Consider the following 115343-nt stretch of genomic DNA (forward strand, 5'->3'; position numbering starts at 1 on the left):
CGCAAATGCCACCCGCGATTGAGCGGCCCCACGGCCGTGAGCAACACCCGCGAAAAGCCCATGCCCAGCGCCTCCGCATCGCCCTGCAGGTCGCCAATAGCCAGGAAGGAATCGACGGGCAGGCTTGGTTCAGCAGGCACCAGCACGGCATCGGCGAAGCTGCCGCTCACGGCCGCTTCGGCGTAGCGCGCCAAAAAGGCATCGCCCTGCTCCGGACCAAACCACGGGTCGGCATGGAATCGGTCGTAGGGATTGCGGGCCGTAGCCGAAATCCGGCCGATGTGCGCTGCCTCATCCGGCCGGGCCAGGCGCACTAGCGAGGGCGGCGGCAAGGTGGCCGCGTTCGTTGGACAGTGCAGGTTCAGCCGGGTTTCCACCAGCCGCCAGCCGCCCCCGGTCAGCGCCTGCAAAAGGGCGATGTCCTCGGCCGGCACCACGCTGAAGGCGTAGAAGGGCCCGCGGGCGGCCAATTGCTCGCGCAGGGCAGTGGCGCTGGCCACTAAATCGGCCGGCGGCGCGTTTTCCGCAAACAGCCCCGTGAAGAGGCGGTAGGTGGGCGTGCCAAAATATTCGGAGTCCCAAGCCAATTGCTGCACCAGCCATTGTCCGGTTCCGGTCGTCATGGGCAGCACTTCCGCGTGGGGTTCGGCAGCAAAGCGCCGTGCGGCGCCTGTGCCAAACCGTTGCTGCTGCGGCTCCCGCGGCAGTTCGCGCAGGAAATGGTAGGGCGAGTGCAGCGCCAGCATTTCCGCCCGCTCAGCGAGCAGGGTTTCGTCAATGCCGGTTGGCGCAGAATTTATTGCTGGGCCTTCCATACCGTTTGAAACTGCTCATACTGGCGGATATAGTCGGCCTCATCGTAAGCGGCCGAAGCCATCACCAATTGCACCGCCGAGTGTGAGTACTGCATCGTGTGCCAGGCATGGGGCGGTACATACAGGCCGACGTTGGGGTCTTCGAGCCGGAAAGTTTGGATAGTGCCATCGGCCATCTCGGTAGTCACCGTGATGCGCCCGGACACGGCCACCAGCACTTGTTGCGTTTGGTGGTGGGCGTGGCGGCCCCGCACAATGCTTTCAGGGGTGTAGTAAGTCCAGAAAATGCGCTGTACATCAAAAGGAATTAGCTTTTGCTGTTCCGTAACCGAGATATAACCGATTTCGGGCGCCCCTAACTTCGGAAATTCAATCAGGTAAGGAGAGGGAAATTTGCTCATAAACCGATACTATTTAACGTGCTCCTTGAAGTACTCCAGTGTGCGGCGCAAGCCTTCGGCACGGTCTACTTTGGGCTCCCAGCCCAGAATTTCCTTGGCTTTGGTAATATCAGGCCGACGCTTCATGGGGTCGTTTTCGGGCAGCGCCTGGTAGGTTGGTTTGAACTCGACACCAGTGAGGCGGGCAATTTCTTCGCCAAACTCCTTAATGGTTATTTCCGACGGGTTGCCGATGTTCACAGGCAAGTGGTAATCACTAAGCAGCAAGCGGTAAATGCCTTCCACGAGGTCATCCACGTAGCAGAACGAGCGGGTCTGCGAGCCGTCGCCGAATACCGTGAGGTTCTCGCCGCGCAGGGCCTGCGAGAGGAACGCTGGCAGCACGCGGCCGTCGTCGAGGCGCATGCGCGGGCCGTAGGTGTTGAAGATGCGGATGATGCGCGTTTCGAGGCCGTGGTGGTTATGGTAGGCCATGGTTATGGCCTCCTGGAAACGCTTGGCTTCGTCGTAGCAACCGCGCGGGCCCACGGGGTTCACGTTGCCAAAGTACTCTTCTACCTGCGGGTGAATCTCCGGGTCGCCGTACACTTCCGAGGTGCTGGCAATCAGCATGCGGGCGCCCTTCACGCGAGCCAGTCCCAGCAGGTTGTGCGTGCCGAGCGAGCCCACTTTCAGGGTTTGAATCGGAATTTTGAGGTAGTCAATCGGCGAGGCTGGCGAGGCGAAATGCAGGATGTAGTCCAGCTTGCCGGGCACAAACACGAACTTGCTCACGTCGGCTTGGTGGAACTCAAAATCAGGCCGGCCAAACAGGTGCTCAATGTTCTGGAGCGAACCCGTAATCAGGTTGTCCATGGCCACTACGTGATAGCCTTCCTTTAGGAACCGGTCGCAGAGGTGCGAGCCCAGAAACCCGGCGCCGCCGGTGATGAGGACACGTTTTTTATCTTCAGCCATAAGTATTCGTCATCCTAAGCGCAGCGAAGGACCTTATCACGTCCGCGCCGTTCGTTTTAATAGTGTTCCTGAAAGGTGCAGCCGTGATAAGGTCCTTCGCTGCGCTCGGGATGACAGTTGTTGTAATGTTTAAGCTTACACCGGTTCCGGGTGGTCGGTTTTCACCCCAATGCAGTGATAGGCAAAGCCCAACTCTTTTAATTCGCTGGCTTCGTAGATGTTGCGACCATCGAAAATCACTTTCTGCTTCATCAGGCGGGCTACCACTTCGAAATTGGGCGAGCGGAAGTCGGGCCATTCCGTCACAACCAGCAGCGCGTCGGCGTCAATGAGAGCGGCAAATTCGTCTTTGGCGTAGGTAATGCGGTCGCCTAGCATGTGCTCGGCTTCTTTCATGGCCACGGGGTCGTAGGCCGTCACGGTGCAGCCAGCAGCTAGCAACTTCTCGATGATGACCAGCGAGGGCGCCTCGCGCATATCGTCGGTTTTGGGCTTGAAAGATAGGCCCCACACGGCGATTCTCAGGCCACGCAGGTCGCCGCCGAAGTGCTTGCTCACTTTATTGAACAACACCGATTTCTGGCTGTCGTTTACGCTTTCCACGGCTTTGAGCACCTGCATCTGGTAACCGTTTTCGGCGGCGGTTTTGATAAGGGCCTTTACGTCTTTGGGGAAGCAAGAGCCGCCGTAGCCGATGCCGGGGTAAATGAACTTGGTGCCAATGCGGGCGTCGGAGCCAATACCCTGGCGCACCTTGTTCACGTCGGCGCCCATGATTTCGCACAGGTTGGCCACGTCATTCATGAAGCTGATTTTGGTGGCCAGCATAGAGTTGGCGGCGTATTTCGTCATCTCCGCCGACGGAATGTCCATGAAGATGATGGGGTGGCCGTTGAGCAGGAAGGGCTTGTAGAGGCGGCGCATCACGTCCTCGGCGCGCTCTGACGACACGCCAACTACAATGCGGTCGGGCTTGAGGAAGTCGTCGATGGCAGCACCTTCTTTGAGGAACTCGGGGTTGGACGCCACGTCGAACTCAATGTCAACGCCGCGCTTGGCAAGGGCCTGCTCGATTTCGGCGCGCACTTTGGCAGCCGTGCCCACGGGCACCGTGCTCTTGGTCACGATGACGCCGTAGCTGTTCATGTTTTCGCCAATACCGCGGGCCACGGCCAGCACATATTTCAGGTCGGCCGAGCCGTCTTCGCCAGGGGGCGTGCCCACAGCAATGAAGGCCACGTCGCAATCCTTGATGGCTTCGCCGAGGTTGGTGGAGAAGTGCAGGCGGCCTTTCTCCACGTTGCGCGTTACCATTTCTTCAAGGCCCGGCTCATAAATCGGCAAGATGCCCTGGTGCAGGTTGTCGATTTTTTTCTGGTCGATGTCGATGCATGTCACGTCAATGCCAACCTCGGCAAAGCACGTGCCCGTCACCAAGCCCACGTAACCAGTGCCTACAATTGCGATTTTCATATTTTTTGGAAATGTTAACCTCTGGTCTTAGCCGGTTTGGTGCAAGATGAATTACTGGCAAATTTAGGTAATCATCGGTGACCGACCGGTAGCGCGCCGGCAAACAATCTATACAACGCCTAGACGCGCCCGCCCGGCTGCTCAATTCCAGCGCGCTCAGGAGCGACACGCCCCTACCGACCAACTATCACAAAATCAATTACATATTGTCGAACCATTTCCCGTTCCGCTTTGCTATGCCCCTCGAATTGGTAAGGCGTATACTTCATAAAATAGGGTGTGGCGGCAACTACCCGCCCGGTATGCAACGCCACAGGCCGGTAACAGGTCAGGGGGTAGAGGTAGGCAAAGTTTACCAATCGGTAGCGGGGTGTGGGCCGGGTGGGCTGGTTGCGAATGGCCGGGCCGAACAGTCGGTAGGTCAGCACATTCTGCTCACAAGCATTGGTTTGAATGGCAGCGATTTGGCGAACGTCTAGAATTCCGTGCCGGTAAACAAAATCGCAGGGATAATCGACTTGGCGGTAGGCACGCACGAAATCGGCAAAGCTGACAGCGGCCACGCCGAGACCAACGCCCACCATGCATCGGGCCAGCAGCGGCCGGGCGGCCGTGGCTTGCAGCGCCACCAGCGCCCCCAACACCACAAATGGGGCAAAAAAGTGGAGAATGCGCCCGTAAAAAACCAACTGGTGCCCTAGCGCAACCAAGCAGGCATAGCCCAGCCATGTCGCAAATGCCCCCACTACTAACGTCCGCACCTCGATGGAAGCCGCCGAAGTGCGGTCAGCCGAGGAAAAAAAAGCCGGCAGGACCCGCCCGCACATTAGCAGCCCGGCGCCAAACAGCAGCAGCAGACCCGCGCCCAACCACTTTTCGACCTCCCAATAGTATTGGCCAATGAAGCTAAAGCCCTCCGCAAAGCTGCCTTGCAAAATAGTGCCGGCAATGTAGCGGCTGCTGGCAAAATAGGAAGTGCCTGCGGCCCGGGCGGTGAGCTCCAGAAAAGCCAGCACGCCCAGCAAGCCCAGCAACTGCCCAAATACGGCCCCCAAATGGCGGGGTTGCGCCGGTCTAGCTTGCTGACCAAATGGCCGCGTTGCGCCCACCATTAACAGCAGCGCCGGCCCCATGAAATAGCCCGGGTACACAGCGTAGCTAATGCTGGCCAACACCCCTACCAACACGTAGCGGCGTAGCCGACCGTTTTGGGGAGTTACTAGCAGCAGCCACAGCGCCCACAGGAAGAAGAACAGGGCATGGTCATAGGGCAGCAGGTGACGCAGGTACACATTGGTATTGACCAGGCTGGAATACAAAGCCACGCCAAGCAAGGCCAGCCCCACACCGAGAAACCGCCGATAAATCTTGTACAGCAGCAGGGCATTTAGGCTAATGACCAGTACGTTGAATGCCTGCGGTACTTGGAGCGACGGCGGCGCGTTGGGATTCAGCCCAAAACCGAGCAGTAACGCGGCCTGCCCCAGCCCGGGGATGACGCGCCAGAGGCCGTCGCCGGGTCGGGCGCCCATCGAATGAATGGCTTGCAGGAACGCCAGGCCGTGCCCGGCGCACAGCTCGCGCAGGCCCAGCATGGCCGTGATGTAGCGGCGCTCGTCGATAAAAGCCATAGTCCCCTTGCCCACCAGGCTCAGCCGGATGAGGGTGACGGCTAGGCCCACCAGCAGGGCCCAGCGCTGCGGGCGGCCCAGCCGTTGCCAGCGGTGGCGCAGGCGCGCTAGCACCGGCTTAAGCCATGTACTGCTTCCACCAGGTCTGGAACACGATGAGGCCCCAGATGCGGGCGTGCACGTCGCCAGGATTGCGCGAGAACAGTTGGGCTTTCAGGCCCCGAATGGCGTCCACGTCGAAGATGCCCTGGGCTTCGATGAAGTCGTCGCGCAGCAGGTCGTTTTCGATAAGGCCGCGCAGTTCGCCGCGCATCCACTTCAGCAGGGGCACTTCGAAACCGTGTTTGGGCCGGTCGTAGAGTTCGGCAGGCAGCTCGGAGCGGAAGGCATCCTGCACGATTTTCTTCTTCATGGTGGCGTCAACCTTGCTGCTCACGGGCAGCGAGAAGGCGAAGTTCACCACCTTGTAGTCGAGGAATGGGGTGCGGACTTCCAGCGAGTTGGCCATGCTCATCAGGTCCACTTTCGTGAGCATGTCGTAAGGCAGCACCAGTTTCATGTCCGTCAGCAGCACCTCGTTGAGGTCGCCATCGGCGTGCAGGTTTTCCAGAATGTCTTTGCGGCGCTTGGCGGCGGCTTTCTTGCCCACCTTGCGTCGGCTCTCGGCGCTGAGCAGGTTGCGCGCGTCAGTAGCCGAGGCGAAGCTGGCCCAGTCCCAATACCGGTCTTTTACGCCGGCGGTCATGCCGCGGGCGAAGCGCTGGAGCTGGCGCACGCGGTTGCCGAAGAAGCCGTTGCGCGACTTGGGCAGGGCATCCCATACAAATCCCAGGGCCGTTACGGCTTCGGCGGCCACGCCGCCCTGGCGCACCTTGAACTCACCCATGTGCTTGTTGTAGCCGCCAAACATTTCGTCGGCGCCGTCTCCGCTCAGGGCCACGGTTACCTTCTGGCGGGTGCGCTGGCTGAGGATGTACACGGCAAGGGCCGAGGAGTCGGCAAACGGCTCATCGAGGTACGACAGCATGTCGTGGATGTGCTCGTAGAGGTCGTCATTCGTCAGCGAGAAAACCGTGTGGTTGGTCTTGTGGCGGTCGGCCACAAGGTTGGCGTACTTGGTTTCGTCGAAGAACGGCTCGTCTTTGTAGCCGATGCTGAACGTGTTGAGGTGTGGGGTGTGGCGGGCGGCCAGCGCGGTGATGACGCTGGAGTCGATACCACCGCTAAGGAAGGCGCCAAGGGGTACGTCGGCCACGAGGCGGCGCTGTACGGCGCCGTCCATCAGCTCGACCAGCTTTTTCTGCTGCTGCTCGTAGCTGAGCTTGTTTTTAGCGACCTTTTTGGGGTCGTAAGGAATCTTGTACCAAGCTTTGCCCACCACTTTCCCGTCCTTGATATACAGGTAGTGGCCGGGCAGCAGCTTCTTCACGCCCTTGAAAATGCTGGCCGGACCGGGAATGTAGTTGAGCTGCAAGTACTGGCTCAAGGCCACGTAATCGAGCTTGCGGGGCACGCCCAGCGCCATCATCGACTTCATTTCCGAGGCGAAAAACAGCTTATCCTCGTCGCGGTAAATGAGCAGGGGCTTCACACCAAAACGGTCGCGGGCGATGAGCAGAGAGTTTTCCTCCTTGTCGTAGATGGCGAAGCCGAAGAAGCCGTTGAGCTTCTTGATGAAGCTGCGGCCTTCGGTAATGTATAGTTGGAGAATGACCTCCGTGTCGGTCTGCGAGTGAAACTTACAGCCGCGCTTGAGCAGCTTTTCGCGCAGCTCGCGGTAGTTGAAGATTTCGCCGTTGAATACGATGGTGTAGCGGCCAGATTCGTCGGTCATCGGCTGGTTGCCATCGGCCGAGAGGTCGAGGATGGCCAGGCGTCGAAAGCCTAGTCCGCACTGGTCGTAGATGAAATGGCCCTCCGAATCGGGGCCGCGGCGGATGATGGCGTCAGTCGACGCCTGCAGGTTGGCCAGCGACTGGCGACCCGTTTCGGTAAAGGCAAATAGTCCGGTGATTCCACACATAGTCGCGCGCAAAAGTACGACCCCGCAACCTAAAGCGCAGCCCCGGGGTATTGTCTGAACCACGGATTCGTCGGATTTATCGGATTCCGCGGATTTCGTAGGTGGCCATTCGGTTTCAGGCAAAAGCCGAAACGCCAGTTGCTTAAGCGCCCAACGCTTCTTCTTGCCATCATTCCCACATTTTCAGCCCACCCATTTTATGGACCTTAACGCACAATTTCAGGCCGCGGCCGATAAAGTAAACAACCTGCCCGGAGACCAGGCCGCCAAGCACATGACCGAGCTCTACGGCCTCTACAAGCAAGCCACCGAGGGCGACGTGAACATGCAACCCGGCGAAGTAGACCCCAACGCCGCCGACAAGGCCAGCGGCCCCGCCGGCCTCTCGCAGGCCCAGTGGGACTCGTGGAATCAGTTCAAGGGCGTGTCGGAAGAGGAAGCCAAGCGCCGCTACGTGGCCCGCGCCGCCGAGATAACCGGCCAGGGCACCGCTACCGAGGCCAGCGAAGTTCCCACCGATGGGCTGACCGGCGCTCCCACCGGCGCGCCTGGCCGCGACATCGAAAACACGACCACGGCCCAGCAGCCCGACCTGGGCCCGGGCCAGCGCACGGCCGGCGGGCTGCGCGGCGACATCACGGCTGGCGCGCCCTATGGCGGCGAAGACAAGCTGAAAGGGGCGCAAGAGTAGTTCATCTGTTGATGAACTAAGACGTCTGTCATCCTGAGCGCAGCGAAGGACCTTCTCACGAGCGAACAGTCTGCAGTAAGTTAATTTACTGCTCCTGTCGTGAGAAGGTCCTTCGCTGCGCTCAGGATGACAGACGTTTTTTTGCTTCTTCCCCTATCAAACTTCCGATGAATCGTCGTCTTTTCCTGCAGCAGGGCACCCGTGCTGCCCTCACGGCCACGCTGCTGCCCGCAGCCGTGGCTTGCCAAACCGCTACCGACAAAAAAATGACGCAGGAGGCCGCTGAAGTGGCAGGACCTCCGACGGCTGGCGCCCCGGGCGATGAAGCCTTTGCCCTGCACGAAGCTACTGTGGCCGACTTGCAAGACCGCATGGCTAAAGGGAGCGAAACTGCCCGCAGCCTGAGCGAAAAATACCTGGCCCGCATCAAGGCCCTGAATGAGGCCGGGCCGATGCTGCGCGCCGTCATAGAAACAAACCCCGACGCTCTGACCATTGCCGATGGCTTAGACAAAGAGCGCAAAGCCGGCAAGCTGCGTGGGCCGCTACACGGCATTCCGGTGCTAATAAAGGACAACATCGATAGCGGCGACCAGATGATGACGACGGCTGGCGCGTCGGCCCTCGTTGGGCACAAGGCCAGGCAAGACGCTTTCATTATTCAGAAGCTGCGGGCAGCGGGAGCCGTGCTGCTGGGCAAAACCAACCTGAGCGAATGGGCTAATTTTCGGTCCTCGCACTCGGTGAGCGGCTGGAGCAGCCGGGGCCGCCAGAGCCGCAACCCCTACGCTCTTGACCGCAGCACCAGCGGCAGCAGCTCTGGCTCGGGCGCGGCGGTGGCGGCCAATTTGTGCGCCGTGGCCATTGGCACGGAAACCGATGGCTCGGTGGTGTCGCCCTCGTCGTGCAACGGGCTAGTGGGTCTCAAGCCCACAGTTGGCCTGCTTAGCCGCAGCGGCATCATTCCGATTTCGAGTACACAGGACACGGCTGGCCCGATGACGCGCACCGTGCGCGACGCGGCCCTGCTGCTGGCCGCCTTGCAGGGGACCGACCCCGCCGACCCGGCCAAATTGCCCATTCCGGCCAATACGCCGACTGATTACACGTCGTTTTTGAAAGCAGATGCGCTGAAAGGCCAGCGCCTGGGCGTGGAGAAAGCGCACCTCAACGGCCCGCCCAAAGTGGCCGCGCTGTTGCGCGAAGCGGTGGCGGCGCTCAAGGCACAGGGGGCCAAAGTGGTCGAAATCGAGCTAAACAAGTTGGTGAATCCGCTGGGCGAGGCCGAGTTTGAAGTGCTGCTCTATGAGTTCAAAGATGGCGTAAACAAGTACTTGGCCGGCGCTGGGGCCACCGTGAAAAACCTGGCCGACGTCATTGCTTATAACAAAGCGCACGCAGCCGAAGCCATGCCCATTTTCGAGCAGGAAACCCTTATTCGGGCTGAGGCTACCGATGGGCTGGGCAATGCCAAATACAAGGCAGCCGTGCAAAAAACCGTGGCCGGCGCCCGCCAGGCGATTGACTCGCTAATGAAAACGCATCAGCTGACAGCTATTATCGGTGTGACAACGGGGCCGGCGTGGTGCATTGACTGGGCCAACGGCGACTATTCGACGGGAGTGGACTTCTCCTCCCCTGCCGCCATGGCTGGCTATCCGCACCTTACCGTGCCCATGGGGCAGGTGCTGGGGCTGCCGGTGGGCCTTTCGTTTGTGGGCTCGGCCTACCAGGAAGGCCGGTTGCTGGGGCTGGGCTACGCATATGAGCAGGCCACGCACAAGCGGGCTGCGCCAAAGTTTTTGCCAACGGTGCAAGCGTAGTGTCGCCTGTCATTGCGAGGCCGCAGGCCGTGGCAATCCGTCCTGTCAGTTGCAGACTCATAATTTTTACCAGAAAGCCCCGGTACCGCAATGGTACCGGGGCTTATTATTTGAGCCTTATTACTTTTTCAAACTGGTCGCTGATAACAGGACGAATTGCCGTGTTGCGCTCGCAATGACAGTTAGAAAATCTTACCCGGATTCAGAATCCCATGCGGGTCGAACACCTGCTTAATGCCACGCATGAGGTTGATATTGGCTTCTTTCAAGGCAATGCCGATGTAGCCTTTCTGCACCAAGCCGATGCCGTGTTCACCGGAAATGGTGCCGCCCAGTTTCACGCAGAGCTCGAAAATCTCACTGATGGGTTGGCGAAGGCCCACATTCCACATTTCGTCGGAGAGCTCGCCGCGGATGATGTTGACGTGCAGATTGCCGTCGCCCGCGTGGCCGTAGCACACGCTCTTGAACCCATAGCGGGCCCCAATTTCCTTCACGCCTTTCAGCAGCGTGGGTAGTTCGGCGCGGGGCACCACGGTATCTTCTTCCTTATACACGGAATTGTAGCGTACCGAATTGCCGATGTTGCGACGAATCTTCCACAAGTCATCCTTCTGGGCGGCGGTGTCGGCCAGCAGAATTTCGCCCACGTCGTAGTGCTCCAGCACGCCGTACACCTGCTCGGCTTCCTTGTATAGCTCGTCCAAGTCCTGGCCATCCAACTCGATGAGCAAGTGGGCCCGGATGTCCTCGGGTAGCGTGAGCGGGATTTTCAGGTAATCGGAAGACCAGGCGATGGCCTCGCGCTCCATAAACTCCATGCCCGAGGGGATGATGCCGGCCCGGAACACGGCCGACACCGCGTCGGCCGCCTCTTCCTCCTTGCGGAAGGGCACCAGCATCAGAATGTTCTGCTTCGGGAAAGGCAGCAGCCGGAACACCACTTTGGTGATGATGCCCAGCGTACCTTCCGAGCCCACCATGAGCTGCGTCAGGTTGTAGCCCGTGGAGTTTTTGAGGGTATTGGCCGCCGTCCAGATGATGTCGCCGGTGGGCAGCACCACTTGCAGGTTCAGCACGTAGTCTTTGGTGGTGCCGTATTTTACGGCTTTGGGGCCGCCGCTGCTGTGGGCCAGGTTGCCGCCCAGCGAGCAACTGCCCTTGCTGGCCGGGTCGGGCGGGTAGAACAGGCCCACTTCCTTCACCGCATTCTGAAACACCTCGTTGATGACGCCGGGCTCCACGGTGGCCTGCAGGTTGCGCTCGTCAATTTCGAGAATTTTATTGAGCCGCTCGGTGCTCAGCACCACGCCGTGGTGGATGGGCAGGGCGCCGCCGCTCAGGCCGGTGCCGGCGCCGCGGGGCGTTACGGGCAGGCGGTTTTCGTGGCAGAGGCGCATAATCTGGCCAATTTCCTCGGCCGAGCCGGGGCGCAGCACCACATCGGGCGCAAAGTGGAAGTCTTCGGTGTGGTCGCGGCCGTAGTCGGCGTAGGCATCGGCGGTGGCGGCGGCTTCGGCGCGCTGGGCCGTGAGCACGTGGGCAGGCCCCACGATGGCTTCGAAGGCGACCAATAATTCGGGGGTAAGGGCGTTGAAGGACATGAGCGGTTAAACGGAACAGGCCGCACAAACTATCTTTGCGGCCAATGAGGAGGGCGACAACGAAGATACTACCGGTGCTGCTGCTGACTTTGCTAGGCTTGGCCAGCTGCCACCGCAAACTCAACTACCGCGACGGCCAATACCGCTCGGCCCGCGAAATGGTGCGGCTCAAAAAGGGCGGCCGCGCCGCCCCCACCCGCCCCGGCAACAAAGCAAAAGCGGTGGGCGTCAGCCCCAGCGGCGCCAAAACCAAAGTGGTGGTGAAGCGCCCGGCCCGCGTGGGCAGCGCCACCGGCACGCTAGCTTCGGTCATCGAAGCAGCCCGCTCCTACCAGGGCACACCCTACCTCTACGGCGGCACCACGCGCCTGGGCCTCGACTGCTCGGGGCTGCTGCAGCTCGCATTTGGCGAGGCCGGGGTGAGCATCCCACGCTCGTCGAACGAGCAGGCCGTGTGGGGCGACCCGGTGAAGACCACCGACCTGCAGCCCGGCGATTTAATTTTTTTTGGAGCCGCGCCCGGCAGCCGCACCATCACCCACGTGGGCATGGTGACGGTGGCCGATGAAGAAGGCATCGATTTTATACACGCTTCCACTTCCTTAGGCGTAGTGGAGAACAGCCTGGAGTCGGATTATTACCTCAGCCGGTTTATTCGGGCGGTACGGCCGCGTTTGTAATATTCCGCCGCTACCTTTGTGGTCGTAATGGTCCGGTGTGTCCCATCGGAATAATGGTAAAACTCCCGTAATATTGGCTCTTTCGGCTCGGTTGTACCTTTGCCTTCGAATTGTGCCCTCACATTCATTTCACTTGTCCCACTGTTTCACCAACCCTTTTTTGTATGAATAATTTACGATTACGCCACTTTTTCCTGCTGGCGCTGATGCTCCTCGGCGCGCACGCCGGCTGGAGCCAGGGCGCCACCACGGCAGCCATGAGCGGCCTGATTACGGACCAGACGGGCGCGGGCCTGCCCGGCGCCACGGTGATTGCCGTGCACACGCCTACTAACACCCAGTACGTGGCCCCGACCAACGCAGACGGCCGCTTCAACATTCAGGGCATGCGCGTAGGCGGTCCCTACACGGTGAAAATTACTTTCGTGGGCTACCAGGACGTGAACCGCGGCGACATTTTCCTGTCGCTAGGCCAGAACCTGCGCCTCGACGTTCCCCTGAGCGCCTCGACCACGGAACTGACCGAGGTGACGGTGAGTGGCCGCCGCGACCCGGTTATCAATGCCGGCCGCACGGGGGCTGAAACCAACGTGAGCCGCGAACAGATTAACCAGCTGCCCACCCTCACCCGCTCGCTCAACGACTTTACCCGCCTCACCCCGCAGGCGGCCGGTGGTGGCAGCTCGTCGTTTGGCGGTGCCAACAACCGCTACAACAACATCACCATCGACGGCGCCGTGAACAACGACGTATTCGGCCTGGCGGCTTCGGGCACCCCCGGCGGCCAGTCGAACACCAACCCCATCGCCCTCGACGCCATTGACCAGATTCAGGTGGTGCTGGCGCCCTACGACGTGACTCTGGGCAACTTCACGGGTGCCGGCGTGAACGCCATCACCCGTTCGGGCACCAACGATTTGTCGGCTTCGATTTACGGTTTCGGCCGTAACCAGAACACCATCGGCAAAAGCGTGACCGAGCCCCGCACCAAAGCGGCCGACTTCTACAACTACCAGACCGGCTTCCGCGTGGGCGGCGCCGTGGTGAAGAACAAGCTGTTCTTCTTCCTGAACGGCGAAATTGCGCGCAACAGCACGCCGCTGGGCTTCCTACCGGGCAGCGCCGACTCGCGGGTGAAGGTGGAGGACCTGCAGCGCATTGCGGCAGCAGCCAACACCCCGCTCTACAACAACTACGACGTAGGGGCTTACGGCGACATCATTGCCCGCACCGAAAGCAACAAGATTTTCGCGCGTCTGGACTACAACATCTCCGAAAACAACACGCTTACGCTGCGTCACAACTACGTGAAAGCGTTTGACGACAACATCAGCCGGGCCGCCAACAACATCCGCTTCGGCAACAACGCCTACCGGTTCGACAACCTCACCAACAGCACGGTGGCCGAACTGAACTCCCGTTTTGCGGGCGGCTTCTCGAACAAGCTCATTCTGACCTACACGGCCATCCGCGATTCGCGCGGCGTGCCCGGCGCCCAAGGCCCCGCTTTCCGCATTGTGGACAACGGCAACACCTATAACCTGGGCCAGGAAACCAGCTCGGTAGCCAACTACCTGAACCAAGACATCGTGGAATTGACCGACAACCTGACCAAGGCGTTCGGCAAGCACACCGTCACCATCGGTACCCACAACGAAGGCTTCAAATTCCAAAACCTTTTCCTCAACAACGGGGCTGGCTTGTACACCTTCACGTCCATCGACAACTTCGTGAACGGCCGCGCTTCCAGCATCACGTCCAGCTACCCCACTTCCAACGGTGGTTTGGCGGAGTTCAAGGCAGCCCAGCTGGGTTTCTACGCCCAGGATGAATACACGCCCATCGAGAACCTGCGCCTGACCTACGGCCTGCGTCTGGATGTGCCCTTGTTCCTGGACAAGCCGGGCGACAACACCGCCTTCAACACCTTTGTGGATGCCAGCCGCCCCGGCTTTAGCAGCGACTACAAAACCACGAACACGCCCAACGGCCAACTGCTGTGGTCGCCCCGCCTGGGCTTCAACTGGGACGTGAACAACGATGCCAAAGTGCAGCTGCGCGGTGGTACGGGCATCTTCTCGGGCCGTGTGCCTTTCGTGTGGATTTCGAATAGCTACACCAACAGCGGCCTGCTGCAAGGCGGTGTGAGCCAAACCGCTCCCACGACGCCGACCGTTACCTACCTGCCTTCTATTCCGCTCACGCCGGCTGCCATTCAGCAGGTATATACCTCGGCTCCCTACGCGCCGGTGTCCACTTCGCAGATTAACCTGACCGGCAAAGACTTCAAGCTGCCCCAGGTGTGGCGCTCGAACCTGGCCGTGGACTTCCGCCTGCCCGGCGACATCGTGGCAACGCTGGAAGGCGTTTACTCGAAGACGCTCAACGACATCTACTACAAAGACATCAACCTGACGGCTCCCGTTGGCCGTTTGGCCGGTCCGGACCAGCGCCCGGTTTACGCGCCTACCACGGCCGCCCGCCGCGTTGACGCCCGCTACACCAACGTGTACCTGCTCGACAACACCAACAAAGGCTACCGCTACAACGCCACGTTCCAGCTGCAGAAGCGCTTCCTCAACGGCCTCAACACCACGGCTGCTTACACCTACGGGGTGTCGAAGGAAGTCAACAGCGGCGCAAGCAGCACGGCCTCGTCTAACTTCGGCTTCAACCAGGTGCAGTACGACCCGAACAACCCCGAACTGGGCTACTCGCGCAACGACCAGCGTCACCGCGTAATCGGCAGCGCCGGCTACACCTTCCGCTACGCCAACGATGCACTGGCCACGACCCTGACGCTGTTCTACGAAGGCCGCTCGGGCCAGCCCCTAACCTACATCTACGGCCAGGGCCGTGACCTGAACAACGACGGCAACAACAGCAACGACCTGCTCTACATCCCCACCAACGTACGCGACCCCAACCAAATCAAGCTGGTGCCCAGTTCCGGCGACACGCGTACCGTGGCCCAGATTCAGGACCAACTGGATGCCTTCATTGAGAACGACCCCTACCTGCGCACGCACCGCGGCCAAGTAGCCGAGCGTTTTGCCGCCCGCCTGCCCTGGACGCACCAGATTGACGTGCGCGTGGCCCAAGACTTCAACTTCATGGCCGGTGGCAAAAAGAACAGCGTTCAAATCACTTTCGACATCCAGAACGTGGGCAACCTGCTCAACAACGAGTGGGGCCGTCAGTACTTCGTGAGCAACAACGCCGTGGAATTGCTGCGCCAGGAAACGACCGGTGCCAACGTGCAGCCGACCTTCTCGTTCCCCGCTACGTTTGCCACGACCAACCGCTCCTACGACTACGCGGCTTTCCTCTCGCGTTGGCAGGGCCAATTGGGCGTGCGCTACAGCTTCAACTAAGCCTGCTGGCTTCGCATAGCTCCCGAAATAGGGCAGGAAGTAATTCCTGCCCTATTTTTTTGTGACTGATTGTTTGGGCCTTGCGCAATTTCAACAAAAAAAGTGCGCCCAGGGCTTGCCAAACCGGCTGCGAGCCGTACTTTTGTCGAACCAAAGCGCAATAGGCACGGCGGTAACAACAAAAATCAGGGGGATTAGCTCAGCTGGCTAGAGCGCTTGCATGGCATGCAAGAGGTCATCGGTTCGACTCCGATATTCTCCACTGATACACCCACAGACAGGCAGTTGCGACTTTGGTTGCGGCTGCCTGTTTTGTTTTCAGGCGGTTGTGCTTTCCGTAGAAAAAGCAAAACCGGAAGTAAAATTGGGAGGCAGGGCGGAATTGAGAATATTAGCAGCCAGCACGCCCATTCATTGCCAGCTTGCCGCAAAAGCCGGCCAAAGCAGGCGAAGCTTGCAAGCTTCTGCACGAGGCCTGGCTAGGGCGTGAGGGCAGCGCGGCGCACCGGCTGATTATAGAATAGGTTGGTAGGAATTTATCGGTTTATATTGAGCAGAAAATCAACCAACTGCTCAATGCTAAAACGATTACGTATTCTGGTACTGCTTCTGCTGGCGGGCCTGGCTTTGTCGGAACGGGCGCAGGCCGCGCCGGGCGATACTACCCGCGTCACCATTTTCAGCCAGCGCAAGCTCACGCACTACGGCTTTTACGATACTACGGCGGTGATGCCCGCGGCTGGTCGGCGCTACCGCAAGGTGTTGATGCACTACATTCTGGGCCGCTACCCCTGCCCGCCCGGCACGCAGTACTGCGGCTCCTGGGACTACACCACGCGCGTGATTTTGCAGCCGCCGGCCCACGACACCCTGGAAATGGCCCGCATCATGACGCCCTATGCCACCGACTGGCTGGTCCGCAATAAAACCCACGATTACGTGGTGGACGTGACCGACTATGCGCCCCTGCTGGTGGGCAATCCCGGCTTCCGCTTCGACTACCAGGGCTACTCCTGGGGCTTTACGGTGACGGTGCGGCTCGACTTCATTGAGGGCACGCCGCCGCAGGACCCCGTGGACGTGCGCAACGTATATGATGGCACCTTCGCCTTCGGCCGCACCTCCGACCCCATCGAAGCCCACCTGCCGGCTCGCTCGCTGGTGGCCCCCTCGGCCGGCACCATTGCCCTCAAAAGCCTGATTTCGGGCCACGGCTCCGACCCCGCGGGCTGCGCCGAATTCTGCCGCAAGTTTTACCAGCTGCTGATAAATAACCAGTGGACCAGCACCACCTCGCTGTGGCGCGACGACTGCGGCAAGAACGAGGTGTACCCGCAAACCGGTACCTGGGTGTACGACCGCGGCAACTGGTGCCCCGGCGCGGTGGTGCGCCGCATTGTGCAGCCGCTCAACGGCCTGACCACGCCCGGCCAGCCCTTCACCCTCGACATCGACATGCAAACCTACACGGCCAACAACCAGACGTCGGCTTCGGCCCAGTACATCTGGAGCAGCCAGCTGGTGACGTCGGGCGCCATTAATTTCCGGACCGATGCCTCGCTGGATGAAATCATTGCGCCGAACTCCAACGAGAACTATGTGCGCGAAAACCCGATTTGCGGCGGCCCGCAGGTGCGGCTGCGCAACCTGGGCAGCAACCGCCTTACGGCCGTGGCTATTGCCTACCGCGTGCAGGGCCGCGGCCCTACCCAAACCTACAACTGGACCGGCGACCTGGCCTACGGACGCGACACGCTAGTGGCGCTGCCGCCCCTGAGCACGCTGATGAACAACACCGCCGGCGGCCGCTTCCAGGCCTGGACGGCCTCGCCCAACGGCACCCGCGACCAGAACGCCTACAACGACACGCTGACCACGCGCTTCGCGCCGTCGATTCAGCTGCCCGGCTCCATCACGGTGAACATGACCACCAACAACGCCCGCAACGGCCTCTGGAATGAAACCAGCTGGCAAATTGTGGACGTGGCCGGCAACGTGGTGGCCCAGCGCGTGAATGCTGCCAGCAGCACCACCTTCAACGACAACGTGCGCTTGGTGCCGGGCTGCTATTCGCTGCGCCTCACCGACCTGGGCTGCGACGGTTTCTCGTGGTGGGCCTCGCCGGCCACCGTGGGCAGCATGCGCATCCTGAACTCGGCCGGCAGCGTGCTGAACACCATCAACGGCGACTTTGGCTGCGAGTACACGCTCAACTTCCAGGTGGCCGGCCCGTTGGCGAGCGCCGCAAATCAGAAACTGCTGAACGCGCTGGACGTGTACCCCAACCCCAGCCACGACGGCCGTTTCACCTTCGACCTCAACCTGCCTAGCACGCAGGACGTGCAGCTGCGCGTGGTGGATGCCCTGGGCCGCCGCGTGTGGGCCCGTGCCCTGCCCCAGGTGAAAGCCACCGTGCAGCAGCTCGCCCTCGACGGCGTGGCCCCCGGCGTGTACGCCCTCGAGGTACGCCTGGCCGATGGCACCACGTTGAACCGCCGGCTGGTGATTGATTAGGAAGTGGGAATTGGGAAGTGCGCTTCCCGATTCCTACTCCTTACTTACCGCTCTCCATTTCCTCTTACCCAATTCTCTCTTTCCATACCCTTCACACCTTAAATGCAAAAGCCCCCGCAGCGTGCTGCGGGGGCTTTTTGTTGGTCGTAAGTAAGTAACTATTGTTTGCTTACCTTGATAGTGCTCGTGCGGCTTTCATCCTGGTAGCGCACCAGGTAGATGCCGGCGGCCAGGCTGCTCAGGTCGAAACGGGCGTTTTGGCTAGTCAGGGACTGGGTTTGGAGCACGCGGCCGGTCAGGTCGGTCAGGCTGACCTCGGCACGGGCGCCGGTGCGGGCTACCGTCACGGTGAGGGCGTTGGTGGCGGGGTTCGGGAAGGCGCTGAGCGCCACCTCCTGTTGGCCGGTGCGGCTGGCAGAAACATTGATGATGCTTACCAGGTAGTCTTCGGCTTCGCCATAATCGGACTGCGAAGCACCGCAAGCTTGGCCGGCCAGCGGCACCAGGTCATCGCCGCCGCGGATGCGCATTTTGGTTTGGCCCATCAGGGCCGACGCGGGCACCGTTACCGGAATAGTGGCGGTGCCATTGGCGCCGGCGTTGGTGCCCGAGGTGAAGTACTCGCTGGCTTCGAAGCTGCCGTTGTGGTTGAAATCGACCCACAGGGCGCTGTACTGGAAATTGTCGGCCCCGAAGGTCAGCACCACGTTGGCGGGTAAGTTCGGGATGGTCAGCGTGCCGGGCTGCTGGGCGCTGTAGTCGTGGTAGTACGGGGCCACGTTGCCCAGCGTGCTCGTGTTGTTGGCAAACGAGTTGATGGTGACGGTTTTGATAATGTCGTTGTTGCCACCGCTCACGTAGGTAGGCGTGCAGTAGCATTGCAGGAACGGCGCAAGCGTCACGCTCACCGGGGCCGATACGGCCGTAGCGCTGCTGCCTGAGCAGGTTACTTGCAGGCGGTAGTCGGTGGCGGCCGTGAGGCTGGCTACGGTATAAGGCACGGTGGTCGCGCCGCTAATATTGGTGTAGTTGTTGAACCCGGCCGGGCTGCTCTGCCACTGGTAGCTGAGGCCGGTAGCGCCGCTGGAGTAGCCGCTGGCGCGCAAAGTGAAAGCCGTGGCCGGGCACACCGACGTGCTAGAGGCCGTGGCCGTGCCGCCGGTGGGCGTGCCGGCGCAGGCCGTGGGTGCCACAATGGTGACGAGGTAGTCTTCCACCTCGCCGAAGTAGTTGTTGAAGCAGGCCTGATTGCCCACCACGCTGCCGTTGTTGGAGCGCACGCGCAGGCGGGTGGGGCCGGTGAGGGCCGTGGCGGGGATGGTCACGTTGGCGGTCAGGCTCAGGTTGAGGGCCGTAAAGCCGGTGGCCGGGCCGGTGCCAATGAGGGTGTATTCGGAGGCGTCGAAGGTGCCGCTGTGGTCGTAGTCTATCCACAGGCCAGCGGCGCTGCTGGCGGCATTCACCCGCAAATCGAGCGTGACGGGATAGGTGGCGCCCTGGCTCAGGTTGGTGGTGAGGGCCGCGTTGGCGGTGTAGCTGGCGTAGCCGCCGGTGGTGCAGGTGGTGTTGGTATTGCCCAGTGCGGCCAGGGTCACGCCCCGAATCCACTCGTTGGTGCAGTTGCCGCCGCTGGGCGTGCAGTAGCAGTTCAGGAAGGTATTCTGCGTTACGCTTACGAGCGGCGAGGTCGACGAAAGGCCGCTGCCCGAGCAGGTAACCACCACGCGGTAGTCGGTGGCGGCCGTCTGGCTGGCCACGGTGTAGGGCACAGCGGTAGCGCCGCTGATGTTGGTGAAGGTATTAGCCCCGGCGGGGCTGCTCTGCCATTGGTAGCTCACGCCCGAGCCGGACGAGGCGCCGGTGAGGCTGAGCGTGAAGCTATTGTTGGTGCAGGCGCTGGGGGTGCTGGCGGCGGGCACGCCGGCCGACGGCGTGCCGCTGCACACCGAGTTGATGGTGATGCCCATGACGTTGAGCACGCCGGTGGCAGATGTTTTGGCGAAGCCCACGCTTTGCACCAGCTTGCCGAAGTTGGCCGGCGCCAGGGTGAGCAGCAGTTGGTAGAGGCGGGGGTTGGTAGCGTTGTTCTCGCGGTTTTCGACGCCGCGCTGCACCCGGCCCAGGCCCAGAATGGCGTAATTACCACCGCCATACCAGTCCGAAACAGTTTGGTTGTTGAACACCTGGGTGGTGCCATCGGTGAACGTGACCGTGATGTTGACGGTGCTGGCCCCGCTGCCCGAGGTGGCCAGCACGTACACCTCGCCCGCCGCCTGCGGCGTCACGAACGTGACCGTGCCCGAGCCGGTGCCGGTACCCGTGGGGGTGGCCGGCATGCGCAGCGAGTTGTTGGCGTTGTAGGGCGCCAATTGGTAAGTCAGGCCCGTAGTGGCAGCACTGTTAATGAGGCCGTTGTTGGGCAGATACGACGTGCCGGTGGGGTTGTAGTCCTGGGCCATAAACACGTAGTTGCTGTCATCGACGCCCACCGTGGTCGAGTTGGTGGATACGCCCGTGCCGTTGGCCACCACGTCGTGGTTGTAGCCCGTGAGCGCCACCGGCACGTAGGCCGCCTGCGCCCGCGGGGCCGCGCCCAGCCCCAGGGCGCACAGCGCCAGCTTGGCATAGTGTGTAAATTTTTGGTTCATTGGGTGTTGGTAAGAGGGTTGGTGTTAGAAGAAGAGGTCAAGGCCAAAGGTCAGGCAGCCGCGCCGGCTAGGCAAGTGCCACGCGCAGAAAAGCTTGGGACCGGCCGGGTTGCCAGATAACTTCGCCAAACCAGCACCTGAACGAGTTGCCCCACCGCTCCTGCTGCGCGGCAACTCACGGCCACAAAAAAGGCCGCCCCAAACGGAGCGGCCTTCAACGGCTTGCTACGGCAGCATTGGCGGTGTCCTTACACAAACAAGCCCTCCACCGACAAATACCGCTCGCCGGTATCGTAGCAGAAGGTGAGCACGCGGCTGCCCTGCGGCATGTCGGGCAGCTTTTTGGCAATGGCCGCCAACGACGCGCCCGACGACACGCCCACAAACAGCCCTTCCTCGCGGGCGGCACGGCGCGTCATCTCGTACGCTTCCTGCTGGCCCACCTGAATGGCCCCGTCCAGCACGTTCACGTGCAGGTTATCGGGAATAAAGCCCGCGCCGATGCCCTGAATGGGGTGTGGCCCCGGCGCCCCGCCGCTGATGACGGGCGAAGCCTCGGGCTCCACGGCAAAGGTCTTCATGCCGGGGAAGTGCGGCTTGAGCACCTCCGTCACAGCCGTGATGTGGCCGCCGGTGCCCACGCCGGTAATGTGGAAGTCGAAGCCCTCGGGGGCGTCGCGCAGGATTTCGCGGGCCGTGGTTTCGGCGTGAATTTTTGGGTTGGCGGGGTTGGAGAACTGCATGGGCAGCCAGGCACCGGGCGTGCTGTTCACAATCTCCTGGGCTTTCTCAATGGCACCCTTCATGCCCTTTTCGCGGGGCGTAAGCTCCAGCGTAGCGCCGTAGGCGGCCATGAGGCGGCGGCGCTCGATGCTCATGCTCTCGGGCATCACCAGCGTCAGCTTGTAGCCCTTCACGGCGGCCACCAGGGCCAGGCCCACGCCGGTGTTGCCGGAGGTGGGCTCCACAATCAGGCTGTCCGGGCCCAGCAGGCCGTCGCGTTCGGCCTGCTCAATCATGCTCAGGGCAATGCGGTCTTTGATGGAGCCGCCGGGGTTGGCCCGCTCCAGCTTCACCCACACCTCCACGTCGGGGCGGGTAGCAACAAATAAACGGTTGAGGCGCACCAGTGGCGTGTTGCCAATGGTGTCGAGAATGGTATTGGCTTTCATGCGGTGAAATAGTGTGTTGGTGAAATGGCGAGTTAAGAGAAGGTCATGCAGAGCGCAGCGAAGCATCTCGCTTGGGGTCACTAATTACTTATTGCACGCGAGATGCTTCGCTGCGCTCTGCATGACGTTCCTTTGGTTACTAGTTATTTAAATGGAAAACACCAGCTCCGCGGCGGGGTCCACGGAGCGGGAGATGTTGATGTGGGCGCGGTGATACACGCGCGAGTGCGAGGGCACGCTCTCGGTGAGCCACACGTTGCCGCCGATGACGCTGTGCGCGCCCACTACCGTGCTGCCGCCCAAGATGGTAGCGCCGGCATAAATGACCACGTGGTCTTCGATGGTGGGGTGGCGCTTCTGGCCCTGCAGGCCCTTGGTCACGCTCATGGCACCCAGGGTCACGCCCTGGTATATCTGCACGTTGGCCCCGATAACGGCCGTTTCGCCAATGACCAGGCCTGTGCCGTGGTCGATGCAGAAAGCCGCCCCGATTTGCGCACCAGGGTGAATGTCGATACCTGTGCGCTGGTGGGCGTGCTCGCTGAGCAGGCGAGGCAGGCGGGGCAGGCCGCGCTCATACAAGGCGTGGGCAATGCGATACAGGGCCGTGGCGTAGAAACCGGGGTAGGAACCGATGATTTCGGCTAGGCCCTGGGCAGCGGGGTCGCTGGCCAGAATGGCGGTGGCGTCACGCAGCAGAGCCGCGCGCAAGGCCGGCAGCTGGGCCGTGAACTCGTCGGCCAACGCGGCGGCGGGGGCCGGCAGCTGCGGCACCTTGGTGAGCAGCGCGGCCAGCTCGGAGCGGAAGTGGTAAAGCTCGGCGGCCACCACGTCGGTATTCGGCAGCGGCCGTTCGGCCCGATAGGGGAACAACAGCGCCAGCAGGCCGTCGGCCAGGTCGCAGAAAGCGGCGCCGGGCAGGGCGTCGGGCACGGAGGCGTGGGCCTGGGCCAGCTCGGCAGCGAAAGATTCGGGAAGCACGGAAACAGAAAAGAGGTGACGAACAGAGAAATGCAACCAGCCCGGCCGGTGAAGGTTTTCGGCGGCAGCAGCAACGGCGGAGCTGGTTGGGCCGTTAGGAACAAGGCCGGTAGCCCCGCGGCTACCGGCCAAAAGATACTCCTCCCCTTTCTTAATCCAAACATCTCATGGCCGATACCACCATCATCAAAGTCGATTCGCAGCACTCGCCCAAGGGCGCCGACGGCGAAAAATACCTGGCCTCGGGCAAGCACGTGTCCATGCGCATGTGGGAAAACGAGCAGCCCGGCGAAGCCAAAGCCCCCGCCACCCGCCCCTACGAAACCGTGGGCTACGTGCTCAGCGGCCGCGCCGAATTTCACCTGGCCGGCCAGATGGTGCTGCTAGAGCCCGGCAACTCCTGGGTGGTACCCAAGGATGCCGAACACACCTATAAGATTCTGGAAACCTTCACGGCCGTGGAGGCAACGTCGCCCCCGGCGCAGGTGCACGGACGCGAGGAGAAGTAAGGAGCTGGCCGTTTAGGTAGCATATAACGCCTGTCATCCTGAGCGCAGCGAAGGACCATATCACGCTAGAACATTCTGACGTGAGAAGGTCCTTCGCTGCGCTCAGGATGACAGGCGTTTTAATTTCTGACTCAGCCCTTTCCCATTGCAGTCACGCGCTGCTTCAATGGCCCCAGCACCCAGTCGTACACCATTGTCACCAAGGACGCTTCCTGGAAGGGCTTGGTGATGTAGTCGTTCATGCCCACGGCCAGGCATTTTTCGCGTTCGCCCTGAATGGCGTTGGCCGTGAGGGCGATGATGGGCACGGCCAGCCCCAGCTCTTCGCGCAGGAGGATGGTGGCCTCGTAGCCGTTCATGACGGGCATTTGCACGTCCATCAAAATCAGGTCGAAAGCCTGGGTGCGGGCCAGCTCCACGGCGGTGCCACCGTTGCTGGCTTCCACCACCTCCAGCTCGGCGTTGCTCAGGAAAATGGAAGCCAGCATGCGGTTGAACACGTTGTCTTCGACCAGCAGCACCCGCTTGCCGCGCAGGGCGTGTTGCAGGCCGCTCACATCGAGGCCCTCTTTCTGGGGCACGTCATGCTCGGTGCCCACGGGCAGGTGCAGGCGGAAGCGGCTGGTGGTGCCGTGGTGCTTCTGGCTTTCGATGCGCAGCTCGCCGCCCATCAGCTCCACCAGCTTTTTGCTGATGCCCAGCCCCAAACCTGTGCCCCCAAATTGGCGCGTGACCGACGAGTCTTCCTGGCTGAACTCGTCGAACACCCGCGTCAGGTAATCGGCATCGATGCCAATGCCGGTGTCTTCCACCGTGAACTCTACAATGGCCTCGCCCCCGGGGGTATAGCCCTGGAGCGCGCAAGAGGTGTGCACCCGGCCCCGCTCGGTAAACTTCACGGAGTTTCCGGCCAGGTTCAGCAGCACCTGGGTAATGCGGTAGGGGTCGCCGAGCAGCACGTTGGGCATGGCGGGGTCGCAGTGCGTGCCAAAATCCAGCCCTTTTTCCGCCGCTTTGTAGCGCAGGGTTTGTTCCACCTGCGCGCACACCCCGCACACGCTGAAGCCGATTTTCTCGACGGCCAGCCGCCCGGCTTCGATTTTCGACAAATCCAGAATGTCATTGATAATGACCAGCAGGTTTTCGGCCGAGGCCGTGATGGCGTGCAGGTAGCTGGCTTGGGAGTCGTTGAGCTCGGTTTTGGCCAGCAGCTGGCTCATGCCCAGAATGGCGTTCATGGGCGTGCGGATTTCGTGGCTCATGTTGGTGAGGAAATCCTGCTTGGCGCGGGTGCTGATTTCGGCCAGGGCTTTGGCTTCGCGCAGGCTGGTTTCGAGGTGCTTCTGGGGCGTCACGTCGAGGTAGATGCCGATGGACCCCACCAGCTGCTGGTCGTCGTCGTAGAGCGGGGCACCGCTCACCAGCAGCCACTTCACCTCGCCGCCCTTGGTCGTCACGGCTATTTCGTAGGAATCGGCCACGCCCTGCCGGCGCGCTTCCAGCTTGCCTTCCACCAGTTCCAGGTCGTCGCCCGAGAGCAGCAGCGGCGAGAGCTTGTGGCCCTTCAGCTCGTCGGTGCAGAAGCCCGTCATGTCGCAAAAGCTCTGGTTGGCGTAGAGCAGGAAGTCGTCCAAATCGGCCTCCACCAACCCCAGCGACATATTTTCGATGATGCCGCGGTACTTTTCCTCGCGGCGCTTGAGGTCTTCCTCGGCGCGGGCGCGGGCCGTGATGTCCTCGTACTTCCACAGGTGGCCGATGTAGCGGTGCTGGTCGAAAATTGGGGCGAAGTCGCGGCGCAGGATGCGGCCGTCGCGCAGGGTCAGCACGTCGCCCACCACCGGGCGGCGCCGGCGCAGCAAGGCCGCGATGCGCGCCGCATACTGGCTGGGGTGCCGCACCAGGTTGCGCGCGCCCTCGGCCAACGCGGCGCCCTCCTGTCCCACCAGCTCAGCCGGGAGCGTGGCCACGCCCAGCAAGCGGCCAAAGGCTTGGTTGGCCAGCACAATGCGCCGGTCTTCGTCTTCGAGTACCACGCCTTCGTGGAAGTTGGCCAGCACGGCCGACAGGCGGTGGGTGGACGCATCCAGCGCCGCCTGGGCCTTTTTCAGCTCCGAAATATCCGTGTGCGTACCCGTGAGAATCTGGGGTTCGCCGCCGGGGCCGCGCTGCGTCACAATGGCCCGGCTCAGCACCCACTTGTAGCTGCCGTCCTTGCAGCGCATCCGAAGCTCGACGGCCATCAGGCGCGTTTCGCCACGCAGGCAAGCCCAGACTTTGCGCTCGGTCGGCTCCAGGTCGTCGGGGTGGACGTGGGTCAGCCAGCTCTCGTAGCGGTTGGGAAACTCCGCCTCGGTGTAGCCTCCCAGCATGGCCCGGTAGTCGGGCGAGTAAATCACCGTATCGGTGCGCAGGTCCCGCTCCCAGGCGCCGTCGCCGAAGCCTTCCACGGCCAGCTGCCAGCGCAGGTCGCTCTCGCGCAGGGCCGTCTGGGCTTGCTTCAGGGGCGTGATATCCAGCAGAATGCCGCTGTAAACGACGCCCTTTTCGTCGCTCCTGGTCACGGTGGAATTGGCTTGCAGGTAGCGCAGGGGCTGGCCCGGCACCACCACCCGCCCCTCAAAAGCCCAGGGCTGCCGGGCCCCCACGGCCTCGGTCATCGACTGCATGAACCGGGCCCGGTCGTCGGGATGAATGAACTCGGGCATGCGCTCGATTTCCTCGCGCCGGAGCCCAAATATCTCCAGCAGCTTGGGGCTGACGTAGATGAACTGAAAGCTGCCGTCCTGGTTTTTGCGCCACTCGTAGAGCGCTCCCGGCGCGTTTTCGGCCAGCGCCCGGAAGCGGTTCTCGCTGTCGGCCAAGTTCGACTGAGCTTCTTTCCAGTCCGAAATGTCTTCCAGCAGCCCCGCCATCACCACCTCGCCTCGCTCGTTGTGGAGGGGCTGCACCTTTACCCGAATCCAGCAGGCCTCTGCCTTGGGCCCGGGGTTGTGCACTTCGTAGTTAAACGGCAGCCGCGCCGCCAGGCTTTCTTCAATGTACCTGAGGGTTTTCCCGTCGTTCAGGTCCGGGCGCAGAAACGAGGCCGGCCGGCGCCCCAGCACCTCGTGCGCCTCCAGGCCACACAGGGTGGTAAAACCTTTGCTCACCCACACCGTGCGGCCGTCGGCATCGGTGAGCACCACGGCAGTGTACATTTCCTGCATCAGTTGCAGCCACTCCTGCTGGTTGGGCAAAGCCGGGGCCGGCCCGCCGGCCGGTCCGGCAGCCTGGGCCTGGGCCAGCGCCGCCCGCAGCAAGGCGTTTTCGGCCTGTTGCTCGGCCAGCGCGCGTTCTAGCTCTTCTTGGGCGATGGGCATGGTCACGGAGGTTGCTGTTTACCACTCAAAACAATTGCGGCTCCGCCCCGAACGGCTCGCACGGGCTACCGCAGAACCTCCGCCAACAGTGCTGTGCTTACCCTAAAATACGAACAAGCGGCGTCGGTGGATGCCTCAAGATTCGTCTCTGTTCCAACCACTTGCCGGAAGCCGGAAGTGGGAGGCACGGGGCCGTCATTTAGCTGGCCTCAGCTCGGCAGCGTGCGCACGTAGCTGTGCTGCACCGGCACGGGGCTGCCCACGCCCTGCTGCGCCAGCCCCTGCTGAATCTGCTCGATGAGGCGAGCCTGGGCGCCGCCGTTGTGGCCAGCGGCGGTGTAGGCCCGGAAGGCCACCGTCATGCCGCCGGGCTTGAGGCCCGTAACCACCACCTGCGGCGCGGGTGCGGGCAATACCTGCTCGTCGGCCTGCATGAGGGGCACGGCCCAGCCGCGCAGCTCGTCGAGCTTGGTGTTGTTGTCAACTTCGGCCACAATCTCCACCAGGGCCTTGTTTTGGGCCGTTTTGTTTACAATGACGTTGTTCGACGTGGCCCCGTTGGGCAGGATGATGGTGTCGCCCTGCGAAGTGACGAGGATGGTGTTGAAAATCTGGATTTCCTTCACCTCGCCCGCCTTGCCCTGCGACTCAATGCTGTCGCCCACCACGTAGGGCTTAAAAATCAGAATCAGTACGCCGCCCGCGAAGTTGGCCAGCGTGCCCTGCAAGGCCAGCCCCACCGCCAGGCCCGCCGCCCCCAGAATGGCTACAAACGACGTCGTTTCGAAGCCCACCATGCCCGCCACCGTAATAAGCAGCAGCACCTTGAGCACGATGTTGACCAGGCTGGTCAGAAACGAAGCCAGCGACACATCCAGCCGCGTGGTGGCCGCCGCAATCAGCCGGCTGGCCCAGCCAATGAGCCACCAGCCCACCACCAGCGCCACCACGGCCATGAGCACGCGCGGCAGGTAGAGAATGACAAGGTTTTGCAACTGTTGGGCGTAGGTAGCAACTTGGTTCATAGCAGAAAAGCGGAGGGCATAAACGAAAAGGAATGGTCCTGCTGCGCGCAGCCGAAGCATCTCTCCCGCAATACTAACCCAATCGTTGGGATTACTAGCGCAGTAGAGATGCTTCGGCTGCGCGCAGCAGAACGCGCTTTATTGCCTATTACTTGCTGACAATGGCCTGCTGCACCAGTTCCACGCCCAAAATCTTGTCGCCAATATCGAGCTTGTGCACCACGTCCATCCCCCCCACTACCTGGGCAAAAATGGGGTAGCGCCCGTCGAGGTGCGGTGTGGGGGTGTGGGTGATGAAGAACTGGCAGCTCTCGGTGTCCTTGCCGGCCGAGGCCAGGCCCACGCTGCCTTCTTGGTAGCGCAGGTCGCCAAACTCGGAGCGCAGGTTGTAGGGGGCGCTGCCGTTGCCGTCGCCGCGCGGGTCGCCGCCCTGGGCCACGAAGTTGGGCACCACGCGGTGGAAATACAGGTTGTCGTAAAAATGCTCGTTGAGCAGCGCCACAAAGCTGGCCACCGCGCCGGGCGCCTCGTTGGGCTTCAGCTCGAGCAGAACAATACCCTTGCTGGTGCGCAGCCGCACCTGCTGGCCCAGCGGTACGCCCTGCACCACCGCCCAGTCGATAGGATGCTGCCGGGCCGTGGCCACGGGCGAGGGCGTTGGGGTGGCCTTTTTCTCGAGCTTATCCAGGGCCTGCTGCAAGCCCTGCCAGGCCTCAATCTCGCGGGGCAGGCGGAGCTTGGCCTGGGCTTCGCGCAGCGCCGCCATGTCGGCCGCCTGGGGCTCAGGAAACAGCTTCGGGTCGGCGTAAGCTTCGGCGGCGATGCCGAGTTGGGCCACGTCGCCACCGGCCAGCGCCTGGCGCATGGCAGCGGCAAAGTCGGCCTGCCGGGCGGCCGGGAAATCAGGGTTTCGGCGCATGGCCAGCAGGGCCGCCGTGCCCGCGCCGGCCACCACGGGCACCTGCTGCGGCGCAAAGGCCTGCGTCCGCACGAAATCAAAAGCAGCCGGGTCTTCGCCCATTGCCTGAATCAGAAAAGAGCCCTCATAGGCATCAGCAGCTGCATTGAACCGCTTCTGCAAGGTTTCGACCAGACTGGGCCGGGCGGCCGGGCTGGCGTGCCGCACGGCGGCTTGCAGCAAAGTGGCCCGCACCCGTGCCGAGGCTTGCTTGTTGCCATCGGCCAGGGCGGCAAGGGCGGCACCGTTCTCCCCTTTGGCGTGGGCCAGCAGCCACTCGGCCGCCGTGAGGGCCACGGCTGGCTGGTCGCGATTGAGCGCCGCAAACACCGCTTTGCGGCTGGCAACATATGTTTCGGAGCCGAACGGCAGCGCCCGAATGGCGCTCAGCCGCACCCGGTAATCAGGGTCCTTGGTGGCGAGTCGGGTCAGTACCGCCGCCGGGTTGCTATTGGCAGGAGCAGGCGGGGTGGCCGTCGCGCCTGTTGGCGTTGCAGCAGGGCCCAGCGCCGCCAGCTTGCCCAGCGTGGCCGCTGCTGCCGCGCGCACGGCATACGACCGGTCTTTTTGCGCTACCTGCACCAGCGTGGCGCCGGCCAGCCGCTGCAAGTCAGCATCGAGCCCCCGCGTGCGCGACAAACCCACCACGGCCGCCAGCCGCCCCCGCTCGGGCAGTTTGGGCGAGTTCAGCACCAGCACCGTGCGCCGGATGCTTTCCGGCGAGGTCAGCCCGCGCAAGGCGGCGCGGTTCAGGCCCCAGGCCAGGGCAGCTGCTCGGGCGGTGTCGGTCAGGGTTTCGACGCGCCACAGTTCGGGCAGGCTGTGGCGCGTAACGGTGCGGCCCAGGGCCTCGTGCACGTAGCGGCGCACCACGGGGTCGTTTTCCTTCAGCACCCGCACCCGCAGGGTGTCCACGGCAGTGCTGTCGCCGATTTGGCCCAAGGCGTAGGCCGCGGCGCGGCGCACTTCGGGGTCGGCATCGCGTAGCAGCGGCAGCAGACCGGGCACGGCGGCCGGCGCTTGCACCGAGGCAAAGGCCAGGGCGGCTTCGCGGCGGTAGCTGGGGTTGGCATTGCTCAGGAAAGGCAGCAGCGCGGGCGTGTTGCGCTCATCCTGCGCCGTGCCGATTTGCCGGATGGTGGCGTCGTGGTATTTGTTGGCAAGGTTGGCGCTGGGGCGGGGCGTGCGGGCGCAGGCAGCCAGCAACAGCAGCAGCGGCCAGGAACGAAGGGAGCGGTGGGGCATGCGGTAAAAGTAGCAGGAAGTGCTTGGCTGTTCCGTTAAGAGTTGGCGTCTGTCTTCCTGAGCGCAGCGATGGGCCTTACCACCGCCCAACGAAAACCGTTCTCGCTTGATAAGGTCCTTCGCTGCGCTCAGGATGACAGACGCCAACCCTTCGCTACCCGCTATTCGCCGCCCCAGGAGGCTTCCTGTGCCGCCGGTTCGGCCGGCAGGTGGCGGCTGCCAATTTCCTTTAGCTCTGCGTCGAGTTGCGCAAATAGCACCTCGTTGCCCTGCTGCTGGTAGCCGGCCAAGGCTTTTTCAAAATCGGCAAGGCCGTAAAGGAAGGCCCGGAGGTTGTCGGCCGTGATGGCTTCGAAATGGCGGCCGTAGCCCATTTTCTCTACTTCGGCCGCATTTAGCCACTGCTCAAATTGGGCTGGAATGGGAATGGCACAAATGGGCTTGTGCAGGAACACCGCCTCCGAAATCAGCGAGAAGCCGCCGTTGGTAACCACGGCGCGGGCACTGGCCAGGTCGGCAATGAAACCGGCTTCGGAAAAGGCGCAGAGCTGCACGTTGCCGTGGCTTTCCTGCTTATTGAAGCCGTAGACGCGAAACTCCTGGTCGGGCAGCTGCTGGAGCAGGGGAACGAGGTTTTGCTGCGTGGTGGCCGATTGGTACACCAGCACGTGCTGGCCTTTGGTGGGCTTTGCAGCCAGAATTTCGGGCCGGATGATGGGCGGCACCAGCGTGGTGCGCTCCTTTTCGAGCGGCAGCTCGAAAAAGGTCGTGACGAAGTAGTGGCGGCTGTGCGGCAACTTGGCCCGCACAATGCGCTTGGCCAGGTTGTAGTTGCCGCGCTCGGCCTTGGGCACGGTCACGTTCAGCTTGGCCCGGCTGATAATCTGCATGTTGTCGATGCTGACAATGGGCAGCCGGTGCAGCTTGGCAAACAGGTAGGTAAAGGACTCAAAATCCGACACCACCACCTCGGGCTCGAAGTCGCACAGCAGCTCGCGGTACTTGGCGAAGTTGATGCGCAGGTCTTCGGGCGCGGTGCGCAGCGTGAGGGCGGCGGTGCGCAGCTTGCTCACGGCCAAGCCATTGTAGGCCAAATGAAAACCCCGGATTTCGTGCACCCGCCCCGGAAAGGCGGCGGCCAGCATCTTGTAGGCGCGGCTGCTGCTCACTACGCACACCTGGTGGCCCTGCGCCAGCAGGTGGCCAATGACAACTTTGCTGCGGGTGGCGTGGCCCAGGCCCTCGCCGGGCACTCCGTATAGGATGTTCATTCTTTTGAATGAGGGAATAGAAAGAGTAATGAAAAGTAAAAGAACGTCATGCTGAGCGAAGTGGAAGCATCTCTACCGCGCAACGCAATCCTATCGATTGGATTACTGCTGCGGTATAGATGCTTCGACTGTGCTCAGCATGACGTTCTTCTTTTCCGATATGGCCCTCTCCTACTTCACCACCAGCTTCTCGTTGCGCGTCCCCTCGTTCGATTCCAGCTTCACGAAGTAGATGCCGGCGGCCACGTTCTCCAGCGGTACAGGAACTTGCTGGGGGCCGGCCGGATAGACTTTCTCGCGCGTCAACATTTTCACCACGCGGCCCGTGGCGTCGAGCAACGTCACCGTGACGGGGCCGGGCTTGCCCAGCTGGAAGCTCACGGCTGCGCTGCCGCTGCTTGGGTTGGGAAACACGGCCATTTGCACGGTGCCGGGGGTGGTGGCCACGCCGGGCACCGTGCTGAGCACCACGTTCTCGTCGCCGGGTTGGTAGGGCAAGAGCTCGAAGTAGGTGAGCAGCATTTCGGCGGTGGTGCTTTCGCCCCAGGTCACGGGCTGCGGCGGGGTGTTGGGGTTGCGCGGGTTGTTGGTGGTGTTGTCGTAGGTGGCATCGGCCAAGAGGCGCGAGCCAGCCGGCACGCGCTGCAGGCCGGTGAAGCGGTAGTTGCCCTGCCAGCGGAAGTCCCAGTCGTTGATTTTCACCAGCCGGATGGTGTCGCCGTTGGGCTTCACAGCCGACACTTTCCAGCGCTTGCTGAGGTAGTGGGCGTGCGGCGACACGCTGAGCACCGTCACATCGGCCGGCACGGTGAGTTGGGTGTGGAAGGTTTTCACCTGGTTGGCCGGAATCACGAACGGCCCGTTGGTGAGGAAAGTGGGCGACACGGCGGGCACCGTTTGCACGAAGCGCGTGACGGGCTGGCGGGCAAAAAAGATGTTGACCACCGACGAGTCGGTTTGCGTCACGAAGTTGGGGCCGTAGTGCACCTGCAGCAGCAGCGAAGCCCGGCGGTAGAGCTTCTTGCCCATGCCCGTGGGGTAGAAACGCGCCTGCATGCCCGGCACCCAGGCCGCAAAGACGTCCTCGAGGGGGCTGAAACCGAAGCCGCCGAAGCGGGTGTAGCCGTAGCCGGGGTCGGCGGCGTCGAGGGCCTGGGCCTGCTGGGTGGTGTCCATGCCGATGATGACGTGGTGCACAATGCGCTTGTTGCCGGCCCGAAACTCAATGGCCGCGATGTCGCGGTCGGTGGGCAGGTTCACGGGCAGCACGAAAATGCGGTACATGTCCTGGCCATTGCCCTGGTGCGTGAACTTCTGCGCCATCGGAATCACCAGGTCGGGCGTGCCCAGCTGCGAGCCGCTGGGGAAGGTGGGCGTCGGCGGCGTCTGGGCGGGGTTGCCCTGCGGCATGCCATTGTCCACCCAATCCCGAATTTGCTGGATTTCGGTAGCCGTCAGCGTGTTTTCGTCCAGGTAGTGGCGGTAGTTAGCGTCGGGCTTCCACGGCGGCATGTACTTGGTGCCCGTCACGAACTTGATGGTTTGGCCGTGGCTGGCCACCTCGGTGTAGTTGGTGAGCGGAAAGGGCGCCACCTCGCCCGTGCGGTGGCAGGGCGTGCAATGCTGGTACACCAGCGGCGCAATGTGCTGGCTGAACGTGACCTGCGCCCCGGTCTGGGCCTGGGCACGGGGCGCGGCCAGCAGGGCGGTGAGCAGGAGAAGGGAGAAAAGGTGTTTCATGAACAAAAGAAAAACGGTCTTGCTAAGCGCAGTTGAAGTATTTCTACCGCGCAACTAACTCTATTTGTTGGATAACCACTGCGTGCCCAATGCTTCGGCTCCGCTCAGCGGAATGTCCAATATTAATCAATTAATATTTATAAATCTACTCAATAAAACACCCCACTGGCTCGGTGCGCGGCACGGCCACCGGACGGCCAGCCACTACGTCGGCCAAAGCATCGGCCAACTCGTGATGGCGCGTGGTGGGGCGGTGCTGGCCCAGGCCGGCGTAGGCATCGTTGAGGCGGCCCTGATAGAGGGCCGTTTTGCCGTCGGCGGCCAGCAGCACGGCTTCTGGCGTCACGTGAGCGCGCAGCTTTTTGGTCAGCTGGTGGCCGGGGTCGGCTTGCAGCGGGAAGGGAATCTGATAGGTCTTGCCGAAGGCGGCCAGCGCGGCGGGGGTGGCATCGGCCGCCGGAAACACGCCCACGAAGCGGATGCCCTGCCCCGCGTATTGGCCGTGCAGCTCGCGCAAGGGCAGCGTAGCAGCCTGGCTAATGGGGCAGGTATCGGCCAGAAAAACGTATACCGTGGCCCGCGGCGCCGGCCCAGCCACCAAGGCGCTTAAGTAACTGACTAGCAAGTAAAGCAAGGGCATACGCGAAGATACGGCGGCCGGCCGTGAAAGCCAATAGCGAAGCAGATACGGCGACTGGGCGCCGGATTCCGGCGTTTTCGGCCTGATTTTCGTTTTTACCGCGTTTCCGCTAATGTTGTCTTCTATGAAAACCTCTTTTCTCTTTGCTCCTACCGGCTTATTGGCCGCTTCGGCCCTGCTGCTGGCCACCTCCTGCACGGCGCCGCGCGCCATTGTGGCCACCGGCAAGGTCACGCCCCAGGGCGAGTTTCGGGTAGGCTACAACCAGGGCTTCAACGTGGCCACCGCCTCGCTCAGCAAGGTGGGCAGCGCCGTGAAGGAGGCCGCCGCCCAGGCCATCACCCAGCAAAAAGTGGACTACACCGACGCCACCACCCAGCTGCAGGCCGCCGCCCTGGCCTACGTGCTCGACCCGGTGCAGCCCACTGCCGACCTCAACGTGCGCTACGGCATCGTGCCGCGCCTTGATGCCGGCTACAAGTACGCCTTCGGCTCGCACGTGTTCGATGCCGCCTACCAGCTGCTGGGCCCCACGGGCACGCCCGAAAACCCCGAAGCCGGCGCCACCACCGGCACCACCTACGCCAGCATCGGCCTGCAGTTTGCCACCCAGCGCGCCAAGCTGCCCAGCCTGGCCTTCCTGTCCGATATCAACTCGCTGCTCAACTTCCGGGCCACCCGCAACGACCTGCTCATCCCGCTCACGTTCAGCAATTCCTTCGGGCCCGAAGAAGAAATCGGGGCCATTAGCTACGGCCTGGTGTACGCGCACAGCTGGGTGAGCTACGGCTTCGCGCCCACCAAAATCTACAGCGGCTCGGTGCAGGTGCCGGAGCTGCCCTTGCAGAGCCGCAACTTCTCCTCTTTCGGCGGCTTCGTCAACCTCAAGCTTGGCTACCGCTATTTCTACGTCGTTCCGGCCGTATCGCTCTTCTACCAGAACTACGGCGACTACGCCCTGCTCAATGGCCAAAGCACTTCGCTCAGCGGCGTGACGGTGGTGCCCTCGCTGGGCTTCCAGCTGCGCATCCCCAATTTCACGAAATAGCGACTGGGCCAAAAATAAAACGGGCCGGGGCGGTACCACGACTTTCGGGAGCGTGGCACCGCCCCGGTTTTTTTGGGGTTATGAGCAGGCATTTCCGGCCGGCCGGGGCAGTCGCTGCTAATCTGGCATTCTATGGCTTTCTTTGTTGCCCGTTTTTCAAAACTTTAAGTCGCCTCAGCCAATCCACTCTCCCACCCTATGGAAGCTCCCAACCCCGAATTCATGCGCGAAGCCATTCGCCTGTCCATTGAGAAAATGCAGGCCGGGCACGGCGGCCCCTTCGGCGCGGTGGTGGTGAAGGACGGCCACATCATTGCCCGCGGCTTCAATCAGGTAACCAGCACCAACGACCCCACCTGCCACGCTGAGGTCGACGCCATTCGCAAGGCCTGCAAGGAACTGGGCACCTTCCAGCTCGACGGCTGCGACCTTTACACCAGCTGCGAGCCCTGCCCCATGTGCCTGGGCGCCATCTATTGGGCCCGCCCGCGCCGTGTATTCTACGGCAACACCAAGGCCGACGCCGCCGCCATCGGCTTCGACGACCAGTTCATTTACGAAGAGTTGGACCAGCCCATGAACAGCCGCAAGCTGCCCATGACGCAGCTCATGCGCGAGGAAGCGCTGGCCGGCTTCCGGGCCTGGGAAAATAAGGAAGGCAAGACAGAATATTAGGATAAGTCGACTGCTTAAAAGAACGTCATGCAGCGCGCAGCGAAGCATTTTGCCTGCGCAACGCAATTAGTTACTGCAGCACCCGAGATGCTTCGCTGCGCGCTGCATGACCTGCTTCCTCAATCAGTATAGCCCACCCCATGATTGAATTTCTCCTCAACGACCAGTCCATTCGCACCAGCGAAGCCCCAGCCAGCGCGCTGCTCGACTTTGTGCGCTGCCACGAGCAGCTGAAGGGCACCAAAATCGGCTGCCGCGAGGGTGACTGCGGCGCTTGCACCGTGCTGGTAGGCGAGCTGGCCCCCGACGGCCAGACGGTGAGCTACCAAAGCATGACCAGCTGCCTCACGCCGCTGGGCAATGCCCACGGCAAGCACATCGTGACGGTGGAAGGCATCAACGCGGCCGGCAGCCAGCTCACGCCCGTGCAAAAAGCTATTGTGGACGAAGGCGGCTCGCAGTGCGGCTTCTGCACGGTGGGCTTCGTAATGTCGCTGACGGGCCACAGCCTGAGCAGCACGCCCGTTACCGAGAAAAGCACCATTGCGGCCATCGACGGCAACATTTGCCGCTGCACCGGTTACAAATCGTTGGAGCGCGCCGCCGCCCGGCTCACCGCTGAGCTGGAGCAGCGTCCCGCTGAAAACGCACTGGCCTGGCTCAGCGAAAAGCAGTTTGTGCCCGGTTATTTCGCAGAGGTTCCGGCCAAACTCGCCAAGCTGCGCCCCACGGAAACCAACGCATCGAATGCTTCTGCAGAGGCCCTGGCAGCTTCTGCTACGGCCCACGCCAACGGCGGCTCCGTATCGACCTCGCCCAACGGCCACGCCCAAAACCAGAACGACCACGGCCACGAAGGCAACCGCCCATTTACGCATGCCCTTGTAGGCGGCGGCACCGACCTGCTGGTGCAACGCCTCGAAGAGCTGCGCGAGCAGCCCGGCGTGCGCCTGATTTTTGACCAGCCTGGCCGGCGCGGCATCCGCCGCGAAACCACCGGCCGCGTGGTGCTGGGCGCCGCCACCACCGCCAGCCAGCTCCTCGATTCGGAACTCATGCGCGGCCTGATGCCCCGCCTGCCGCAGTACCTGAAGCTGGTGAGCAGCACGCCCATCCGCAACATGGGCACGGTAGCCGGCAACTTCATCAACGGCTCGCCCATTGGCGACCTCACCATTATGTTCCTGGCCTTAGGCGCGTCCATCACGCTGCTTGACGCCGCCGGCGCCACCCGCGAACTGGCCCTCCCCGACCTCTACCTCGGCTACAAAAAGCTGGCGAAAGCGGCCGACGAGCAGGTTATCGAAATCAGCTTTCCCGCCCCACTGGCTGGCGACTTCTTCCACTTCGAGAAAGTCTCCAAGCGCACCCACCTCGACATTGCAAGCGTGAACTCCGCCGCCTGGCTGCGCGTCGAAAACGGCATCATTCAGGCCGCCCGCGTCTCGGCCGGCGGCGTGGGGCCGGTGCCGCTGTACCTGGCTCGCACCAGCGAGTTTCTACAGGGCCGCGAATTGACGGCTGAAACCGTGACGGCCGCCAACGAGGTGATGCAATCGGAAATCAGCCCGATTTCCGACGTGCGCGGTACCAGCGAATACAAGAGGCTGTTGCTGCGGCAGTTGCTGTGGGCCCACTTCCTGGAGTTTGCGCCGGAGCTGGCGGTGGATGAGTTAATTTAATTAGAAATATTAGACGGTCATGCTGAGCGCAGTCGAAGCATCTCTACTACGCCATCTGTCATCCTGAACGAAGTGAAGGACCTTCTCATGCCAGAACGATTAACGTTCAGCAGGGATAAGATGCTTCCTTCGTCAGCATGACAAACGGCGCGGTAGAGATGCTTCGACTGCGCTCAGCATGACGTTCAAGAATACCAACATGAACCACCTCGACCCACAGCGCCACGTGCGCGGCGAATCGCAGTACCTCGACGACGTACCTGTGCAGCAGGGCACCCTGTACGCGGCCGTGTTTGAAAGCCCGCTGGCCCACGGCGTGCTCCGCAGCCTCGATTTCAGCGCCGCCCTGGCCGCGCCGGGCGTGGCGCGGGTGCTCACGGCGGCCGACATTCCCGGCGAAAACCAGATTGGTGGCATCGTGCCCGATGAGCCGCTGCTAGCCGAGGGGCACGTGCATTTCCGGGGGCAGCCGGTGGCGCTGGTGCTGGCCCGCACCGAGGCACAGGCCCACGCCGCCCTCAAGCTCATCAAGGTCGAAATCGACCCGCTGCCCATCATCACCGACCCGCGGGTAGCGGCGGCGCAGGGCGAGTTCATCGTGCCGCCGCGCACCTTCAAGCTCGGCGATTCGGCCGCGGCCTGGGCGTCGTGCGCTCACGTGTTCGAGGGCGTGGCCGAGAACGGCGGGCAGGAGCACTTGTACATCGAAACGCAGGGCGCTTACGCCTTCCCCACTGAGATGGGCGGCGTGCGGATGATTTCCTCCACGCAGGGCCCCACGGCCGTGCAGCGCCACACGGCGCACGTGCTGGGCCTGGGCATGCACCAGGTAGAAGTGGACGTGACCCGCCTCGGTGGCGGCTTCGGCGGCAAGGAAGACCAGGCCACGCCCTGGGGCGCCCTGGCCGCGCTGGGCGCCTTCCTCACCAAAAAGCCGGTGAAGCTGGTGCTCGACCGCATGGCCGATATGCGGATGACCGGCAAGCGCCACCCCTACTCGTCCGATTTCAGAATCGGCTTCGATGCCGACCTGAAAATCGTGGCTTACGAGGTGGAATTCTACCAAAACGCGGGCGCTGCCGCCGACCTCTCGCCGGCCGTGATGGAGCGCACGCTCTTCCACGCCACCAACGCCTATTTCGTGCCCAACGTGACGGCCACGGCCTATTCGTGCCGCACCAACCTGCCGCCGAATACGGCCTTCCGGGGCTTCGGCGGGCCGCAGGGCATGTTTGTAATTGAATCGGCCCTGGCCAAAGCGGCCGAGGAGCTGGGCGTGCCCACTTACGAGCTGCAGCGCCGCAACCTGCTGCGCGAGGGCGACCTGTTCTCATACCGGCAGGCGGCCGAGGGCTGCCACGCCGAGCAGGCCTGGGACACGGCCGCATCGGACTTCGATTTGGCCGGCATTCGGGCCGAGATAGCGCAGTTCAACCAACAGAACAAGCTCAAGAAGAAGGGTTTCGCGGTGATGCCCATTTGCTTCGGCATCAGCTTCACCAAAACGCCCATGAACCAGACGCGGGCCCTGGTGCACATCTACTCCGACGGCTCGGTGGGCATCAGCACGGGCGCGGTGGAAATGGGCCAGGGCGTGAACACCAAGATTGCGCAGGTGGCCGCCCGCACGCTGGGCATTTCGATTAACCGCATCAAAATCGAAACCACCAACACCACGCGCGTCGCCAACACCTCCCCCAGCGCCGCCAGCGCCACCGCCGACCTCAACGGCAAGGCCACCGAAATGGCCTGCCGTGCCCTGCGCGAGCGCCTGCTGCGCCACGCCGAGGTGGAGTACACGCTCAACTACGAGGGCCTCGAAATCCGCGACGAGGAGGTGCTGGCCGCCGGCATTCGCACCGAAACCACCTGGGACAAGCTGGTATCGTCGGCGTTCTGGAAGCGCATCGCCCTCACCGAAAACGCCCATTACGCCACGCCCGACCTGCATTTCGACGCCACCGTGAACCAGGGCCACCCCTTCGCCTACCACGTGTACGGCACGGCCCTGACTACCGTAACGGTGGACTGCCTGCGCGGCACCTACACCGTGGATGCCCTGCAGATTGCCCACGACTTCGGTCAGAGCTTCAACGAAGTCATCGACCGCGGCCAGATTGAGGGTGGCGCCGTGCAGGGCATCGGCTGGATGACGATGGAGGAAGTAGCCTACAATGAGGAAGGCCGCCTGCTTAGCAACTCACTAAATAGCTACAAAATCCCCGACATCTACGCCGCGCCCAAGGTGCTCGACGTGCACTTCCTCGACACCCCGGGCCACCCCAAGGCCATCCTGCGCTCCAAGGCCGTGGGCGAGCCGCCGCTCATGTACGGCATCGGCACCTACTTTGCCCTGCGCGACGCGGTGCGGGCCTTCCAGGGCCACACCGCCCTGCCCTTCTCGGCGCCGATGACGCCGGAAAAGGTGCTGGTGAGCTTATACCCGGAAGGGGCAATGGTGAAGAAACCAGACGTAACAATTTCTGTTGCAGGCGGCTTATAAAGCTCCCTTATACAATTTTGACGGCTAATCGTGCTACATTGCTGAAGCGTTGGCCCTCTCACTGCTTCTGTGAGAGCGTGGCCAAATAGCTTCACACTATGCGGCATCACTACACGCTTTTCACGGTTGGCCTTGGGGTACTCCTAAGCTTTACGGCCTGTTCGCCGGATTCTAAATCAGAAACCCGCGCCAGCCAGAAGCGCGAGCCAGCAGCCCCAGCTGCTACTGCGGCATCTGCCCCTGGCCCCACACGCCGGCTGGGCTCCCAGCCCAACGGCCAACCTACCTCCGAAACCGACCGCCGGCGCAACATGGTGCTGGCACCAGCGGCCCCACAGGCCGGCCCGGCACGGGTAATTTCGAAGCGAACTAATCGGAAGCTCGCCCGGCTGGTGCGGCGGCAGGAGCGCGCCGCTAGCCGGGCAGCAGCAGCGGCCCCGGCGCCGACCAGGGTGGCTCCTGCCGCTCCGGCCTCGGCCCAGCCGACGCCAACCAACGCCGGCGTGCTACCAGATACGGACGTTGCGGTTGCGGCCGCGGCTGCTGCCCCTACCGACCGGCCCAAGACGGCCCAGGTTTTCCGCATTCGGCCCGACCGCGACACCGTGCTCTACGGCTCCGAAGGCACCGTGATGCGGGTGCCGGCCGGCACGTTTGTGCAAGGCAACACCCGCCAGGGCACCGCCCCCGAAGGCTTGGTCGAAATCAAGCTGCGTGAGTTCTACTCGATGGCCGACATCTTGCTGGAGCGCCTGAGCACCATGGCCGGCCCCAGGCTGCTCGAAACCGGCGGCATGGTGCAGCTCAGCGCTACCACTGCCGATGGCAGGGAGTGCAAGCTCAAGCCCGGCAGCGCGTTTGAGCTGGGATTTCCGGCCACCCGGCCCATCGACGGCATGCAGCTTTACAACGGGCAGTCCACCGCCACCCGCGGCCTCAACTGGAAGCTGGCGCCCCAGCACGAGGCCACGAAGCCGGCCAAACGCTGGATTAGCTGGCAGTACTGGAAAAAGCCCCGCTTCAAGGGCGGCTACGCGGTGACCCGTCATCGCCTGAGCAAAGCCATCGACTACGATGCTGCCACCGCCATGCGCCTCAACGGCTACCAGGCGCCCGGGCAGCTGCGCCGCGAAATGCGCCGCAACCACAAGCGCGTGCCGGTGGTGGGCCGGGTGAATGCCAGCTTTGAATTATCAGAAACCGGCCAGCTCAACGACGTTTATTTCCGCAGCGCCGGCCCGGCCGATTCGGCCCTGCAAGCAGCCGTGGTGCAGGCCTTGCGCCGCCTGAAAGCTACCCCCGCCTCGCACGGCGTGCGCAACAACCGCCGGGCCACCCGCAGCCTGATGAAGGTGGACGTGCGTTTCACGGCCGACCGGCGCGTGCTCGTCGACCACCTGCGCTGGGACCAGGCCACCACCATTTCCCTCTTCCGGGCCGACGAGGAACGCCGCGCCACGGGCAAAGGGCGCCTCACCGATGCCCAGCTGCAGGCCGCCCCGCTGGAGGCCGTGACCGGTGAGCTGTTTAAAAAGCGGCAGGCCAATGCCAAACGGTATTCGGTGGGCACATTTCTGGGCGAGCAGCTGAACTATGTGAAGGAGCTGGCCGTGTTCCGGGTGAAGGTGGTGGCCGCGCCGCGCACCATGGGCTGGTACAATTGCGACCGGCCGGCCCCGCCGTTGCTCACCCGGCTGGTGATGTCGTCTTCGTCGCGGGTGGGGCGCCCCACCGGTGGCCTGGCCAAGCTGGCGCTGGTGCACCTGGGCCTCGAACACCCCGCCGCCCAGCCGGCCGACATTAGCCTGGTGCTGCACGACAAGCGGTGCGTGATTCGCGGCGACGCCAAGGCAGGCCGGGTCACGTTTGAGCAACTGGCTGATAGCACGGTTGCCACACTGGTCGCCATTCGCCGCGAACAGGGCCAGCTTTACCTGGGCTTGCGCGATGTGGTGGTGCGCCAGCGCGTGGAGCCACCGCTGGAGTTCCGGCCCGTGACGGTGCCCGAGCTTCGGGCCGCCATGGCCCGCTTCGACCTATAGCCCATCCGTTCCGCACTACCGCTTCACGGCCGCCTTTGCCTCATACACCACTTTGCCGCCCACCATCGTCAGCTCGCTCACGGTGCCGGGCAAGGCCGGCGGGGGCACCGTGAAAATGTCCTGCGAGAGCACCGCCAAATCGGCCAGCTTGCCGGGTGCCAGCGTGCCTTTTTGCTGCTCCTGAAACTCGGCGTAAGCGGCACCGGCGGTGTAGGCGCGCACGGCCTGCTCGCGGGTGAGGGCCTCTTTGGGGTCGGCCAGGGTGGCGGCGAAAAGGATGTTGAGGAACGGATTCATCGGGCCATCGGAGCCTAGCGCGAAGAGCACGCCGCTGTCCAGCAGTGAGCGGAAGCCGGCGGGTATGTGCGTGGCGGCGCCGTGCTGCTGGTCCATGTCGGCCACGTAATGCGATGCGTTTTGCACCACCACAATGCCCATGGCCCGGGCACGGGGCCGCAAATCGGGCGCCAGGCCGTCGCCGTGCTCAAAGCGCACGCGCTTGCGCCGCCAGGTGGCGTCGTCGGCCAGCTGGCCCATGAGGTGCAGCACCAGGCTGGCCGTGCTGTCGCCCACAATGTGCAGCATCAACGGGTCAGAGGTGGCGAGGGCGTGGCGGAGCAACTGGCGCACGGTGTCGGCGGGGAAATTGAGGTGGCCATACCAGCCGGGGCGGCCCGGGTACGGGCGGCGCATCAGGGCGCCGCCTTCAAGCGGAGTGGCGTCGAGCACGTATTTGCGGCCCTCCACCCGCGCCAGCGGCGTGGGCTGGTGGTTCACCCCGGCCCATTCGCCGTGCTTGAAACCGCGGGGCGAGGTCATGAAATACGGCATGATGCGGTGGCGCAGGGGCAGCCGGGCCGCCTGCACCACACGCACAGTTTGAGCCGGCGGCAGCGTACCGGCCATGTCCTGCACGCTGGTGATGCCAAAACGCAGCGCTTCGGCCCCATAAGCCCTAAGCAGCCGCACCCAAGCACTGTCGGGCAGGTGGCCATTGAGGTCGCGGCGCGGGCCCCAGCTGCCGTATTCCAGCAGCGAGCCCGTGAGCCGGCCTGTGCCCGAGTCCCGCTCATAGGCCCCGCCGAGCGGGTCGGGGTCGGCCTCGCCGATGCCCAGCTGTTGCAGCGCCAGGGAGTTGACGACGCAGCCGTGGCCCCACGGGGTGTGCAACAGCACCGGGTGGCGGGGCGCCACGGCATCCAGCGCCGCGCGCCGCGCCTGCGGGTCTTGCAGCACGCTCAAGCCTATTTCGCCCTGCAGCCAGGTACCCGCAGGCGTTTGCCGCGCCAGCTTGGCCAGCGTATCGAGCACCTGCGCCGTGCTGGGGCCCGCCAGCAGCGGCAGTTTGGGAAAGTGAAACGACCGGCCCAGCGGGCTGCCTCCCGGCAGGTGCGTGTGCGCGTCGTTGAAGCCTGGCACCACGGTGCGGCCGCGCAACTCGATGCGGCGGGTGCGCGGGCCGGCCAGCTTGCTGATTTGGGCAGTGCTGCCCACGGCCACTACCCGCTCGCCGCGCACGGCCAGGGCCTGCGCGTAAGGCCGGGAGGGGTCGGCGGTGAAGATTTTACCCCCAGTCAAAATCATGTCCGGGTGGGCAGGCTGAGCCCAGGCCCGCCCGGCAAGAGATAATGCCAGAACAAAAACATAATAAGATTTCATGGCAGTTAATTTATTGGGTTACCAAGCGTCCAGGCAAGCCAATGTATTTATAAAATCACTTCTAATATCAATCAATAATATCTATGTTTGCTTGCGCTGCAATTCCGGCAGGATTTGCAGAACAGAATCACCTTCAAACAAACTTTATGCGCCTCACACAATCAAAACATTGGCTCGGCAGCATCGCTGCGCTGGTCGTTCTGGCCCTCAGCGTACTGCTGGGCAGCACTGCCACTACTCCCAAAACGCCGCCCCGCGCCATGGCCGCCGCCGGCCAAACGGTGTGGGTCATCCTGACGCCGGTGAAGGCCGACAAACGGACGCAGTACGAACGGTTCGTTAACGAGATTTTTTGGCCGTGCGCGGCCAAAGTAGGGGCCGCCGACCAGCAGGCCTTTCACCACACGCGGGTGCTCAATCCAACCAAGCCCCAGGCGGACGGTACTTACGCGTATATGTTCATCATGGACCCCGTGCAGAAAGGAGCCGATTACGAAGTCGAAAGCCTGCTGAAAAAAGCCTACGGACCGGCAAAAGCCACCGAGTACTACAAACTTTACACGGAGTGCATGGCGGGCGAACAGAAAATATACTCCAGCACCCAAACCCAGTATTAACCACTTGTAAATCACCGCTTCAAGCAACAAAAAAGGCTTCTCCTGACGAGAAGCCTTTTTTGTTGCTTGAACCAGCCGGACTCTACGCCGCTTTGGCGCGGCGTCCCTGCAGGATGCGGTAGAAAGAGCGGGTCTGCACCTCTTCCAGCGTGAGGCCGGTGGCGAGAATTTCCTCTTCCGTAATGGCACCGCAGTTCAGGGCTTTCAGGAAGAAGTTGAGCAGGCCCTGGCCGGTGGCAGCGTCGTCGAAGATGTCGCCGGTGAGGGTGGAAATGGCCGCGCGCTCCACGAAGGTTTTCAGGCGAAAAACGGCGTCGTCGTAGCTGCTGAGGAAGAAATTGTAAGTGGCAGCGTAGCGCATGGGCAACTGCGCCGGGTTCAAATCCCAGCCCTGGTAGAAGCCGTTGATGAGCGAGTGCGTGGTGTGGTGGTAGGCCTGGCGCCAGGCGTTGTGCACCGACTCGCGGTTTTCGCGCAGCTGGGCAAACGTCAGGTTTTCGCCGCGGTGCGGGCCGATGGGCATCACGTTGGTGGCGCCATCGGAGAGGAAGATGCCAGTGCCGCCCAACGCCACCTTGGTCATGTGGTGGGCAAAATCGCACACGGGGTGCGCCATGGTCTGGTACTTGGCCGTGATGCCGCAGCTGGCCGTGTAGTCATAGGTGCCGAAGTGGGCCGCGATGCAGCGCCCCTCGCTGGCCCGAATGATGCGCATGAGCGGGTTGCGTCCCTCCTCGTCCATGATGATTTGCGTGGCCTCCACCATCGTCTCCATTTTGAGGGTGCCGGGGGCCAGGCCATTGGCCTTTTCGAGCAGCTCAAACAGGCGCACCATCGTCGTCATCTGCTCCGGGATGGTCACCTTGGGCAGCATCACCACAAAGTTGTCGGGCAGCTTGCCGCCGGTTTCGGCCAGCAGCGTGGTCAGGAAAATGTCGAGTGTGCGCACGCCCCGCTGCTTCAAGTCCTCAGTGAATGGCTTGATGCGGATGCCGATGAACGGCGACAGCGTGCCCTGCTGCATGCCCTTGGCCACTTCCTTGGCGGCGCGCACGGCGGTTTCATCCTCCTCCGCATCGGGCCGATTGCCGAAGCCGTCTTCAAAATCGACGCGGAAGTCTTCTACCGCTTCGCGCTTCAGCTTCGCCACAATCTTGTTGTACACCGAATAAGCCAGCCAAGCGGGCTCTTGCTTGCGGTCCTCCGGGCTCAGGGCATCGAGCTTGGCGGTGAGGGCGGCTACGTCGGCTTCGAGGGTGGGCAGCTGCTCGTGGTTTTTAAACTGCAGGGCGCGGGCCAACTCCACGAAGTTGGGCGCGTAGGTAAGCAGGTTGTTGAGGGCGATTTCGCCCATGCGCACGCAGGTATCGGCCTTGAAGAGGTTGGCGCCGCCGTACACGGTGTGCACGGGCTGGCGGTCGGGCCGGTCGCCGGGGTAGGTTTGCTGGAATTTAATATTGGCCACGCCGAGCTGGTCGAGCAGGGCGGCTTTATCGGAATCTTGTAAGCTGAGTTTCATGGTGGGAATTGATTGTTCGTTGTCGATTTATGCGCCAAATCTGAACGTCATGCTGAGCGCAGCCGAAGCATCTCTACCGCGCAAGTAATTAATTACTGCTGCACGCGAGATGCTTCGGCTGCGCTCAGCATGACGTTCTTTTTATCCGGCAATTTTTCACGAGCCGCGGTAGGTGGAATACCCGAATGGATTCAGCAACAGTGGCACATGGTAATGCGCGTTTTCAGCCACGTTGAACACGATTTCCACGAAGGGATAAAAATTGGCGGTGCCGTCCTGCGCGAAGTATTCCTGGGTGTAGAATTTCATTTTATACACGCCCAATTCCACCTGCTTTTCTTTCGGCAATAAATCGGGAATGCGGCCGTCGGCGTTGGTTTTGCCGCGCGCTATTTCCTGCCAGCTGTCGCCAACTTGTTGCATTAGCGCAATGCTGACATTCGCCGCCGGCTTGCCCTTGGTGGTGTCGAGAATGTGCGTGGTTATCTGGCTCATGCGGCTAATAGTTTTTCGAGGCGAATGCGGGTGATTTTATCCTGCTCGCCGGCAGCAATCAGAATTTCATCTTCGGGGTTATTGGGCATGCGTGCTTGCAGTAGGGCCAGCATTTCGTCGGCCGTTTTACCAGTGGCGCACACAATGAAAATGTAGCCGAATTTTTGCTCGTATTCCTCGTTGCCCGTGGCCAAAGCCTCTAAAGTAGCCTGAGAAGCCTGTTTCACGGAGGCCTGCTCACCCTCGGCCCACGTGCTGGTGCTGGCGAATTTCTCGCGCAGCGCGGCCACATCACCACCGATTTTGGGGTGGTGCGTGAAAGCTTCGCGCCAGTCGGCTTCGCTCAGGGAATTCCAGACGGTGGTTGCCTGCTGCATCAGCGCTTCTGCATCGGCGACGGGGAAACGGGCCACTATATTTTCCACCCACGCCGTGGAGCCGCAGCATTTTTGCAGGGCTTCGGCGAGGACAGATTTGGGGAGGTTATTTAATTCTTGGATGGTCATTTGAATTACCTAAGAAACGTCATGCTGAGCGCAGTCGAAGCATCTCTACCGCGCCATGCAACTAATTACCGCTGCGGTAGAGATGCTTCGACTGCGCTCAGCATGACGCCCTGATAAAAGTGCGTTTCGAAAGCCGTTAAATCACCGTCGGAAAGCGGTTGACGTTTTTGTAGTAGATATAAACCGACGGCTCCTGGCCCATGGCCGTGGCCCACTGCTGGCAGTAAGGCGCCATCCAGATGGAATCGCCTTTTTTCACCGGGTACCAGCATTGGTCGAGCATGTAGATGGCCTGGCCTTCGAGGTACATCAGGCCGTGTTCCATGATGTGGGTTTCGACCATGGGCAGGTTGCCGCCGAGGCCGTAGGTGAAGATGTTCACGGCCATGTCGAAGCCTGGCTCGTTGGGCAGCAGTTCCTGGATGCGCAGGGCCTCATCGTTCATGTAGATGGGCGCTTTGCTGTAGTCGCGCTCACCCCAGAAGACGCCCGGCGTGGCGTGGCCCGACAGCGGCTCGTACACTTTATGGAAGGTGAGCAGCTGCGTACCGGCCTCGGGCTGGCTGAAATCGTAGCGCTGGCCCACAGGCACGTACACGTACTCGCCCGTTTTCAGCGCGCGGGTTTCGCCGCCCACGGTGGCCGTGCAGTTGCCCTGCACCACGTAGAAGAAAATCTGTGAAGCCTCAGTTTCGCCCTGCACGCGGCCGGCTTCGGTGAGGGTGATGAGCGTTTGGCACAGGCGGGCGCCCATTTGCTCGTTGATGATGACGTTGGTGGTGCAACCGGTCCAGCCGGGCACGTTGCTGTTGATGTAGCCGTCGGGGGCAATGATGGCGTGGTTGCGCTTCACAACTGAGCGCGTCAGGGCGGACATTTCCATGTTAACGGGTGGGATTTTGGGTGCGGAGAAGGGTAATAAACTGGTCGGCCACGGCCACGGCAGCGGCTAAGTCGGCCAGTTCCACGTTCTCCAGCGGGTTGTGGCTGATGCCTTTGTAGCAGCGAATGAACATCATGGTGGCCGGCGCTACAAAGGACACGGGCACGGCGTCGTGGCCGGCGCCGCTCACCAGCGCAATGGTTTCGTAGCCGCTGGCGGCAATGGCCTGGGCCAGCAGCGCGTTCAGGCCGGCGTCGCAGGTCACGGGGGCAGTTTTCTGCACAAGGTTCCAGTCCAGGGCCACGTTGCGGTGGCCGGCCACGGCCTCGGCGTGGCTGCGGAGGTAGTCGTAGGCTTGGGCGAGTTGGGCTTCGTCGGGGCTGCGCAGGTCGAGGCTGCAGGTTACTTCGCCGGGGATGACGTTGCTGGCCGAATGGCTGATGGCCAGTTTGCCCACGGTGGCTACCAGCCCGCGGCCGTGCACCTGGGCAAACTGCTCGGCGGTGAGCACAAACTCGGCCGCCGCGCACAGCGCATCCTGGCGCATGTTCATGGGCACGGTGCCGGCGTGGCCGGCCATGCCGCGGAAGGTGAGCTCCACGCGCTGCTGGCCGGCAATGGCCGTCACCAGAGCTACCGGCACATTCCGCTCCCAGAGCACGGGCCCCTGCTCGATGTGCAGCTCAAAGTAACCCAGCCACTCGGCGGCCGGAATGGCATCCAAAGCCAACGTAGAAGCATCGCCGCCCATGGCCACCAGGGCCTGGTCGAGGGAAATGCCGGCGGCGTCGCAGCGGCCCAGCAGGGCGGGGTCGAAGGCACCGGTTACCACCTTGCTGCCCAGGTAGGTGGTGTGGAAGCGCACGCCTTCCTCGTCGCTGAACGCAATGAGCTCGATGTGAAAAGGCAGTGCGACCTGTTGCGCCAGCAGGTTTTCCAGCAAATCGAGCCCCATGAGCACGCCCAGCGGGCCGTCGAATTTGCCGGCGTTCACCACCGTGTCGATGTGCGAGGCCAGCACGAAGGTTTTGGCGTCGGGGTTGGGGCTTTCGAGGCGGGCGCGCAGGTTGCCGATGCCGTCCGTACGGGTGGGCAGGCCGGCGGCTTCCAGCCAGCTTTGCACCAGGTCGCGGCCCGCTACGAAGGCGGGCGTGCCGAAGGTGCGCGTCACCCCGTCGGGGTCATCGCTGATGGCAGCCAATTGCTGAATGCGCTGCATGATTCGCTCAGCGCGCGCGGTGTATTCCTGCTGCATCCAGCTACCGGGTTAAAAATTCGCCGTGGTTGAGGCGGAGGGAATCTGGGCGCTGGAAAACCTGTTCGCCGCGGAGAAAAGTTAATTCGATGACTCCCGCCAATTCCTGGCAAATGTAAGGGGATACTTTGTGTTTGTGCAGAATCAGTTCTTCGGTCACCTCAAAGGTCTGTTCGGGGTCAAGCACAATTAAATCGGCGTCGAATCCGGGCGCAATCTGGCCCTTTTTCCCGCTTTGGCCGGCCAGCTTCGCGGGGTTGGTGCTCAGCCATTTCACAACGTCGGACAGGCTGGCGCCGCGCCGGCGGGCGGCCGTCCAGAGCACCGGCAGGGCAAACTGCAACGAGGCAATGCCGCCCCAGGCGGTGGTGAAGTCGCCGCTGGCCAACTGCTTGAGGTCGGGCGGCGCGGGCGAGTGGTCGGTGGCCACGAAGTCGATGATGCCGGCTTCCAAAGCCGCCCATAATTGGTCGTTGTTGGCCTTCTCGCGGATGGGCGGCGCGCACTTGAACTGCGTCTGGCCGTCCTGAATGTCCTCGGCGTTGAAATAGAGGTAATGTTGGCCGGTTTCCACCGTCAGGGGCAGGCCCTTGGCCCTGGCGGCCGCGATGGGCGCAATGGAATTGGCCGACGACAGATGCACGATGTGCACCCAGCAGCCGGTTTCCTCGCACAGGCGAATCATCATGGCAATGGCCTCATCCTCCCATGCCTTGGGCCGCGAAGCCAGGTAATTGGAGTATGAGCGGTGGTCGTTCTGCTTCCATGCGTCATCGTCTTCCGACAGCTCGCAGTGCACCAGCAGCGGCAACTTATGCCGCGCCAGAATCGGCATCACCCGCCGCAAATCTTCTTCGGTCGCATTCGGAAAATCATCAATGCCGGAGTGCGTCAGAAAGGCCTTGAAACCCAGCACGCCGGCCGCAATCAGCGGCTCAATCTCGTCGGCATTGCCCGGCACCACGCCGCCCCAGAAACCCACGTTGCAGTGCAACTGGCCCCGCGTGGCCGCACGCTTGATTTCCAGATTGGCCACCGAAGTAGTGACCGGGGCCGAGTTTAGGGGCATGTCGACCAACGAAGTAAGGCCGCCGGCCAGCGCCGCGCGGGTGGCCGTGTCGAAGCCTTCCCAATCGGTGCGGCCGGGCTCGTTGATGTGCACGTGCGGGTCGATGACGCCGGGCAGCACGGCGCGGGTGCCTACGTCGAGCAGGGTAGCGCCGGGCACATCGGCTTCGGGCGGCAGGATGGCGCTGATGCGGCCGTTTTCTATGATGATGGTAGCGGCGCGCTCGCCCTCGGGCGTGACAACGCGCTGGCTGCGCAAGGCTAGTGTTGGCATGGGTCGGGAATTTGACACTAAATTGGGGGCTTTTTCCCGGTTCAATTAAATTGAAGCTTGGGGAATTGAACGAAGAAAGAACGTCATGCAGAGCGCAGCGAGGCATCTTGCCCGCAGCCAGTAATTCCTTACGTTCGCAACGAAGCGGTAAAGATGCTTCGCTGCGCTCTGCATGACGCGCTACTTTCATTTGGCCCCACCCCGCTTTCCCATATGCTCCAATACGTTACCCTGCTTGCCCTCATTCTTGCGTTTCTGCTGTTGCTGGGCGTCATCTTCGCCCTGCAGCGCGTGGCCAAAGCGCGGCCCAACGGCGGCGCTGTGGGCGACGGCAGCTTCACGCTGGAAGGCTACTCCTACGCGCTGATTCTGCTGGCCGTCGTTGCGGCGGTGGGCATTGCCTACGTGCTGGCGCGCGACTCGCCCTGGTCGGGCCACATCATGGAGTGGCTCAACATTGTGGTGCGCCTCATGCACATCACCTTCGGCATCGCCTGGATTGGCGCTTCGTTCTACTTCGTGTTCCTCGAAAACGCCCTTAATCGCACCGACAACGTGCGCGAGGAGCTGGCCGGCAACCTCTGGGCCGTGCACGGCGGCGGCTTCTACTACCTGGAGAAGTACAAGACGGCGCCCAAGCAAATCCCCAAAGCCCTGCACTGGTTTAAGTACGAGGCGTATTTCACCTGGCTGTCGGGCTTCAGCCTGCTGTTTGTGGTGTATTATTTCAACGCCAGCTCTATGCTGGTTGACCCGCGCATCCTCGACATCTCGCCGCTGGCGGGCGTGGGTCTTGGCGTGGGTTCGTTTGTGGCGGCCTGGCTGCTCTACGACGGGCTGTGCCGCACCGAGTTTGTGCGCAGCCCCTGGTTTAAAGTCGTTGGTTTCATCCTGGCCACGGGCTTTGCGTTTTTCTACGCGCAGGTGTTCAGCGCCCGGGCGGCCTACATCCACTTCGGGGCCATGCTGGGCACGCTCATGGTGGGCAACGTGTTTTTCACCATTATCCCGGCCCAAAAGGCCATGGTGAAAGCCGCCACCGAAGGCACGCCCCTCGACCCCACGCTGGGCAAAAACGCGCTGGCCCGTTCGCTGCACAATAACTATTTCACCTTGCCGGTGCTGTTTGTGATGGTCAGCAACCACTTTCCCAGCACCTTCGGCCACTCCTACCCCTGGGCCATTTTGGCGGCCATCACGCTGGGCACGGCCGGCGTGAAGCACTGGCTGAACCTGCGCGAAAAGCACCAGACCGACACAGCGGTGTGGGTGCTGCCCGCCGCCGTGGCCCTGCTCCTGGGCGTGGTGTTCGTGACGGCCCCGCCGGCCCAGTCGGGTGGCAGCGGCGCGGCTGGCGCCGCTGCCGCCAATGCCTGCACCCAGCAGGTGAGCATGAGCCAGGTGAACATGATAGTGCAGAAGCGCTGCATTCAGTGCCACTCGGCCCACCCGACGGACGACGTATTCAAGTCGCCGCCCAACGGCGTGGTATATGACACGCCCGAAGACATCATTCGCCTGAAAGATAAAATCATGCAGCGCGTGGTGGTGACGAAAACCATGCCCCAGAACAATAAAACCCAGATTACCCAGGAAGAGCGGGACCTTATTGCCTGCTGGATTAGCCAGGGGGCGCAGAACAAGTAGTGAGTGTTGACAATTATTTGAACGTCATGCTGAGCGCAGTCGAAGCATCTCTACCGCAGCAGTAATTATTTCGATTGAATTACTACTGCGGTAGAGATGCTTCGACTGCGCTCAGCATGACGTTCTTTTTCATTTTCCTGTATTAATGCCCTCCCCTCCCCGCGACCTCCCCGTTTGGACCCTCGCGGCGGCCAGCCTGCGGGCGGGCACGCCGGTGGCGCTGTTCTGCGTGTTGCGCAGCGAAGGCAGCAGCCCCGGTCGCCAGGGATTCAAAATGGCTGTGACGGCTGATGCCGTAGCGGGCTCCATTGGCGGGGGCATCATGGAGCACAAGTGGGTGGAACTGGCCCGGCAGCGCTTGCGCGAGGCCGACGCCGAGCCGCTGCTGCGCCCCCAGATTCACCGGCGGGAGGCGCCAGCCGACCGTTCCGGCATGATGTGCTCGGGCGAACAGGACGTGTTGCTATGGCCGCTCACGGCGGCCGACTTGCCCACAATCGAGGCCATCAAAAACGCTTTGCAAACCAATGCCGGCGGTTATTTGGAGCTAAGCCCGGCTGCCGGCCTCCTGCTGGCGCCAGCTGCCACGGCAGTTGTTTCAGCTGTTGCCGAAACGCCGTTTTACGACTGCCAGCCCGGCCCGGCGTGGTACTACCGCGAGCGGCTGGGCTTCCGCGACCAGCTCACCATTGTGGGCGGCGGGCACGTGAGTCTGGCGCTATCCAACGTGGCAGCGACGCTGGATTTTGAGCTGACCGTGCTCGACGACCGCGCCGACCTGCCCACGTTCGAAAACAACCACTCGGCCCACTACCGCCGCCTGGTTGACTATGAAAGCGTGGCGGCGGCCGTGCCCGCCGGCCCGCACCGCTACGTGGTGGTGATGACCGTGGGTTACCGCACCGATGCCGTGGTGCTGCGCCAGTTGCTGGGCCGCCCCTACCGCTACCTGGGCGTGATGGGCAGCGTAGCCAAAGTAGCCGAGCTGCGACGCGGCCTGCAAGAAGCGGGGTTTTCAGATGCAGAGATTGCGCAGTTGCGCGGCCCCATCGGCCTCCCCATCCACAGCCAAACGCCGGAGGAAATTGCCATCAGCATCGCGGCGGAGCTGATTCAGGTGCGGCGGGAGGGATAACGACGCCCTGTCATTGCGAGGCGTAGCCGAAGCAATCCGTCCTGTCAAAACCAGGAACGCCATTTTACCAGAAAACCCCGGCACCACAATGGTAACAGGGCTTTGCTATTATGGCTTAGTCACATTATTAAGTCGGTCGCTGAGAACAGAACGGATGGCTTCGCTGCGCTCGCAATGACAGACGCGCCCCTACCGCTCGGCGTCGCTGGCGCCGGTGGGGCTCACGTTGCCGTTGGCAAATTCTTCGGTGAAGACGCGGTAGCGGTCGAGGATGGAGCGCACGGAGCGCTTGAGCACGATTTCGCCCATGGGGCCTTCGGGCACGGTCACGCCCGAGGCGTAGCCGTTCCACACGGCGCGGTTGGTTTTCACGTCGATGAGCGTGACCAGGAGGGTTCCTTCGGCCAGCAGCAGGCGCACGGGCTGGTAGCCCTGGCGGTCTTCCTTGGGCGTGTCGTCGGTTTCCTCGATGTTGCGCTTAATCCACTGGCTGAGGTCTTCCTGCTGGAAGCCGTGGAAGTTCATGTCGCCTTCGTACACCCGGAAGTTCACCAGCATGTCGGGGCGGCGGGAGGCTTTGCGGTAGCCTTGGGCCAGGAAGCGCTGCTGAATGGCCTCGCGCAGTGTCTGGCCCAGGCGGCTGCTGTCGGAAGTGAGGCCGGTGCCGGTTACGAAGTCGTAGGTACGGTAGTGGCGGAAATTACCCCGGTAGCTGTAATCGGAATCAACCCGGGCTTCGCGGGTGGTCATGCAGCCCGCCAGAAACAGTACTGCTAGCAACAAAAGCGTAATCGTAGGTTTCATATAGATGGGAATTCTCGTATGGCGATGGAATTACCAATTTACGAAACCTTAGGCACTTAGGGAATGCTCAGCTTGAAAAAATTATGACTAGTGCGTTTGCAGCCCGCCAGCCTTATTCTTTCGATTGGACTGCCCCAATGGCATAGCCGCTTCTGCTGCACTCGGCAAGACTTGCTTTTCTTCCCAAGCCTACCGGTACCCCGCGGCCTGCAGCTGGAATAGCTCCGCGTAGCGCCCGCCCTTGGCCAGCAGCTCCTCGTGCGAGCCTATCTCCACGAACTGGCCGTTTTCGATGACGAGGATGCGGTCGGCCATGCGGACGGTGCTGAAGCGGTGGCTGATGAGCACGGCGGTTTTGCCCTGGGTGAGCTCCTTGAAGCGCTCGAAGACTTCGAACTCGGCGCGGGCGTCGAGGGCGGCGGTGGGCTCGTCGAGGATGAGGAGCTGGGCGTCGCGCATGTAGGCGCGGCCGAGGGCTATTTTCTGCCACTCGCCGCCGCTCAGGTCCACGCCGCCGTTGAAGCGGCGGCCAATCATTTGGTCGTAGCCGCCGGGGAGCTTGGCGATGACGGTGTCGGCGAGGCTTTGCTGGGCGGCGGTTTCGATGCGGGGCTGGTTGTGGCGCTCGTCGATGCGGCCCACGGCGAGGTTCTGGCCGGCGGGGAGCTGGAAGCGCACAAAATCCTGGAAGATGACGCCGATTTCCTGGCGCAGCTCGGCGGGGTCGTACTCGCGCAAATCGTAGCCGTCGAGTAGGATGCGGCCTTCGGTGGGGTCGTAGAGGCGGGCCAGGAGCTTGACGAGGGTGGTTTTGCCGGCGCCGTTTTCGCCTACGAGGGCCAGCTTTTCGCCGGCTTCAAGCTTAAAACTTAGGTTCCGGATGGCCCATTTTGTACCATTCTTGTACTGGAAGCCGACGTTTTCAAACTCGAAACCCTGCTGAATGGGCCGGGGGAAGGGTAGCGGTTTTTCGCCGGTAAGCTCCTGGCGCACAATGCGCGGCCGCAGCGCAAAGAAGTCGAAGAAATCCTGGAGATACAAGGCCCCGTCGGCCACGGAGCTGAAGCGGCTGAGGATGCCTTCGAGCAGGCCGCGCAGGCGGGCGAAGGAGCCGGCCAGGAAGGTGAGCTGGCCCAGCGAGATGCTGCCGGCCACGGTGCGGGCGATGATGTAGACGTAGGCGCCGTAGTAGCCGGCGGCGCCGATGGCGGCGAAGAGCGTGCCCCAGCCGGCGCGGCGCAGCACGAGGCTTTTGTTTTGGCGGTAGAAGTCGTCGGAGAGCTCGCGGAAGCGGTTGATGAGGAAATCGGAGAGGCCGAAAATCTTGACTTCCTTGGCGGTTTCGTCGGAGGCGCCGGTTTGGCGGAGGTAGTCGAGCTCGCGGCGCTCGGGCGTCCAGGAGTGCGAGAGGGAGTAGCTGCGCTCGTTGAAGTGCGACTCGCCGAGGAAGGCGGGCACCACGGCCAGCAGCAGCAGCCCCAGCAGCCAAGGCTGGAAGGCCACGAGGCCACCGGCCAGCAGCACGAGCGTCACGATGTCCTGGCCCTGGCTGAGCACCTGGCTCATGAGCACGGTGCGGGAGAGGGTTTGGCGGCGGGCGCGCTCCAGCTTGTCGTAGAAGGTGCTGTCTTCGAACTGGTCGAGGTCGAGGCGGGCGGCGTGCTCCATGAGTCGGATGGACGACTGGTTGGCGAACAGGTCGCCGAGCAGCGAATCGAGCAGGGCCACGGCGCGGCCCAGGGCATCGGTGAGCAGCACGAGGCCGAACTCCAGGGCCACGAGGGTGAGCACGGGCGTGAGCTGGCGCTCGGGGGCGGGCAGCCGGGTGAGGTGCACGATGGCGTCGAGCAGCAGGCGGGCCACGTAGAGTTGCGCCAGCGGCAGGCCGGCGCGCACGAGGCGCAGGGCGATGTTGGCCAGGGCCAGCCGGGGGCTGGTGGCCCAGATGAGTTTCAGGAAGGCGGGCAGGTGGCGCAGGGCCGATACCCGCTCGCGCACGCTCACGGCGGGCTGCTCGGGGCCGCGCCGGCCGTTGGGGTTCTTGGCGGAGATGGATTTCAGGAATTCAAACATTGCCAGGCAGATGGCAAAGTTGGGGCCGGGGAGGCGGGGCGGCCGTTTTGGCAGGAAACAGGTATGATATTCACCTATATTGCGGCATCATCTTGTAAACACTCTGTTCTGAAACCCAATTTTTCCAATCGTCTACTCTCATGCCGCGCACTAAATTTCCAACTCAATTTGTAAAGTTTCAAAATATCGCAGTTGATGAACAGAATCCTCGGCAATCTCCACAAGATGGTCAGCGAGAGGCTATACGCGCGCTCATCAGGCAGCAAGGAGGGAAAATAGTAAATCTGGCTATCGACGTGAATACTGACGGTTTGAGCCAAGGCGAGCGGTTCATGGTTATTGAGCCAGATGATAAAAAAAAGCCCTATATCTCTGTCGATGGCAACCGCCGGTTGGTAGCGCTCAAAGTATTAGAAAATCCTTCGCTCGCCGATGGAATTTTGAACGCTAGCCAGATGAAAGCGCTCAAGAAAGAGGCAGACATATTTGCAAAAGACCCAATTGACGAAGTTGAGATTGTAATTTATCCAGACCGCGAAGTAGGTACACCGTGGGTTGCTCGCCGCCATGCAAGTGGCTTAGAAGGGCGTGGGCAAGACAGTTGGGGAAACGAAGAAAAAATACGCTTCGATGCTTGGCGCAACGATGACGACGGCACACCGGAGTATCAGTTGCTCCAGTTTGTGCGGCAACACAGCAGCCTAACTGAAGATGAGCGGCAACAGCTCAGCAAATTTCCTCTTACCACACTTCGGCGGGTTGTGACAACTGACCTTGCTAAAGAGAAATTCGGTTATAAGATTATAGATGGTAAAATTGTTACCAGTATTGCTGACGACGAGTTTGTAAAGCCTTTCAAACGCATGATGTTGGACATGACCAATCCCGATACTAAAAAACGGGTGAAGGTTGATAGCATTAAAAACCGGGAGCTTCAGGAGAAGTACTTCGAAAAATTTACAGAAAGTGATTTGCCCTCTACGACAGCACCAGCTGTCAATACTCATGCCTTAGGAGAGAAGAATCAGTCCGCAACCCCGGCAAAAAAGGCTAGTAGCAAATCGCAGAACAGTAGTAAGGAAAGCAAGCAAACTACCCTAGAAAGGAAGAAAATTATTCCTAAGGACTGTACGCTCAATATTACCGAGCAGCGAATACATGATATTTATGATGAACTGAAGAAAAAATTAGACTCCGAAGTAACTCGCAATGCTTGCGCGGTTCTTATGCGCGTCTTCATTGAGCTCAGCGCCGACGACTTTCTAACTCGCAACTCCACCATCCCTATTTCAAACAGTAAGAATGGTGACAGACTGGGAGCTTCACTTGGCGATAAATTGTGGGCAATTGCCACATATGCGGCCGATAATAGTCTACTGACCCCTGAACAGGTCGAGGTGGTGAAGGAAGGTACTTCCAAGGACAATTTTTTAGCCCCACGGGTTAAATCAATGCATTCGTATGTTCATACTGCACATACACCTCTCGTTGGCGACCTTCATGCTCATTGGAACAACATTGAGTCCCTCATGAAAGTAATCTGGGCATAACTTCGTGGTCACGATGCCAACTCGACCTTATCCCTCGCCTCTACGCTACCCTGGTGGCAAGCTGAAAGTAGCTAACTACGTCAAGCTGTTGTTTGAAAGAAACAATTTACTTGATGGTGACTACGCAGAACCTTATGCTGGCGGAAGCAGCGTTGCTTTGGCATTGCTGTTTGACCATTACGCTGCTCGGATTTTTATCAATGACCTAGACCCGGCAGTTTACACATTCTGGCGAACGGTATTGGACAATCCAGAAGGTCTCAAACGACTGATAACTGATACTCCCATGACAATGGACGAGTGGTATAATCAGCGCAGAACCTTCTTGTCGCCAGATTCAAGCCCACTAGAACTGGCCTTTGCCACTTTCTATCTCAATAGGGCCAATCGTTCTGGTATCATTCTTGGCGGCGTTATCGGAGGCAAGCAGCAAACTGGAAATTGGAAGCTAGATGCACGTTTCAACCGTGCTGAGTTAACTCAACGCATTGAGAAAATTGCTCGCCATAGTGACCGTATATCGGTAACGAATTATGATGCGCAAGTATTTCTACAACAAGTAGTGCCCACGATGAACAATCGTAGCTTGACGTACCTCGACCCGCCCTATTATGTGAAGGGCCAAGGATTATATGCCAACGCCTACGGGCCGGATGACCATGCAGCCGTTGCGGCCGACGTTGCCGCTCTTACAAAGCCATGGCTTGTATCATATGATAATGCTCCTCAGATACTGGACCTGTATCAACAGTTCAGGCCACTAGAATATGGTCTAAGCTATAGTGCGCAAGAACGCCGTCAGGGAGGTGAAGTAATGTTCTTTTCGCACGGTCTTCAGCTACCAAATGGCATTAGCAATCCATCGAAAGTGCCGAATAAGTTTCTTCATAAGCTGCCCTTTTGAAACATGACCACTAACTAGAGCATGTTTTAAAAAGTAAAATGCAGTAACATGCAGAAGCCTCAGCCCCACCAGCGGCTGGGGCTTCTTCATGTCACTGATGGTCCCTGGCGCGCGTCTGTGACGCGTTGCTTACTGGTTTCGCGTCTATTACGTGGCAGCGTGACCAATCGTATTGCTGGTGTTTATTGGCGAGCTTCAGGCTCGATGCCAGTGAGCAGCGCGTCGCAGAGGAGCGCCAGCAAGGTTTACGAAAAGGAGGATTTAACAATCGTGGCTGATAGGTAGCTAAACGGTACACCGGCTGCCCTATCTTGCCACATGAAAAATTCCATATTCTTTCTAACCCGTGTGCTAACGGCTTGTGCCGGTTTGATTCTGCTCAGCCACGCGCCGGCCGCTCACGCCCAAGTACCGGCCGCGCCGGTCCGCGCCATTAAATGCGGCCGCCTGTTGGACGTGCGCACGGGCCGAGTTATCCCCAACGGCGTGGTACTGGTGCAGGGCAAAACGGTTCTCCAAGCCGGTGCCAACCTCCCCATTCCACTCGGCGCCGACGTCCTCGACTTGGGCAACGCCCTGGTGCTACCGGGCCTGATTGACGCTCACACTCACCTGCTGCAAAACTACAAGCCCGAACTGGGCGGCGACGACGCCAACATGGTGCTAACCGTGGCCACAATGAGCACCGCCCGCCGGGCCCTGCTGGGCGCCTCCCTGGGCCGCGAAGACCTGGAAGCCGGCATCACCACCGTGCGCGACCTGGGCAACAGCGGCGTCAACGGCGATGTGGCGCTGCGCGACGCCATCACCAAAGGCCAGGTGGTGGGGCCGCGCATTGTGGCGTCCACGCGAGCCTTGGCGGCGGCGGGCGGGCAGTTCGGGCGCCTCACGCCCGAGGCCCAGGCCCTGGTGGCGCAGGAGTACGTGGCCGTCAGCGGCGTAGAGGAAGCCCGCCGGGCCGTGCGCCAAGCCCTCTACGACGGCGCCGACTGCATCAAGGTTATTGTTAACACTGGCCCGCGGGTGCTCTCGCTCGACGAGTTGATGGTCATCGTCGAGGAAGCGCACCGGCAGGGCAAGGCCGTGGCGGCCCACGCCATCGGCGACGACGCCACGCGCCTCGCCGCGCAGGCCGGCGTCAACTCCATCGAGCACGCATATACCATCCCCGACGACGTGCTGAAAATGATGAAGGCCAAGCAAATTTTCCTGGTTCCCACCGACTTCCCGGCCGAGTACTACACCAGCGGCGCACTCGGCAACGCCACGCCTGAACAGCGCAAGCGGGCCGAAAAAGGCGCTCAAGACTTTGCCGCCAGCAACAGTAAGCGCCTCGCACGAGCGGTGAAAGCCGGGGTGCGCATTGCGGCCGGCTCCGACTCGTACTACCAGGCCTCGGGCATGACGCGCGGCCAGAGCAGTTTGCTCATGTTCCGGGCCTACGCCGCGGCCGGCATGGCCCCGCTGGACATCATCCGGGCCGCCACCGTCAACGGGGCCGAACTGCTGGGGTTAAAGGACAAAATCGGGGCGCTGGAACCGGGCATGGCCGCCGACCTCATCGCCGTGGACGGCGACCCGCTGGCCGACATCACGGCCCTGGAAAAGGTGCGTTTCGTGATGAAGGAAGGTCAAATCATCAAAAACGAAGCCGCCCGATAATTCTTAATTATTTAGGTCGTGCCGTATGGCGGAAGTACGGGCCCAGCCAGTTGCGGAGCTTCTCAACCAAGTGCTCAAAAGTTTATTTAAGGGGTTGTTTTACTTGAGGGCAAAGGCCTTTAAAATACTTCTTGAAAAAGACTCCTGCTGGCGCATCCGCAACGCACTGCTGATGGGGTATCCATTTAGCGGGGGAGCTTCCAGAAGCCCTAGCCCCACCAGCGGCTGGGGCTTCTTACTGTCACAGCCCACCGGAAACCTCGGCACACGGGCGATGAATCTAACCTGACTTTAGCCTGAAGGATAAAATGGAGCTTGCGAGAGGCGTTACCTTTGCCAGCATTTGACCTTGGCCAATTATTTAGGCTTCAGGCATGCAACACGCTAACACATGAAACTGCTTCTACTGTCTGCGCTGGCAATTTTCCCGCTGGCGTTACGCGCCCAAACCCTCGAACCCTCCGGCCGGCCGCGCACTTATGTAGTGGGCAACACCCAGGCCCCTATTTATTCCAGCATCGCCGATACGGCTAAGCCATTTCCGTTATTTCTGCCTCCCGGAACTTCCGTAACCACCGTAGGCGAGTACAACGCAAGCTGGGTGAAACTAGAGCTCAAGGGGCGTTACTACTTGATAAATAACAAGATGCTGTCCGGCTACCCGCCGCGGGTTGTTAAAGCCAAGGCTGCCAAAGTCAAAGACAATGAGGAAACGCCGGTGCTGCCCATCGACGCCGAATCGCACCTGGTTGACTACACCGGCGTGGTAGAAATCCCCGCAAGCACCCAAGACCAGCTGTACACCCGCGCCTTCGAATGGGTAGCCAAACAATACCCCGCTGCTGGTAACGGCCTGATGGATAAAGAAAAGGGCCGCATCACGGTGCAGGGCACCACCCATCCGCATTACAACGGCAACGAGTTCGGCACCGTCTCGCACACGTTTACGATTTACGTGAAGAACGGCAAGTACAAGTACGACTTCACCAATTTCCGCCACGACTACCTCGGCGCTGGTGCACAGGGCGGCGATGCCTCGCTGGGCCCCTTTGAGAACGAAACCCCTCGGAAAATGGTGGTGATGGGCTACCTGCTGCACCGGGTTTGGAACAGCATTCGCAACGATACCGACGGCCAAATCAAGGCCTTGATTGCAGACCTGGACCAATACATGAAAGGCCAGACCAAAGACAAGAGCGACTTTTAGCGCTGGCGTGGTCATCACGCTTAAAGTGCGCAGCTCTGCCGCAAACAACCATTCTCCATAGTGCCCTACGAAAAGCCACAACGAAGCGTGAAGCCCTGATGCAAGTGGCGCTGCACCAAACCCGCGCTGAATACAACGTAAGACTATTTTCTCAGAAGCCCCAGCCCCACCAGCGGCTGGGGCTTTTGCCTGTCATGGCTCAGCGGAAACCACGGCCGGGCCGTGCTAAGAGTAGTACGGCTCACGCCCGCTCTGCTACCAGCCGGTACAGGTCCTGGGCATTTTCAAACGCGGCGCCCATGGTATTGTTGAAGTAGGCATACACGTCTTTCCCCTCCTGGAGGTAGTCGTGTATCTGCTCGGCCGTGTCGTGCAGAAAGTCGCGCTCGTAGGACTCGCGGTAGTTGCCCTTGGGGCCGTGGAAGCGCATATATACAAAGTCAGCCCCCTCGTTGAGCTGGGCGTTTCGGGCGGGGCCTTTGTCGTGCAGCACCAGGCTGGCGCCGTGGTGGTCCAGCATGTCAAGCGCATCATCGGTATACCAGCTTGGGTGGCGAAACTCCACCGCTTTGCGCCACTCCTGGGCGGGGTCTGCCGCCGCCAGCGCAGTCAAGAGGGCATCAACCGCCTTGAGCTGACGAATGGTGTTGCTGGGCGGGAACTGAATGAGTAGGCATCCCTTTTTGGGGCCCAACTCCCGTGCGGCATCCAGAAAGCGGGCAATGCCGGAGAGGTCCTCGGCCAGCGCCTTGGTGTGCGTGATATCGCGCCACAGCTTGATGGTAAAGGCAAACCCTGGGCCGGTTTCCGCGGCCCAAGCGGCAAACGTTTTGGGCTGGGGTATGCGGTAGAAGGTGCTGTTAATCTCCACCGAGTTGAACAGGGTGGCGTAGTAGGTGAGGCGGCTCGTATTCTGGTAGGCCTCCGGAAAGGTGGCCTTGGGGCCGGGCACGACGATGCCGCTGGTGCCGGTGCGCAGGGTGCCAAGGTGGGCAGGCATGGGAAGGAATTAGACGGGAGTTTCGTGGTATAACGTGCCACGTAGCCCCGGCGTTTTACCCCAGGCGCATCTCCACGGGGTCCCTAAGTATCACCTGCTGCCGCAGCCGCGGCAGGCGTTTGGCCCAGTTAAAACAGAGCCACAAGCTATGGCGCTACATTGAAGTCAAAGGTGAGGTGTTTCAAATGAGCCCCGCTCCCCTTAGCAGCTGGGGCTTCTTCATGTCGCTGACCACTACAAGCGCCGGCTTCAGCTTTCGTTCGAAGGCAGCACAAACTGCCGGGCCATTTCCAACAGCAAAGCGTCGGCGCCGCTGAGGCCGGGCACCTGTAGGCGCAGGGCTTCCGGGCTGACGTAGCCCGCCAGGCTGGCAAACTGCTCGGCCGGCACCGCCCGGAAGGCCATCGACCAATCGGCGAAGCTGCGCTGCTCCACGGCCTTGTCGGCCAATTTAATCAGGCCCGTGTGGCGTGGGTCTTTGGCAATGTGGTCGTAAAGCGGGGCAAGAACTTCGGCTTCTCCCTCCATTACCTGCATAAACTGCTTGTCGCCGTACAGCAGCAGGCCCGTGACGCCACGCTCCTCGTTGTCGCGGCGGGCCTGGGCCAGCAGAGCCGCCAGCTTGTCGTCGGTCAGGGCCGTGGTGGCCTGACTCATGTAAATGATGTGATGCATGAAGGAATCTGGTGCGTGGGCGAAAGAATAACGCCCTGAACACAGCGGCCGCGCTTAGCGTTCAGCTTGGCCCTGCCGCCCACCGTCGCCGACGCGCACCCGCAGCGCCCCCCAAACAGAGCCCGCACCCGCGGCACCAGCCCACCGCCAACGGTTGAGCTGCCACAGCCGTAAGCCCTGGCATGGAAGAACGCCTGCTCATGGCCGCTTGCCTGGCGCACATCAAGCGCGCCGATGGAACGCTGGACAAGGACTGGTCCATTGCGCACATTGCCCAGCGCGGCGCCTCCGAGGTGCTCCGGAAGCATCAGGCCCACCCGTACCTACCCGACCAGCTGACCGAAGACGCCTTTGCGGCCAGCGAGGACCTGCGCACCCGGCCGGGCGCCGCCTTGGACTGGCCGGCCACGCAGGCCCAGGCCGCGCGGGTGCTGCCCGTGGTGATGCGCCTGCTCTACGTGCTGAGCACGCTGCCCGACGCTGGCAGCCCCGCACGCTAAATGGCCCTGGCGGGGTGGAGAGCAGCATTTTCAGAACAGTACCCTACCTCCCGGCGGCCCCGAATGGCGACGCAAAAGTGCCCGTTAAACCGCAGGTGACTGCGGAACTAAAAATATATTTTTCATATGCCCGGCCATGCGGGGCAGCTTGGTATCATTATGTCAGAGGGGGTTGGCATCCTGCCACGCAGGGCGCTTCATTTCACGCTTCATTCCCAGCTTTTATGCCATGTGCCCTCCCCTCTCGTGCTGCAACCAGCGGCTAAGCCAGCCGCTGCCCACGCAACTCTATTACCTGGTGCGCCTGCTGCTCACCCACGACGATGCCGATGAGCTGCTGGCCAACCAGCAAGTGCCCGTGCAGCGCCGCCTGGAGCAGCTTTGGAGCCGGGTGCAGCACTCGGTGCAGTGCCGCTGCCGGGTGTCGGCCGCCCGGGCCATTGAGCTCACCGAATGCCTGGTGGCCTGCCTGCTGCGCGAGGACTGCTGCCGCCGCTCGCTGCGCCGGGCCGTGACGCTGGATGAGGCCCTGGGGCCGGTATTGGCCTGAGTTGCTATCAGCAAAGCGGGTTTTGGAAAGCCCACGCACACGGCTCGGGGCTAGCAAACCCGCGCCTGGCACAGCCGAGTTTAACGCGCTAAATATCAACGCTTATAGCGCGGGCAACATTATTTTGGCGGGCCAGAACAGTGCAGGAGAGTGTGGGAAAAGGCGGCGCGTAGGTTCGTCGCATCAACTTTTCCCATCCCGCACACTATGATTAAACACTACTTTCTGGCCCTGCTGCTGGCGTTGAGCAGCGGCCCGGCTTTTGCCACCCGCTACTACGTGGCCCCCACGGGCAACGACGCAAACGCCGGCACCATCACGGCCCCCTTCCTCACCGTGCAGCGGACGCAGGCGCTGGTGGTGCCCGGCGACACGGTGTACATCCGCGGCGGCGTGTACATGATGCAGAACTCGCAGATTGCGAACTACGTGGCCCCGTACTCCTACGTCACGCAGCTGAGCCGCAGCGGCTCGGCGGCGGGCGGGCGCATCAACTACTGGGCCTACCCGGGCGAGCAGCCCGTGTTCGACTATTCCAACCTCAACCCCAACGTGGGCGCCAACGCCCCGTTCCGCGTCAGCGCGTTTGAGATTACGGGCTCCTACCTCCACATTCGGGGGCTGGAAGTGGTGGGCGTGCGCGTGCCGCTGGTGAGCAGCAGCACCAACACGCTGTCTATCTGCTTTTCGCAGAGCGGAGCAGGCGGCAACAACATCTACGAGCGCCTGAGCATGCACGACGGGCAGGCCATTGGCTTCTACCTCACCCGCGGGGGCAACACGCTGGTGCTCAACTGCGACGCCTACCGCAACAACGACAACGTGAACGTGACGAACTCCACGGGCACCGCCAACGGCGGCAACGTGGACGGCTTCGGCTCGCACCCCAACAACGCCAACTACACCAACATTGTGTTTCGCGGCTGCCGGGCCTGGCAAAACAGCGACGACGGCTACGACTGCATCTCGGCCTTCACGGCCACCACGTTTGAGAATTGCTGGGCTTTCTACAACGGCTACACGCCGAAGTTTGGGAACCGCGGCGATGGCAACGGCTTCAAGGCCGGCGGCTACGGCACCTCCACCTCCTTCCCGGCCGTGGTGCCCAACAACACCGTGCAGCAGTGCCTGTCGGTGCGCAACCGCTCGAACGGCTTCTACTCGAACCACCACCAGGCGGGCAGCTACTGGTACAACAACACGGCCTACCAGAACGCCACCAACTACAACATGGTGAACCGCAAGGATAAAACCAGCAGCGGCTACCTCGTCGACGTACCTGGCTACGGCCACATCCTGCGCAACAACATCAGCTACCGCGGCCGCTCCACCTCCAGCCCCGATACGTTGAGCATCAGCCGCTCGGCCAGCACCTTCGACCACAACGCCATTGGGGCAGCGGTGACGGCGGCCGACTTCCTCAGCCTCGACACTACCCAGCTGCGCGCCCCGCGCCAGGTCGATGGCAGCCTGCCCGTCATCGCCCTCCTGCGCCTGGCGCCGGGCAGCGGCCTCATCGACGCCGGCGTGAATGTGGGCCTGCCCTACAACGGCGCCGCGCCCGACCTGGGCGCCTTCGAAACCGGCAGCTTCAGCGTGTGGACGGGCGCGGTGAGCACCGATTGGTTTGACGCCGCCAACTGGGCCGGCGGCGTGCCCACGGCCACCACCGATGCCCTGACTCCGGTAGCAAGCCGCTACCCGGCCATTGCCGCCGGCACGGCCACGGCCCAAAACCTGACCATCGGCGCCGGGGCCTCGCTCAGCCAGAGCGGCGGCACACTCAGCCTGACGGGCAACCTGACCAACAACGGCACCTTCAGCGCCACCGACGGCACGCTGCTGACCAGCGGCACCGCCAACCAACTGCTCGGTGGCAGCAGCGCCGGCGCCTTCAAAAGCCTGACCGTGGGCGCGGGCGGGGCCACGCTGGGCACGGCCACCAGCCTGCGCGGCGTGCTCACGCTGCTGGGCGACCTGACCACCAACAGCAAACCCCTTACGCTGCTCTCGGCCGTGAGCAACGGCGTGGCGGCAGATGCCCTGGTGGTGAACAGCGGCGGCGCGGTGCTGGGCGCGGCCACGGTGCAGCGCGCCATCGACCCGGGCCAGAACCCCGGTACCGGCTACCGCCACTACGCCGCGCCGGTGAGCAACACTACGGTGGCCGACCTGGCCACGGCGGGCTTCACGCCCGTGGTGAACCCGGCCTACAACTCGGCCGCCGCGCCGCTGACCGTAACAGCTTTCCCGACGGTGTACGGCTACGACGACAGCCGCCTGGCTTTGACCAATAACCTGAGCCCCTTCGACAAAGGCTGGTACTCGCCCGCGGCGCTGAGCGACCCGCTGGCCGTGGGCCGGGGCTACACCGTGAACATCGGCGCTTCGCAAGTGGTCGATTTTGTGGGCACGCTCACCAACGGCGACCAAACGCTGGCCCTGACCAGCTCCCGCCCCAGCTACGCCGACGGCGGCTGGCAGCTGCTGGGCAACCCCTACCCCGCCCCGCTCGACTACTCGCTGGTGGCCCCGGCCGACCGCGCGGGCCTGGATGCGGCCATGTACGTGTACGGCAGCACGGCCCAGTACGCGGGCCAGTACCGCAGCTACGTCAACAACGTGGGCAACCCGGTGCTGCCGGTGGGCCAGGCGTTCTTTACCCGCGCGGCGGCCGGGCAGGCCACGGTCAGCTTCACGTTCCGCAACAGCCAGCGCCTGACCGCGCCCGACGGCACCACCTTCCAGCGCGCCGCCGAGGTGCGCCCCTTGGTGCAGCTGCAGCTGCAAGGCACCGGCAGCCCGCTGGTGGATGAGGCTACCGTGTACTTCGAGCCGGGCGCCAGCAGCGGCTTCGACGCTGCCTACGACGCCGCCAAGCTGCCCAACCCCACCGGCTTGAACCTGGCCACGGCCGGCGCCCAGCCGCTCAGCATCGACGGCCAGCCCGTGCCGGGCACCGCCCCGCGCGTGCTGCCGCTGGCTGTGGGCGTACCCGCTGCGGGCGCCTACACCCTCACCGCCAGCCAGCTGCTGAACCTGCCCAACGTGCCCGTGTACCTGCGCGACCTGCAGCTGGGCACCCTCACCGACCTGCGCCAGCAGCCCAGCTACCGCTTCACGGTGGCCAACGCGGCGCTCAGCACCACCCGCTTCGAGCTGGTATTTGGCCTGCAGGTGCTGGCCACCGCGCCGGCCGAGGTGGCCCGGCAAGTGGCCCTCTACCCCAACCCGGCCCGTACCCAGGCCGTGGTGGAGCTGCCCCTGAGCCTGAGCCGCCAGCCCGTGGCCGCCGCTTTGGTAGACGCCCTGGGCCGCGTGGTGGGCCAGCAGGTGCTGCCCGCCGGCCTGGCTGCCCACACGCTGCCGCTGGCCGACGTGGCGCCGGGCGTGTATTCACTGCGCCTGAGCACGGCGGCGGGCACCGTGGTGAAGAAGCTGGTGGTGGAATAAGCTTGTCCGTCGTTTGCTGAATACCCTGGGTCAACAAAAAACCCGCAGCCACTGTGGCTGCGGGTTTTTTGTTGGTGCGAAAGCAGTGACGGACCGGCGGCGCAGCGGCTACGGGCGAAGCATTGGAAACGCTGGTTCACTTTTTATCAGCTTTCGCGCAGCTGCTTTGGCTCAAAAGCGGCGGGCCAGCGTTAGGTTGTGGGAGGTGAAAGAAGTGACGCCGCCCAGGCCGGTTTCCTTCATCACCTTGCCGCCCACGCGCCAGCGCTGCGTGGCGCCCAGGCCCACTTCCAGGTTCAGCGAGCCCAGCAGACCGGCGTGCATGCCCTCCCGGGAAGCCAGGCTGTAGCGCACGTAGGGGGCGTCGGGGTAGTTGCCGAAGAAACTGAAGCCGTTGTGTTTGTAGTAGCCCCCAAAGCCGCCCGCACCTACCGCAAACAGCACCCGGCGGGCATTGCCGAAGGGGTACCACAGCGCTTCGGCTTCGGCGTAGCCCGCTTTGTAGTTCTGGTTGGGCAGCTAGCTTTCCAGGCCGTCCTGCGGCGCGCCGCCGATGCCCACCAAACGCCCGGACGCCCCCCAGTGACTACCCAGCGGCTTGGTGTACTCCACGGCTACGCGCAGGCAGTAGTAGGGACGGTTCGGGACTTCGGTGCGACCTACGCCCAGGCGCAGCACGCCCGGCTGAGCCGTTGCCTTAGCTGCTGGTGCGGGTGCCAGGGCGGCAGCGGCATTTTGCGCGTGGCCCGCTACGGGCAGCCCGGCGGCCACCAGGCCAGCCAATAAAAAGCAGTAGGAAAGTTTCATAGTCGCAAGGCAGGAGGTATAGATTCGTGCTGCTGGTACTGCATACGACAGCCATACCGCAAGTGCAGCCGACTGTGCTTCAGCAGGGTATTTAGGCAAGTTACTCTGTATTGCGGCTACCAGCCAGGTCAAGCGTGGTTATCTTTAACAAAAGCAGTTTTTTAGCACGGTTTTAATGAAAAGTACTATACGGTTGCTTCGCATGTTATTGGCGGTGGCCGGCTTGCTTTTTCTCGGCCGGCTGGCCGTCCGCTTCGTCAGGACCGGCTGGGAAGCCCTTTCTTATTCATCCTTCGGTTACTACGACCCCACCGTCTTCATTGTGTTGGGGCTACTGCTACTGCCGGCCGGGCTGCTGCTCTTGCGGTATGTGGTAAAATTCATGCGCAAGGTCGGCCGCCGGCATTAGAGAAGTCCTCCCTGCCGTCGCCTGTTCGTTTCTCCCGACCTTTGCGGCCTCATATGGCCGCATCCAAAACCTACAGCATGGGCTTCTGGCTCATGTGCCTCTCGTCCTTTTTGTTTTTTGCCAGCTTCAACCTGCTGCTGCCCGAGCTGCCCGAGCACCTGGCGCAGCTGGGCGGGGCCGAGTATAAGGGCTTCATTATTTCGCTGTTTACGCTCACGGCGGCCATTTCGCGGCCGTTTTCGGGCAAGCTGGCCGATACCGTGGGGCGCATTCCGGTGATGGTGTTTGGCTCGTTGGTGTGCTTTGTGTGCGGGTTTTTCTACCCATTGGCGCTCACCGTGTCGGGGTTTCTCACGCTGCGGCTGCTGCACGGGTTCAGCACGGGCTTCAAGCCCACCGGCACCGCCGCCTACGTGGCCGACATCGTGCCCGTGGAGCGGCGCGGCGAGGCCATGGGCCTGCTGGGCGTGACCGGGGCGCTGGGCATGGCCTTCGGGCCGGCCTTCGGCTCGTGGGTGGCCGAGACGTTCTCGCTCAACGCCATGTTTTACTGCTCCAGCGGGGCGGCGCTGCTCTCGGTGCTGGTGCAGGGTACCCTCACCGAAACCTTGCCCCGCGCCCAGCGGCGGCGCTTCAGCCTGGGTTTGCTCCGGCTGAAATCCGACGAGGTGTTTGAGCCGCGCGTGCTGGCGCCCTCGCTGGTCACGGCCCTGTGTCTGTTTCCCTACGGCGCGGTGCTCACCGTCATTCCCGACCAAAGCCGGCTGCTGGGGCTGGCCGGTTCCACCAAGGGCCTGTTCTACATCTGCTACACGGCGGCCTCGCTGGCAGTGCGGCTGGTGGCGGGCAAGTCGTCGGACACCTACGGGCGGGTGCCGGTGCTGCGCTGGTCGGCGGGTATGCTGGCCGCGGGGCTGGCGCTGCTGGTGTGGTGCCCCTCGGTGCCGGTGTTTCTGGCCGGGGCGGTGGTGTTTGGGCTGGGTACGGGCCTGAACTCGCCCACGCTCTACGCTTGGACCATCGACCTGAGCCCGGCCGAGCGCCGCGGCCGCGGCGTGGCCACCATGTACATCGCCCTCGAAATCGGCATCGGCCTGGGCGCGCTGCTGGCCGGCTGGATATTCGCCAACCAGCCCGGCCGCCTGCCCTACGTGCACGGCCTGAGTTTGCTGTGCGTGCTGGCGGCCATAGCCTACCTGCTCAGCATCAAGCATACCGGCCCCATAGCGCCCGCAAACGCCTCGCTCTCAACGCCCGAGCCAACGGCCGAAGAAGTGGTGTAAAGCCGGGGCGCCGCAACCAAAAAGAAAAGGTGAATAGTTGGTGAAGTTCAAATAGATTCTTCTATTTTTAGGGTTTCAAAGACTGTCTACCCCATTCTTTTTTATTGATGCCAACATCTTTACTGTTGCGCCGCGGGCAGCAGGTGTTTCCCTTGCTAACTGCTGCCTGCCTGGGCGCTTTCACCGCCCGCGCCCAGCCCGAACCCGTCAAATTTGGCCAGGTCGACAAGGCCGACCTCACGGCGGCGCCGTTTGTGGCCGACAGCGCCGCCACGGCCGTGGTGCTCTGCGACTTCGGCCGCTCGCGCATGGAAGGCAAGGGCGACGGCCTGCAGGTGGTGTTTGAGCGCGTGACGCGCATCAAGATTCTGAAGAAAGCCGGCTTCGAAAACGCCACCGTCGAGATTCCGCTCTACCACCGCGAGGCCGACCAGGAAAAAGTGTCGAACCTGCGCGGCTTCACCTACAACCTGGTGAACGGCGTGGTGGAGAAAACCAAGCTGGAGCCCACCGGCGCCTTCCTCGAAAACCGAACGCCGACCATCAACATCCAGAAATTCACGCTGCCCAACGTGCGCGAGGGCTCCGTGATAGAGTACGCCTACACCCTGCGCTCGGACTTTTTGTTCAACTTCCAGGACTGGACGTTTCAGCGCGACGTACCCGTGCGCTGGAGCGAGTACCGGGTAAGCATTCCGGCGTTCTACAAGTACAAGATTATCTACCAGGGCGGCCGGCCCTTCGACGTGGACGTGGCCAAGGCCGGCGTGACGAGCCTCACCATCGACAATAAGATTCCGCTGAGCGCGGGCCTGTCGGGCGGCATATCCAGCGGCACGGTGGGCATCACGGCGCCCACCGAGGAGCACCAGTGGGTACTGAAAAACGTGCCCGCCTTCCGGGAAGAGCCCTACATGACCACGGCCCGCGACTACGTAGCCCGCCTCGATTTTGAGCTCACGGCCGAGCAGTGGTCGGCCACCGACTACCACGACCTAACCGGCACCTGGGACAAAATCAACGCCCGCCTGCTGGCCGACGAAGACTTTGGCGGCCGGCTCAGTCGCTCGGGCCCGCTCAAAGACCAGGTGCTGCCCCTCACCACGCAGTACCCCGCCGTGGCCGACCGCATTGCCGCCGTGCGCCAGCTGGTGATGGCCGCCGTGCGCTACGACGGCCGCGACCGGTGCTTTGCCCAGGAGCCCCTGCGCAAGGCCTACGACGCCCACCGCGGCAGCGCCGCCGACGTGAACCTGCTGCTCATTGCCGCCCTGCGCGACGCCGGCATCGACGCCCACCCGCTTATTCTCAGCACCCGCGACCACGGCCGCGTGAGCCAGGAGTTTCCCTTGCTCGAGCGCTTCAACTACGTGGTGGCCGCCGTGCCCCAGGCCGATGGCAAAGACCTGCTGGTGGACGCCACCGAGCCGCTGCTGCCCTGCGGCGTGCTGCCCACCCGCTGCCTCAACCGCGTGGGCCGCCTGGTGATGAAAAAAGACGCCGACGGCCGCTGGGTCGACCTCACGCCCAGCCACCGGCAGGTGCGCTTCCAGCAAATCAACCTCACGCTGGACGCCCAGGGCGGCCTCAGCGGCAAGGTGCACGACGAGCGCGGCGGCTATGCCGGCGCCAACGCCCGCGCCGAGCTGGCCAGCCTGGGCGAGAAAAAATACCTGGCCGGCCTGCTACAGCGCCACGAGGGCTGGGCCGTGCCCAAGCTGACCGTGGGCCAGACCGACGCCGTGGACAAGCCCTTCACCCTGGACTACGAATTCCGCCAGCCGGCCACCGACAACGCCGCGGCCACCACCCTCTACCTGAGCCCGCTGAGCGACTTTGGCCCCGGCCAAAACCCGTTTCGACACGAAGACCGCAGCTTTTCGGTGGACTTTGGCATGCTGCAGGAAGAAACCGTGATGGTGACCCTGACGCTGCCCGCCGGCTACGAGCTGGCCGCCCTGCCCAAGCCTGCCGTGGTGGACCTGCCCGAGCAGGGCGGGCGCTTTATCTACAGCGTGGCTGCGGTGTCGCCGGGCGTGGTGCAGCTCACCAGCCGCCTCAACCTACGCAAGCCCGTGTACGCGGCCGCCGAATACGCCAGCCTGCGCGAGCTCTACAGCCAGCTCATGGCGCGCCAGGCCGAAAAGCTGGTCATTCAGAAGAAAGCCGGCGGCTAAGCGCCGGCGGCACTTCAAGCCTCAGCACCCACGGGTGCGCAGCACATCCCTCTGGCCAATGGCGGCCCGTGCCCCCCTTTTCTTGTTTTCAACTTATTCTATAACAACCAGTTGCATGAAACAACTTCTACGCCTGCCCGCCGCCCTGGTCGCGGTGCTGCTCAGCGCCGCCGCAGCCCACGCCCAGCCCGAGCCCATCAAGTTTGGGAAAATTGACCCCAGAGACCTGACGGCAGCGCCGTTTGCGGGCGACAGCGCCGCGGCGGCTGTGGTGCTCTGCGACTTTGGCCGCACCAGCATTCAGTTCATCAGCAACGACTTCCAGCTGGTGTCGGAACGCGTGACGCGCATTAAAATCCTGAAGAAAGCCGGGTTTGAAAATGCCACGGTGCAGGTGCCGCTCTACCACCACGACACGCGCGCGGAAAAGATTGCCGGCCTGCGCGGCACCACCTACAACCTGGTGGCCGGCAGGGTCATTCCCACCAAGCTCGATGGCAGCAACATCTTCATAGAAGACCTGACGCCCAACGTGAAGGTGCGCAAGTTCACGCTGCCCGACGTGCGCGAGGGCTCCGTGATTGAGTATACCTACTCCGTCACGTCGGACTTCTTTTTCAACTTTCAGGACTGGACGTTTCAGCGCGACATTCCGGTGCGCTGGAGCGAGTTCCGGGCCAGCATTCCCGAGTATTTCAAGTACAAGATGCTGATGCAGGGCTACCATGCCCTGGCCGAGCAAAACCAGACCGAGGCCGCCGCTCAGTACGCCATTCACACGGCCGGCAGCAACGTGGGCAGTGGCTTTGGCGCCACCCGCGAAGGCCCCAGCACCGACGTGGTGAACAGCCGCGTCACCAACTACCGCTGGGCCATGAAGGACGTGCCCGCCTTCCGCGACGAGCCCTACATGACCACCGCCAACGACTACGTGGACCGCATCAGCTTCCAGCTGGCGGGCCTGCAGTTCCCGGGCCAGGGCTACCAGAACGTGGGCGGCACCTGGGCCAAAATCGACATGGAGCTGCTGAACGACGACAACTTTGGCCAGCAGCTGAGCCGCGCCGGGTTTCTGAAAGACCAGCTGAAGGCGTTGGTGGCCCAGCACCCCGACCTGGCCACCCGCGCCGCCGCCGTGCGCCAGCTGGTGATGAGCGCCGTGCGCTACGACGGCGCCAACAGCCTCTACAGCAGCGGCCCGGTGCGCAAGGCCTACGACGCCCACCACGGCAACGCGGCCGACGTGAACCTGCTGCTCATTGCTGCCCTGCGCGAGGCCGACATTCCGGCCAACCCGCTGCTGCTGAGCACCCGCAGCCACGGCCGCGTGAACCAGACGCAGCCCCTGCTCGAGCGCTTCAACTACGTGGCGGGCCACGTGGCACTGGCCGACGGCAAAGAACTGCTGGTGGATGCCACCGAGCCGCTGCTGCCCTGCGGCGTGCTGCCCACCCGCTGCCTCAACGGCGCGGGCCGCCTCATCATGAAGAACCCGGCCGAGGGCCGCTGGGTGGAACTGGCCCCCAGCCAGCGCTACGTGCACTACCAGCAAGTGGCCCTGACCATGGACGAGCGGGGCGGCCTCAGCGGCAAGGTGCACGAGGAGCACGCCGGCTACGCCGCCGCCGATGCCCGCCGCGAGCTGGCCAACCTGGGCGAGAAGAAATACGCCAGCGAGCTGGCCCGCCCTCACAGCGGCTGGACCGTGCCCAAGTTTGCCGTGGCCGAGCGCGACAACGTGGACAAGCCCCTGGGCCTGGACTACGAGTTTACCCAGCCCGCCGACGCCGACGCCACCATTGGCACGTTCTACCTGAGCCCGCTGCGCGAATTCATCAGCGAGCAAAACCCCTTCCGCCACGACAACCGCCTCTTTCCGGTTGATTTTGGAGCAGCCAAGGACGACACCCGCATGATAACCCTGACGCTGCCCGCTGGCTACGAGCTGGCGGAGCTGCCCAAGCCCACGGTGATGGAGCTGCCCGATGGCGGCGGCCGTTTCCTCTTCAGCGTGGCCACGTTGTCGCCGGGCGTGGTGCAGCTCACCAGCCGCCTCAACCTGCGCAAGCCCTCCTACGCCGCCGCGGAGTACGCCAACCTGCGCGAATTCTACCGCCTGATGCTGGAAAAACAGGGCGAGAAGCTGGTCATTAAAAAGAAAGCGTAAGCCTTATGCCACAACCGCACCCCTTTTGGGCGGCCTTGGCGCTGGTGCTGCTGAGCCCCTTTGCGGCCCAGGCGCAACCCGAGCCCATCAAATTTGGCCAGGTAAACCAAGCCGACCTCACGGCCGCCCCGTTTGGGGCCGACAGCGCCGCGGCCGTGGTGCTCTGCGACTACGGCGCGGCCCAGGTGAAATGGGGCGCCGATGGCTCGATGCACAGCGAAACCGAGCGCATGACGCGGGTGAAGATTTTGCGCAAAGCCGGCTACCGCTATGCCTCGCTGGAAATTCCGCTGGTGGGCGGGCGAAAGCTCACCGGCCTGCGCGGCTTCACCTACAACCTGGTGAACGGTGTGGTGGAAAAAACAAAGCTGGAAAGCGCCGGCGAGTTCACGGAGGAAATTGCCACCCACGTGCGCGTCTTCAAGTGCACCCTGCCCAACGTGCGCGAAGGCTCGGTGGTGGAGTTTGCCTACTCGCTGACGGCGGGCGGCCGGGTGAGCCTGCCCGACTGGCAGTTTCAGCACGAGGTGCCGGTGCGCTGGAGCGAGTTTCGCATTGCTTACCCCGACATCTTCAACTTCAAGACCGTGCTGCAGGGCTACCTGCCGCTGGCCGTGCGCGAGCAGAAGGAAGGCACCGCCCGCGTGATGCTGAGCCGCTGGGCCATGAAGGACGTGCCGGCCCTGCGCGAGGAGCCCTACGTGACCACCATGAACGACTACGTGGCCCGCCTCGACCTGGAGCTGGCCAGCGTGAACGTGCCCGGCCGGGTGGTGAAGGACTTCCTGAGCAGCTGGGAGCAGGTAGATGCCGACCTGCTGCACGACCCGAACCTGGGCCAGCTGCTGAACCAAGGCGGCTTCCTCTCCGCCGACCTGGCCAAACTGGCCCTGCCCGCCACTGCCACCGTGGAGGAGCGGGCCGCCGCCGTGCACGCGCTGGTGCGCGGCGCCGTGAAGTACGACGGCCTGGCCACCACCTATGCCAGCACGCCGCTGCGCAAGCTGTACACCGACACCCACCGGGGCAATGCGGCCGAAATCAACCTGCTGCTGATTGCCGCCCTGCGCGCCGCCAAGCTCGACGCCAACCCCGTGCTGCTGAGCACCCGCGAGCACGGCCGCGTGGCGGCGAGCTTCCCCATGGCTTCGCGCTTCAACTACGTGGTGGCCCACGTGGCCCTGCCCGATGGCAAAGACCTGCTGCTGGACGCCACCGAGCCGCTGCTGCCCTGCGGCATGCTGCCCGAGCGCTGCCTCAACGGCGTGGGCCGCCTGGTGATGGCCAACCCGCAGCACTCGCGCTGGGTGGAGCTCACGCCCAGCCAGCGCCGCGTGCACTTCCAGCAAGCCCAGCTTGACCTCACGCCCCAGGGCGGCCTCAGCGGCAAGGTGCACGAGGAGTTCAGCGGCTACGCCGGCGCCACGGCCCGCGCCGAGCTGGAGAAAGACGGCGAGCCCAAGTACCGCACGCATTTTGCCAGCAAGCACGGGGCCTGGACGGTGCCGCAGTTCGCCGTTTCGCAACGCACCAACCTGCTGAAGCCGCTCACGCTGGACTACGCATTTGAGCAGCCCGCCGACGCCGCGGCCACGCCGGGCAGCCTGTACCTGAGCCCGGTAAGTGAGTTTTTGGCGGAACAAAACCCGTTCCGGCTCGAAACCCGCACCTTCCCGGTCGACTTCGGCACGCAGCAGGACGAAACGCTCATGATTACCCTGCACCTGCCCGCCGACTACGAGTTGGCCGACCGGCCCAAGCCCTCGCAGGTGGAGCTGCCCGATGGCGGCGGCCGCTTCTTCTACAGCGTGGCCGTGGAGGGCAGCACCGTCAACATCACCAGCCGCCTGAGCTTGCGAAAACCCGTGTATGCGGCCGAAGAATACGTGCACCTGCGCGAGCTCTACCGCCTCATGCTGGAAAAGCAGCGCGAGAAACTGGTCATCAAAAAGAAGGCCTAGTTTAATCAACGAATCAAGGCCGTCATGCCCCGGCTGCGCTCGGCAGGACGTTTCATTTTCCATTCCTTTCGCTTTTCCTTTTAACTGATGAAAGCATTACTTCCCCTGCTGGCCGCCCTGCCGCTGAGTAGCTTCCTGCTGCCTGCCGTTGCCCCTGCGCCCAAGTATGCGGTGGCCGATATCCCGGCGGCCTTGCGCGAGGGCGCCCACGCCGTGCTGCGGGCCGACGATGAGGTGGTGACGGTGAAATCGGCCGGGCGCCTGGTGTATGCCGTGCACCGCGTGGTGACGGTGCTGGATGCGGCCGGCGACGACCAGGGCCGCCACTCGGTGAGCTACGACGCGCTGCACGCCCTCAACTACCTGCGCGGCGCCGTGTACGACGCCGACGGCCGCCTGCTGCACCAGCTGCGCGCCGCCGAAATCCACGACCAGGGCGTGGGCGACGCCGGCGGCAACTTCATGACCGACGTGCGCGTGCGCTACGCCGACCTGCGCCAGCCCCAAACGCCCTACACCGTGGAGTTCGACTACGAGCTGACGGTAGACAACGCCTTGTTTTACCCCGACTTTCAGCCGCAGGACGAGGAAGGCCTGGCCGTGCAAAGCGCTACTTTCAAAGTAACCACGCCGGCCGCCCTGCCCCTGCGCTACCAGGAGCGGCAGCTGCCCAAAGGCGCGGCCGTGGCGCGCAGCACCGCAGCAGGCCAGGAAGTGTACCAGTGGGAGCTAACCAACCTGCCCGCCGTGGAAGAGGAAGAAGCCGCCCCGCCGCTGGCCTACACCACGCCGGCCGTGGTGCTGGCGCCCGGCGCGTTTGAGGTGCAGGGCTACAAGGGCACGGCCGCTACCTGGCAGGGCCTGGGGCAGTGGAGCTACGAGCTGAACGCCGGCCGCGACGTGCTGCCGCCCGCCACCGTGGCCAAGGTGCAGGCCCTGGTGAAGGACGCGCCCGACGCCCGCACCAAGGCCCGGCGCGTGTACGAAATGCTGCAGGGCAGCACCCGCTACATCTCGGTGCAGCTGGGCCTGGGCGGCTGGCAAACCTTCCCGGCTAGCTCGGTGGCCAGCAACGGCTACGGCGACTGCAAGGCCCTGAGCAACTACACCACGGCCCTGCTGGCCGCCGCCGGTGTGCCCGCCTACGTGGCCCTGGTGGGCGCCGGCTCCGACCGCCCCGACCTGCGCGCCGATTTCCCCAGCTCGCAGTTCAACCACGCCATCGTGTGCGTGCCCCTGGCCCAGGCCGGCAAGCCCGACACCCTGTGGCTGGAATGCACCAGCCAGACGGCCCCGTTCGGCTACATGGGCAGCTTCACCGGCAACCGGCACGCGCTGCTCGTGACGCCCAAAGGCGGCCAGCTGGTGGCCACGCCCCGCTATGGCGCCACCGAAAACCGCTTGCAGCGCCGCCTCGACCTGTTCATCGACGATAAAGGTGGCGCCACGGCCACGGCGCGCACCCTGCGCACCGGCCAGGAGCAGGACCTGTACGCCCAATTGATGCACGAGCTGGGCCCCACCGACCAGAAGAAGTACATCACCGACCACCTGAAGCTGCCCACCTTCACGCTCACCAAGTGCAACCTGGCCGCTGCGCCCGCCACGGGCGCGCCGGGCATTGTCGAAACCCTGGGCCTGGCGCTGCCGGGCTTTGCGGCGCCCAGCGGCAAGCGCGTGTTCATTGCGCCCAACCTGCTGAGCCGCCTGCCCGCCCTGCCCGCTCAGGCGGGCGAGCGCCAAACGCCGGTGTGGCTGTCCGACGCCTGCCTGCACGCCGACACAGTGCGCCTGCACCTGCCCGCCGGCTTCCGGCCCGAAAACCTGCCGGCGCCGGTGCAGCTCAGCACGGCCTACGGCATTTACTCCAGCCAGTACGCGGCCCTGCCCGACGGCGGCGTCCAATACATCCGCCGCCTCGAAATGAAGCGCGGCCAATTCCCCGCCACCGCCTACGCCGGCTACCTGGAGTTCCGCCGCAAAATCAGCGCCGCCGACAAGGCCCAGGTGGTGCTGCTGAAGACGGAGAGCTGAGTTTCTTATCTTCGTCGCGCCGGGCTTTTCCGGCTTTCCTTTCCAGACATATGACTAAAAATCTTCTTTTCCTGGGGTTGTTGCTAAGCGCTGCCACGGCTGCCACGGCCCAAACCCAGCCTGCTACGCCCGGCGTAGAAACTTCGCACATCGCCGTTCAGCGCGTGCGCATGGGAGTTAATGACATTAACCCCGAGAAGGAAGCCGACCAAAAGGCCTCCCTGCTAACCGGGCAGCTTTCGCTCACCCCCGAGCAAACGGCCCGGGTGCGGGCCGCCGCGCTGGTAGAGTCGCAGGAGCGGCTGGCGTTGCTCAAAAAGCACAACGCCCGCACCAACCACGACGGCATGAAAGAGGAAGGCGAAGCCATTACCAACAAGTTTGAAAACGAGTTGAAGGCCACGCTTACCCCCGAACAGTACGAGCGCCGGCTGATGATTCAGGCGCGGTTTCGGAAAATCCGGGAGCAGGCCGATGCCGCCGAAAAGGCCGGGGCACAGCCGGCCACGCGGCCTTAAAATGATGCTTTCTTCAGCAAAAAGCCCCGGCACTGCGCAGTGCCGGGGCTTTTTATTGGAGCTTATATCATCTAAGGGTTGGGCACTGAGGACGAGACGAATCAGATTCACTGAACTTCGTTTGCTTCAACTGGGCCCTGCAATTGCGGTTAAAACTTAACTCGCAGCTGCGCCTTCACCTCGTTGCGCAGCTGGCCCTGAATGGTCTCCAACCCGCTGCCGACGGTGTTCTGGTGGCGGTAGCGGGTTTCGGCGTAGCGCAGCCAGAGCGTGAGGGAACGGTTGAGGCGGATTTCGGCGATGCCGTACACGCGGGTGCCCTGGCCGTAGAGCGCGGGCACCGACACGGCCAGCAGCACGTCCTGCTCATACACGTACTGGCGGGTGTCGTAGTCGTCGGCGTCGAAGAGCGAGTAGCGGGCCGTGAGCTTGAGGCTGCGGTTGAGCTGGTAGCTCACGTCCTGAGCCAGGGCGTAGCCGCTGCGCCAGGCCAGGTTGGTGTCGTCGCGCAGGCGCGAGGTCTGCAGGCGGGTGCGCAGGCTTAGCGCGGTGCTGATGTCGGTGTTGTAGTACACCAGCAGGCTTTGGCGGAGCTGCTCGCCGGGCAGGGGCAGCACGCGGTTGGCGGCCAGGTTGGTGAGGTCGGTGGTGGCCAGGTCGCGGGGCTTGAGGCGCTGGCGGGCCTGCACGTAGAGCAGGCTGGTTTTGGTGGGTGAGTAGGCCACGCGCACCAGGGCGTCATGCCCGTCGGTGGGCGCGCTGGCCCGGTAGCGCAGCCACGGAAAGCGGAACTGGTCGTAGTAGGCCGAAATTTCCCACTGCGCAATGGGCCGCACCTTCAGGCCGAGGTACACACCGGTTTCGTTGATGTTGCGGGTGTTTTCGCTGAAGGCGTTGCCATAGAGCGTGTGGAAGTTGGCATCGTAGTGGCGCACCAGCAGGGCCGCATCTACCTGCGGGCCCAGGCTGGCGAGCAGGCCGTTCACGGTGCCCAGGCCGCCCCCGCTGCTGCGCGCCGTTTCGCCAAATAGCAGGAAGTTGCGGTACACGTAGCTGTAGTTGAGGCTAAGGGCCAGGTTGTCCTTGCCGCTGAACTCGAACTTGTTGTACACCTCGGGGCGCTTGAGCAGGGCTGTGCCGTAGTGCGTGAACACGCCCGTGGCCCCAATGGCCAGGTTGCCGTCGCGGCTGGTGTAGGTGGCGTTGCCGCCCCCGATAGTTTCCTGCAGCTGGTGGCGGTTGGCCAGCTCCGAGGCCGTGCGGTGGAAGCCCGTGTAAAGCAGGCCCGAGGTAAACTCGTCAAACTGCGCCAGCGAGTCCTGGCTTTGCTGCAGGTTGGCATCCACGTTCTTGTGCGACACAAACGCCGTGGCCTGCACCGTGGGCGACACCTGCACGGTGACCGCCCCGCCCCGGAAAAACGTGTTTTCGAGCAGCGACGAATACGCCCGCACGCCCAGCGACGAGCGCCGCAGCGTCGTAATCGTTTCGGCCCCTTTGCCCACGCCCAGGCCCGACGACAGCAGCAGTCCCTGCCCAAACTGCAGCTGGTAGTCGCCCAGGGCCAGGGTTTTCAGCCGGCCCCGCTCCTGCAGCACGAAGTGCGCCGACACGTAGTCGGCCCCGAACTGCCCGTTCTTCGGATTCCAGATGAATTGTTCGCCGGCGTCCTTTTCCATCGAAAAGCCCAGGCTGAAATCCTTGGTGTGGCTCACGCGGTAGCGAATGAGCATCTTGTCGGGCGAGCCGAGGTAGCGCGTGGTGGGCTGCCCCTGGTAGATGGTGGGCGGCGTGTAGCCCTGGCGCTGTTGCAGCACCCGCTCGTAGCGCAGAAACAGGGCGTTGTTGTCTTCCTGGGCAATGCGCTGCCACAGCGTGCCGCGGCTGCGGTTGGCGTTGCTGCTTTGCACCGTCACGAAGGGCAGAATGCGGTTGATGGTGCGCAGGTCGTAGCCCTCTATGCTTTGCAGCTCGTACACGCTCAGCAGGTCGCCGTTTTCCTGGCGGTGCTTGAGCAGCGTGGTTATCTGGTTTTCGTTAAGCAGCAGCAGACCGCGCAGCTCCTCGCGGGTGGCCGTGTTGAGGTTGATGGGGGTCTGGTAGTACTGCAGCAGCGTTTCGTACAGGTCCTCGTACGGGACCTGGTCCGACTGAATTTCGGCAAATAGCTCCTGCGTCAGGCGGTCCAAATCAGGCGCTCGGCGCACGTAATCCTGCGCTTGCGCTGAGTGAGCAGTGAGCAGTGAGCAGTTAACAGTGAGGACCGCCAAGCACCCGACGCCGCGTTTCAGCAGTCGTTTAGGCCAGCCAGTCAGCACGCAACTTGCATGAGGGTAATGTTTTTTCATCGAATTCGGTTAGCGGCGCGCGGCCGATTGCTCACTGTTCACTGCTAACTGTTCACTGATTTTTCCCCCACGACTTGCTGATGCTCAGATGGTGGCTGAAGCCCAGCGCCTGCTGAAACGCTGCCGCGTAGTCAATCTGAAACGTCCCGGCCGCCACGCCAATGCCTGCGCTGGCCTGCTCGGTGAGCGAGGCCAGGCCCAGGCGCGCGGCCAGCACCGGCACCGGCCGGTACTCCAGGCCCGCTTTGAAATTGGCGTCGCGCTCCACGTCCTTCTCGGTTTCGACCACCAGCAGCACCTGCGAGCCGGGCCGATAGGCCAGGCCGGCTTTGAGCACAGTGGGCACCCGCTCGTCCTGGTAGCTGGCCAGCTTGGTTTGGCTTAGGTTGTAGAGCGAGGCGCCGAAGGTGAGGCGGTTGGGCAGTATCTCAATTTGCCCGCCGAGCGTGCCCAGCAGCACGCGCCGGCTGCCCAGGCCCTCGATGCTCACTTGCAGCATATCCACGCGGGCGCCAAGGCTGATTTGGCCGAAACGGTAGCCGTAGCCGGCGCCCACGCGGGTTTCGTTGTAGAGCGTGCCACCGAAGCGCTGTGCCTCGAAGGCCACGACGCCGTGGCGGGCCCAGGTGCGGGCCACCGGCGCCACTACCTGGGGGGCGGCCATGCCGTCGGTGGGCGTGCCAGCGCTGGGCTGGCGGCCCAGCGGCAGGGCCACTGTAAGTGCCCCCACGTTTAGGGCCGAGCTGAAATAACGGTTTTCGGCGTAAAAACCCACGCTGGGCTGTTTAATCTCCCCGACGCCGGCCACGTTGTTGCCCATGCTCCACACCTCGCCGGACAAGGCCACCGAGGCATTGCTGAGGCCCGCCGCGCGGGCGCCGCGCACGCCCGGGCCGTTGCCCTGCGCTGCGGCCGGCAGCCAAACCAAACAAACCCAAACGAAACTAAAAATTGAAAAATACCGGGGTAAACAGTGTTGCATGCCGGGAAGTTAGCACGTGGTCGGCAATGGCTGGGCTTGCTTTCGAAATTATTTTGGCCGGCGGCGCGGTTATCCGTTCCGGCCCCCTTGCCGAACTTGCCGCCGTATGCCCCGCTCCTTCTCTGCCGCGCCCCGCCGCGAAACGCTGCTCTATCGCAACCAACCGCTTCACTACACCCTGGTTTTTCGCTCGCGCCGCACCATCGGCTTCGCCGTGCGGCCCGATGGCAGCGTGCACATCAGTGCGCCGGCCGGCACTTCGCCCGAGTGGGTGGCCCAGCAAGTGCTGCGCAAAGCCGACTGGATTCTCAAACACCAAGAAACCTTTGCCCGCCGCCCGGCCCCCGCACCCAGCCGCCGCTACGAGGCCGGCAGCCAGCATTTCTACCAGGGCCAAGCCTACGCCCTGCGCTTCGCCGAAGCTCCGCGTCCCAACGTAGCTGTGGAAGGCGAAAATCTGGTGCTCAGCAGCCGCGCCCCGCTCACTGAAGCGCAAGCCGAAGCCCTGCTGCATACCTGGTACGCCCGCCAGGCCGGGCCGCTCTTTGCCGAGTCGCTGGCCCGGGTGTGGCCACGCTTCGCGGAGTTCAACCTGACGCGCCCCACGCTCTCAGTACGGCAGATGCGCACGCGCTGGGGCAGCTGCACGCCGCGCACGGCCCGCATCCGCCTCTCGCCCGAGCTGGTGCGCGCCCGCCCCGAGTGCCTCGACTATGTGCTGCTGCACGAGTGCTGCCACCTGCTGGTGGGCGACCATTCCAAGGCCTTCTACGACCTGCAAACCCGCCTGCTGCCCGATTGGGAGCGGTGGAAAATCGAGTTGAACGCGCTGCCGAAGTAGCCTTGAGTAGCAAGACGTAAGTAGCAAGTAACAAGATATTATTCTCTACCTCGTCTTATTACCTGCTACTCACGTCTTTCTACTAATCCCCATGTCCCGCCTGTTCCGCGCCCTGTTTCTCAGCCTCGTTTGGTTCTACCAGCGTTTCATCTCGCCGCTCACGGCGCCGAGCTGCCGGTACGTGCCCACCTGCTCGGTGTATGCGGCAGAGGCTATCCGCAAGCACGGGCCGTGGCGGGGCGGGCGCCTGGCGCTGCGGCGCATTGCCAGCTGCCACCCCTGGGGCGGCCACGGCTACGACCCCGTACCTTAGGCTGCGGCCTGCGTATAGGCGGAGTTCACCGTCTGAACTTCTTTCGATGCGCTTTACCCCCCTCCTGCCGGCCGCACTGGCCTTGCTGCTCACCACTGCCTCCTGCTCGCAGGCCCAATCCGACACTTCTGACAAAGGCGGCAAAAACGCCAAAAGCTCCAAGGGCGGCGACCGCCGCAAAGACAAAAACGCCGCTTCCGAAATCCAGGGCCTCACCAAAGTAGGTTCGCTGAAGGGTGTGGTGCCCGAAAGCTCCGGCCTGGCAGCGGCCCCCACAGCGGGCCACTACTACAGCTTCGGCGACGATGGCAACCGGCCCATTCTCTATGAAATCACGGGCACCGGCGAAGGCGTGGGCAAGCTGGACGTGCCCGCCGACAACATCGACTGGGAAAGCCTGAGCCGCGACGGCCAGGGCAACTACTACATCGGCGACTGCGGCAACAACGAAAGCCTGCGCCACGACTTGCGCATCTACAAGTTCCGCCCCGACGCGCCCACCAAAGTGGGTACCATCGCCTTCCAGTACCCCGACCAAAACGAGTTTCCACCCAAGAAAAAGCAACGCAATTTCGACTGCGAAGCCAGCCTCTGGCACGACGGCCAGGTATGGCTTTTCACCAAAGACCGGGGCCAGTCCCGCACCAGCAACGTGTACACCGTGCCCGACCAGCCCGGCGACTACACCGCCAAAAAGGTCACCGCCCTCGCCATTCCCGGCCAGGTAACCGATGCCGCCCTGCGCCCCGACGGCCGCCGCCTGGTGCTGCTGGGCCGCGGTGAGCTGTTCATTCTCGACGGCAACTCCTGGGCCGACATCCTCAAAGCCACGCCCCGCCAAGTAGCCCTCACCGGCGCCGGCCAAACCGAAGGTGCCGTTTTCAAAGACAATAAAACCTTGCTTATCAGCACCGAGCAGGGCGGGCTGTTTGAGTACACGCTGCCGTAGGCGCGCCAGGTGTCACAAGGATTAAAAAGGGAGGCCTTGCAAAGGCAGGACGTGGTACGTCAACCTTTGCAAGGCCTCCCTTTTTACGCTTCGCGAAACTGCGCGCTTAGGCTTTAATCGTCGAATGTTCCGCGTCGCCTTCTTTGCCCAGGTCGCGCGGGGCATAGCCGTAGGGGTTTTGCGGGTCTTTGCCGGCCCGCCACAGCACCCACACCCCAATGAGAATGAGCGGAATGCTCAGCAGCTGGCCTTGGTTGAGCAGGTTGTTATCTTCAAATTTAACCTGGTTCTCCTTCAGAAACTCACCCAGAAAACGCTGCGTGAACAGCAGTACCACAAACAGCCCAAACAGCTGCCCGCGCGGGGTGCGGTCCTTGGTGCGGTTCCACATCGAGTAGAGCAGCGCCAGCAGGAAAATGCAGAACAGCGCCTCGTAAATCTGGGTGGGGTGGCGCGGCACGGCCATGAGGGTAGCGGCCGTGGTGGGCTGGCCGGCAGCATGCAGCGGGTAGGCGTAGGTGCCATCGGCCTGCGCCACACGGTCGACGAGGACGGCCCCGGCGGGCAGCGGGCTGGTGGCCGGCAGCAGGTGCTCGGTATCGCGCGGGAAGGTGAAGGCCCAGGCCACGTCGGTGGGTTTGCCCACAATTTCGGAGTTCATCAAATTGCCGGTGCGGATGCAGGCGCCGCCCAGCGCCACCACAATCACAATGCGGTCGAGCACCCACAGGTAGTCGAACTTGTTGTTGCGCGCAAACAGCCAGCAAGCCAGCAAGATGCCAATGGTGGCGCCGTGGCTGGCCAGCCCGCCCTGCCAGATTTTGAACACCACCATGGGGTCGGCCAGCAACGCGTCCAAATCATAGAACAGCATGTGCCCCAGCCGCGCGCCCACAATGGTGCCGATGAGCATGTAGATGGTAATCACATCAACCCACTGCGGCGACACCCGCTCGGAGCGGTAGATGTGGGTGAGGATGAACGTGCCCACCACGAAGGGCAGCATGAAAAACAGCCCGTACCAGCGCAGCGTGACCGGCCCCAAATGGGCAATGATGGGGTTGACGTTCCAGAAAATGGCGGCAAGAAAAGGCGACATGCAGGGCAGGCAAGAATGATTAATGGGTTCAAAGGTACTCAGCCCCCGGGCTCGGTGCCCGGCCAGTGAAGCGGCACTGGACGCAGGGGCTTGGTTGGATTGGGTGCGAAAACGATGCAGCCTAGCGCGGCAGCAGGTGCGGTGCGGACTCGCCGGCGCGGCCGGCTGCTTCGCGGGCAGCGCCCACCGCCGCGCCGTCGCCGGGCAAGCTTAACACCAGCGCTGCCAGCAGGGCCGCGAAGGCCGGTCGGCGCAGCCAGCCGGGCACTAGCGGCTTTTCTGCCGCGGCCTGGGCGGCCAGGCGGGCCTGCACCCGGCCGTAGAAAAAGGGCCGGGGCTGGGCTGGGGGCTGGCGCGCCAACTGGCTTAGCAAATCACTCCAGGCCTCATCAGAATCGGGGTGGCGGTTGGGCTCAGTCATGGCGAAAATGAGGTTGCAGGTGCTGGCGAAGGGTTTTGCGAGCCCGAAACAAAAGCGACTCCACCGCAGGCACGGTGGTATGGAGCACAGCGGCGATTTGCTCGTAGCTCAGTTCCTGCTCGTGGCGGAGCGTGAAGGCCACCCGCTGCTGGTCGGGCAGGCGGGCAATGTGGTCGAGCAGCAGGCCTAATTGCTGCTGGCCTTCCAGCAAGGCTTGGGGGTGCGCGTGGGTGGGCGCCTCGTGCAGCACCTCGTTGCCAAAACCCAGCAGGCTGGTGAAGAAAGCAAAACGCTTTTGAGTCCGGGCCCGGCGCAGGCTTTTCAGCGCCCGCGACGTGGCCAGCCGGTACAGCCAGGTGCTCAATGCGGCCTCGCCTCGAAACCGGCCGATGGTTTGGTGCACTTCCACAAACACCTCCTGCGCCACATCCTCGGCTTCTTCCGGATTCCGCAGCAGCGACAGGATTACTTGGTAAATCCGGTCCTGATACCGCTCAACCAGCGTGCGAAACGCCGCCTCGCTGCCCTGCTGCAGTTGCGCCACCAAGTCCGTCTCCGCATCGGCAGCCAGCGGCTTGGCTAGCTCGGCACAGGCCTCAGGGGCAAAAGGCATTGGCAGGGGACATACCACAATCAGGGAACACTGAAATTCAACTACTGCCTGCCACCCTGGCTTATAACGACCATTGGCAGGTTTTCGAGAAGTTAGGGACTATATGCGGCCAAAACTTGCGGCCGGCTTCTATGTTTCTTTAAATTTACCTGTCTATCAGCACGATAAATAACAAGCGAATACTTGGCTGTAAGCCGCAGACTTTTAAACAAAAGGCAGCTCAGCTTTTCTCTTGCCAGTAGCGGCGCACAAAATCTGCCCAATCAAACTCCCAGCCGGGCACAGGCACGTCGGGCTTCATCCCATTGGCATCGAAGGGACGGTCGGGCAGGCGCAGGGAGCGCGACATGGGAATGGAAACGGCGAACAGGCCCGAAGGCAGCGGCTCCAGGTACAGGTCGGCGTAATCGAGGGTGCCGGCGGTGGGCTGGCCAAACAAGGTGACCTTGCTGCTTTGCCGGGCGGCTAGCAGAAACTCTTCAGTGGCGCTGGCACAACGGTGGTCCATTAGAATGCTCACCCGTTTCGGGTAGGCTTGCACGCGGTGCTTGCCCAGCGTGATGGTGCGGCCGGGCTGCCCGGGCACAAACCCCGTGGGCGAAGCCTCCATCCGGGCGATGATGCTGCTCATCCGCTTTCGCACGTCGGCGGGCAGGCCAGGCGTGGCCAGCCCAGCGCGAAACATGGCCAGGTTGCGCGGCGAACTGCGGAATGCGACGCCATCCAGCACCACCGGCCGCGTGTAAAGCAACTCCAATAGCGAAAGAAAGACCCGGGCGTTGCCCCCGCCGTTGCCGCGCACGTCCACCAGCAGGTACGGCGTGCGGGCCAGCCGTGCTTTGTTAGCCGTCAGCAGGCTATCCACTAGTTTTTGCTGCGAAGAATCAGCGCTCGGAATGGTGAGCAGAACGGCATGCTCGTCTAGCACTTCCAGGCTCGGGCGCTTCCGGCGGGCCAGCTGCAAATTATTCAGACGCTGGTAGGCGCCGGTGTGGGCCAGGGTGGCATGGCCGTCGCCGAAGTAGCGCAGGTAGCGTCGCAGCGCCTTTTCGCACCCCGCCAAGTCGGTGATGGGTTGTGTGTTCTGCTGAAGAGAGTCGGCAAAATGCTGATAAGCCGGCGCCCCCCGCCGGGCCAGCGCATGGGCAAAGCCCGCGTAATTCTGCTCATACGCCTGCCGCGCAAAGCGCAGGTCGGCCGCACAATCGCACGTTTGCGCTCGAGCCGCTTCCACGCACAGCAGACCCAGAACGCTCAGCAGCAGTTGTTTCATAAGCCGTCAGCAAACTACGAAGGTAACCGCTACAGCCCTGCCAATTCCTCTGCAAAGCCGCCGCTGAGGATGGGGAAGCGCAGCCAGGAGCGTGGGTCCACGTTGTAATCGTCGAGGTGGAAGCTGGGGGCGTAACGCTCGCGCTTCCACTGGTTGCGGCTCCAGAGGGTGTAGAAGCGGCGCACGTAGGTTTTCAGCTGCTCCTCGTCGAAGCCCGTGCCCTCGCCTTCCAGCATGGCCAGCACCTGCTTGGGGCTGAGGCGGTCGTAGAAGGCCAGCCGCTCGATGCGGTTGAGCAGGGTGTAGGGCATGAGGTCACGTTCGTCGGTCTGCTTGTCCTCCAGGGGGCGCAGCTCGGCGGTGGGCTGCAGGGCGTTCACGTGGCGCAGGGCGGTATAGCCCAGCTCGGTTTCGGCCCAGCGCAGCCATTTTTTCACGAAGTCTTTGTCAACGCCCGCAATGGGCGAGATGCTGCCGGCCGTGTCGCCGTCCATGGTGCAGTAGCCCACGCTGGCCTCGGAGCGGTTGGAGGTGGTGATGAGCAGGCAGTTCTGCACGTTGGCCAGCAGCCAGATGGCAGGGGCCCGCACCCGCGCCTGGATGTTTTGCAAGGCCAGGTCGTCAGTTTTCCAGGTCAGCTCCCGGCCCAGCGCCTGCTGGATTTTGCCCACGTAGCCGGTCACCTCCTCGTCAATCGTCCAGTTGTAAAACCGCGCCCCCAGGCTGTCAGCCAGCTCTTTGGCTGAGTTAAAGGTGTCGTCGGATGAATTGACGGTGCCCTGGTAGGCACAGGTGAGCAGTTGTTGAACGAGTTGCTGGTTGGTGCTCAAACCACCTTCAGGCGCCGGGCTTTCCACCACCTGCTCGGCCTTGCCGCCGGCTCCCTCCTGCTTCACCCTTTCGCTGGCCGCCGGGAAGCAGCCGCTGCGACGCTTGAACTCCTCCAGCCCCAGCTCGGCCACGCCCAGCCGTACCATCTCGGCCACACCCACGGCGCAGAAGCAGGAGTCGGCCCCGCCGCTCAAGCTCAGCACGAAACCGCGGCTGCGCGCCTTGCGCAGGTAGTCAAACAAGCCCAGGCTCATGGCCTGGTTCAGTTCCTTGTACTCATCCGGCGTGGGCAGCGGCACAATTTCCGCCGCCGGCTCCGGCTTGGCACTGAAATCCACGTCCACCCATTCCAAATCCACCTCTTTGAAGCTCAGCAGCTGGTTGCGCTTCAGCAAATGGCCATTGCGCGCCACCAGGATTTCACCGTCGAAGATGATGCGCCCGGCCTCGTTGCCCAGCAAATTAGCGTAGAGGTAGGTGCAATCGAACGTGCGCGAGGCTTTCATCACCAGCTGGTAGCGCACGTCGGTTTTGCTCATTGCAAAATGGCTGGCCGAGGGGTTCACAATCAAATCGACTTTGCCCATAAGCCGGCAAGCCGGCCGCACGTTATCAGCCCGCCACGCGTCCTCGCATATCTCAAAGCCGAAGCGCACGCCCTCGTGTTCGAAAATCAGGTCGCCCAGCGGCCAGGTTTCGCCGTCGCAGGTTACGGTGGTTTGCTCGCCCGCCAGCCAGGGCACAAAGAAGCGCGTTTCATAGTGCACCCCGTCATTGGCCAAAAACTGCTTGGCCGCGAAGCCCAGAATCTGACCGTCGCGCAGCACCGCCGCCGTGTTGTAGGTGCGGTGCTGCAGCCGCACCGGCAGCCCCACCACCACGCAGATGCCCTGCGTCCATTCCCGCACCCGTTGCAGGTGCGTCAGCGCCGCCTCCGGCATCCAGTCGCTCAGAAACAGGTCTTCGCAGGCGTAGCCCGTCAGGCACAGCTCGGGCAAACAAAGCAGTTGCACGTCCGCTGCCTTGGCTTGCTCAATGGCGGTTTTGATGTTGCGAAGGTTGTTTTCCCAATCGATGGGAATCTGGTTGAGGGCGGCTCCTGCGATGCGCATTAGAAGGGTTGTGTTTTGAAGGTTGAGGGTTGAGTGAGGCTGGTCAAACGCTTCAACAATAGCAACGGCAGCTAAGGCACATAGTTTTGCTCAAAGCCGGCTTTTCGTCGCTTTTAGCTACTTCCTTCCAAGCTTCCCGCTCAACATTCAACCCTCAAAACCCAACCCTTTTGTTAAGCCACTCCCAGCTCCGTCAGCGCCCGTTCGGCGGCCAATTGCTCTGCTTGTTTCTTGCTCAGGCCCATGCCCGTGGCAATGACTTCCTCATCCAGCAGCACATTAGCCGTAAACTCCATTGCGCCGCCGGGCCGAGCCTCGCCGGTGATGTCGTAGCGCACGGTTTTGCCCTGGCGCTGCGCCCATTCCACCAGCTTGCTCTTGAAGTTGGCCGTGGTAGTGGTGAGCGTGTGCACATCCACAAAACCCTTCACCAGGCGCGTGAGCACAAATTTCCGCGCCGATTTATAGCCCAAATCCAGGTACACCGCGCCCACCAGCGCCTCCAGCGCATTGCCGTTCACCGAGCGCGAGCGGGCAGCGCGGCCCTGCCCCGTGTCCAGCTGCACCAGCTTGTCGAGGCCTAGTTTGAGGGCGATGCCGTTCAGGCTTTCGCGGTTCACGATGCGCGAGCGCACCTCCGTCAGGAATCCTTCCTGCTCATAGGGGTACTTTTTGAACAGGTACTCGGCCACCACCGTGCCCAGCACAGCGTCGCCCAGAAACTCCAGCCGCTCGTTCGTCTGGTGGCGGCCCATGGCGGGCTGCTGCCGCACCGCCGAAGAGTGCGTAAACGCCAGCCGATACAACTTGGCATTCTTGGGCGTCTGGCCCGTCACGGTAGCCACCGCCTGCCGAAACGCCTTATCAGAAGCAAAAAAACGGGAAACGAAACTGAGCAAGGGAAGGGAAACTTAGGTTTCGGTAGAAAAAAATGGCAGAAAAGCAGCGCCAAAAAAGAACGTCATGCTGAGCGCAGTCGAAGCATCTCTACCGCAATACTAATTCAATCGAGAGAATTACTTGCGTGGTAGAGATGCTTCGGCTGCGCTCAGCATGACGCCCCTTTTACTTTAAATACAAGCCCTACAGCTTGCGGAAAATCACCGACGTGTTGTGGCCGCCAAAACCAAAGGTGTTGCTCATGGCCACGCGCACGTCGCGCTCCTGTGCCACGTTCGGCGTGAAATTCAGCGCCTGGTTGATTTCCGGGTCGGGCGTGTGCAGGTTGATGGTGGGGGGCACCATGCCGTGCTGCATGGCCAGGATGCAGGCCACCGCCTCGATGCCGCCGGCACCGCCCAGCAAGTGGCCGGTCATGCTCTTGGTCGAGGAGATGTTCAGCTTCTCGGCGTGCGCGCCAAACACCTTTTCGATGGCCTTGATTTCGGCGCCATCGCCCAGCGGCGTGCTCGTGCCGTGGGTGTTGATGTAATCAACCTCTTCGGGCTGAATGCCGGCGTCGCGCAGGGCGTTTTTCATCACCAGCACTACGCCTTCGCCGCTCGGGTCGGGCGCCGTGATGTGGTAAGCGTCCGACGACATGCCGCCGCCAATCAGCTCGCAATAAATTTTGGCGCCGCGCGCCTTGGCGTGCTCGTATTCTTCGAGCACCAGCGCGCCGGAGCCTTCGCCCAGCACGAAGCCGTCGCGGTCCTTGTCGTAAGGGCGCGAAGCCGAAGCCGGGTCATCATTCCGCTCGCTCATGGCCTTGAGGGCGTTGAAGCCGCCCACGCCCGACTCGGTAATGGCCGCTTCGGAGCCGCCCGTCACCACGGCATCGGCCAGGCCGAGGCGGATGTTGTTGAAGGCGGCAATGATGGCGTCGTTCGACGAGGCGCAGGCCGAGGTCGTCACGAAGTTTGGGCCGCGGAAGCCGTTTTTGATGCTGATGTTGCCCGACGAGGAGTCGGCTATCATGCGCGGAATAAAGAAGGGCGAGTACCGGGGCGTGCCGTCGCCGCGCTCAAACTGGAAGCATTCTTCCTGCAGCGACTTCAGGCCGCCGATGCCGGAGCCCCAAATCACGCCCACCCGGTCCTTGTCCACGCCGCTTTCGAGCAGGCCCGAGTCGGCAATGGCCTCGTCGGAGGCAATCACCGCGAACTGCGTGAACAGGTCCATTTTGCGGCCCTCTTTGCGGTCGAAATAGGTGTCGGGGTTATAATCCTTCACCTCGCAGGCAAAGCGGGTTTTGAACTTGCTGGGGTCGAAGCGAGTGATGGTGGCCGCGCCGCTGGTGCCCGCGCGCAGGCCTTCCCAATAAGCAGGGGCGGTGTTGCCCAGGGGCGTAATGGCCCCGAGGCCGGTGACAACAACCCGTCGGATGGACGTCATACGATGTTAGCGCCAGCGGCGCGAAAGATGAAGCGGGATAAAACGGCAAAACCGGCCGGCGGCGGGCCGGCCGGTATGCGCAGTATGGGGGTCATGCCGCACGAAACAGGAAATCAGCGTAAAGGCTACAACTCAAATTTCTCGCTTCGCAGGATGAAAGGTGTACTACTTGGCGTGCTCTTCGAGGTAGCTGATGGCTTGGCCCACGGTGCCGATGTTCTCGGCCTGGTCGTCGGGGATGCTCACGTTGAACTCCTTTTCGAACTCCATGATGAGCTCAACGGTATCCAGCGAGTCAGCACCCAGGTCGTTGGTGAAGCTTGCTTCCGGAGTCACCTCCGAGGCTTCAACGCCCAGTTTGTCAATAATAATGGCCTTTACTTTTTCTGCGATTTCAGACATCTCCGTGGGGGGTTTAAGGAAAACTATGGCACAAAGTAACGAGAGAATTTTCATCTAACCCACGGCGGGGCTTTTCATTTGCGGGTACAACATTATGGCCGCGCGGCTGGCAAGGGGCCCCGGCGGGCCGTAGCTTTGCCCCTGCCCGCCCCGCGGGTGCCCTTTTGGCGGCTCCTATGAAGACCTTCACCCTCGACGTTGACTACGAGTGCGACTTTGCCCTTTTTGGGCTGGTGAGCAGCACCCGCGACTACACCCTGGCTTGGACGCTGAACCGCGCCCTGCGCCTGCGCCTCGTGCGGCAGCCCGAGCTGCTGCTGAACCTGCTCAGCCGCGGCCGGCTGGTGTTCACGCACTACCTGCACGCTACCGAGGCCCTCACTTTCCGGCTGCTGCGCAACCGCTCGGTGGACCCCTCGAACCTAAAAAAGCCCTTCCTGGCCCCCGACATCAAGGAATACGACTACCTGCTGGCGGTGAGCAACGGCACCGGCGCCCTGGCCGACGAGGCGTTACTCGAACGCCTCGCCGCCCTCGACGCCGTGCAGTACGTGTGCCAGTTCGACCCGAATACACTCAAGTACAAGGAGAACCTGATTCTGTGACGTTTGGGCGGGCTGCCGGCTGCAAGCCGTCTGTCCGCTCGTTGTGAGAACGGTGCTGTTGCAACGACGAGCGGACAGCCGGCTTGCAGCCGGCAGCCCGCCCAAGTTAAAATTTTACTTAGCGGTAACAGCAGGGAGAATATCTTTCACCGTATTGAGCAAACGTTTTCACATGACCTGCCCGATTTGAATAGGCATTTCCATTTAATTAAACGACTTTTGCGCTGGCGGGCCTTCTGGTTTACCCCTGAGGCGCCTGTTTAAGTATACTCTCATTCCATTTAGCCTTTGGCAAAATTTCCTCTCCTCATTATTAAGGAGGGGAGTTTTTTTGTTCTGCTAGCTAGTTTCCGACGACTCCCGCATGGAAAATCATCCCGTTTTCAACAAGACCAAAATTGTGGCCACGGTGGGCCCCGCTTCTAACACCTACGAGCGCCTCGGCATGCTCATGCGCGAGGGTGTGGATGTATTTCGCCTCAATTTTTCGCACGGTTCTTATGAGGACCACCTCGCCGTTGTGAACACGGTACGGCGGCTGAACAAAGACATGAAAACGTCGGTAGGCCTGCTGCAGGACTTGCAGGGCCCCAAAATTCGCCTAGGCGAAGTGGAAGGCGGCGGCGTCGAAATCAAGCCCGGCGACAAGCTGAAGCTGGTGTGCGGCGAGAAAGAAATCAGCACGGCCACGCGCCTGAGCACCATCTACATGGGTCTGGCCCGCGATGTGAAGGCTGGCGACATGATTCTGATTGACGACGGCAAGATTGAGCTGAAAGTGCTGGCCACCGACCGCGACAAGGAAGTGGACGTGGAAGTGGTGTACGGCGGCCTGGTGAAGCCCCGCAAAGGCATCAACTTGCCCGACTCCGAAGTATCAGCCCCGAGCATGACGGAGAAGGACATTGAGGACCTGAAATTCGGCATGGAGCACGGCGTCGACTGGGTGGCCCTAAGCTTTGCTCGCAAGGCCGATGATATCCGTTTCATCAAAAACCTGATTGCCGAGGCGGGCAAAAACACCCGCGTGGTGGCCAAGATTGAAACGCCCGACGGCCTGCGCAACATCGACGAAATCATTGCCCTCGCCGATGCCATCATGGTGGCCCGCGGCGACCTCGGCGTGGAGGTGAAGATGGAGGAGGTGCCCATGGCCCAGAAGATGATTATTGCCAAGTGCAATGCGGCTGGCAAGCCCGTTATCGTGGCCACCCAGATGATGGAATCGATGATTACGGCGCCCCGCCCCACCCGCGCCGAAACCAGCGACGTAGCCAACGCCGTGCTCGACGGGGCCGACGCCGTGATGCTCTCGGCCGAAACCGCCGTGGGTGCCTACCCCGCCGAGGTGATTCGCTCGATGGTGGGCACCATCCTGAGCGTGGAAAGCCGCAGCCCGCAGCTGTTCCACAAGTGGTGGCCCGTGCGGCCCGATATGCCCAACTTTATGGCCGACAGCATCCTGTCAGCCTCCTGCCACCTGGCCAAAAACACCGGCGCCAAGGCCCTCACCGGCATGACGCACCACGGCTACACGGCCTTCCAACTGGCTAAGTACCGCCCCAAAGCTGACATTTTCATCTTCACCGACAACCGCCCGCTGCTCACGGTGCTAAGCCTGGTGTGGGGCGTGCGCGCGTTCTATTACGACCGCCTCATCAGCACCGACAGCACCATAACCGACATCCGCTACGTGCTGACCACCACCGGCCACCTCGAAACCGGCGACGTGTTCATCACCACCGGTTCGATGCCGCTGCAAGACAAAGGCAAGGCCAACATGGTGAAGGTGAGCATTGCCTAAATTCAGATAATAATAGATACAAAAAGCCCCCGCAGCCAATGCTGCGGGGGCTTTTTGTTTGTCGGCGGGTCTATTCGTGAGTGAGTTTCCAGGTAGCTACATTGCCTTCGCTGCCGCTCAGGTGCAGCAAATAGAGCCCAGCTGGCTGCCCAGCCAGGGGAATAGTTAGCATCGTCTGGCCGGCGGCCACGGGGGCCTGCCACACAGGGCGGCCTAGGGCATCAGTCAGGCGCAGGGTTTGGCCGGCGCGGGCGGGCTGAGCCAGGGTGAGCGTGGCGGCTTCGGTGGCGGGGTTGGGGTGCAGCGTGGCCAGCGCGGCGGCCTGGGCGGCGCGGGTGGGCAGCAAGCCGCCGTAGTTGGTAGCGGAGCCACAGGTATAAACCACGCCACTAGGCATCGTGCGCCGCACATAGCGCAGGCCGACATCATAGGTGGCTACATCGCCGATGCCGCTGGGGCCGGGCAAGGCGGCATCGGCTACGGCGAAGGCCTGCTGCCAAGCCTGGGCATCCAATCCGGGCCGGTACTGGGTGGGCGTGGCTGCTTGATAAATGTATACTCGCTGATACCCAATTTGCATCGGCGTTTGGCAGCTACCGCTCACTGCGAGGCCCATCAGCCCCTTTCCCATCACCAGCGCCTGGGTTGTACCGGCATAAGCAGGCGCGTATTCGCCCGTGAGCAAGGGCAGCGCCGAAAACTGCGGCGATTTGCCGGTGCGCAGCGAAAAGGCCCAGCGGCCCGTCATCACGGGGTCGGTGTAGGCACCAGCAGGGCCACTGCATCCAGGCGCCCCATATCGTTGCCCCTTTCGCTGCTCGCGGTATTGAATAACCAAACTATCCGAAGTAAGCTGCCGCGATACCACGCGGCGTAGCACTACCCCATCGGCGCAAGTAAACGGCCCGTAAGAAAACTGGTCCCATACGTAGCCCAACTCATCGCCGGGCACGAGGCCAAATAGGGTGGTAGGGTAGTACGGCGACTGTGCCAACGTTTGGGGCACCTGCGTGGCTACCCATTGCGCCGGGCTGCCGCCCAAGGTCAGCCACTGCGGCGCTTCGAGCAGACCAAAGCGCCGGCTCAGCCGCACCACCGGCCCGGTGCTGAGGGTGATGACGGCCACGGTATCGGGCTGCCCGTTCACCGTTTGGGGGCCGCGGCTGGTGAGCGTGGCCATGGTGCTGGTGCCGCTGGCCAGCCAGGTGCTGCCCACGGCCGCCCGCGGCCGCAAGCGCAGCGCGGCGCCAATTTGCGCGGTGCCTTCGGTCACGGTTTCCAGGGTGAATTCGGTCGAGCCAGGCTGCCACAGCAAGCGCTGCCCAAACAAGTTGTTGCGGCTCTTGCGGAAGGCGTAGGCACTGTTGTCGCCCGGCGTTTTGCCCGTCATGTCCCGCATCACGCGGTTGAATGCCCAGGCCGAATCCCCAGCGGCCGTCACGTAGGCCGAATCGAGACGCAAGGTGTAGCCATAGGATGCGCCAGTGCCTGCCGGCGATGCGCCAAATGTATATATCAGCCCTGGCCGAAACGGCCGCCAAGCTTGTTGAGCGTGGGCGCCAAAGCCAACAGTTAATAAAGAGGCGGCCAGCAGGGACTGCAGCCAACGGTAGGGGTGTTTCATGCTATTAGAGCAGTTAGCAGTGGAAAAGTGCCATAAGGTACACACTCCAATGAATTTACCAACCGTGGCGCCCAGCCAAACGCAAGAAGCCCTGCTCGGTTTCGAGCAGGGCTTCTGTGATGAGCGGAAGACCAGACCTTGGGGCGGCGCAGTCTGGCCTTCCTAGACTCGTAGTCGCACTAGAGCGCGTTAACGAGTTTTGTCAGCTTGCTTTTGTTGTTAGCAGCTTTGTTTTTGTGGATGATGTTCTTCTTGGCCAGACGGTCCAGCATCGAAGTCACCTTTTTCAGCAGCTCCTGAGCAGCCGTTTTGTCGGTCGTGCCGCGCAGCTTCTTGATGGCCGTGCGGGTGGATTTGTGCTGGTAACGGTTCAACACGCGCTTGGCTTCGTTGCTACGGATGCGTTTGAGGGCCGACTTATGGTTTGCCATGAGCAGGAGATATATTAAAGCTTTATGCTTGAGTTCTGTGTTTGGGAGGGCAAAGGTACGAATCTGTCTGATAAATTCAAATCTGCTGGCAAAAATATTGATGACAAGCCGGTTCGTTTTACTCAGCAACCGGCGTACGAAAGGGCCAGAACCGTTCAGGCTCATGTCAATTTCACTTTAACGGCCTTAAATTTGGTATGCATGCCGATTAATCCCGGCCTTTCACCGCGTTCCCAATCTCCCCTGCGCGTCATGCCACTTGTTGCCCAATCGCATTACCAGCCGCCGTTTTATCAGTTCAACGGGCACTTGCAAACCATTGTGCCCAGCCTGTGGCGCACCGTGCCCGATGTGACCTACCAGCGCGAGCGCCTGGAGTTGCCCGATGGCGACTTCCTGGACTTGGACTGGAGCCGCCTGCCCGACATGCGCCCCACCGATGGCCTCGCCATCGTGTCGCACGGCCTCGAAGGCGATGCCTCGCGGCCCTACGTGCGAGGTATGGTGCGAGCCCTCAACCGCGCCGGCCTCGACGCCTTAGCCTGGAACTACCGCAGCTGCGGTGGCGAAATGAACCGCCTGCTCCGCTCCTATCACCTCGGCGATACGGAAGACCTGCATACGGTGCTAGGACACGCCCTGGCCACCGGCCGCTACCGCCGCGCCTACCTGCTAGGCTTCTCAGCCGGTGGCAACGTGACACTGAAGTACTTGGGCGAAGACGCTGGCCGCGTACCGGCCGAGGTGAAACGGGCGGCCGTATTCTCCGTGCCTACCGACCTGCGGGCCAGCTCCATGCATATCGGCCGGCCCCAGAACCAGGTGTATATGCGGCGCTTTTTGAAGTCGCTACGCCAGAAAATCCGCGACAAAGCGGCCCAGAACCCAGGCGCGGTCGATTTAGAGGGATTGGAAGCGTTGCGCAACTTCCCGCAGTTCGATGACAAGTACACGGCGCCCATGCACGGCTTCGACTCGGCCGATGCTTACTACCAATACGCCAGCTCGGGCCGCTACCTGAGCGGCATTCGGGTGCCCACGCTGCTGGTGAACGCGCAGAACGACCCGTTTCTGCCGGCCTCGTGCTTCCCGCGGGAGGTGGCGGCACAGTCGCCGTTCGTGTTTCTGGAAACGCCGGCCGATGGAGGGCACGTCGGCTTTGCGGAGAGCAATGGGGAGTATTATTCGGAGCGACGGGCGGTGGAGTTTCTCACGGCGGAGGTGCCGGGGTAAGCATATGTGGCGCCTGTCATTGCGAGGGCGCAGCCCGCGGCAATCCGTCCTCTCAGCCTCGACCAGCCATGAGTTGTGACAAGGCTTAATGTGAAAAGCCCCGGTACCGCTCGGCACCGGGGCTTTTCACATTAACATTAATAGGTTGGTCGCTGAGAACAGAACGGATTGCTTCGCTGCGCTCGCAATGACAGACGCTCCGCCTACCACTCCCCTACTTCGCAGGCACGAAAACGACCTTCTTCGTTTCGAAGAACTCCTCTTTGTAAAAATCACTCAAATCCGTCACCCGGGTTTTGAGGCCGGATTCGGCAATTTCCTCTGCCAAGTCACCGCCTTTCAGATAATATAGGCCCGAACCGGGCGCGCCCTGCGGCTTGAAGCGGTGGGCAATCCAGGGGTGGAAGGTGGCGAGGCGGGCCACGGCGCGGCTCACCACGTAGTCGAACTTCTGGCGCAGCTGTTCGGCGCGGGTTTGCTCGGCGGTCACGTTGTCGAGGCCCAGGGCGGCGGCCATGAACTGCACGGCCCGGATTTTCTTGCCGATGCTGTCCACGAGGTGGAAATGTACTTCCGGGAACATGATGGCCAAGGGCAGGCCGGGCAGGCCGCCGCCGGTGCCCACGTCGAGTACTGCGCTGCCCTTTGGAAATTGAACGACCTTGGCAATGCCCAGCGAGTGCAGCACGTGACGCTCCACGAAATTATCCATGTCGGTGCGCGACACGAGGTTGATGGCTTCGTTGGTGGCCCGGAATTCGGTCTCGAGCTGCTGAAAAAGCCGAAGCTGCTCGGGCGTGAGCGCGGGGAAGTAGTGCTGCAAAAGATTCATAGGTGCAAAGGTGCACGGTTTAGTCCTTTGCTACGAAATAGAACGGTCATGCTGAGCGCAGTCGAAGCATCTCTACGGCAGCAGTAAATTAATTGCGTTGTGCGGTAGAGATGCTTCGACTGCGCTCAGCATGACCGTTCCATACTTTTATCTACTATCTCAGTTTTCAACAAAAAAGCCCCGACTCGCATCGGGGCTTTTCTTGCTTAAATAATCTGCTTGGTGTGCTTCACCATGTCATAGAGCAGCTCGCGGGCGCGGTGCAGCTGGGCTTTCACGGTGCCGAGGGGGGCTTTGAGCTCGGTGGCAATTTCCTCGTAGCTCAGCTCGTCGAAGTAGCGCAGGCTCACGAGGCGCTGGTACTTGTCGGGCAGGCGGGCCACCACGTGGCGCATGATTTCGATTTTCTGGTTGCGCACGGCGTGCTCGGCCGGGTTCAGGTCGTTGTCGCGGAAATCGATGGTGATTTCGTCGCCGTTGTCGACCTTAATGGCCGAGTCAATCGACATGGTTTTGATTTTATTCTTGCGAATAAAATCGATGCAGTTGTTCGTGGCAATGCGGAACAGCCAGGTGCTGAAGGCGTACTCCGGATTGAACTTGTGCAGGTTCTTGAAGGCCTTGGCGAAGGCTTCGATGGTGAGGTCTTCGGCGTCGTCCTGATTGCGCACCATCTTGAGCACCACGTGGTACACGGGCTTCTTGTAGATGTGCATCAGCTCGGCGTAGGCTTTTTCGTCGCCGTGGTCCACAGCGGCCCGAATCAGCTTGAAGTCGTGCTTGGCTTTGGCTGAAAACTGCTTTTGGATATCTTGATTGTTTACTTCCATCGAAGGGTGCGGTTGAGGAACAGCGAGATTCCCAGGGCCAGGTAGTGGAAAAAATAAGCCACATCGAGCACCGGCAGGAGCCCGACGATTACGGGCTGCCCGAGCCGGCGGCTCAAACGGGCATACACGGCGCTCACGAACATCGTTCGGAGAACCCATACCACCGCCAAAGGTACCCAATTGTTTGGCGAAAAAACTAGCGCGGCGGTGGCCAAATAGAACAACACGTTGGCCATGATAAACGTGCCGATGCGCAGGCGGTCGGGCATCCGGTAGGCCCGGCCAGCCGAGAGGTGCCGCCGTTTCTGATGCCACCATACGCGCCAGGAGGCGGCGGGTTCGCTCAGAGTGTGGGCGCTGGGGTCGGCCACCACGGCCACGCGCTGGCCATAGCGCACGGCGTCCTGCACCATGAGGTCGTCGTCGCCGGAGAGCAGGCGCATGTGTGAAGCGTAGCCCTTAGTGGTGTTGAAGCAGGCGCGGGTGTAGGCCAGGTTGCGGCCCACGCCCATGTAGGGCCGCCCCCGCCAAGCGAAACTGAGGTACTGAGCGCCTGTAAGAAGCGTTTCGTAGCGAATGAGCTGGTTGAGAAAGCCCGGGGCCTGCACGTAGGCCGAAAAACCCAGCACCACATCGGCGTGCGCGAAGCCGCGCTGCATGAGGCGCAGCCACTGGTTGGTGGCCGGAATGCAGTCGGCATCGGTGAAGAGCAGGCGGGCAAAGCGGGTAGTTTTGACGCCGAGGGTGAGGGCGTATTTTTTCGGGGCGAAGCCGCGCGGCGTGCGCGTCACCGTTACCAAGCGTACTTTTTCGTGGTAGTACTGGGCGAGCTGCTGGGCGTATAAATAGGTATCGTCGTCGCTGCGGTCGTCGATGAGGACGATTTCGAAGCCGGCTGGATAGTCTTGCTGAAGCAGCAGCGGCAGCAGGCGGCGCAGGTTGTCGAGCTCGTTGTGGGCGCAGACGACGATGGAAACCGGCTCCGCGTCGGGGCCGGGGGCGTCGGCCGGGGCTTCTAGGGGGCGCCGGGCGAAGGGCCAGAAATAGTAGGCGGCGTAAAAAAGCTGTACCAACACGCACGCCAGCAGCAACCAGAAAATCGGGGAAGTGGGTATGGGTATCGGCAAGGGAGGGGCGGCGTGAATGGACCGGCAAAAGTACGCGGCGCCGGGCGGCCGGGGTATCTTTGTGCTTTAGTTGTGTGCGTCTGTCATCCTGAGCGCAGCAAGGACCTTATCACGCTTGGAGCAGTTGATTACTGCAAGCTATTCAGCGGTGAGCAGGTCCTTCGCTGCGCTCAGGATGACAGATGTCCAATGACCGTTCAGCCCGCATGACCTTCGACCTTCTCGCTCAGGATTCCGCCACCAAAGCCCGCGCCGGCCGCCTCGAAACGGCGCACGGCACGATTGAAACGCCCATTTTCATGCCTGTGGGCACGGCCGGCACCGTGAAAGCGGTGTCGCAGCAAACCCTGAAAACCGACATCAACGCTCAGATTATTCTAGGCAACACCTACCACCTCTACCTACGGCCGGGCCTCGATGTGCTAAAGGCGGCCGGCGGCCTGCATAAATTCAACGGTTGGGACCGGCCCATTCTGACGGACTCGGGCGGCTACCAGGTGTATTCGCTGAGCAACACCCGGAAGATTAAGGAAGAAGGCGTGAAATTTCGCTCGCACGTGGATGGCAGCCAGCACTTGTTCTCGCCCGAGGGCGTGATGGACATTCAGCGCGTCATTGGGGCCGACATTATTATGGCGTTTGACGAGTGCACGCCCTGGCCGTGTGAGTACGACTACGCCGCTCGCTCCCTGGAGATGACGCACCGCTGGCTGAAACGCTGCATTCAGCGTTTCGACAGCACCGAGGGCCTCTACGGCTACGAGCAGAACCTTTTCCCGATTGTGCAGGGCAGCACATTCAAAGACCTGCGCATCAAGTCGGCTGAGTTTATTGCCGAGCAGGGCCGGGCCGGCAATGCCATTGGCGGGTTGAGCGTGGGCGAGCCGGCCGAGCTGATGTATGAGATGACCGAGCTGGTGTGCGACATCCTGCCCAAGGACAAGCCGCGCTACCTGATGGGCGTGGGCACGCCGGCCAACATTCTGGAAAACATTGCCCTGGGCGTGGACATGTTTGACTGCGTGATGCCCACCCGCAATGCCCGCAACGGCATGCTCTTCACAACGCAAGGCATCGTGAACATCACCAACAAGAAGTGGGAAACCGACTTCTCGCCCCTCGACCCCGAACTGGGTGGGCACGCCAGCACGTTCTACAGCCGCTCCTACGTTCGCCACCTTTTCCAGAGCAAGGAGATGCTGGGGCCGCAAATCGCCTCGGCCCACAACCTGGCCTTCTACCTGTGGCTGGTGAAGGAGGCGCGCAAGGAAATCCTGGCCGGCACGTTTGGCCCCTGGAAGGAGCGCATGGTGAAGCAGGTGATGACACGTTTGTAGAACGATACTGTAGAATAATAAAAGGCCGTCATGCTGAGCGCAGCCGAAGCATCTCGCGTGCGCAATGCAATTAATTACTTCAGCACACGAGATGCTTCGGCTGCGCTCAGCATGACGTTCTAATCGTAATATCCCCAGAATGAACATCCTCGACAAATACATCATCAAGAAATTTCTCTCCGCGTTTTTCTTCTCGGTGGTGATTCTCGTGTCGGTGATTTGCGTGATTGATTTCACGGAGAAAAACGACGACTTCATCCAGCATAATTTGTCGATGGGGCAAATTATTTTCGGCTACTACATCTACCTGTTTCCCTATTTCGCCAATCTGCTGTCGCCGATTACCATTTTCATTGCCGTGGTATTCGTGACGGCGCAGTTGGCGGCGCGCACCGAGATTGTGGCCATTCTGGCCAGTGGAGTGAGTTTTAAGCGGCTGATGCTGCCCTATGCGCTGGGCGGCTCGGTGGTGGGGCTGCTGATATTTGGGCTGATTGGCTGGGTGCTGCCGGTGGGCAGCAAGTCGCGCGTGGCATTTGAGCGGGCGTATATCAAGCTGCCGTACCGGTTTCAGGGGCGCAACGTGCACATCAAGATTGGCCCGAAAAGCTACGTGTACATGGAAAGCTACGACAACACGAGCAACGTGGGCTTTCGCTTTGCACTCGAAACCGTGGACGGCACCATCCTGCGCCGCCGCATGACGGCCGATGCTATCAACTGGGATTCGACCAAGCACGTGTGGCATTTGTCGCCGCAGTTGGTGCGCACCTTCCGCGGCGCGCAGGACGAAACTCTGCAAACCATCCCCGCCCGCGACACCACGCTGAACCTCTTCCCGAAGGATTTCGCCAGCAATTATAAAATTGCCGAAACCCTGACGCTGCCGGAGCTCAACGCCTTTATTCGCACCAAGATTGAACGCGGGGCCGACGACACGCAGATTTACCTCAGCGACAAATACGAGCGGTATTCCTACCCCTTCGCCATTGTGGTGCTCACGTTGATTGGTGTCATTTTGAGCGCCCGAAAGTCACGCGCCGGCGTGGGCGGGCAGATTGCCCTGGGCTTCGTGCTGGCGTTCATTTTCATCATTTTTGTGATGCTGAGCCGCAACCTGGCGCAGGTGGGCAGCCTTTCGCCGCTGGTGGCGGCCTGGGTGCCCACCACAGTGTTCAGCATCATCGGCCTGGCGTTGTACCGGTACGTGCCGAAGTAATTTAGGGTAGGAGGGTATGGGGGTAGGAGGGCAAGAGTTGATTGCGTTTCTACCATCCTCACCCTTTCAACTCCTACCCTCCCACCCCCATACCCTCCTACCCTTGCTAAGAGACTACCTCAAGCTTCATTTTATTGTGCTCCTGTGGGGCTTCACGGCCATTTTGGGCAAGCTGCTGAGTTTGCCGTCGGTGGAGTTGGTGTTTTGGCGCACGCTACTGGCGGCTACCGGGCTTGCCGTGCTGCTGGTGGCCCGACGCATGCCCTGGCGTGTGCCAACGGGGCAGGTGTTGCGGCTGCTGGCGGTGGGCGCGCTGGTGGCCACGCACTGGATTACCTTTTTCCTTGCGGCGCGGCTGTCGTCGGTGAGCGTTTGTTTGGCCGGGCTGGCCACGCTGGCCTTGTGGACTTCGCTGCTGGAGCCGCTGCTGCTCTGGCGCCGGGTGCGCGGCTACGAGGTGGGGCTGGGCCTCATTACGATGGTGGGGCTGTATTTGGTGAGCCAAGCCGAGCTGGACCAGCTGCTGGGCCTGGGCGTGGCGGTGTTGTCTGCGGGTTTGTCGGCGCTGTTCAGTGTACTGAACTCCAAGCTCATCAAGCAGCATCCCCCGCTGCGGCTCACATTTTACGAGATGCTGGGGGCTTGCCTCAGCATCGTGCTGTTTTTCCCTCTCTATAGCCACTACTTCACGCAGGGCCGGGGACTGCAGCTGGCCTGGCACGGCTACGACTGGCTGTGGCTGGGTTTGCTGGCCGGCGTGTGCACGGTCTATGCCTTCTCCACCTCGGTTGAATTGATGAAGCGCCTCTCCCCTTTCGCCGTGAACCTGACCATCAACCTGGAGCCGGTGTACGGCATTGGCATGGCGGCCGGCATCTACTGGCTGCACACCAAAGGCCTGCTGCACGCGCCGCAATTCAACGGGGAGCGCATGAGTACGGGCTTCTATGTAGGCACGCTGCTCATCGTACTCAGTGTGCTCATTCATCCGTTGGTGGCGAGGCTAATGAAGGATAAAGAGCCCGATTTGGAGCCAGCCATGCCGGTTTAGAGCCTGCCCTGCCACACGGTATGTGCACTCGGCCACGCTACCGATGCCGGCTCGCCGGTTTCCCACAAGCCATACACGGCCGAGCCCGAACCCGATAAGCTCGCATAGGTAGCCCCTGCGGCATAGAGCTGCTGCTTGATTTCAGCCAGCACCGGGTGCGCCGGCGTGAGGGCCGTTTCGAAATCGTTGCTCACGGTTTCGCGCCAGGTACTCATAGGCTTGGCCAGAGCTTCGCGTAGCGCAAATCTAGGCGACTGGGGTACAATGCGGCCGTACGCTTCGGCTGTGCTGATGTGCAGATTAGGGTATACCACCACGCAGGCCGTGCCGCTCAGCTTCAACTCAATTTCTTCGAATACATCGCCCTTCTCCGCGGCTAACACGGGCTTGTTGCGAATGAAGAAGGCGCAGTCGGAGCCCAGGCGGCGGGCGTAGCTTTCTAAAGTCTCGGCCGAAAGATTCAAACCAAACAAGTCATTTGCTGCCTTTAACGCAAAAGCGGCATCGGCCGAGCCGCCGCCCAGGCCGGCACCGATGGGCACGATTTTGTGCAGATACAACTGTACTGGAGGCAGCTGCGGAAAATCGGCCCGCAGCAACTCATAGGCCCGCAGGCAGAGGTTGGTGGCCGGGTCGCCGGGGATGGGGCGGCCGGTGAGTGTGATGCTGGTGGCTTGGCCGGGCGCGGCGGGCAGCATTTCCAACGCGTCGGTCCAGGGCAGGGGCACGAATACGGACTCAAGGGTATGGAAGCCGTCGGGCCGACGCTGAGTTATGTAGAGGCCGAGGTTGAGTTTGGCGTTTGGAAAAACGAGCATCCTTGAGAGGGTTGAGTTTTGAGGGTTGAGGGTTGAGTTCTGTTTTGAAACCTCAATACGCCCCCGTTCCGGCCACAAAGTACCGAGTCCTACCTTTGTTTATGGCTGAGGCAACTCAACATTCAACCCTTAACGCTCAAAACTCCTTCTACGCCCGCTGCGGCAAACGCCTGCTCGACCTCGCGCTGGCCGCGCCGCTGCTGCTGCTCACGCTGCCGCTGCTGGCGGGCGCGGCGGCGCTGGCAGCGGCCCAGAACCGCGGGCGCTGGCTGTTTCGGCAGCAGCGGCCGGGCTTGCACGGGCGGCTGTTCACGCTCTACAAGCTGCAAACCATGACCGATGCGCGCGACGCCGCTGGCCACCTGCTACCCGACGCCGAGCGCCTGCCCCGACTGGGACGCTGGCTGCGCGCCACCTCGCTCGACGAATTGCCCCAACTCTGGAACATCGTGCGCGGCGACCTGAGCCTGGTGGGCCCGCGCCCGCTGCTGCCCGAGTACTTGCCGCTGTACTCGCCCACCCAGGCCCGGCGCCACGAGGTGCGGCCCGGCCTCACCGGCTGGGCGCAGGTGAACGGCCGCAACGCCATCAGCTGGGAAGAGAAATTTGCCTACGACGTGTGGTACGTCGACCACCTGAGCTGGCGGCTCGACCTGGCCATTTTGTGGCGCACGGCCGGGCGCGTGCTGCGCGGCAGCGGCATCACGGCGCCCGGGCAGGCCACCACCACCGCCTTCCGGGGTAGTCCGCCCCCATCCGTTTCTTCGTAGACGACGCCTATGACCTCTCTGTTTTTTTCCGAATACGAAGCCGAAGAAACCGGCGCGCCGCTCGTCATTTTTGGGGCCGGTGGGCTGGGGCGCGAGGTGCTGCTGCTGCTGCGGCAGCTCAACGCCGCACATCCCATTTGGGACGTGCGCGGCTTCTACGACGACCAGCCGCCCGCCACGCCCACCGTGGCCGGCCTCCCCTACCTCGGCACCGCCGCCGACCTCAACGCCACCGCCGAGCCCCTGGCGGTGGCCGTGGCCGTGGGCAGTTCGGCCGGCCGGGCCGCCGTGGTAAGCCGCCTCACCTCCGACAAACTCACTTTCCCGCCGCTGGTGCACCCTCAGGCCGAACCCGCCACCTACCAGCGCATCACCATGGGCGAGGGCTGCATCATTCAGCAGGGCTGCCTGCTCACCTGCGATATTTCGTTGGGCCGCTTCGTGCTGCTCAACCTGGGCTGCACCGTAGGCCATGATGCCGTGCTGGCCGATTTCTGCTCCCTCATGCCCCACGCCAACGTGAGCGGCGCGGTGCAGCTGGGCGCTGGCTGCTACCTCGGCGCCAACGCCACGGTGATACAAGGCGTGGCCGTGGGCGCGGGCAGTACCGTGGGCGCCGGCGCCGTGGTGGTGCGCGACCTGCCGGCTGGGGTGACAGCCGTGGGTGTACCCGCGAGAGAGTTAAGAGTTAGCAACCCGTGAAAATATACCTGTCATCCTGAGCGCAGCGAAGGACCTTATCGCGGCTGAAAGATTCGCAGTAATCACAAACTGCTGACGTGATAAGGGCCTTCGCTGCGCTCAGGATGACAGCCTACTTCCTCAAACCCTACCTTCAACTAACTCTTAACTCAAATTGCGCAGCCAGGACTACGACCGTCTTTACCTCTCCCCTCCCCACCTCGGCCGGCACGAGCTCAACTACGTGCACAAAGCCGTGGAGGACAACTGGGTAGCGCCGGCCGGGCCCAACCTGGCGGGGTTTGAGGCCGACATCTGCGCGGCGGTGGGTGTGCCGTACTGCGTGGCCCTGAGCTCGGGCACGGCAGCCATTCACCTGGGCTTGATTTTGCTGGGCGTGGGACCGGGCGATGAAGTGCTGTGCCCCTCGTTCACCTTCGTGGCCACGGCCAACCCCGTAGTGTACCTCGGCGCCACCCCGGTGTTCATCGACAGCGAGCCCGACACCTGGAACCTCTGCCCCGAGCGCCTGCGCGAAGCCATTGTAGACCGCCTGGCCAAGGGCAAAAAACCCAAGGCCCTTATCCTGGTGCACTTGTACGGAATGCCCGCGAAACTGCCGGAAGTCCTGGCCGTGGCGCAAGAATTTGACATTCCCATCCTCGAAGATGCAGCCGAGGCGCTGGGCTCGGAGTGGCAGCAGCAGCCGCTGGGTGGCTTCGGGCGGGTGGGCGTGTTTTCGTTTAACGGCAACAAGATTCTGACGACCAGCGGCGGCGGCGCCCTCGTTACCTACGACCGGGTGCTGGCCGAAAAAGCCCGTTTCCTGGCCACCCAGGCCAAAGACGATGCGCCCTACTACCAGCACTCGCAGCTGGGCTACAACTACCGCCTCAGCAACATCCTGGCCGGCATCGGCCGCGGCCAGATGGAGCTGCTGCCTGAGCGTGTGAAGCGCCGCCGCGAAATATTTGCCTGGTACTGCGAGCACCTCGCTGCGCTGCCCGGCATCGCGGTGGCCCCGGCGCCGGAGCCGGCCGGCAGCCGCTCCAACCGCTGGCTCACCACCATCCTGATTAACCCCGCCGACCCAAACACTGACGGTGCCCTAGCCCGCGCCCTCACCCCCGAAACCCTGCGCCTGCACCTCGAAACGCGCAACATCGAAAGCCGGCCGCTCTGGAAGCCCCTGCACCTGCAGCCGCTCTTTGCCGACGCGCCCCGGTACGGCGGCGATGTGTGCGCCGACCTCTTTGCCCGTGGCCTATGCCTACCCAGCGGCACGGCTATGGGCGAGGGCGAACTACGCCGCGTGAAAGAAGCGCTGACGGAGGCGCTGGGGTAGCCACCAGCACTACCCACGCATCTTGAAACCCCGCGTTTACTCAATTAGTCTGACCGACAAAAAGAGCGGTTCATTTGGCTGAAATCTTAAACAGCTACTCAGGTAGGGCCGCCTACACCATGAAAATACTCTTAATTTTCTTGTTGTTTTTCAACGTTTTGTGCTTCCTGCTTTTTGCCATCGATAAGCGCAAAGCCCAACGCAGCCAGCGGCGCATTGCTGAAAAAACGCTTCACCTGGCCACGCTGCCGGGCGCGGCGCCGGGTGCCTGGGCAGCCATATTGCTCCTGCACCATAAAAATCGCAAAGCCGCCTTCTGGAGCGTTACCCTGGTGCTAACGTTGCTGCAAGGGGCCGCGCTCTATTTCGCAGCGCCCTATTTATGGGCACAGTTTTAGGTACGCCCAACGGCAGCATACGGGCCGCTTTGGCCACTCGGGACACCGGCTAGTCAACGTCCAAGCCTGGCAAGCCAAGCAATTCAGCAGCCTGCCGGGCCACGGCTTTGATACTGGCCTCGTCCGGACCGGTGATGGTCAGGTGGCCCATCTTGCGGCCAGGGCGGGCGTGCAGCTTGCCGTATAGGTGCAGGTGCGTGCCTGGCAGGCGCAACACGGCCGACCAGTCCGGCTCATGCCGCTGGCCGCTGGCGTCGAACCATACCTCGCCCAGCAGATTGAGCATAATGGCCGGGGAGTGCTGGCGCGGCTGCGGCAAGGGCAAGCCGGCCATGGCATGCACCTGCAGGTCGAACTGCGAGGCGTCGCAGGCATCCAGGGTGTAGTGGCCGCTGTTGTGCGGGCGCGGGGCCATCTCGTTCACCACCAAGCCGCCGTGCTCGCTGCCGTCGTCCACCACAAAAAACTCCACGCACAGCACCCCAACGTAGCCAAGCTGCTGCGCAATGGCAACGGCCGCCTCGCGGGCCCGGGTGGCCAAGGCGAGCGGCATATTGCCCTCGTAGGCGTAAGTCACGGCCAAAATCCCCTCGACGTGCACGTTGCGCTGCGGGGCGAAGCTGACCACCTGCCCATCCCAGCCGCGCACCACCAGCACCGAGCACTCGGCGGTGAGCGGCAGCATCTTCTCCAGCACGCAGGCCACGCCGCCCAGTTCTGCCCAGGCAGCCGTCAGCTCTGCGGCGGTCCGGACGCGAACCTGCCCCTTGCCGTCGTAGCCCAGGCGCGCGGTTTTCAGAATCCCGGGCAGCAAATCGGCGCGCTCGGCCAGCACGGCTTCCAGTTGAGCCGGCGTTTCAATCACTGCATAAGGTGCACAGGTCACCCCCGACTGGTCGGCGCAGGCCACAAAGTGGGCTTTTTCCTCGATGCGGTCTTGGGCAATGCCCACCACGGCCGCACCCGGCGCCACGGGTCGGGTCAGTGCCAGCGTTTGCAGGGCCTGGGCCGGTACGTTTTCAAACTCGGTCGTGACGGCTTGACAGAGCTGGGCGAGCTGCGCCAGGCCAGCCGGGTCGTCGTAGTCGGTCCGGATGTGGTGGTGGCTCACCAGCCCGGCTGGGCTTTCCGCGTCGGGCTCCAGCACGGCGGTGAAGTAGCCCAGGCGCTGGGCAGCGTGCACAAACATCCGGCCCAGTTGCCCGCCGCCCAGCACGCCCAGGGTGGCTTGCTGGCCCGCAGCGTCGGTGCTGCCGGGGTAAATTGGGCTCATGGCTTGCATTGTATCGCTCATACCGGCAGCGTCATGGCGCGAGCGGCTTCGGTTTGCGCGGCGCGAAAGGCCTGCAGCTTCGCCGCCAGGCCGGGGTCGTGCAGGGCCAATTGGCTGACGGCGAACAGCGCGGCATTGGCCGCCCCGGCCGTGCCAATGGCAAACGTGGCCACAGGTACGCCTTTGGGCATTTGCACGATGCTGTGCAGCGAGTCGACCCCCTGCAGGTGCCGGCTAGCCACCGGCACCCCTAGCACAGGTACTGTGGTTTTAGCAGCCAGCATGCCCGGCAGGTGGGCCGCCCCACCCGCACCGGCTATGATGGCCTGCAAGCCGCGCGGGCCGGCCTGCTCGGCATAGGCAAACAAGTCGTCGGGCATGCGGTGGGCCGACACCACGCGTGCTTCGTGCGCCACGCCAAAATCCGTGAGAATCTGCACGGCGTGCTGCATGGTGTCCCAGTCGCTGCTGGAACCCATCACCACGCCGACTAGGGGTTTGACCGGGGCGGCGCTGGGAATGTTGGAGGTAGGATGATTATCCATAAACAATAATTGGCCGTCATGCTGAGCGCAGTCGAAGCATTTCTACTGTAGCAGCAAGCTCAATCGTAAGGATTATTTGCGCGGCAGAGATGCTTCAGCTGCGCTCAGCATGACGTTCTTTTTCAGTTATTCTAGCGTTCGAGCAGAACCTCAGTCCCTAAAACCACCATATCCACCCGGCCTTTCAGCGTCTGGTTGATAAAGGGAGTATTCTGGGATTTAGATTTCATAAATTCCTTCGTGAAGGTTGTTTCCGCTTCGGTATCGAACAAGACGCAATCGGCGGGCTGGCCCACTTCGATGGCGGCCACCGGCAGGCCCATCAGGCGGCGGGGCTCCGCCGAATAGCGCTTCACTACCAGGTCCCAGCCAAATTTGCCGGGCTCCACGAAGTGATGGTAGAGCGACACCAAAGCCGTATCGAGGCCGGTGATGCCGTTGGGCGCGTTGATGAAATCCTGGGCTTTCTCAAACGGTGTGTGTGGCGCGTGGTCGGTGGCAATGAGGTCGAAGACGCCTTCTTTGAGGCCTTCGAGCAGCGCGTCGCAGTCGGCCTGCGTGCGCAGCGGCGGGTTCATCTTGTAGTTGGTGTCATAGTCGCCGATGTGCTCATCGGTGAACAGCAGGTGGTGCGGGGCCACTTCGGCCGTCACCTTCACGTCGCCGCGCGATTTCCACCAGCGGATGGTTTCCATGCCCAGCTTGCTCGACACGTGCTGGATGTGCACGTGCGCGCCCGCCGCTCGGGCCAGCCGAATGTCGCGGTCGATGATGATTTCCTCGGCACAGGCCGGCGAGCCCTTGATGCCCAGCCGGTAGCTCATCACGCCTTCGTTGAGGGCGCGCGGCCCGGCCAGCTCGGGCACCTCGCAGTGGCTGGCGAAAAACATCCCAAACTCGGTGGCGTACTGCATGGCCCGCAGCAGCACGGCCGGGTCGGCCGTGGTGTCGCCGTCGTCGGTGAGCATTTTCACCCCGAGCTCGCGCATGCCCTCGATTTCGGCTAGTTCCTTGCCCTCGCGGTTCTTCGTCACGCAGCCCGACGTGTAAACCGGGATGCGCGAGCGGTGCCGCGCGTTTTCGAGCACCGCATCCACCGCCGAGGCCGAATCGAGGGCCGGGCGGGTATTGGGCATCATCACCACGCCGGTCACGCCGCCGTTGATGGCCGCCTCGCTGCCCGTGGTAATGGTTTCCTTATTCTCGAAGCCGGGGGCGCGGAAGTGCACGTGGGCATCAAACATGCCCGGCATCAGGATGCGGCCGCGCGCGTCGACGACGCGGGCGCCTTTGGGAGCCGTTAGGTTTTGGCCGATGTCCTGGATTTTTCCTTCGACAATGAGAACATCGCTCTCGACAAGCTCGGGTGAAGTTTCGGAGGCAATGCGGGCGTTTTGAAGGAGAATCATAAAGTAATAATTGCTGTAAAAAGTAATAATTGCTGTAAACCGGCTAAGGTTCTGGGGAATTTTAGTTGAGAGGTGAAGTCAGTCGCTACGTTCGGCGCTCAGGGCATTATCACCGTTGAGCTGGCGCGTTGCGGTGCCACGTACGATTCCTGCTTTGGAAAATCGCCGCCCGGCGTGAGCCAGTCGAGCACGGCCATGCGCACGGATATGCCGTTTTCAACCTGGTTGGTGATGAGGCTGCGCTCGTAGTCCATCACAGCGTCGCACAGTTCCACGCCCCGGTTCACGGGGCCAGGGTGCATGATGTAGATCCCCCGGTCGCTGATTTCCGCCAGCCGGGTGTTGGTGATGCCGTACACGCGGTGGTATTCGCGTACGCTGGGGAAAAACTGTACGTCCTGGCGCTCCATCTGTACTCGGAGCAGGTACACTACATCGGGCCCCCAAGCCATGGCCACCTCGTAGTCGGTGAAGCGCGGGATGCTGGCCGGCACGTACTTCGGCACCAGCGACCCCGGGCCGAGGTAGGCCACCTCCACACCCAGCTTTTGCAGCAGCGTGCTGGTGGAGCGCGCCACCCGCGAGTGCAGAATGTCGCCGATGATGAGGACTTTTTTGCCCCGGGGGTCAGGGAATTTTTCCTTGATGGTGAAGGCGTCGAGCAGGGCCTGCGTGGGGTGCTCGTGCGCCCCGTCGCCGGCGTTGATGACTGCCGCCGTGGTTTGGCGTGCAATCATGCCGGGCAGGCCGGAGTGGCTGTGGCGCACCACGATGTAGTCGGTGCGCATGGCCTGCAGCGTCTCAATGGTTTCGCGGACCGATTCGCCCTTGGTGATGGAGGAGTGGTCGACGTTGAAGTTCGTGACCTCAGCCGAGAGGCGCTTGGCCGCGACCTCGAACGACGAGTGCGTGCGGGTGCTGGCCTCGTAGAACAGCATGAGCACCGACTTGCCCTCAAGCGCCGGGATTTTTTTCACCGAGCGGGTGAACAGTTTTTTAAAAGACGTGGATTGGTCGAGCAAAAACTCGATTTCCTCACGGTGCAGCGAGGCGATGTCGAGCAGGTCTTTACGTGCCATACCGAAGCGGAGGATAATGTATAAATGGTTAGAAAGAGAGACGCAGTAGACTAGCTGTTTTCGAAGCGTTTATGCTGCATGCAGGAGAGGAAGCAGCCTTCTGCCATGGGCGTCCGGCGAACTCAACGGGCATAAAAAAACCGTTTCGGAATCCGAAACGGTGGCGGGGCAACAGGCAGAAAGAATAACGGAAATACCCGCGGTAAAATCGGGAAAACCGGCGGCGGCGAAGACCTTCCGGTCCTCGCGCGGTTCCCGGCCGAGCAGGGTCCCGCGCTTCAGCAACTGGTGTTTTGGTTGAAGCATGACGCAAAACTACGGAATTGTTACGCCTGGCAACTCACGGGTAACGTTAAGTTTTTTTTGCGCCCTTTCCCTCACATTTTATTTTCGGCCTAACGGGCTAAACCACGCGCTCTTTGTCATTCTTCCGGCCATCAGAAAAAATCATGGCGGGCGTAACCAATTGCTTTGCAAGCACAATCGGCTTTAACTTTGGCTCTTTATTTCGCCCGCATCGGCTGGCGGGCCACTATTTTCCGACAGCAAACAGCCCCTGTATTACTCAGTATCTTAGGGGCTGATTCGTTTTTGGCCGGCCCCGTTCAAGGCATTTACGCGCCGGTTTCAGCGGCATTCCCGCTACGATTTGGCAAGGCAGCCCGCCCGCCCGGCTATCCCCGCGCCAACGCTTTGTTAATCCGGCTCACGAGCGCCGGGCCTTCGTACACAAAGCCCGTGTAGAGCTGCACCAGCGACGCGCCCGCGGCCAGCTTTTCCTGCGCATCGGCCGCCGAGTGAATGCCGCCAGCGCCGATGATGGGCAGTTCGCCCTGGCTGCGCCGGTGCAGGTAGCGAATGACTTCGGTGGCCCGCGCGCGCAGCGGCCGTCCGCTCAGGCCCCCGGCTCCCAGCGCCGCCACCTGTCCGGCATCTGTGGCCAGGCCCTCGCGGCTGATGGTGGTATTGGTCGACACCAGCCCGCTGAGCTTGGTTTCGCGGGCAATGTCGAGAATGTCGTCGAGCTGCGAATCAGTCAGGTCCGGCGCTATTTTCAGGAGCAGGGGGCGCGGCTGGGCCCGGCGCAGGTTGCGCTCCTGCACCTGCTGCAACAAGTCTATCAGGGGTTCTTTCTCCTGCAGTTGGCGCAGGTTGGGCGTGTTGGGCGAGCTTACGTTCACCACGAAATAGTCGACCTGCTCCGCCAGCGCATCAAAACAGGCCACATAGTCCTCGGCGGCGCGCTCGTTGGGCGTGTCCTTGTTCTTGCCAATGTTGCCGCCAATGATGAGCTGCCGGTTGCGCCGCCGCGCCAGCCGCGCGGCCACAGCCGCCGCGCCGTCGTTGTTGAAGCCCATGCGGTTCACCAGGGCCTCGTCCTGCGGGAGACGGAACAGGCGCGGCTGCGGGTTGCCGGCTTGCGGCCGGGGCGTCACGGTGCCAATTTCTACAAAGCCAAAGCCCAGCGTCGCGAGTTCATCGGTGAGTACTGCGTTCTTATCCAATCCGGCCGCCAAGCCCACCGGGTTCGGGAACTTCAACCCGAACACCTCCCGGGCCAGGCTCGGGTGCTGAAAGCCATACAGGCCCTGGAGCATGGCTTTGGCCCCCGGCAGGCGGGCCAGCCGCCGCAGGTTATCAAACACCAGGTGGTGGGCGCGCTCAGCATCGAGCGAAAAGAGGGCGGGTTTGACGAAGGCCTTGTACATGTGCGAAAGGGAATCGGTGTTGAGCCGATGGTATTGGCTGGCTTCGGCCAGGTGGTGAATCTGCGTTTCCTCGGGGCCGGTCGGGGTGACGTTGGCGCGGGACCCTTTAGGGGTTTGGATTAAAAGGCGAAAGGAGCCTGTAAGCCCAAGCTTAGCGACCAAGCACCTAGCCAGATGGCCATTAGCACTTTTGGTCGGCGCCCGAAAAAACGTGAACCACCAGAAGCAATTAATGAGAAAGAGGGCTTTAAGGCCCCAAAGTACGGCCTCCGCAGCCGCGAGCACAACGCCTCTGGCCTGAAAAGGCACACCGTAGCACGGTGTTTGCCGTTAAAGGCGCATCCATCTTCTTTTTGCCATGACCAATCTCCGCACCCTCGCCGCCCTGTTGCTGGCCCTGCCCCTGGCGGCGGCCGCGCAAACCACGCCGGCCTCAAAGCCTTCCACCACCACAACCACCACGCCGGCCCCCGCCACAGTGCCGCCCGGCATGCAACCCCAAACCGAAGTAACCGAAGACCTGGACCCGGCCACCGGCAAGGTCATTCGGCGCACCACCCGCACCATTTACGTGCCGGTGGGCACGGCCCCCTCGTCTACCACTTCCAAAACCACTACGCCCGCCACAACCACCGCCACCGAAGCTCCCACCACGGCCGCTACCGATGCCCAGGTCACCACGTTTCTGCGCAAGAAAACCACCGTCTCTACCCTCACCACGACGGGCCTGCTCGACGCTTACAGCCGTTTCATGGACCGCGTACACAACGACCGCCAGGGCTGGAAAGCCGGTGACTGGGCCACTGCCTCGGCCGTGCTCAGTCGCCTCAACGAGCGTTACGACCAGCTACGGAGTAACTTCTCATTTGATGATAAGGTGAACATCCGCGCGCAGCAGGCCGAGTACCAGGCGCTGCGCACCGGCCGCCAGATTTCCGACTCGGTGTCGGATAAGCTTTAACGAGTCGCCACAGCGCCCTGTGGCGCTTCCAGTCCCAAGCTATTTATTTAAAAGGCCCCTGTGCATGCACAGGGGCCTTTTTTCTTAATGATGGTGCTCTTCCTCGGGCGGCGGGGGCAGCTCGGCCGCGGCGCGGTAGAGCAGGGCCGTGGGCACGCGCGGGTAGTGGTGGTGCAGGTGGTGAAAGGCAAACGAGGCCGTGATGGGCGTCCAGGCCTGGGCCAGGGCGGCGGCCGTGCGCGCCGCCGGATTGCGCGACGACACGTGGTGCGGCACGTACGACGCCCAGATGGGCATGGTGGCACTCATTACAAATGCCACACCCCAATACACCAACCCTACCACAGAGCCCGTAGCTGCGTACAGCGCCACAAATGCGAGGAGCAATGCCAGCGTCAGCCCGGTTTCGATGAGTTGAATGCGGCGCGTGTGGGGCGCGATGCGCAACGACTCGCGCCGTAGCAT

Annotated in this window: 94 protein-coding genes and 1 tRNA gene (2 of these 95 only partly in view); 43 read left to right on the forward strand and 52 right to left on the reverse strand. The window is 62.4% G+C overall.

Annotation, left to right across the window (positions count from 1 at the left end; all coding sequences use genetic code 11):
* The 6 genes from I2I01_RS17530 to asnB all read right to left on the reverse strand — a co-directional run.
* Positions 1–815: the 5' portion of a GNAT family protein gene (locus I2I01_RS17530; protein ID WP_196287804.1), read on the reverse strand. It extends 157 nt beyond the left edge of the window; only the first 815 of its 972 coding nucleotides appear in the window; it begins with the start codon at positions 813–815; its stop codon lies off the left edge, out of view.
* The gene (locus tag I2I01_RS17535) at positions 797–1216 is read right to left on the reverse strand and encodes a sugar 3,4-ketoisomerase (protein ID WP_196287805.1); all 420 of its coding nucleotides are present in this window, start codon (positions 1214–1216) and stop codon (positions 797–799) included. Before I2I01_RS17535 ends, I2I01_RS17530 begins: the two co-directional genes overlap by 19 nt.
* Positions 1217–1225: 9 nt before the next feature.
* Positions 1226–2173 (reverse strand): UDP-glucuronic acid decarboxylase family protein, encoded by a 948-nt coding sequence (locus I2I01_RS17540; protein WP_196287806.1) that lies wholly within the window; start codon positions 2171–2173, stop codon positions 1226–1228.
* 135 nt (positions 2174–2308) lie between these two features.
* Complete coding sequence (locus I2I01_RS17545) at positions 2309–3646, reverse strand: UDP-glucose dehydrogenase family protein (protein ID WP_196287807.1); 1338 nt, start codon at positions 3644–3646, stop codon at positions 2309–2311.
* 173 nt (positions 3647–3819) lie between these two features.
* On the reverse strand, positions 3820–5391 hold the full coding sequence (locus tag I2I01_RS17550; RefSeq protein ID WP_196287808.1) for a glycosyltransferase family 39 protein: 1572 nt from the start codon (positions 5389–5391) through the stop codon (positions 3820–3822).
* Between the two features lie 4 nt (positions 5392–5395).
* A complete protein-coding gene (asnB, locus tag I2I01_RS17555) occupies positions 5396–7300 on the reverse strand; it encodes an asparagine synthase (glutamine-hydrolyzing) (RefSeq protein ID WP_196287809.1) in 1905 nt (634 codons plus the stop codon).
* A gap of 199 nt (positions 7301–7499) precedes the next feature.
* Between asnB and I2I01_RS17560 the strand changes: the two genes are divergently transcribed.
* Both I2I01_RS17560 and I2I01_RS17565 read left to right on the forward strand, forming a co-directional pair.
* On the forward strand, positions 7500–7991 hold the full coding sequence (locus I2I01_RS17560; protein WP_196287810.1) for an acyl-CoA-binding protein: 492 nt from the start codon (positions 7500–7502) through the stop codon (positions 7989–7991).
* Positions 7992–8158: 167 nt separating this feature from the next.
* Entirely contained in the window at positions 8159–9814 is a 1656-nt protein-coding gene (locus tag I2I01_RS17565) for an amidase (RefSeq protein ID WP_196287811.1), read from the forward strand.
* Positions 9815–9996: 182 nt separating this feature from the next.
* On the opposite strand, the gene I2I01_RS17570 is transcribed toward I2I01_RS17565, so the two are convergent.
* Positions 9997–11418 (reverse strand): FAD-binding oxidoreductase, encoded by a 1422-nt coding sequence (locus I2I01_RS17570; protein WP_196287812.1) that lies wholly within the window; start codon positions 11416–11418, stop codon positions 9997–9999.
* 44 nt (positions 11419–11462) lie between these two features.
* Here I2I01_RS17570 and I2I01_RS17575 point away from each other — a divergent pair, with 44 nt between their 5' ends.
* The 4 genes from I2I01_RS17575 (at position 11463) to I2I01_RS17590 (ending at position 17986) form a co-directional block, all read left to right on the forward strand.
* The gene (locus I2I01_RS17575) at positions 11463–12098 is read left to right on the forward strand and encodes a C40 family peptidase (protein ID WP_196287813.1); all 636 of its coding nucleotides are present in this window, start codon (positions 11463–11465) and stop codon (positions 12096–12098) included.
* 164 nt (positions 12099–12262) lie between these two features.
* Positions 12263–15472, forward strand: a complete 3210-nt coding sequence (locus tag I2I01_RS17580; protein ID WP_196287814.1) for a TonB-dependent receptor — start codon at positions 12263–12265, stop codon at positions 15470–15472.
* 188 nt (positions 15473–15660) lie between these two features.
* A tRNA-Ala gene (locus tag I2I01_RS17585) sits at positions 15661–15734 on the forward strand.
* A gap of 314 nt (positions 15735–16048) precedes the next feature.
* Entirely contained in the window at positions 16049–17986 is a 1938-nt protein-coding gene (locus tag I2I01_RS17590; RefSeq protein WP_196287815.1) for a peptide-N-glycosidase F-related protein, read from the forward strand.
* 158 nt (positions 17987–18144) lie between these two features.
* On the opposite strand, the gene I2I01_RS17595 is transcribed toward I2I01_RS17590, so the two are convergent.
* The 3 genes from I2I01_RS17595 to I2I01_RS17605 form a co-directional block, all read right to left on the reverse strand.
* Positions 18145–20634, reverse strand: coding sequence for a GEVED domain-containing protein (locus I2I01_RS17595; RefSeq protein WP_196287816.1), 2490 nt, complete (start codon positions 20632–20634; stop codon positions 18145–18147).
* A gap of 248 nt (positions 20635–20882) precedes the next feature.
* Positions 20883–21806, reverse strand: a complete 924-nt coding sequence (gene cysK, locus I2I01_RS17600) for a cysteine synthase A (RefSeq protein WP_196287817.1) — start codon at positions 21804–21806, stop codon at positions 20883–20885.
* A 147-nt stretch (positions 21807–21953) separates the two neighbouring features.
* On the reverse strand, positions 21954–22787 hold the full coding sequence (locus I2I01_RS17605) for a serine O-acetyltransferase (protein WP_196287818.1): 834 nt from the start codon (positions 22785–22787) through the stop codon (positions 21954–21956).
* A gap of 167 nt (positions 22788–22954) precedes the next feature.
* On the opposite strand from I2I01_RS17605, the gene I2I01_RS17610 reads away from it, so the two are divergent.
* Complete coding sequence (locus I2I01_RS17610; protein WP_196287819.1) at positions 22955–23296, forward strand: cupin domain-containing protein; 342 nt, start codon at positions 22955–22957, stop codon at positions 23294–23296.
* 131 nt (positions 23297–23427) lie between these two features.
* Here the strand turns inward: I2I01_RS17610 and I2I01_RS17615 are convergent, their stop codons facing one another.
* The 6 genes from I2I01_RS17615 to I2I01_RS17640 form a co-directional block, all read right to left on the reverse strand.
* Complete coding sequence (locus I2I01_RS17615; RefSeq protein WP_196287820.1) at positions 23428–26658, reverse strand: PAS domain S-box protein; 3231 nt, start codon at positions 26656–26658, stop codon at positions 23428–23430.
* Positions 26659–26867: 209 nt separating this feature from the next.
* Positions 26868–27683: a mechanosensitive ion channel family protein gene (locus I2I01_RS17620; protein WP_196287821.1), complete on the reverse strand. Its 816-nt coding sequence runs from the start codon at positions 27681–27683 to the stop codon at positions 26868–26870.
* Between the two features lie 148 nt (positions 27684–27831).
* Positions 27832–29886: a peptidylprolyl isomerase gene (locus I2I01_RS17625; protein ID WP_196287822.1), complete on the reverse strand. Its 2055-nt coding sequence runs from the start codon at positions 29884–29886 to the stop codon at positions 27832–27834.
* Between the two features lie 161 nt (positions 29887–30047).
* On the reverse strand, positions 30048–31157 hold the full coding sequence (locus I2I01_RS17630; RefSeq protein WP_196287823.1) for an MJ1255/VC2487 family glycosyltransferase: 1110 nt from the start codon (positions 31155–31157) through the stop codon (positions 30048–30050).
* A 171-nt stretch (positions 31158–31328) separates the two neighbouring features.
* Entirely contained in the window at positions 31329–32897 is a 1569-nt protein-coding gene (locus I2I01_RS17635) for a T9SS type A sorting domain-containing protein (protein WP_196287824.1), read from the reverse strand.
* A gap of 145 nt (positions 32898–33042) precedes the next feature.
* Positions 33043–33537 (reverse strand): redoxin domain-containing protein, encoded by a 495-nt coding sequence (locus I2I01_RS17640; RefSeq protein ID WP_196287825.1) that lies wholly within the window; start codon positions 33535–33537, stop codon positions 33043–33045.
* A 124-nt stretch (positions 33538–33661) separates the two neighbouring features.
* Here I2I01_RS17640 and I2I01_RS17645 point away from each other — a divergent pair, with 124 nt between their 5' ends.
* The 5 genes from I2I01_RS17645 to I2I01_RS17665 all read left to right on the forward strand — a co-directional run bounded on the left by I2I01_RS17645 (position 33662) and on the right by I2I01_RS17665 (position 41487).
* Positions 33662–34585 (forward strand): hypothetical protein, encoded by a 924-nt coding sequence (locus I2I01_RS17645; protein WP_196287826.1) that lies wholly within the window; start codon positions 33662–33664, stop codon positions 34583–34585.
* A 198-nt stretch (positions 34586–34783) separates the two neighbouring features.
* Complete coding sequence (locus I2I01_RS17650; protein WP_196287827.1) at positions 34784–35260, forward strand: nucleoside deaminase; 477 nt, start codon at positions 34784–34786, stop codon at positions 35258–35260.
* A 140-nt stretch (positions 35261–35400) separates the two neighbouring features.
* Positions 35401–36942: an FAD binding domain-containing protein gene (locus I2I01_RS17655; protein WP_196287828.1), complete on the forward strand. Its 1542-nt coding sequence runs from the start codon at positions 35401–35403 to the stop codon at positions 36940–36942.
* Between the two features lie 178 nt (positions 36943–37120).
* On the forward strand, positions 37121–39445 hold the full coding sequence (locus I2I01_RS17660) for a xanthine dehydrogenase molybdopterin binding subunit (protein ID WP_211538017.1): 2325 nt from the start codon (positions 37121–37123) through the stop codon (positions 39443–39445).
* Between the two features lie 98 nt (positions 39446–39543).
* The gene (locus I2I01_RS17665) at positions 39544–41487 is read left to right on the forward strand and encodes a hypothetical protein (protein WP_196287829.1); all 1944 of its coding nucleotides are present in this window, start codon (positions 39544–39546) and stop codon (positions 41485–41487) included.
* Positions 41488–41502: 15 nt separating this feature from the next.
* Here the strand turns inward: I2I01_RS17665 and I2I01_RS17670 are convergent, their stop codons facing one another.
* Complete coding sequence (locus I2I01_RS17670) at positions 41503–43071, reverse strand: amidohydrolase (protein ID WP_196287830.1); 1569 nt, start codon at positions 43069–43071, stop codon at positions 41503–41505.
* A 221-nt stretch (positions 43072–43292) separates the two neighbouring features.
* On the opposite strand from I2I01_RS17670, the gene I2I01_RS17675 reads away from it, so the two are divergent.
* Positions 43293–43763, forward strand: coding sequence for a hypothetical protein (locus I2I01_RS17675; RefSeq protein ID WP_211538018.1), 471 nt, complete (start codon positions 43293–43295; stop codon positions 43761–43763).
* Between the two features lie 82 nt (positions 43764–43845).
* Here the strand turns inward: I2I01_RS17675 and I2I01_RS17680 are convergent, their stop codons facing one another.
* The 6 genes from I2I01_RS17680 to allB form a co-directional block, all read right to left on the reverse strand.
* On the reverse strand, positions 43846–45282 hold the full coding sequence (locus tag I2I01_RS17680; protein ID WP_196287831.1) for a DUF6986 family protein: 1437 nt from the start codon (positions 45280–45282) through the stop codon (positions 43846–43848).
* A gap of 156 nt (positions 45283–45438) precedes the next feature.
* Positions 45439–45777 (reverse strand): hydroxyisourate hydrolase, encoded by a 339-nt coding sequence (uraH, locus tag I2I01_RS17685; protein ID WP_196287832.1) that lies wholly within the window; start codon positions 45775–45777, stop codon positions 45439–45441.
* Positions 45774–46283 carry a 2-oxo-4-hydroxy-4-carboxy-5-ureidoimidazoline decarboxylase gene (gene uraD / locus I2I01_RS17690; protein ID WP_196287833.1) on the reverse strand — a complete coding sequence of 170 codons (510 nt, stop codon included), beginning with the start codon at positions 46281–46283 and terminating at the stop codon, positions 45774–45776. The genes uraH and uraD overlap by 4 nt, the downstream gene beginning before the upstream one ends.
* A 136-nt stretch (positions 46284–46419) precedes the next feature.
* A complete protein-coding gene (allE, locus tag I2I01_RS17695) occupies positions 46420–47166 on the reverse strand; it encodes a (S)-ureidoglycine aminohydrolase (protein WP_196287834.1) in 747 nt (248 codons plus the stop codon).
* A 1-nt stretch (position 47167) separates the two neighbouring features.
* Positions 47168–48421, reverse strand: coding sequence for an allantoate amidohydrolase (locus I2I01_RS17700; RefSeq protein WP_196287835.1), 1254 nt, complete (start codon positions 48419–48421; stop codon positions 47168–47170).
* 4 nt (positions 48422–48425) lie between these two features.
* Positions 48426–49763, reverse strand: coding sequence for an allantoinase AllB (allB, locus tag I2I01_RS17705; protein WP_196287836.1), 1338 nt, complete (start codon positions 49761–49763; stop codon positions 48426–48428).
* 213 nt (positions 49764–49976) lie between these two features.
* On the opposite strand from allB, the gene I2I01_RS17710 reads away from it, so the two are divergent.
* Together I2I01_RS17710 and I2I01_RS17715 are read left to right on the forward strand one after the other, a co-directional pair.
* On the forward strand, positions 49977–51410 hold the full coding sequence (locus I2I01_RS17710) for a urate hydroxylase PuuD (RefSeq protein ID WP_211538019.1): 1434 nt from the start codon (positions 49977–49979) through the stop codon (positions 51408–51410).
* 145 nt (positions 51411–51555) lie between these two features.
* Positions 51556–52545, forward strand: a complete 990-nt coding sequence (locus I2I01_RS17715) for an XdhC family protein (RefSeq protein ID WP_196287837.1) — start codon at positions 51556–51558, stop codon at positions 52543–52545.
* A 189-nt stretch (positions 52546–52734) separates the two neighbouring features.
* Here the strand turns inward: I2I01_RS17715 and I2I01_RS17720 are convergent, their stop codons facing one another.
* Positions 52735–53349, reverse strand: a complete 615-nt coding sequence (locus tag I2I01_RS17720) for a DUF4136 domain-containing protein (protein WP_196287838.1) — start codon at positions 53347–53349, stop codon at positions 52735–52737.
* Between the two features lie 189 nt (positions 53350–53538).
* Complete coding sequence (locus tag I2I01_RS17725) at positions 53539–55422, reverse strand: ABC transporter ATP-binding protein (protein WP_196287839.1); 1884 nt, start codon at positions 55420–55422, stop codon at positions 53539–53541.
* A 140-nt stretch (positions 55423–55562) separates the two neighbouring features.
* On the opposite strand from I2I01_RS17725, the gene I2I01_RS17730 reads away from it, so the two are divergent.
* From I2I01_RS17730 to I2I01_RS17745, 4 genes are all read left to right on the forward strand, one after another.
* Positions 55563–56972, forward strand: coding sequence for a hypothetical protein (locus I2I01_RS17730; RefSeq protein ID WP_196287840.1), 1410 nt, complete (start codon positions 55563–55565; stop codon positions 56970–56972).
* Positions 56973–56985: 13 nt separating this feature from the next.
* Complete coding sequence (locus tag I2I01_RS17735) at positions 56986–57876, forward strand: DNA adenine methylase (protein WP_196287841.1); 891 nt, start codon at positions 56986–56988, stop codon at positions 57874–57876.
* A 318-nt stretch (positions 57877–58194) separates the two neighbouring features.
* Complete coding sequence (locus tag I2I01_RS17740; RefSeq protein ID WP_196287842.1) at positions 58195–59538, forward strand: amidohydrolase family protein; 1344 nt, start codon at positions 58195–58197, stop codon at positions 59536–59538.
* 391 nt (positions 59539–59929) lie between these two features.
* Positions 59930–60745, forward strand: coding sequence for a DUF4468 domain-containing protein (locus I2I01_RS17745; RefSeq protein ID WP_196287843.1), 816 nt, complete (start codon positions 59930–59932; stop codon positions 60743–60745).
* Between the two features lie 241 nt (positions 60746–60986).
* Here the strand turns inward: I2I01_RS17745 and I2I01_RS17750 are convergent, their stop codons facing one another.
* Both I2I01_RS17750 and I2I01_RS17755 read right to left on the reverse strand, forming a co-directional pair.
* Positions 60987–61745, reverse strand: a complete 759-nt coding sequence (locus I2I01_RS17750; RefSeq protein ID WP_196287844.1) for a DUF72 domain-containing protein — start codon at positions 61743–61745, stop codon at positions 60987–60989.
* A gap of 249 nt (positions 61746–61994) precedes the next feature.
* Entirely contained in the window at positions 61995–62420 is a 426-nt protein-coding gene (locus tag I2I01_RS17755) for a BLUF domain-containing protein (RefSeq protein ID WP_196287845.1), read from the reverse strand.
* 182 nt (positions 62421–62602) lie between these two features.
* On the opposite strand from I2I01_RS17755, the gene I2I01_RS17760 reads away from it, so the two are divergent.
* From I2I01_RS17760 to I2I01_RS17770, 3 genes are all read left to right on the forward strand, one after another.
* Entirely contained in the window at positions 62603–62920 is a 318-nt protein-coding gene (locus tag I2I01_RS17760; protein ID WP_196287846.1) for a hypothetical protein, read from the forward strand.
* A gap of 229 nt (positions 62921–63149) precedes the next feature.
* Positions 63150–63470 carry a hypothetical protein gene (locus I2I01_RS17765; RefSeq protein WP_196287847.1) on the forward strand — a complete coding sequence of 107 codons (321 nt, stop codon included), beginning with the start codon at positions 63150–63152 and terminating at the stop codon, positions 63468–63470.
* Positions 63471–63677: 207 nt separating this feature from the next.
* Positions 63678–66923 (forward strand): right-handed parallel beta-helix repeat-containing protein, encoded by a 3246-nt coding sequence (locus tag I2I01_RS17770; RefSeq protein WP_196287848.1) that lies wholly within the window; start codon positions 63678–63680, stop codon positions 66921–66923.
* Positions 66924–67094: 171 nt separating this feature from the next.
* On the opposite strand, the gene I2I01_RS17775 is transcribed toward I2I01_RS17770, so the two are convergent.
* Together I2I01_RS17775 and I2I01_RS17780 are read right to left on the reverse strand one after the other, a co-directional pair.
* Positions 67095–67367: a hypothetical protein gene (locus I2I01_RS17775; RefSeq protein WP_196287849.1), complete on the reverse strand. Its 273-nt coding sequence runs from the start codon at positions 67365–67367 to the stop codon at positions 67095–67097.
* A gap of 75 nt (positions 67368–67442) precedes the next feature.
* Entirely contained in the window at positions 67443–67730 is a 288-nt protein-coding gene (locus I2I01_RS17780; protein ID WP_196287850.1) for a hypothetical protein, read from the reverse strand.
* Positions 67731–67905: 175 nt separating this feature from the next.
* Between I2I01_RS17780 and I2I01_RS17785 the strand changes: the two genes are divergently transcribed.
* The 7 genes from I2I01_RS17785 to I2I01_RS17815 all read left to right on the forward strand — a co-directional run bounded on the left by I2I01_RS17785 (position 67906) and on the right by I2I01_RS17815 (position 78279).
* Complete coding sequence (locus tag I2I01_RS17785; RefSeq protein ID WP_196287851.1) at positions 67906–68139, forward strand: hypothetical protein; 234 nt, start codon at positions 67906–67908, stop codon at positions 68137–68139.
* Positions 68140–68192: 53 nt separating this feature from the next.
* The gene (locus I2I01_RS17790) at positions 68193–69422 is read left to right on the forward strand and encodes an MFS transporter (RefSeq protein ID WP_196287852.1); all 1230 of its coding nucleotides are present in this window, start codon (positions 68193–68195) and stop codon (positions 69420–69422) included.
* Positions 69423–69529: 107 nt separating this feature from the next.
* The gene (locus tag I2I01_RS17795) at positions 69530–71599 is read left to right on the forward strand and encodes a DUF3857 domain-containing protein (RefSeq protein ID WP_196287853.1); all 2070 of its coding nucleotides are present in this window, start codon (positions 69530–69532) and stop codon (positions 71597–71599) included.
* A 115-nt stretch (positions 71600–71714) separates the two neighbouring features.
* A complete protein-coding gene (locus I2I01_RS17800) occupies positions 71715–73766 on the forward strand; it encodes a DUF3857 domain-containing protein (protein WP_196287854.1) in 2052 nt (683 codons plus the stop codon).
* A gap of 5 nt (positions 73767–73771) precedes the next feature.
* Positions 73772–75727, forward strand: coding sequence for a DUF3857 domain-containing protein (locus I2I01_RS17805; protein ID WP_196287855.1), 1956 nt, complete (start codon positions 73772–73774; stop codon positions 75725–75727).
* 87 nt (positions 75728–75814) lie between these two features.
* Positions 75815–77761 carry a DUF3857 domain-containing transglutaminase family protein gene (locus tag I2I01_RS17810; protein ID WP_196287856.1) on the forward strand — a complete coding sequence of 649 codons (1947 nt, stop codon included), beginning with the start codon at positions 75815–75817 and terminating at the stop codon, positions 77759–77761.
* Between the two features lie 50 nt (positions 77762–77811).
* Positions 77812–78279 carry a hypothetical protein gene (locus I2I01_RS17815; protein ID WP_196287857.1) on the forward strand — a complete coding sequence of 156 codons (468 nt, stop codon included), beginning with the start codon at positions 77812–77814 and terminating at the stop codon, positions 78277–78279.
* Between the two features lie 149 nt (positions 78280–78428).
* Here the strand turns inward: I2I01_RS17815 and I2I01_RS17820 are convergent, their stop codons facing one another.
* Positions 78429–80468, reverse strand: a complete 2040-nt coding sequence (locus I2I01_RS17820; RefSeq protein WP_230679180.1) for a helix-hairpin-helix domain-containing protein — start codon at positions 80466–80468, stop codon at positions 78429–78431.
* A gap of 211 nt (positions 80469–80679) precedes the next feature.
* The gene (locus tag I2I01_RS17825) at positions 80680–81555 is read right to left on the reverse strand and encodes a hypothetical protein (protein WP_196287859.1); all 876 of its coding nucleotides are present in this window, start codon (positions 81553–81555) and stop codon (positions 80680–80682) included.
* A 160-nt stretch (positions 81556–81715) separates the two neighbouring features.
* Here I2I01_RS17825 and I2I01_RS17830 point away from each other — a divergent pair, with 160 nt between their 5' ends.
* From I2I01_RS17830 to I2I01_RS17840, 3 genes are all read left to right on the forward strand, one after another.
* Positions 81716–82450, forward strand: a complete 735-nt coding sequence (locus I2I01_RS17830; protein ID WP_196287860.1) for a M48 family metallopeptidase — start codon at positions 81716–81718, stop codon at positions 82448–82450.
* A gap of 91 nt (positions 82451–82541) precedes the next feature.
* A complete protein-coding gene (gene yidD, locus I2I01_RS17835; protein ID WP_196287861.1) occupies positions 82542–82763 on the forward strand; it encodes a membrane protein insertion efficiency factor YidD in 222 nt (73 codons plus the stop codon).
* 46 nt (positions 82764–82809) lie between these two features.
* The gene (locus I2I01_RS17840) at positions 82810–83712 is read left to right on the forward strand and encodes an SdiA-regulated/phytase-like domain-containing protein (protein WP_196287862.1); all 903 of its coding nucleotides are present in this window, start codon (positions 82810–82812) and stop codon (positions 83710–83712) included.
* Between the two features lie 106 nt (positions 83713–83818).
* On the opposite strand, the gene lgt is transcribed toward I2I01_RS17840, so the two are convergent.
* From lgt to I2I01_RS17880, 8 genes are all read right to left on the reverse strand, one after another.
* Positions 83819–84811 carry a prolipoprotein diacylglyceryl transferase gene (lgt, locus tag I2I01_RS17845; protein WP_196287863.1) on the reverse strand — a complete coding sequence of 331 codons (993 nt, stop codon included), beginning with the start codon at positions 84809–84811 and terminating at the stop codon, positions 83819–83821.
* Positions 84812–84932: 121 nt separating this feature from the next.
* A complete protein-coding gene (locus tag I2I01_RS17850) occupies positions 84933–85232 on the reverse strand; it encodes a hypothetical protein (protein WP_196287864.1) in 300 nt (99 codons plus the stop codon).
* Positions 85225–85845 carry an RNA polymerase sigma factor gene (locus I2I01_RS17855; RefSeq protein ID WP_196287865.1) on the reverse strand — a complete coding sequence of 207 codons (621 nt, stop codon included), beginning with the start codon at positions 85843–85845 and terminating at the stop codon, positions 85225–85227. Before I2I01_RS17855 ends, I2I01_RS17850 begins: the two co-directional genes overlap by 8 nt.
* Positions 85846–86065: 220 nt before the next feature.
* Positions 86066–87118, reverse strand: a complete 1053-nt coding sequence (locus tag I2I01_RS17860; RefSeq protein ID WP_196287866.1) for a S41 family peptidase — start codon at positions 87116–87118, stop codon at positions 86066–86068.
* A 29-nt stretch (positions 87119–87147) separates the two neighbouring features.
* Positions 87148–89061: an NAD(+) synthase gene (gene nadE, locus I2I01_RS17865; RefSeq protein ID WP_196287867.1), complete on the reverse strand. Its 1914-nt coding sequence runs from the start codon at positions 89059–89061 to the stop codon at positions 87148–87150.
* 173 nt (positions 89062–89234) lie between these two features.
* Positions 89235–89960: a ribonuclease III gene (gene rnc / locus I2I01_RS17870; protein WP_196287868.1), complete on the reverse strand. Its 726-nt coding sequence runs from the start codon at positions 89958–89960 to the stop codon at positions 89235–89237.
* Positions 89961–90144: 184 nt separating this feature from the next.
* On the reverse strand, positions 90145–91395 hold the full coding sequence (gene fabF / locus I2I01_RS17875; protein WP_196287869.1) for a beta-ketoacyl-ACP synthase II: 1251 nt from the start codon (positions 91393–91395) through the stop codon (positions 90145–90147).
* 165 nt (positions 91396–91560) lie between these two features.
* Positions 91561–91797: an acyl carrier protein gene (locus tag I2I01_RS17880; protein ID WP_019948606.1), complete on the reverse strand. Its 237-nt coding sequence runs from the start codon at positions 91795–91797 to the stop codon at positions 91561–91563.
* 176 nt (positions 91798–91973) lie between these two features.
* Between I2I01_RS17880 and I2I01_RS17885 the strand changes: the two genes are divergently transcribed.
* The gene (locus tag I2I01_RS17885; RefSeq protein WP_196287870.1) at positions 91974–92402 is read left to right on the forward strand and encodes an IPExxxVDY family protein; all 429 of its coding nucleotides are present in this window, start codon (positions 91974–91976) and stop codon (positions 92400–92402) included.
* Positions 92403–92766: 364 nt separating this feature from the next.
* Positions 92767–94206 carry a pyruvate kinase gene (gene pyk / locus I2I01_RS17890; protein ID WP_196287871.1) on the forward strand — a complete coding sequence of 480 codons (1440 nt, stop codon included), beginning with the start codon at positions 92767–92769 and terminating at the stop codon, positions 94204–94206.
* Between the two features lie 70 nt (positions 94207–94276).
* Here the strand turns inward: pyk and I2I01_RS17895 are convergent, their stop codons facing one another.
* On the reverse strand, positions 94277–95830 hold the full coding sequence (locus I2I01_RS17895; protein WP_196287872.1) for a T9SS type A sorting domain-containing protein: 1554 nt from the start codon (positions 95828–95830) through the stop codon (positions 94277–94279).
* A gap of 179 nt (positions 95831–96009) precedes the next feature.
* The gene (rpsT, locus tag I2I01_RS17900) at positions 96010–96261 is read right to left on the reverse strand and encodes a 30S ribosomal protein S20 (protein ID WP_196287873.1); all 252 of its coding nucleotides are present in this window, start codon (positions 96259–96261) and stop codon (positions 96010–96012) included.
* Positions 96262–96513: 252 nt separating this feature from the next.
* On the opposite strand from rpsT, the gene I2I01_RS17905 reads away from it, so the two are divergent.
* Positions 96514–97494: a YheT family hydrolase gene (locus I2I01_RS17905; protein ID WP_196287874.1), complete on the forward strand. Its 981-nt coding sequence runs from the start codon at positions 96514–96516 to the stop codon at positions 97492–97494.
* 214 nt (positions 97495–97708) lie between these two features.
* Here the strand turns inward: I2I01_RS17905 and rsmG are convergent, their stop codons facing one another.
* From rsmG to I2I01_RS17920, 3 genes are all read right to left on the reverse strand, one after another.
* On the reverse strand, positions 97709–98326 hold the full coding sequence (rsmG, locus tag I2I01_RS17910) for a 16S rRNA (guanine(527)-N(7))-methyltransferase RsmG (RefSeq protein ID WP_196287875.1): 618 nt from the start codon (positions 98324–98326) through the stop codon (positions 97709–97711).
* 206 nt (positions 98327–98532) lie between these two features.
* Positions 98533–99156 (reverse strand): RNA polymerase sigma factor, encoded by a 624-nt coding sequence (locus I2I01_RS17915; protein WP_196287876.1) that lies wholly within the window; start codon positions 99154–99156, stop codon positions 98533–98535.
* The gene (locus tag I2I01_RS17920; protein WP_196287877.1) at positions 99147–100283 is read right to left on the reverse strand and encodes a glycosyltransferase; all 1137 of its coding nucleotides are present in this window, start codon (positions 100281–100283) and stop codon (positions 99147–99149) included. Before I2I01_RS17920 ends, I2I01_RS17915 begins: the two co-directional genes overlap by 10 nt.
* Before the next feature lie 206 nt (positions 100284–100489).
* On the opposite strand from I2I01_RS17920, the gene tgt reads away from it, so the two are divergent.
* The 3 genes from tgt (at position 100490) to I2I01_RS17935 (ending at position 103890) form a co-directional block, all read left to right on the forward strand.
* Positions 100490–101620 carry a tRNA guanosine(34) transglycosylase Tgt gene (tgt, locus tag I2I01_RS17925; RefSeq protein ID WP_196287878.1) on the forward strand — a complete coding sequence of 377 codons (1131 nt, stop codon included), beginning with the start codon at positions 100490–100492 and terminating at the stop codon, positions 101618–101620.
* Between the two features lie 139 nt (positions 101621–101759).
* Positions 101760–102839, forward strand: coding sequence for an LptF/LptG family permease (locus tag I2I01_RS17930; protein WP_196287879.1), 1080 nt, complete (start codon positions 101760–101762; stop codon positions 102837–102839).
* A gap of 103 nt (positions 102840–102942) precedes the next feature.
* The gene (locus I2I01_RS17935; RefSeq protein WP_211538022.1) at positions 102943–103890 is read left to right on the forward strand and encodes a DMT family transporter; all 948 of its coding nucleotides are present in this window, start codon (positions 102943–102945) and stop codon (positions 103888–103890) included.
* Here the strand turns inward: I2I01_RS17935 and ispE are convergent.
* The gene (gene ispE / locus I2I01_RS17940) at positions 103887–104708 is read right to left on the reverse strand and encodes a 4-(cytidine 5'-diphospho)-2-C-methyl-D-erythritol kinase (RefSeq protein ID WP_196287881.1); all 822 of its coding nucleotides are present in this window, start codon (positions 104706–104708) and stop codon (positions 103887–103889) included. The genes I2I01_RS17935 and ispE overlap by 4 nt on opposite strands.
* A 101-nt stretch (positions 104709–104809) precedes the next feature.
* On the opposite strand from ispE, the gene I2I01_RS17945 reads away from it, so the two are divergent.
* The 4 genes from I2I01_RS17945 to I2I01_RS17960 all read left to right on the forward strand — a co-directional run bounded on the left by I2I01_RS17945 (position 104810) and on the right by I2I01_RS17960 (position 107902).
* A complete protein-coding gene (locus tag I2I01_RS17945) occupies positions 104810–105478 on the forward strand; it encodes a sugar transferase (RefSeq protein ID WP_196287882.1) in 669 nt (222 codons plus the stop codon).
* A 9-nt stretch (positions 105479–105487) separates the two neighbouring features.
* The gene (locus I2I01_RS17950) at positions 105488–106180 is read left to right on the forward strand and encodes an acetyltransferase (protein WP_196287883.1); all 693 of its coding nucleotides are present in this window, start codon (positions 105488–105490) and stop codon (positions 106178–106180) included.
* 154 nt (positions 106181–106334) lie between these two features.
* A complete protein-coding gene (locus tag I2I01_RS17955) occupies positions 106335–107504 on the forward strand; it encodes a DegT/DnrJ/EryC1/StrS family aminotransferase (RefSeq protein WP_196287884.1) in 1170 nt (389 codons plus the stop codon).
* A gap of 74 nt (positions 107505–107578) precedes the next feature.
* Entirely contained in the window at positions 107579–107902 is a 324-nt protein-coding gene (locus I2I01_RS17960; RefSeq protein WP_211538023.1) for a DUF1294 domain-containing protein, read from the forward strand.
* Between the two features lie 49 nt (positions 107903–107951).
* Here the strand turns inward: I2I01_RS17960 and I2I01_RS17965 are convergent, their stop codons facing one another.
* The 6 genes from I2I01_RS17965 to I2I01_RS17990 all read right to left on the reverse strand — a co-directional run bounded on the left by I2I01_RS17965 (position 107952) and on the right by I2I01_RS17990 (position 113917).
* On the reverse strand, positions 107952–109175 hold the full coding sequence (locus tag I2I01_RS17965; protein ID WP_211538024.1) for a 5-(carboxyamino)imidazole ribonucleotide synthase: 1224 nt from the start codon (positions 109173–109175) through the stop codon (positions 107952–107954).
* Between the two features lie 17 nt (positions 109176–109192).
* Positions 109193–109720 carry a 5-(carboxyamino)imidazole ribonucleotide mutase gene (purE, locus tag I2I01_RS17970; protein WP_211538025.1) on the reverse strand — a complete coding sequence of 176 codons (528 nt, stop codon included), beginning with the start codon at positions 109718–109720 and terminating at the stop codon, positions 109193–109195.
* Between the two features lie 131 nt (positions 109721–109851).
* On the reverse strand, positions 109852–111129 hold the full coding sequence (locus I2I01_RS17975; protein WP_196287885.1) for a dihydroorotase: 1278 nt from the start codon (positions 111127–111129) through the stop codon (positions 109852–109854).
* Between the two features lie 98 nt (positions 111130–111227).
* Positions 111228–112208 carry an aspartate carbamoyltransferase catalytic subunit gene (locus I2I01_RS17980; RefSeq protein ID WP_196287886.1) on the reverse strand — a complete coding sequence of 327 codons (981 nt, stop codon included), beginning with the start codon at positions 112206–112208 and terminating at the stop codon, positions 111228–111230.
* A gap of 69 nt (positions 112209–112277) precedes the next feature.
* On the reverse strand, positions 112278–112514 hold the full coding sequence (locus I2I01_RS17985) for a hypothetical protein (protein WP_196287887.1): 237 nt from the start codon (positions 112512–112514) through the stop codon (positions 112278–112280).
* Between the two features lie 368 nt (positions 112515–112882).
* Entirely contained in the window at positions 112883–113917 is a 1035-nt protein-coding gene (locus I2I01_RS17990) for a quinone-dependent dihydroorotate dehydrogenase (protein WP_196287888.1), read from the reverse strand.
* Between the two features lie 358 nt (positions 113918–114275).
* Here I2I01_RS17990 and I2I01_RS17995 point away from each other — a divergent pair, with 358 nt between their 5' ends.
* Positions 114276–114878, forward strand: coding sequence for a hypothetical protein (locus tag I2I01_RS17995; RefSeq protein WP_196287889.1), 603 nt, complete (start codon positions 114276–114278; stop codon positions 114876–114878).
* Positions 114879–114962: 84 nt separating this feature from the next.
* Here I2I01_RS17995 and I2I01_RS18000 read toward each other — a convergent pair whose 3' ends face one another.
* Positions 114963–115343, reverse strand: partial view of a fatty acid desaturase gene (locus I2I01_RS18000; protein WP_196287890.1) — the 3' portion only. The gene runs 366 nt beyond the window's last position; the window shows 381 of its 747 coding nt (coding positions 367–747); its start codon lies beyond the right edge, outside the window; the stop codon is at positions 114963–114965.

Source organism: Hymenobacter properus (assembly GCF_015694735.1).
GTDB classification, from domain to species: domain Bacteria; phylum Bacteroidota; class Bacteroidia; order Cytophagales; family Hymenobacteraceae; genus Hymenobacter; species Hymenobacter properus.

Excerpts from the sequence above, each read along its gene's own strand:
- I2I01_RS17535 (WP_196287805.1), bottom strand. The coding sequence starts at position 1,216 with ATGAGCAAATTTCCCTCTCCTTACCTGATTGAATTTCCGAAGTTAGGG.
- I2I01_RS17540 (WP_196287806.1), bottom strand. The coding sequence starts at position 2,173 with ATGGCTGAAGATAAAAAACGTGTCCTCATCACCGGCGGCGCCGGGTTT.
- I2I01_RS17545 (WP_196287807.1), bottom strand. The coding sequence starts at position 3,646 with ATGAAAATCGCAATTGTAGGCACTGGTTACGTGGGCTTGGTGACGGGC.
- asnB (WP_196287809.1), bottom strand. The coding sequence starts at position 7,300 with ATGTGTGGAATCACCGGACTATTTGCCTTTACCGAAACGGGTCGCCAG.
- I2I01_RS17560 (WP_196287810.1), top strand. The coding sequence starts at position 7,500 with ATGGACCTTAACGCACAATTTCAGGCCGCGGCCGATAAAGTAAACAAC.
- I2I01_RS17565 (WP_196287811.1), top strand. The coding sequence starts at position 8,159 with ATGAATCGTCGTCTTTTCCTGCAGCAGGGCACCCGTGCTGCCCTCACG.
- I2I01_RS17570 (WP_196287812.1), bottom strand. The coding sequence starts at position 11,418 with ATGTCCTTCAACGCCCTTACCCCCGAATTATTGGTCGCCTTCGAAGCC.
- I2I01_RS17575 (WP_196287813.1), top strand. The coding sequence starts at position 11,463 with ATGAGGAGGGCGACAACGAAGATACTACCGGTGCTGCTGCTGACTTTG.
- I2I01_RS17580 (WP_196287814.1), top strand. The coding sequence starts at position 12,263 with ATGAATAATTTACGATTACGCCACTTTTTCCTGCTGGCGCTGATGCTC.
- I2I01_RS17590 (WP_196287815.1), top strand. The coding sequence starts at position 16,049 with ATGCTAAAACGATTACGTATTCTGGTACTGCTTCTGCTGGCGGGCCTG.
- I2I01_RS17595 (WP_196287816.1), bottom strand. The coding sequence starts at position 20,634 with ATGAACCAAAAATTTACACACTATGCCAAGCTGGCGCTGTGCGCCCTG.
- cysK (WP_196287817.1), bottom strand. The coding sequence starts at position 21,806 with ATGAAAGCCAATACCATTCTCGACACCATTGGCAACACGCCACTGGTG.
- I2I01_RS17610 (WP_196287819.1), top strand. The coding sequence starts at position 22,955 with ATGGCCGATACCACCATCATCAAAGTCGATTCGCAGCACTCGCCCAAG.
- I2I01_RS17615 (WP_196287820.1), bottom strand. The coding sequence starts at position 26,658 with ATGCCCATCGCCCAAGAAGAGCTAGAACGCGCGCTGGCCGAGCAACAG.
- I2I01_RS17620 (WP_196287821.1), bottom strand. The coding sequence starts at position 27,683 with ATGAACCAAGTTGCTACCTACGCCCAACAGTTGCAAAACCTTGTCATT.
- I2I01_RS17625 (WP_196287822.1), bottom strand. The coding sequence starts at position 29,886 with ATGCCCCACCGCTCCCTTCGTTCCTGGCCGCTGCTGCTGTTGCTGGCT.
- I2I01_RS17630 (WP_196287823.1), bottom strand. The coding sequence starts at position 31,157 with ATGAACATCCTATACGGAGTGCCCGGCGAGGGCCTGGGCCACGCCACC.
- I2I01_RS17635 (WP_196287824.1), bottom strand. The coding sequence starts at position 32,897 with ATGAAACACCTTTTCTCCCTTCTCCTGCTCACCGCCCTGCTGGCCGCG.
- I2I01_RS17640 (WP_196287825.1), bottom strand. The coding sequence starts at position 33,537 with ATGCCCTTGCTTTACTTGCTAGTCAGTTACTTAAGCGCCTTGGTGGCT.
- I2I01_RS17645 (WP_196287826.1), top strand. The coding sequence starts at position 33,662 with ATGAAAACCTCTTTTCTCTTTGCTCCTACCGGCTTATTGGCCGCTTCG.
- I2I01_RS17650 (WP_196287827.1), top strand. The coding sequence starts at position 34,784 with ATGGAAGCTCCCAACCCCGAATTCATGCGCGAAGCCATTCGCCTGTCC.
- I2I01_RS17655 (WP_196287828.1), top strand. The coding sequence starts at position 35,401 with ATGATTGAATTTCTCCTCAACGACCAGTCCATTCGCACCAGCGAAGCC.
- I2I01_RS17660 (WP_211538017.1), top strand. The coding sequence starts at position 37,121 with ATGACGTTCAAGAATACCAACATGAACCACCTCGACCCACAGCGCCAC.
- I2I01_RS17665 (WP_196287829.1), top strand. The coding sequence starts at position 39,544 with ATGCGGCATCACTACACGCTTTTCACGGTTGGCCTTGGGGTACTCCTA.
- I2I01_RS17670 (WP_196287830.1), bottom strand. The coding sequence starts at position 43,071 with ATGATTTTGACTGGGGGTAAAATCTTCACCGCCGACCCCTCCCGGCCT.
- I2I01_RS17675 (WP_211538018.1), top strand. The coding sequence starts at position 43,293 with ATGCGCCTCACACAATCAAAACATTGGCTCGGCAGCATCGCTGCGCTG.
- I2I01_RS17680 (WP_196287831.1), bottom strand. The coding sequence starts at position 45,282 with ATGAAACTCAGCTTACAAGATTCCGATAAAGCCGCCCTGCTCGACCAG.
- uraH (WP_196287832.1), bottom strand. The coding sequence starts at position 45,777 with ATGAGCCAGATAACCACGCACATTCTCGACACCACCAAGGGCAAGCCG.
- uraD (WP_196287833.1), bottom strand. The coding sequence starts at position 46,283 with ATGACCATCCAAGAATTAAATAACCTCCCCAAATCTGTCCTCGCCGAA.
- allE (WP_196287834.1), bottom strand. The coding sequence starts at position 47,166 with ATGGAAATGTCCGCCCTGACGCGCTCAGTTGTGAAGCGCAACCACGCC.
- I2I01_RS17700 (WP_196287835.1), bottom strand. The coding sequence starts at position 48,421 with ATGCAGCAGGAATACACCGCGCGCGCTGAGCGAATCATGCAGCGCATT.
- allB (WP_196287836.1), bottom strand. The coding sequence starts at position 49,763 with ATGCCAACACTAGCCTTGCGCAGCCAGCGCGTTGTCACGCCCGAGGGC.
- I2I01_RS17710 (WP_211538019.1), top strand. The coding sequence starts at position 49,977 with ATGCTCCAATACGTTACCCTGCTTGCCCTCATTCTTGCGTTTCTGCTG.
- I2I01_RS17715 (WP_196287837.1), top strand. The coding sequence starts at position 51,556 with ATGCCCTCCCCTCCCCGCGACCTCCCCGTTTGGACCCTCGCGGCGGCC.
- I2I01_RS17720 (WP_196287838.1), bottom strand. The coding sequence starts at position 53,349 with ATGAAACCTACGATTACGCTTTTGTTGCTAGCAGTACTGTTTCTGGCG.
- I2I01_RS17725 (WP_196287839.1), bottom strand. The coding sequence starts at position 55,422 with ATGTTTGAATTCCTGAAATCCATCTCCGCCAAGAACCCCAACGGCCGG.
- I2I01_RS17730 (WP_196287840.1), top strand. The coding sequence starts at position 55,563 with ATGCCGCGCACTAAATTTCCAACTCAATTTGTAAAGTTTCAAAATATC.
- I2I01_RS17735 (WP_196287841.1), top strand. The coding sequence starts at position 56,986 with ATGCCAACTCGACCTTATCCCTCGCCTCTACGCTACCCTGGTGGCAAG.
- I2I01_RS17740 (WP_196287842.1), top strand. The coding sequence starts at position 58,195 with ATGAAAAATTCCATATTCTTTCTAACCCGTGTGCTAACGGCTTGTGCC.
- I2I01_RS17745 (WP_196287843.1), top strand. The coding sequence starts at position 59,930 with ATGAAACTGCTTCTACTGTCTGCGCTGGCAATTTTCCCGCTGGCGTTA.
- I2I01_RS17750 (WP_196287844.1), bottom strand. The coding sequence starts at position 61,745 with ATGCCTGCCCACCTTGGCACCCTGCGCACCGGCACCAGCGGCATCGTC.
- I2I01_RS17755 (WP_196287845.1), bottom strand. The coding sequence starts at position 62,420 with ATGCATCACATCATTTACATGAGTCAGGCCACCACGGCCCTGACCGAC.
- I2I01_RS17760 (WP_196287846.1), top strand. The coding sequence starts at position 62,603 with ATGGAAGAACGCCTGCTCATGGCCGCTTGCCTGGCGCACATCAAGCGC.
- I2I01_RS17765 (WP_196287847.1), top strand. The coding sequence starts at position 63,150 with ATGTGCCCTCCCCTCTCGTGCTGCAACCAGCGGCTAAGCCAGCCGCTG.
- I2I01_RS17770 (WP_196287848.1), top strand. The coding sequence starts at position 63,678 with ATGATTAAACACTACTTTCTGGCCCTGCTGCTGGCGTTGAGCAGCGGC.
- I2I01_RS17780 (WP_196287850.1), bottom strand. The coding sequence starts at position 67,730 with ATGAAACTTTCCTACTGCTTTTTATTGGCTGGCCTGGTGGCCGCCGGG.
- I2I01_RS17785 (WP_196287851.1), top strand. The coding sequence starts at position 67,906 with ATGAAAAGTACTATACGGTTGCTTCGCATGTTATTGGCGGTGGCCGGC.
- I2I01_RS17790 (WP_196287852.1), top strand. The coding sequence starts at position 68,193 with ATGGCCGCATCCAAAACCTACAGCATGGGCTTCTGGCTCATGTGCCTC.
- I2I01_RS17795 (WP_196287853.1), top strand. The coding sequence starts at position 69,530 with ATGCCAACATCTTTACTGTTGCGCCGCGGGCAGCAGGTGTTTCCCTTG.
- I2I01_RS17800 (WP_196287854.1), top strand. The coding sequence starts at position 71,715 with ATGAAACAACTTCTACGCCTGCCCGCCGCCCTGGTCGCGGTGCTGCTC.
- I2I01_RS17805 (WP_196287855.1), top strand. The coding sequence starts at position 73,772 with ATGCCACAACCGCACCCCTTTTGGGCGGCCTTGGCGCTGGTGCTGCTG.
- I2I01_RS17810 (WP_196287856.1), top strand. The coding sequence starts at position 75,815 with ATGAAAGCATTACTTCCCCTGCTGGCCGCCCTGCCGCTGAGTAGCTTC.
- I2I01_RS17815 (WP_196287857.1), top strand. The coding sequence starts at position 77,812 with ATGACTAAAAATCTTCTTTTCCTGGGGTTGTTGCTAAGCGCTGCCACG.
- I2I01_RS17830 (WP_196287860.1), top strand. The coding sequence starts at position 81,716 with ATGCCCCGCTCCTTCTCTGCCGCGCCCCGCCGCGAAACGCTGCTCTAT.
- yidD (WP_196287861.1), top strand. The coding sequence starts at position 82,542 with ATGTCCCGCCTGTTCCGCGCCCTGTTTCTCAGCCTCGTTTGGTTCTAC.
- I2I01_RS17840 (WP_196287862.1), top strand. The coding sequence starts at position 82,810 with ATGCGCTTTACCCCCCTCCTGCCGGCCGCACTGGCCTTGCTGCTCACC.
- lgt (WP_196287863.1), bottom strand. The coding sequence starts at position 84,811 with ATGTCGCCTTTTCTTGCCGCCATTTTCTGGAACGTCAACCCCATCATT.
- I2I01_RS17850 (WP_196287864.1), bottom strand. The coding sequence starts at position 85,232 with ATGACTGAGCCCAACCGCCACCCCGATTCTGATGAGGCCTGGAGTGAT.
- I2I01_RS17855 (WP_196287865.1), bottom strand. The coding sequence starts at position 85,845 with ATGCCTTTTGCCCCTGAGGCCTGTGCCGAGCTAGCCAAGCCGCTGGCT.
- I2I01_RS17860 (WP_196287866.1), bottom strand. The coding sequence starts at position 87,118 with ATGAAACAACTGCTGCTGAGCGTTCTGGGTCTGCTGTGCGTGGAAGCG.
- nadE (WP_196287867.1), bottom strand. The coding sequence starts at position 89,061 with ATGCGCATCGCAGGAGCCGCCCTCAACCAGATTCCCATCGATTGGGAA.
- fabF (WP_196287869.1), bottom strand. The coding sequence starts at position 91,395 with ATGACGTCCATCCGACGGGTTGTTGTCACCGGCCTCGGGGCCATTACG.
- I2I01_RS17880 (WP_019948606.1), bottom strand. The coding sequence starts at position 91,797 with ATGTCTGAAATCGCAGAAAAAGTAAAGGCCATTATTATTGACAAACTG.
- I2I01_RS17885 (WP_196287870.1), top strand. The coding sequence starts at position 91,974 with ATGAAGACCTTCACCCTCGACGTTGACTACGAGTGCGACTTTGCCCTT.
- pyk (WP_196287871.1), top strand. The coding sequence starts at position 92,767 with ATGGAAAATCATCCCGTTTTCAACAAGACCAAAATTGTGGCCACGGTG.
- I2I01_RS17895 (WP_196287872.1), bottom strand. The coding sequence starts at position 95,830 with ATGAAACACCCCTACCGTTGGCTGCAGTCCCTGCTGGCCGCCTCTTTA.
- rpsT (WP_196287873.1), bottom strand. The coding sequence starts at position 96,261 with ATGGCAAACCATAAGTCGGCCCTCAAACGCATCCGTAGCAACGAAGCC.
- I2I01_RS17905 (WP_196287874.1), top strand. The coding sequence starts at position 96,514 with ATGCCACTTGTTGCCCAATCGCATTACCAGCCGCCGTTTTATCAGTTC.
- rsmG (WP_196287875.1), bottom strand. The coding sequence starts at position 98,326 with ATGAATCTTTTGCAGCACTACTTCCCCGCGCTCACGCCCGAGCAGCTT.
- I2I01_RS17915 (WP_196287876.1), bottom strand. The coding sequence starts at position 99,156 with ATGGAAGTAAACAATCAAGATATCCAAAAGCAGTTTTCAGCCAAAGCC.
- tgt (WP_196287878.1), top strand. The coding sequence starts at position 100,490 with ATGACCTTCGACCTTCTCGCTCAGGATTCCGCCACCAAAGCCCGCGCC.
- I2I01_RS17930 (WP_196287879.1), top strand. The coding sequence starts at position 101,760 with ATGAACATCCTCGACAAATACATCATCAAGAAATTTCTCTCCGCGTTT.
- ispE (WP_196287881.1), bottom strand. The coding sequence starts at position 104,708 with ATGCTCGTTTTTCCAAACGCCAAACTCAACCTCGGCCTCTACATAACT.
- I2I01_RS17945 (WP_196287882.1), top strand. The coding sequence starts at position 104,810 with ATGGCTGAGGCAACTCAACATTCAACCCTTAACGCTCAAAACTCCTTC.
- I2I01_RS17950 (WP_196287883.1), top strand. The coding sequence starts at position 105,488 with ATGACCTCTCTGTTTTTTTCCGAATACGAAGCCGAAGAAACCGGCGCG.
- I2I01_RS17965 (WP_211538024.1), bottom strand. The coding sequence starts at position 109,175 with ATGAGCCCAATTTACCCCGGCAGCACCGACGCTGCGGGCCAGCAAGCC.
- purE (WP_211538025.1), bottom strand. The coding sequence starts at position 109,720 with ATGGATAATCATCCTACCTCCAACATTCCCAGCGCCGCCCCGGTCAAA.
- I2I01_RS17975 (WP_196287885.1), bottom strand. The coding sequence starts at position 111,129 with ATGATTCTCCTTCAAAACGCCCGCATTGCCTCCGAAACTTCACCCGAG.
- I2I01_RS17980 (WP_196287886.1), bottom strand. The coding sequence starts at position 112,208 with ATGGCACGTAAAGACCTGCTCGACATCGCCTCGCTGCACCGTGAGGAA.
- I2I01_RS17985 (WP_196287887.1), bottom strand. The coding sequence starts at position 112,514 with ATGCTTCAACCAAAACACCAGTTGCTGAAGCGCGGGACCCTGCTCGGC.
- I2I01_RS17990 (WP_196287888.1), bottom strand. The coding sequence starts at position 113,917 with ATGTACAAGGCCTTCGTCAAACCCGCCCTCTTTTCGCTCGATGCTGAG.
- I2I01_RS17995 (WP_196287889.1), top strand. The coding sequence starts at position 114,276 with ATGACCAATCTCCGCACCCTCGCCGCCCTGTTGCTGGCCCTGCCCCTG.